80 protein-coding genes and 1 tRNA gene are annotated in these 89,746 nt (G+C 58.8%); 36 read left to right on the top strand and 45 right to left on the bottom strand.

The window, feature by feature from the left end; translation table 11 throughout:
• Window positions 1-83: 83 nt before the first annotated feature.
• Window positions 84-2,327: a glycosyltransferase family 2 protein gene (locus ACSHXH_RS06675; protein ID WP_435670996.1), complete on the bottom strand. Its 2,244-nt coding sequence runs from the start codon at window positions 2,325-2,327 to the stop codon at window positions 84-86.
• 54 nt (window positions 2,328-2,381) lie between these two features.
• Window positions 2,382-3,350, bottom strand: a complete 969-nt coding sequence (locus ACSHXH_RS06670; RefSeq protein WP_435670995.1) for a glycosyltransferase family 2 protein — start codon at window positions 3,348-3,350, stop codon at window positions 2,382-2,384.
• 225 nt (window positions 3,351-3,575) lie between these two features.
• Here ACSHXH_RS06670 and ACSHXH_RS06665 point away from each other — a divergent pair, with 225 nt between their 5' ends.
• On the top strand, window positions 3,576-5,783 hold the full coding sequence (locus ACSHXH_RS06665; RefSeq protein ID WP_435670994.1) for a hypothetical protein: 2,208 nt from the start codon (window positions 3,576-3,578) through the stop codon (window positions 5,781-5,783).
• Window positions 5,784-5,858: 75 nt separating this feature from the next.
• On the opposite strand, the gene ACSHXH_RS06660 is transcribed toward ACSHXH_RS06665, so the two are convergent.
• The 4 genes from ACSHXH_RS06660 to ACSHXH_RS06645 all read right to left on the bottom strand — a co-directional run bounded on the left by ACSHXH_RS06660 (window position 5,859) and on the right by ACSHXH_RS06645 (window position 9,763).
• A tRNA-Thr gene (locus ACSHXH_RS06660) sits at window positions 5,859-5,934 on the bottom strand.
• Window positions 5,935-6,012: 78 nt separating this feature from the next.
• Window positions 6,013-7,536 carry a heme biosynthesis protein HemY gene (locus ACSHXH_RS06655; protein ID WP_435670993.1) on the bottom strand — a complete coding sequence of 508 codons (1,524 nt, stop codon included), beginning with the start codon at window positions 7,534-7,536 and terminating at the stop codon, window positions 6,013-6,015.
• 11 nt (window positions 7,537-7,547) lie between these two features.
• On the bottom strand, window positions 7,548-8,939 hold the full coding sequence (locus ACSHXH_RS06650; protein ID WP_435670992.1) for a COG4223 family protein: 1,392 nt from the start codon (window positions 8,937-8,939) through the stop codon (window positions 7,548-7,550).
• A 62-nt stretch (window positions 8,940-9,001) separates the two neighbouring features.
• The gene (locus tag ACSHXH_RS06645) at window positions 9,002-9,763 is read right to left on the bottom strand and encodes a uroporphyrinogen-III synthase (RefSeq protein WP_435670991.1); all 762 of its coding nucleotides are present in this window, start codon (window positions 9,761-9,763) and stop codon (window positions 9,002-9,004) included.
• 46 nt (window positions 9,764-9,809) lie between these two features.
• On the opposite strand from ACSHXH_RS06645, the gene tsaD reads away from it, so the two are divergent.
• From tsaD to ACSHXH_RS06615, 6 genes are all read left to right on the top strand, one after another.
• Window positions 9,810-10,880 carry a tRNA (adenosine(37)-N6)-threonylcarbamoyltransferase complex transferase subunit TsaD gene (gene tsaD, locus ACSHXH_RS06640; RefSeq protein WP_435670990.1) on the top strand — a complete coding sequence of 357 codons (1,071 nt, stop codon included), beginning with the start codon at window positions 9,810-9,812 and terminating at the stop codon, window positions 10,878-10,880.
• The gene (locus ACSHXH_RS06635; RefSeq protein ID WP_435670989.1) at window positions 10,877-11,833 is read left to right on the top strand and encodes an NAD(P)H-dependent glycerol-3-phosphate dehydrogenase; all 957 of its coding nucleotides are present in this window, start codon (window positions 10,877-10,879) and stop codon (window positions 11,831-11,833) included. The genes tsaD and ACSHXH_RS06635 overlap by 4 nt, the downstream gene beginning before the upstream one ends.
• On the top strand, window positions 11,834-12,109 hold the full coding sequence (locus ACSHXH_RS06630; protein WP_435670988.1) for a YciI family protein: 276 nt from the start codon (window positions 11,834-11,836) through the stop codon (window positions 12,107-12,109).
• Complete coding sequence (locus ACSHXH_RS06625; RefSeq protein WP_435670987.1) at window positions 12,106-12,525, top strand: EVE domain-containing protein; 420 nt, start codon at window positions 12,106-12,108, stop codon at window positions 12,523-12,525. Before ACSHXH_RS06630 ends, ACSHXH_RS06625 begins: the two co-directional genes overlap by 4 nt.
• Before the next feature lie 4 nt (window positions 12,526-12,529).
• The gene (locus tag ACSHXH_RS06620; RefSeq protein ID WP_435670986.1) at window positions 12,530-12,928 is read left to right on the top strand and encodes a DUF1761 domain-containing protein; all 399 of its coding nucleotides are present in this window, start codon (window positions 12,530-12,532) and stop codon (window positions 12,926-12,928) included.
• A 330-nt stretch (window positions 12,929-13,258) separates the two neighbouring features.
• Window positions 13,259-13,960, top strand: coding sequence for a Crp/Fnr family transcriptional regulator (locus ACSHXH_RS06615; RefSeq protein WP_435670985.1), 702 nt, complete (start codon window positions 13,259-13,261; stop codon window positions 13,958-13,960).
• A gap of 75 nt (window positions 13,961-14,035) precedes the next feature.
• Here ACSHXH_RS06615 and ACSHXH_RS06610 read toward each other — a convergent pair whose 3' ends face one another.
• The gene (locus ACSHXH_RS06610) at window positions 14,036-14,377 is read right to left on the bottom strand and encodes a DUF2853 family protein (RefSeq protein ID WP_435670984.1); all 342 of its coding nucleotides are present in this window, start codon (window positions 14,375-14,377) and stop codon (window positions 14,036-14,038) included.
• Between the two features lie 182 nt (window positions 14,378-14,559).
• Here ACSHXH_RS06610 and lysM point away from each other — a divergent pair, with 182 nt between their 5' ends.
• Window positions 14,560-14,979, top strand: coding sequence for a peptidoglycan-binding protein LysM (lysM, locus tag ACSHXH_RS06605; protein WP_435670983.1), 420 nt, complete (start codon window positions 14,560-14,562; stop codon window positions 14,977-14,979).
• A gap of 79 nt (window positions 14,980-15,058) precedes the next feature.
• On the opposite strand, the gene ahcY is transcribed toward lysM, so the two are convergent.
• Window positions 15,059-16,447 (bottom strand): adenosylhomocysteinase, encoded by a 1,389-nt coding sequence (gene ahcY / locus ACSHXH_RS06600; protein WP_435670982.1) that lies wholly within the window; start codon window positions 16,445-16,447, stop codon window positions 15,059-15,061.
• 123 nt (window positions 16,448-16,570) lie between these two features.
• Between ahcY and ACSHXH_RS06595 the strand changes: the two genes are divergently transcribed.
• Window positions 16,571-17,167 carry a hypothetical protein gene (locus ACSHXH_RS06595; protein ID WP_435670981.1) on the top strand — a complete coding sequence of 199 codons (597 nt, stop codon included), beginning with the start codon at window positions 16,571-16,573 and terminating at the stop codon, window positions 17,165-17,167.
• Window positions 17,164-17,649 (top strand): N-acetyltransferase family protein, encoded by a 486-nt coding sequence (locus tag ACSHXH_RS06590; protein ID WP_435670980.1) that lies wholly within the window; start codon window positions 17,164-17,166, stop codon window positions 17,647-17,649. Before ACSHXH_RS06595 ends, ACSHXH_RS06590 begins: the two co-directional genes overlap by 4 nt.
• A 78-nt stretch (window positions 17,650-17,727) precedes the next feature.
• Here the strand turns inward: ACSHXH_RS06590 and ACSHXH_RS06585 are convergent, their stop codons facing one another.
• The gene (locus tag ACSHXH_RS06585; protein WP_435670979.1) at window positions 17,728-18,282 is read right to left on the bottom strand and encodes an ActR/PrrA/RegA family redox response regulator transcription factor; all 555 of its coding nucleotides are present in this window, start codon (window positions 18,280-18,282) and stop codon (window positions 17,728-17,730) included.
• A 78-nt stretch (window positions 18,283-18,360) separates the two neighbouring features.
• On the bottom strand, window positions 18,361-18,987 hold the full coding sequence (locus ACSHXH_RS06580) for an SCO family protein (RefSeq protein WP_435670978.1): 627 nt from the start codon (window positions 18,985-18,987) through the stop codon (window positions 18,361-18,363).
• A gap of 117 nt (window positions 18,988-19,104) precedes the next feature.
• Here ACSHXH_RS06580 and regB point away from each other — a divergent pair, with 117 nt between their 5' ends.
• From regB to ACSHXH_RS06525, 11 genes are all read left to right on the top strand, one after another.
• Window positions 19,105-20,493, top strand: coding sequence for a sensor histidine kinase RegB (regB, locus tag ACSHXH_RS06575; protein ID WP_435670977.1), 1,389 nt, complete (start codon window positions 19,105-19,107; stop codon window positions 20,491-20,493).
• 75 nt (window positions 20,494-20,568) lie between these two features.
• Window positions 20,569-22,086, top strand: a complete 1,518-nt coding sequence (locus ACSHXH_RS06570; protein WP_435670976.1) for a PAS-domain containing protein — start codon at window positions 20,569-20,571, stop codon at window positions 22,084-22,086.
• A 51-nt stretch (window positions 22,087-22,137) separates the two neighbouring features.
• On the top strand, window positions 22,138-22,611 hold the full coding sequence (gene tsaE, locus ACSHXH_RS06565; protein WP_435670975.1) for a tRNA (adenosine(37)-N6)-threonylcarbamoyltransferase complex ATPase subunit type 1 TsaE: 474 nt from the start codon (window positions 22,138-22,140) through the stop codon (window positions 22,609-22,611).
• A complete protein-coding gene (locus tag ACSHXH_RS06560; protein ID WP_435670974.1) occupies window positions 22,608-23,579 on the top strand; it encodes an aminoglycoside phosphotransferase family protein in 972 nt (323 codons plus the stop codon). The genes tsaE and ACSHXH_RS06560 overlap by 4 nt, the downstream gene beginning before the upstream one ends.
• On the top strand, window positions 23,572-24,252 hold the full coding sequence (locus tag ACSHXH_RS06555) for a nucleotidyltransferase family protein (RefSeq protein ID WP_435670973.1): 681 nt from the start codon (window positions 23,572-23,574) through the stop codon (window positions 24,250-24,252). Before ACSHXH_RS06560 ends, ACSHXH_RS06555 begins: the two co-directional genes overlap by 8 nt.
• On the top strand, window positions 24,245-27,190 hold the full coding sequence (gene addB / locus ACSHXH_RS06550; RefSeq protein ID WP_435670972.1) for a double-strand break repair protein AddB: 2,946 nt from the start codon (window positions 24,245-24,247) through the stop codon (window positions 27,188-27,190). Before ACSHXH_RS06555 ends, addB begins: the two co-directional genes overlap by 8 nt.
• Complete coding sequence (addA, locus tag ACSHXH_RS06545) at window positions 27,187-30,585, top strand: double-strand break repair helicase AddA (RefSeq protein WP_435670971.1); 3,399 nt, start codon at window positions 27,187-27,189, stop codon at window positions 30,583-30,585. Before addB ends, addA begins: the two co-directional genes overlap by 4 nt.
• Window positions 30,586-30,633: 48 nt before the next feature.
• Window positions 30,634-30,954 (top strand): thioredoxin, encoded by a 321-nt coding sequence (gene trxA, locus ACSHXH_RS06540; RefSeq protein ID WP_435670970.1) that lies wholly within the window; start codon window positions 30,634-30,636, stop codon window positions 30,952-30,954.
• A gap of 116 nt (window positions 30,955-31,070) precedes the next feature.
• Window positions 31,071-31,628, top strand: coding sequence for an ATP-dependent protease subunit HslV (hslV, locus tag ACSHXH_RS06535; RefSeq protein ID WP_435670969.1), 558 nt, complete (start codon window positions 31,071-31,073; stop codon window positions 31,626-31,628).
• A gap of 39 nt (window positions 31,629-31,667) precedes the next feature.
• Window positions 31,668-32,978 (top strand): ATP-dependent protease ATPase subunit HslU, encoded by a 1,311-nt coding sequence (hslU, locus tag ACSHXH_RS06530; RefSeq protein WP_435670968.1) that lies wholly within the window; start codon window positions 31,668-31,670, stop codon window positions 32,976-32,978.
• 88 nt (window positions 32,979-33,066) lie between these two features.
• On the top strand, window positions 33,067-33,744 hold the full coding sequence (locus ACSHXH_RS06525; protein WP_435670967.1) for a D-lyxose/D-mannose family sugar isomerase: 678 nt from the start codon (window positions 33,067-33,069) through the stop codon (window positions 33,742-33,744).
• A gap of 74 nt (window positions 33,745-33,818) precedes the next feature.
• On the opposite strand, the gene ACSHXH_RS06520 is transcribed toward ACSHXH_RS06525, so the two are convergent.
• The 5 genes from ACSHXH_RS06520 to pip all read right to left on the bottom strand — a co-directional run bounded on the left by ACSHXH_RS06520 (window position 33,819) and on the right by pip (window position 40,326).
• Window positions 33,819-35,372, bottom strand: a complete 1,554-nt coding sequence (locus ACSHXH_RS06520) for an ABC transporter substrate-binding protein (RefSeq protein WP_435670966.1) — start codon at window positions 35,370-35,372, stop codon at window positions 33,819-33,821.
• A gap of 62 nt (window positions 35,373-35,434) precedes the next feature.
• Window positions 35,435-37,081, bottom strand: a complete 1,647-nt coding sequence (locus ACSHXH_RS06515) for an ABC transporter ATP-binding protein (RefSeq protein ID WP_435670965.1) — start codon at window positions 37,079-37,081, stop codon at window positions 35,435-35,437.
• On the bottom strand, window positions 37,078-38,280 hold the full coding sequence (locus ACSHXH_RS06510) for an ABC transporter permease (protein ID WP_435670964.1): 1,203 nt from the start codon (window positions 38,278-38,280) through the stop codon (window positions 37,078-37,080). Before ACSHXH_RS06510 ends, ACSHXH_RS06515 begins: the two co-directional genes overlap by 4 nt.
• The gene (locus ACSHXH_RS06505) at window positions 38,277-39,272 is read right to left on the bottom strand and encodes an ABC transporter permease (protein WP_435670963.1); all 996 of its coding nucleotides are present in this window, start codon (window positions 39,270-39,272) and stop codon (window positions 38,277-38,279) included. Before ACSHXH_RS06505 ends, ACSHXH_RS06510 begins: the two co-directional genes overlap by 4 nt.
• 82 nt (window positions 39,273-39,354) lie before the next feature.
• Window positions 39,355-40,326, bottom strand: coding sequence for a prolyl aminopeptidase (gene pip / locus ACSHXH_RS06500; protein WP_435670962.1), 972 nt, complete (start codon window positions 40,324-40,326; stop codon window positions 39,355-39,357).
• A 50-nt stretch (window positions 40,327-40,376) separates the two neighbouring features.
• Here pip and ubiG point away from each other — a divergent pair, with 50 nt between their 5' ends.
• On the top strand, window positions 40,377-41,120 hold the full coding sequence (gene ubiG / locus ACSHXH_RS06495; RefSeq protein ID WP_435670961.1) for a bifunctional 2-polyprenyl-6-hydroxyphenol methylase/3-demethylubiquinol 3-O-methyltransferase UbiG: 744 nt from the start codon (window positions 40,377-40,379) through the stop codon (window positions 41,118-41,120).
• Between the two features lie 9 nt (window positions 41,121-41,129).
• On the opposite strand, the gene ACSHXH_RS06490 is transcribed toward ubiG, so the two are convergent.
• The 4 genes from ACSHXH_RS06490 to ACSHXH_RS06475 are packed head-to-tail and all read right to left on the bottom strand — an operon-like array spanning window position 41,130 to window position 43,431.
• On the bottom strand, window positions 41,130-41,579 hold the full coding sequence (locus tag ACSHXH_RS06490) for a MarR family winged helix-turn-helix transcriptional regulator (RefSeq protein ID WP_435670960.1): 450 nt from the start codon (window positions 41,577-41,579) through the stop codon (window positions 41,130-41,132).
• Window positions 41,576-42,409 (bottom strand): carbon-nitrogen hydrolase family protein, encoded by an 834-nt coding sequence (locus tag ACSHXH_RS06485; protein WP_435670959.1) that lies wholly within the window; start codon window positions 42,407-42,409, stop codon window positions 41,576-41,578. The genes ACSHXH_RS06490 and ACSHXH_RS06485 overlap by 4 nt, the downstream gene beginning before the upstream one ends.
• Window positions 42,410-42,414: 5 nt before the next feature.
• Window positions 42,415-42,672: a glutaredoxin 3 gene (gene grxC, locus ACSHXH_RS06480; RefSeq protein WP_435670958.1), complete on the bottom strand. Its 258-nt coding sequence runs from the start codon at window positions 42,670-42,672 to the stop codon at window positions 42,415-42,417.
• Window positions 42,673-42,702: 30 nt separating this feature from the next.
• Window positions 42,703-43,431 (bottom strand): ComF family protein, encoded by a 729-nt coding sequence (locus tag ACSHXH_RS06475; RefSeq protein WP_435670957.1) that lies wholly within the window; start codon window positions 43,429-43,431, stop codon window positions 42,703-42,705.
• Window positions 43,432-43,445: 14 nt separating this feature from the next.
• Here ACSHXH_RS06475 and ACSHXH_RS06470 point away from each other — a divergent pair, with 14 nt between their 5' ends.
• Window positions 43,446-44,267: a methyltransferase domain-containing protein gene (locus ACSHXH_RS06470; RefSeq protein WP_435670956.1), complete on the top strand. Its 822-nt coding sequence runs from the start codon at window positions 43,446-43,448 to the stop codon at window positions 44,265-44,267.
• Window positions 44,268-44,323: 56 nt separating this feature from the next.
• On the top strand, window positions 44,324-45,388 hold the full coding sequence (gene hemH, locus ACSHXH_RS06465) for a ferrochelatase (protein ID WP_435670955.1): 1,065 nt from the start codon (window positions 44,324-44,326) through the stop codon (window positions 45,386-45,388).
• A gap of 83 nt (window positions 45,389-45,471) precedes the next feature.
• Here the strand turns inward: hemH and ACSHXH_RS06460 are convergent, their stop codons facing one another.
• Complete coding sequence (locus ACSHXH_RS06460) at window positions 45,472-45,663, bottom strand: ferrochelatase (protein ID WP_435670954.1); 192 nt, start codon at window positions 45,661-45,663, stop codon at window positions 45,472-45,474.
• Window positions 45,664-45,810: 147 nt separating this feature from the next.
• Window positions 45,811-46,410 carry a L,D-transpeptidase gene (locus ACSHXH_RS06455; RefSeq protein WP_435670953.1) on the bottom strand — a complete coding sequence of 200 codons (600 nt, stop codon included), beginning with the start codon at window positions 46,408-46,410 and terminating at the stop codon, window positions 45,811-45,813.
• A 174-nt stretch (window positions 46,411-46,584) separates the two neighbouring features.
• Here ACSHXH_RS06455 and ACSHXH_RS06450 point away from each other — a divergent pair, with 174 nt between their 5' ends.
• Window positions 46,585-47,139, top strand: a complete 555-nt coding sequence (locus tag ACSHXH_RS06450) for a CAP domain-containing protein (RefSeq protein ID WP_435670952.1) — start codon at window positions 46,585-46,587, stop codon at window positions 47,137-47,139.
• A gap of 63 nt (window positions 47,140-47,202) precedes the next feature.
• Here ACSHXH_RS06450 and ACSHXH_RS06445 read toward each other — a convergent pair whose 3' ends face one another.
• From ACSHXH_RS06445 to ACSHXH_RS06425, 5 genes are all read right to left on the bottom strand, one after another.
• On the bottom strand, window positions 47,203-47,688 hold the full coding sequence (locus tag ACSHXH_RS06445) for a L,D-transpeptidase family protein (protein ID WP_435670951.1): 486 nt from the start codon (window positions 47,686-47,688) through the stop codon (window positions 47,203-47,205).
• Between the two features lie 89 nt (window positions 47,689-47,777).
• Window positions 47,778-48,542 (bottom strand): ion transporter, encoded by a 765-nt coding sequence (locus tag ACSHXH_RS06440; RefSeq protein WP_435670950.1) that lies wholly within the window; start codon window positions 48,540-48,542, stop codon window positions 47,778-47,780.
• A 12-nt stretch (window positions 48,543-48,554) separates the two neighbouring features.
• The gene (locus tag ACSHXH_RS06435) at window positions 48,555-49,775 is read right to left on the bottom strand and encodes a class I SAM-dependent RNA methyltransferase (protein WP_435670949.1); all 1,221 of its coding nucleotides are present in this window, start codon (window positions 49,773-49,775) and stop codon (window positions 48,555-48,557) included.
• Between the two features lie 39 nt (window positions 49,776-49,814).
• Window positions 49,815-51,644, bottom strand: coding sequence for an ABC transporter ATP-binding protein (locus ACSHXH_RS06430; protein WP_435670948.1), 1,830 nt, complete (start codon window positions 51,642-51,644; stop codon window positions 49,815-49,817).
• 103 nt (window positions 51,645-51,747) lie between these two features.
• A complete protein-coding gene (locus ACSHXH_RS06425; protein WP_435670947.1) occupies window positions 51,748-52,149 on the bottom strand; it encodes a hypothetical protein in 402 nt (133 codons plus the stop codon).
• Between the two features lie 246 nt (window positions 52,150-52,395).
• Between ACSHXH_RS06425 and ispD the strand changes: the two genes are divergently transcribed.
• From ispD to ACSHXH_RS06390, 7 genes are all read left to right on the top strand, one after another.
• The gene (ispD, locus tag ACSHXH_RS06420) at window positions 52,396-53,067 is read left to right on the top strand and encodes a 2-C-methyl-D-erythritol 4-phosphate cytidylyltransferase (protein WP_435670946.1); all 672 of its coding nucleotides are present in this window, start codon (window positions 52,396-52,398) and stop codon (window positions 53,065-53,067) included.
• Between the two features lie 192 nt (window positions 53,068-53,259).
• A complete protein-coding gene (tssK, locus tag ACSHXH_RS06415; RefSeq protein WP_435670945.1) occupies window positions 53,260-54,594 on the top strand; it encodes a type VI secretion system baseplate subunit TssK in 1,335 nt (444 codons plus the stop codon).
• Window position 54,595: 1 nt separating this feature from the next.
• Entirely contained in the window at window positions 54,596-56,407 is a 1,812-nt protein-coding gene (icmH, locus tag ACSHXH_RS06410; protein ID WP_435670944.1) for a type IVB secretion system protein IcmH/DotU, read from the top strand.
• Window positions 56,404-60,003 (top strand): type VI secretion system membrane subunit TssM, encoded by a 3,600-nt coding sequence (tssM, locus tag ACSHXH_RS06405; RefSeq protein ID WP_435670943.1) that lies wholly within the window; start codon window positions 56,404-56,406, stop codon window positions 60,001-60,003. Before icmH ends, tssM begins: the two co-directional genes overlap by 4 nt.
• The gene (gene tagF, locus ACSHXH_RS06400; protein ID WP_435670942.1) at window positions 59,982-60,794 is read left to right on the top strand and encodes a type VI secretion system-associated protein TagF; all 813 of its coding nucleotides are present in this window, start codon (window positions 59,982-59,984) and stop codon (window positions 60,792-60,794) included. The genes tssM and tagF overlap by 22 nt, the downstream gene beginning before the upstream one ends.
• A complete protein-coding gene (locus ACSHXH_RS06395; RefSeq protein WP_435670941.1) occupies window positions 60,766-61,581 on the top strand; it encodes a PP2C family protein-serine/threonine phosphatase in 816 nt (271 codons plus the stop codon). Before tagF ends, ACSHXH_RS06395 begins: the two co-directional genes overlap by 29 nt.
• Window positions 61,578-63,989, top strand: coding sequence for a protein kinase domain-containing protein (locus tag ACSHXH_RS06390; RefSeq protein WP_435670940.1), 2,412 nt, complete (start codon window positions 61,578-61,580; stop codon window positions 63,987-63,989). The genes ACSHXH_RS06395 and ACSHXH_RS06390 overlap by 4 nt, the downstream gene beginning before the upstream one ends.
• 15 nt (window positions 63,990-64,004) lie before the next feature.
• On the opposite strand, the gene ACSHXH_RS06385 is transcribed toward ACSHXH_RS06390, so the two are convergent.
• From ACSHXH_RS06385 to ACSHXH_RS06360, 6 genes are all read right to left on the bottom strand, one after another.
• Window positions 64,005-65,531 carry a hypothetical protein gene (locus tag ACSHXH_RS06385; protein ID WP_435670939.1) on the bottom strand — a complete coding sequence of 509 codons (1,527 nt, stop codon included), beginning with the start codon at window positions 65,529-65,531 and terminating at the stop codon, window positions 64,005-64,007.
• Window positions 65,528-65,932 (bottom strand): ExbD/TolR family protein, encoded by a 405-nt coding sequence (locus tag ACSHXH_RS06380; RefSeq protein ID WP_435670938.1) that lies wholly within the window; start codon window positions 65,930-65,932, stop codon window positions 65,528-65,530. Before ACSHXH_RS06380 ends, ACSHXH_RS06385 begins: the two co-directional genes overlap by 4 nt.
• Window positions 65,929-66,387, bottom strand: coding sequence for an ExbD/TolR family protein (locus ACSHXH_RS06375; RefSeq protein WP_435670937.1), 459 nt, complete (start codon window positions 66,385-66,387; stop codon window positions 65,929-65,931). Before ACSHXH_RS06375 ends, ACSHXH_RS06380 begins: the two co-directional genes overlap by 4 nt.
• 12 nt (window positions 66,388-66,399) lie before the next feature.
• The gene (locus tag ACSHXH_RS06370) at window positions 66,400-67,029 is read right to left on the bottom strand and encodes a MotA/TolQ/ExbB proton channel family protein (RefSeq protein ID WP_435670936.1); all 630 of its coding nucleotides are present in this window, start codon (window positions 67,027-67,029) and stop codon (window positions 66,400-66,402) included.
• 24 nt (window positions 67,030-67,053) lie between these two features.
• Window positions 67,054-67,482: a hypothetical protein gene (locus ACSHXH_RS06365; protein WP_435670935.1), complete on the bottom strand. Its 429-nt coding sequence runs from the start codon at window positions 67,480-67,482 to the stop codon at window positions 67,054-67,056.
• A gap of 113 nt (window positions 67,483-67,595) precedes the next feature.
• Window positions 67,596-68,129, bottom strand: coding sequence for a hypothetical protein (locus ACSHXH_RS06360; RefSeq protein ID WP_435670934.1), 534 nt, complete (start codon window positions 68,127-68,129; stop codon window positions 67,596-67,598).
• A gap of 3 nt (window positions 68,130-68,132) precedes the next feature.
• Here ACSHXH_RS06360 and ACSHXH_RS06355 point away from each other — a divergent pair, with 3 nt between their 5' ends.
• The 3 genes from ACSHXH_RS06355 to ACSHXH_RS06345 all read left to right on the top strand — a co-directional run bounded on the left by ACSHXH_RS06355 (window position 68,133) and on the right by ACSHXH_RS06345 (window position 71,954).
• Window positions 68,133-68,693, top strand: a complete 561-nt coding sequence (locus tag ACSHXH_RS06355; protein WP_435670933.1) for a DUF1036 domain-containing protein — start codon at window positions 68,133-68,135, stop codon at window positions 68,691-68,693.
• 78 nt (window positions 68,694-68,771) lie between these two features.
• Complete coding sequence (locus ACSHXH_RS06350; protein ID WP_435670932.1) at window positions 68,772-69,584, top strand: hypothetical protein; 813 nt, start codon at window positions 68,772-68,774, stop codon at window positions 69,582-69,584.
• An 18-nt stretch (window positions 69,585-69,602) separates the two neighbouring features.
• Window positions 69,603-71,954: a peptidoglycan DD-metalloendopeptidase family protein gene (locus ACSHXH_RS06345; RefSeq protein WP_435670931.1), complete on the top strand. Its 2,352-nt coding sequence runs from the start codon at window positions 69,603-69,605 to the stop codon at window positions 71,952-71,954.
• A gap of 12 nt (window positions 71,955-71,966) precedes the next feature.
• Here the strand turns inward: ACSHXH_RS06345 and ACSHXH_RS06340 are convergent, their stop codons facing one another.
• The 11 genes from ACSHXH_RS06340 to ACSHXH_RS06290 form a co-directional block, all read right to left on the bottom strand.
• Window positions 71,967-73,232, bottom strand: a complete 1,266-nt coding sequence (locus ACSHXH_RS06340; RefSeq protein WP_435670930.1) for a peptidoglycan-binding domain-containing protein — start codon at window positions 73,230-73,232, stop codon at window positions 71,967-71,969.
• A 24-nt stretch (window positions 73,233-73,256) separates the two neighbouring features.
• The gene (gene tssH, locus ACSHXH_RS06335) at window positions 73,257-75,968 is read right to left on the bottom strand and encodes a type VI secretion system ATPase TssH (RefSeq protein ID WP_435670929.1); all 2,712 of its coding nucleotides are present in this window, start codon (window positions 75,966-75,968) and stop codon (window positions 73,257-73,259) included.
• Between the two features lie 26 nt (window positions 75,969-75,994).
• Window positions 75,995-76,999 carry a type VI secretion system baseplate subunit TssG gene (gene tssG, locus ACSHXH_RS06330; protein ID WP_435670928.1) on the bottom strand — a complete coding sequence of 335 codons (1,005 nt, stop codon included), beginning with the start codon at window positions 76,997-76,999 and terminating at the stop codon, window positions 75,995-75,997.
• Window positions 76,996-78,918, bottom strand: a complete 1,923-nt coding sequence (tssF, locus tag ACSHXH_RS06325) for a type VI secretion system baseplate subunit TssF (RefSeq protein ID WP_435670927.1) — start codon at window positions 78,916-78,918, stop codon at window positions 76,996-76,998. The genes tssG and tssF overlap by 4 nt, the downstream gene beginning before the upstream one ends.
• Before the next feature lie 3 nt (window positions 78,919-78,921).
• Complete coding sequence (gene tssE, locus ACSHXH_RS06320) at window positions 78,922-79,527, bottom strand: type VI secretion system baseplate subunit TssE (RefSeq protein ID WP_435670926.1); 606 nt, start codon at window positions 79,525-79,527, stop codon at window positions 78,922-78,924.
• Between the two features lie 68 nt (window positions 79,528-79,595).
• A complete protein-coding gene (locus tag ACSHXH_RS06315; RefSeq protein ID WP_435670925.1) occupies window positions 79,596-80,081 on the bottom strand; it encodes an Hcp family type VI secretion system effector in 486 nt (161 codons plus the stop codon).
• 29 nt (window positions 80,082-80,110) lie between these two features.
• Window positions 80,111-81,604 carry a type VI secretion system contractile sheath large subunit gene (gene tssC / locus ACSHXH_RS06310; RefSeq protein WP_435670924.1) on the bottom strand — a complete coding sequence of 498 codons (1,494 nt, stop codon included), beginning with the start codon at window positions 81,602-81,604 and terminating at the stop codon, window positions 80,111-80,113.
• A gap of 43 nt (window positions 81,605-81,647) precedes the next feature.
• Window positions 81,648-82,211 (bottom strand): type VI secretion system contractile sheath small subunit, encoded by a 564-nt coding sequence (tssB, locus tag ACSHXH_RS06305; protein ID WP_435670923.1) that lies wholly within the window; start codon window positions 82,209-82,211, stop codon window positions 81,648-81,650.
• An 87-nt stretch (window positions 82,212-82,298) separates the two neighbouring features.
• Complete coding sequence (locus ACSHXH_RS06300; protein ID WP_435670922.1) at window positions 82,299-83,852, bottom strand: type VI secretion system ImpA family N-terminal domain-containing protein; 1,554 nt, start codon at window positions 83,850-83,852, stop codon at window positions 82,299-82,301.
• A 24-nt stretch (window positions 83,853-83,876) separates the two neighbouring features.
• A complete protein-coding gene (tagH, locus tag ACSHXH_RS06295) occupies window positions 83,877-85,271 on the bottom strand; it encodes a type VI secretion system-associated FHA domain protein TagH (RefSeq protein ID WP_435670921.1) in 1,395 nt (464 codons plus the stop codon).
• A gap of 47 nt (window positions 85,272-85,318) precedes the next feature.
• On the bottom strand, window positions 85,319-85,912 hold the full coding sequence (locus tag ACSHXH_RS06290) for a DUF6931 family protein (RefSeq protein WP_435670920.1): 594 nt from the start codon (window positions 85,910-85,912) through the stop codon (window positions 85,319-85,321).
• A gap of 782 nt (window positions 85,913-86,694) precedes the next feature.
• Here ACSHXH_RS06290 and ACSHXH_RS06285 point away from each other — a divergent pair.
• Window positions 86,695-87,243, top strand: coding sequence for an NYN domain-containing protein (locus ACSHXH_RS06285; protein ID WP_435670919.1), 549 nt, complete (start codon window positions 86,695-86,697; stop codon window positions 87,241-87,243).
• Window positions 87,244-87,478: 235 nt separating this feature from the next.
• Here ACSHXH_RS06285 and ACSHXH_RS06280 read toward each other — a convergent pair whose 3' ends face one another.
• Together ACSHXH_RS06280 and ACSHXH_RS06275 are read right to left on the bottom strand one after the other, a co-directional pair.
• Entirely contained in the window at window positions 87,479-88,306 is an 828-nt protein-coding gene (locus tag ACSHXH_RS06280) for a hypothetical protein (RefSeq protein ID WP_435670918.1), read from the bottom strand.
• Window positions 88,307-88,321: 15 nt separating this feature from the next.
• Window positions 88,322-89,494, bottom strand: coding sequence for a two-component system sensor histidine kinase NtrB (locus ACSHXH_RS06275; protein ID WP_435670917.1), 1,173 nt, complete (start codon window positions 89,492-89,494; stop codon window positions 88,322-88,324).
• Window positions 89,495-89,746 lie beyond the last annotated feature (252 nt).

Here is an 89,746-nt window from a genome sequence, read left to right as displayed (position 1 = left end):
CCCCCGCGACGCCCCACCACCTAAGGCGCGTCGCGGTTCATGAACAGGCCGCCCAATTCGGGCGGCCTTCGTTCGTTAAGGGGTCAGTGCGCCGTTTCCCCTGCCAGTTCCACGGTAAAGAACCAGTCATCCTCGGGATCCTTGGACAAGACCTCGTCCGGGACCACTTCTGGGCCTGACAAAAAGACGTTCGATCCAAAATGACCATGCAGGCGCGACAGCTTTTCCAAGCGCACTCCAGTCAGATCGGCATAAAAATTCGCATAAGTCTCGGTCGCCCGCAGCGCATCGATCTTGTCACGGTGCGCACGCACCGCGCTGTCATGCGCCGCTTTGATCTCGGGATCGGCCATGAGCCGCGCCAGCTCGGCTTGCATCATCGGAAGGCGTGACTGGATAGACAGCTCTTCCTGATAATTGTTGTTCATCCGAAACCAGTAGGCCAGTCCCTGATCCCGATCCACATGGTTCACCCGACCGCGATCCCGCTTGACCAGAAAGCTTTCGGCAGAGCGCACCGCGTAATGGTTCAACTGCACCAGATCATAGCCATAGGTCTCTGTCGTCGACCGCCACCCATTGCGGAACATCTCGCGCGGAAGCGGCTGACCCGACCCGTTCACCCAGTTGATCTCTTCCCAAAGCTGTGGATTCAGCCCCTTGGGCCGGTGCACACCCAGTTTCTTGAACAGACCGATGTTCTTGAACAGCGTCTTGAACCCCCACGCCTGATGCGGCTTGCGGGCAAATTCAGGTGCGCAGAGCAGGAATTGTTCGGTGATGGGCCGGTCGAAAAATTCATGAACATCGCCATTGCCAAACAACCGCCACGTCATTGCGATCATGTTGGCGTCAGGCACCGCCGCGAACAATGCATCCAGCGTGCCATCACCCACCTTGATGTTTACAAATTCATCAACGTCAATACAGGTGACCCATTTGGCGTTCTTTATGATCGGTTCATCCTCGGACGCCTGAAGAGCCGCGTGTTGGGGCTTTAACCCACTTTCCCGAAACGGGTTTTCGCGGTGCTGCACAATGCCTTTGCGTTCCAGCATCTGAAGCATTGTGTCCGTGCCGTCGGTGCAATCATTGGTATAGACAATAATGTCGTCAAACCCGATGGCCCGGTGATACGCGAGCCACTCAAGGATAAACGGCCCCTCGTTCTTCATCGTTGTGACAATCGCCCTGCGCCCCTTGCCCTTGGACGCAGTTTCAGGCTCCATCTCGGGCATACGCACCGGTTTATGATCCCAATATCTCTCGGAGATTTCGATCAACGGGGGATGTTCGATCAGCGATGTCTTGGGCACGATCTTGGAAATCGACCGCGTCGGATGACGCAGCGCCATATGGCGATAGAAAAGCTGGGTATCCGCCCGAACCGGTGCCGCGTTGCCGATTCGGATCATCCGCCACACCACATTTTCCGGCGCTTTGGACGGCGCAATGCACCAGCGCTGGCGACCGCTTTTGGCGTCGAACTGAACGCAGATATGATCCGCGAACAGGGTAGGCTGATCCTTGCGCACGCGCCAAGGATAACAATGCCGCCCGAAAAGCGCGATCACCCCGCCATCCGCCTCGACCGCGCGGTCAAAGACGTTGGGCGCATCAGGCGGGATCAGGTCATGCACCTCTAGGTTTGCCACCGCGCGTGCCTGCGACAGGAACCGCAACCGCAGGATTTCATAAAGTGACATTGCCCCCAGGGGAGACGTCCAGGGCGCAGGGGCCGGAATCTTCATCCGGTCCTTGCCGGGCGCTTCAGGCACACAGAACGGATGCGCCTCGGCCGGGGCGTCATATCGGCCAAGCGGCTGGTCACTTTGCAGAACCAGCAACGTGCACTCCAACCCGCCGATCAACGCTTGCAGGTCACGGACAAACCCATCATCCGCACCCGGACGCGCGCGATCCACGATCACGGCACCTTGCACGTTCTGGGTTCTCACGTGGTGATCCAGCCACTGCGCCACGATCTGCGCGCTTTCACCGTTGCGCACCGCGGCCAGACAGTTCTTTCCCTCGAACAAACCCGGTTCAGCCTGAACGAGGGACAGGTCAAGAGCCTGTGCCCCGACCTGCATCGTGAATACGGCATCAGACGGAACCGCATAGCTGAGACAGGCGGCACCACCGACACTTTGCTGATGAACCGGTTCTGCCCCATCCAGAACACGCAGGCTGCTCAGGTCGCTTCCCGCTGCGAAAAACACCGTCACATGCCGCTGACCGTTGAGGACATGATCCACTGCGTCCAGCACTGTAACTGCGCCGCACACAGCGCCGTTCATCTGCCGTTCGATCACGTCTTTCGTCACCACGTCACCTTTGAACTCTTGCGTAGGAGCGCGCCAACGTCGCCCCGCCTTTACTCACAGCGCAGCCTTCAACCCATTGACCAGCTCATCCATATCCGGGTCCATCCGAAGCGACGCCGCCTTGCGCTTGTGCCAGTCAACGGCGCGTGCATGCAGGTCCTTGAGAACGGGATCGGATTTCAGCTCTTTCGCCAGCGCACCCGCTTTGGCCTTGTAGCGATCAATCGAGGTATCACCCTCGTCGTTCAGGTTGAAGCGATCCCAGTATTCCTGGCCAAGCACATGATGCGAATGGTTGGCCCGACCGCGTGCGCGCTTGACCAGAAAACTGTCCATCGACCGCAGGGCATAATGGTTGACCTGCGCATGGGTGAACAGCGGCGGATTGGCCGTGCGCTGACCATTGACGATATAGTCCGCCCCACCGGGAAGAACGCGGCGGGTATCGGGCACATGCTCATCCAAGGACACCGGCGCGTGCAGGCCCATGCGCTGAAACTTGTGCTGGTTGGTGTAAAGCGATTTTACGAACTTGCCGGTATCGGGACGCTCGGTCGCATCCCACTCCTGCTCGGCTTTGCGGAATTGCTGGGTGACCGGCTTGTCCTTGAATGACGCCACACCATCGGGGCCAAAAACGCGCCACGGAACCGAGATCACGTCACTCCCGTCGCCCGATCCGTCAACCAAAGCCTGCACCGACCCGTCACCGATATGAATGTTGAGGTATTCATCAACGTCACAGACAAACACCCATGTCGCGTTCAGAACGACGTCGTAGCGACGACTTGCCTGACGCAACGCCGAGCGGTGAATCCCCGCTTTGCGCACGATGGTATCATGCTGGGTGACCAGCCCCATCTCTTGCAAGCGCAGCAAAATATCGACCGTCGTGTCCGTACAATCATTGGTACAGACAAGGATATGGTCAAAGCCCAACGCTTTGTAATGGGCCACCCAATCAAGGATATAGGGGCCTTCATTCTTCATGGTTGAGACGACTGTATAGGTTCCGCTGCTCATCTCTGCCTCATGTGGCGGTTCATTTGACGACCGCGCTTGGTTTGGTTTTCCCAAAAAGTAGCGTGTTGGCCCCAGTCCGTGCAAGCGGCATGGCAGCAAAGGCACGAACCGCGCAAAAACTGAGTCAGAATTCACGCAGACTACACAAGACGCCTCTTTGATCTTAAGATTGTGATAAAGACGACGCCCGATACTCAAAAGAGGCGCGCAAATGAGGTAAAGCAGATGCCACGCACACGCGAGGTTGGTACGCTCTGGATCGGGGGACCGCTCAGTTGGTTGGAACAGCTGTGCCTGAAGTCCTTTGTCGACAAGGGGCAGAAAATCACCCTGTTCAGCTATGAAGACATCCCCAACGTGCCCGACGGCGTCATCCACCGCGATGGCCGCGAGATCATAGATACGGACGATTTCATCAAGTACGAGCAAAAGAACAGCTATGCGCTGTTTGCCGACTGGTTCCGCCTGCACATGATCCACCAGAACCCCGGCATGATCTGGGTCGACACCGATGTCTACTGCCACCGCCCGATGGACTATGACAGCGATTATGTCTTCGGCTATGAACTTCCCGGCGAACACCGCGTCAACAACGCCGTTCTGGGCCTGCCTGCCGACAGCGACGCATTGCAACAGATGATTGCCTTCACCGACGACCGGTTCTCGATTGCGCCGTTCCTGCCAAAGAAACGGCAAGACGAGATGCGCAAGAAGGCGGAAAAGGGCAAACCGGTTCACATCACCGAACAACCGTGGGGCGTCTGGGGCCCGATGATGGTGACCCATTATGTGCATGCCCTTGGCCTTGAAGATCACGTTCAACCGCTCAACGCTTTCTATCCGATCACCTTCCGCGAACGGTTCAAGTTCATGCGCCGCGCCGAACTGGCCGAGGGGCTGATCACCAAACAGACCACCGCGCTGCATCTCTGGGCGTCGAACAAACGCCAATTGGGCAACCTCCATGACGGCCTGCCGCCCAAGGGATCGTATCTCGAAAAACTGGTGCAGGAGCATGGCATAATCCCCGCACTTGCCCCCATCAAAGGGCGTGGCAACACGACGTTTGATGGGGCGCTGGTCGACGAGCTCGACCTGTCCGAGGTCAGCAGCGTGGCTGATCTCAGCGGTCAGGCGCGCAGCTTTGTGCTGGCCCTGCATCACAAGTTCGATTGCGACATCCATCTGGTGAACACCAACCGCCGTGCCAAGTTCAAAGAGGACGACATGCCGTGGCTGGCCGACTACATCACCTTCCTCACCGACAACGAGGTTGATCCAGACCGGATCAAGGTGATCCGGTCCGAGAAAGACCTCCGCCCGGTAGACGTGATCTGCAACCTTCAGGGCTTTGGCGATCAATGGAAGACCCAGTTCCTCGAACCCTTCCTGCTGCGCTGCGTGCACTCGGACACGCGCGTGTTCATGGATGTCCGGCGCGGTTCTGGCGCGTTTCCTTTCCTCAAGGCGCATGGCACGAACACCGTGCTGTCCACCCGCGAAGACGATGGCAAAGAAGTCACCCGCATTCGCATGATACCCAATCCACCCACCCCGGTGCAGGACGACACATGGGATGACATCGCGGTGCACTTGGCCGGCAAAAACGGCTGGTATCGCCCCGGCACAAACGGGCACAGCTTTCTTTATGTGCCGCGCGATCCCGACACGCTGGTCGTGACCTTCGACAATCTCGATATCGCCATGACCAAGCGCGAAGACCGCCGCCCATGGGGCTACAATTTCATCAAGGACCAAGGCTGGTCCATGCTGGGCGTGCTGGCCGGAGGCTGGACATGGTACCGCGAACCATGGGTCTATGATCAATTCGACGATCTCAAATCCAGCGGCTTTTTCAAACAGTTCAAACGCGTTGTGTTCTATGGCGCATCCATGGGAGGCTACGCCGCCTGCGCCTTTTCCCCTGCCGCACCGGGCTGCGACGTGGTGGCAATTTCCCCGCAATCAACAGTCGATAAAGCGCTGGTTCCATGGGAAACCCGGTACAAAGTGGTCTGGGACAGGGACTTTACCGGCAAATACGGCGATGCGTCCACGGTCAGCAAAGCCGCCAACCGCGTGTCGATCCTTTATGATCCCTATGAGCCCCTAGATGCGCAACACGCCGCCCGTTTCACCGGCACAAACGTGCAACACCTGCGCGCGCCGTTGCTGGGCCACAGGCTTGGCAGTTCGCTGAACCAGATGGGCATCCTTAGCCCAATCATCCTTGGCGCTCTGAACGGCACGCTCAGCAGCGAAGAATACTACCAAATGCTCCGCACCCGCCGCAGCTTTCCACGCTATCAGCGCGAACTCTTCAACCGGGCTGTCGAAAAGGGCCATACCACCCTCGCCCGCGCGCTGGGGGAACATATCCTCAAACAAAACCCCAACCGCGCTGTGCGCATGGGGATGAAAGCTTTGGGATGAAGTTGGTGCAGGTGAGAGGACAAACCTCGAACCACACCGGCCTCAAGTAGCCGAAGGCGGTAGGCCAAATAAAAATGGTGCCTCTGAAGGGACTCGAACCCCCGACCCCATCATTACGAATGACGTGCTCTACCATCTGAGCTACAGCGGCCAATCTCCGACACTGAACAACTCAGCCCGAGATTGGCGCGCGCACTAGCATTGGTTTTTGTCCAAGAAAAGTGCTATTTCACTTTTTTTCCGGCTCCAGCGTTTCGCCCGCTTGTTCAGAGGGCTCGGTCACCTCATCGACGGGTGTGTCCGCGACAACCTCATCTGGGACAATCGGGGCTGGCTCTATGATATCGGCATCGTCCACAGGGTTGGTCTTGTCCTCAATCGCGCCAACAATCAACGGCAGCATCTCGGCACCGGCGGGCAGCACCGTTTCGCTTTGCGGCGGTGTGGTCCAGCTCAGCGTATCAAAGCTTTGGCAGTTGTTACAAACCGGGGTCCAATCCGCGTGGATGGTCTTGCAATTATCGCAAACCCATTGCGGGCCACGCGGTGCGGTCAGCGCCCGCGCCAGCCAGCCGCGCACAACGGCGTCAGACGCACCTTGCCCCCGTTCCGTGGCCGCAACGATGGCCAGAACACGCGTGTCCGGTTCTGTCTCGGCCAGATCGCCAATGGCGCGACGCGCTTCAGGGAAATCCTCGGCCGCAAGGTTAAGCTCGGCCAAAAGCAGCTTGGTTTCCCGATGCTCCGGGCGCAACGCTGTCAACTGTTTGAACCGTTTGAGCCGCGCCGCGGCAGTTTCGTTCGGTTCAATCTCTGCAAATGCCGCTGCCAGATCCGGGTGAGGTTGCGCTTGCCATGCCTTTTTCAGGATACGTATCGCGTATTTGCCGCGTCCCTGCGCGATATGGCTGCGCGCTGCCATCGCCGCTGCCGGGATCAGATCGGGCGACGATTTGTTCGCCGCGATCGCCGCCTCTTGCGCCTCGATTGTCTTGCCGTCGTCCAACACACCCTTAGCCTCAGAAAGTGCCAGAACAGCATCGCGGCGCTTGTGCACATCGCGCGGCAGCGCCCCATGCTTGAGCTTGGCATTCAGCGTCCTGCGCGCCCCGGTCCAATCCGCGTTCTGCGCCTGAAGCCGCAGCAAAGTGTCCTGCACCTCTTCATGCTTGGGCTTGATCGCAAACGCCCGTTCAGCCAACTTCAACGCCGTGTCGGTATCGCCCGCATTCAGCTTTTGCTTCATCAATCCGCGCACCCCGACGAACCGCGTTGCGTCGTTCTGAACCAACCGCTTATAGACCTCTTCGGCTTTCTTGTTGTCACCTGTCATCTCGGCCGCTTGGGCCGTGATCAGGTCGGTCAGCTCCGGCTTGTGCAGGTACTTTTCCGCCTTCGTCGCCTTTGCCATCGCAAGACGACCTTCACCAGACGCGAGCGCCATCAACCCTTCGCTCAACGCCTGAAAACCCTTGCGTTCGCGGTTGCGGTCGAAATAGCGCGAAATCGCGGTTTCATCGCCGTTGATGAATTTCAGCGTCGCAATCAAAAGCGCAAACAGTTTGAGGAAAATCCAAACCACAAGGATCGCCACCAATGCTGCAATTACCGATTGCAACGGCCCAAGGGTAAACTCCGTCCCCCCTGCGGTGATCTGGATGCCGCCATTGCTTTCCATGAGAAAGCCAGCCCCCAAAGTCAGGCCGGTGACGATGACAACAAACAAAACAATCTTGAACAACGACCAAAGCATGAGACGCCCCCTTATTCCTGAAGAAGCTGCTGAACGAGACCGTCCGCAGCCGTTTGCGCCTCAAGGCGTGTTTTTGCGCGCGCTTGCCAATCCGACACCGCGCCCAGCGCAACCTCCGGCAACGCGGTCAATTCATCAAGCGCCGCACCCAGATCGCCCCCCCGCACCGCTGCTTCGGCGCGCGACAGAACCGCGTCCGGGCTGTCGCCCTCGCGCGGCGCTACAGATCGCGCACCAAGCTGGTTGGCAAAGAACGTGGCAATCCGGCCAGTGCCCTCGGCTGTTTCCGTCTCAACACTGCGGGCCGCAGACAACGCCGCACGCGCAGTATCCGGGAAACTGGTCATCAGGCCCGCCATCGTCGGCAATCCCGCCTCGGCGGCAGCGGCCAAAACCTCGGGCACCTCGACACCGTTGGCGGCCAGAACCCCAACCGCGTCGGCATAGCCCGTGCCGCTTTCAAGCGCGGCGGTGATCGTCGCCAAGGCCGCACGCGATGCTGCCAATTTCGCCTGCTCTTCGGCGTTTTCTTCGGCAGCAACCGCTTCTTGGGCCATCTGGACCACTTCGGCGCGCTGTGCCTCGACATCCGCCTGCAAATCCGCAAGCGCACGTTCGTAAGCGGCAATCGCCTCGGGCGACACGGCCTGTTCAAGCGGCTGACGCTCAAGCACATCTACCCGCGCGGTCATCTCTTCGATGCGCGCCGTGGTGGCATCCAGCCGCGTGGCAAGGTCAGACGCCGTGGACTGCACCGCTGCAATCTGGTCCTCAATCGGAGTCAAATCAACGCTCGGGGCTTCGGTCGCCTCCAGCGTCGCCAGACGCGCACCAAGATCGGACACCACGCCACCCTGTTCGGTCAACGCCGCACGGGTGTCATCCTCAAAGCTGTTGCCCGTTGCGGCAAACGGCCAGACATCCTGAGACACATATGCCGCCGCCCCATAACCCAGCGCAGCAGCAACAACCCCCCCCGCAAGCATCGGAACAAACCCGCCCTTGCGCTCAATGGTTGTTTCTCGAATCACCTCTGGGGCAAGCGGGACAGGCGCCGGCGCCTCTATCGGCTCGGGATCAGCAGCGTGCCCCTCAACCGTTTCCGCATCTATCAACAGCGCTTCCGCCTCATCTTCGGACAGATGATCGTCGCCTTTCTCGGTTGCCGCGACGCTATCGTGATCAAGCGCGTCATCGGACAGGGTCACATCATCCGATTTCGGCTCTTCAAGGGACAGAACGTCGTCAGCAACTTTATCGCCCGCATCAGGGGCCTCAGGTGCCGCTTCAAGGTCAGACAAAACGTCGCCCGCCACCTCCTTTGGATCGGTCACACCATTGGCATCTACCTGATCTTCGGTCTCTGTCTTTGACGTTTTATCCGTGATTTTGCGTTTCGCCACCGGCTATTCCCTCGAATCTGTCAATTCAACACGACAGTGCTGTCAATTCTACCTTACGATCGTCACGTGCGCCGCTCAAGATTCGTAGCGTCCGTGACCATTTCAACGATCAATTCAATCATGCCGCCCCGGTCGGGCGTCTTTGCAATGCGTGTCTCATTCTGTGCCGCCAGAGGCAACGCGCCCGCCACCGCCCGGCTGATCGCCGCAAACCTGATATCGCCAAGCCCTGCCGATTCGCGGCCAAGCTGCTGCGCTGTCCGGGCCGAGAATACCGGCGCAAGCACGGGTCTGTCTTGCGACAAAGCCTCCCGCGTGTCTCGTGCAAACGGCTCAAGCACCTGATCGTAGACCACCACGTCTGATGTTGCGACCCCGGCCTCCGTCAAGCGTTCTGCGATATCCCCGATCGCGTTTTCCCCCCTCACATGCAGCAGCGGCCCACAATAGCCACGGTCAAGAACATGCCTGACCAACTGATCCGCCGTTCCGCCAGACACGTCCGTGTCAAACCCAAAGGCGCGCGCTGCCTCTCCTGTTGATGCGCCCACCGCAATGACAGGCACAGACAATAAAGGCCCTCCTAAAACCTTATACGCATCTAAACCGTTCGCAGAGGTGAATATCAACCCGGCGGTCCCCTCAAGCGACGGCAATGGCCCGGTCACTTTGATCGACAGCAGCGGATTGATTAAAAAATCGACGGCGGCACGCACGTCCTCCGGCAGGGCGTCCCAAAACGCGTCCGAAGACGGCTTTGGTCGTGTCAGCAGCAGCAGAGGGCGTCGCAAGACCATCGCATCCCGTGTTGTTGTGAGCAGCACCCAAGGGTGGTAACTGCTTGCCCTTATGGGTGCAACGGAAAGTCTGATGGACCACGACATCACTGTTCTTGGGCTGGAAAGCAGCTGTGACGATACCGCCGCCGCTATAGTGCGCGGGCGCAGCATCTTGTCCTCGGTCGTTGCAGACCAAACCGCACTGCATGCCGCATATGGCGGTGTGGTCCCGGAGATCGCCGCCCGCGCCCATGCCGAGAAGCTTGATCTTTGCATCGAAACTGCTTTGTCCGAGGCCGGGATTCCCCTTGCCGATGTCGATGCCATTGCGGTCACCGCAGGGCCAGGCCTCATCGGCGGCGTGCTGTCTGGTGTGATGATGGCCAAAGGGCTCAGCGCCGCCACCGGCAAACCCTTGATCGGGGTGAACCACCTTGCCGGGCACGCGCTCACCCCGCGCCTCACGGACGGGCTTGGCTATCCGTATCTCATCCTTCTGGTGTCCGGTGGACATTGCCAGTTCCTCCGCGTCGATGGCCCCACTACGTTCACCCGTCTGGGCAGCACCATCGACGACGCCCCCGGCGAGGCCTTTGACAAAACCGCCCGCTTGCTTGGGCTGCCGCAACCCGGCGGACCGTCGGTAGAACGTCACGCGCTGTGCGGCGATGCGAAACGCTTTCGCTTTCCGCGTCCCTTGCTGGACCGCCCCGGATGTGACCTGTCCTTCTCGGGCCTCAAAACCGCGCTGCTGCGTCAGCGCGATCAGCTTGTCTTGGATCAATCCGGGCTGCACGCGTCAGACGTGAACGACCTGTGCGCCGGGTTCCAAGCCGCCGTGCGCGATGTGCTGGTCGAAAAATCCCGCCGTGCGCTGGCGTTGTCACCGGGCATCAGCGGCTTTGCAGTCGCGGGTGGTGTGGCTGCAAATGTGGCTCTACGCAGCGCATTAGAGACGCTTTGCGCCGATCACGCCCTGCCGTTCATTGCGCCACCATTGGCCCTGTGCACCGACAACGCCGCCATGATCGCCTATGCCGGGGCCGAGAAATTCGCCGTCGACGGTGCAGATGATCTGGCCCTGTCCGCGCGCCCACGCTGGCCTCTCGACACCCACGCGCCAAGCCTTATTGGCAGCGGCAAAAAGGGCGCAAAAGCATGATTGGCGTGATGGGGGCCGGGGCTTTCGGCACCGCTTTGGCCATCGCACTGTCCCGCACCGGAACCCCCGTCACCCTTTGCGCGCGATCACCAGACCACGCCGCCGAAATGGCCAAGTTGCGCCTTAACAGAGCCTATTTACCCAACGCGCCGTTCCCAGATGCGCTGCACATCACGTCCGACCAGGCCGCGCTCGACCATGCAGACGCGCTGTTGCTCGCCATTCCCTTGCAACACCTGCGCGCCGCACTGAAACACGTCGAAACACCCGATACGCCGCTGGTTGCCTGCTGCAAAGGCATCGAACTTCGCACCGGCTTCGGCCCCACCGGGGTGATCCGCGAACGGTTCCCGGACGCAACTGCGGCGATCCTGACCGGCCCAAGTTTCGCCGCCGACATCGCCATTGGCCGCCCCACCGCGCTGACGCTGGCCTGCGCAGATGACGCTGCGGGCAAAGCGTTGCAGGCACGGCTGACAACACCCACACTGCGTCTGTACCGCACAACAGACACGATCGGGGCCGAACTTGGTGGCGCGCTTAAGAACGTCATGGCCATCGCCTGCGGTGCGGTGATCGGTGCGGGCCTTGGCGACAGCGCGCGCGCCGCAACCCTCACCCGCGGCTTTGCCGAGATACAGCGGATCGGCGCACATTTCGGGGCGCAGCCCGACACGCTGTCGGGTCTGTCCGGTCTGGGGGATCTGGCCCTGACCTGCACATCCGACCTGTCCCGCAATTACCAACTTGGGCTGTGTTTGGGTCGAAATGACCCATTCGATCCAGCCATCACAGTCGAAGGCGCCGCAACCGCGCGCGCCATGCTTGAAATCGCTCAGCGCAAAACCATCGACGTTCCCATCACTAAAGCCGTGACAGAGCTGCTTGACGGGACGATTACGATTGCCGATGCCATAACAGACCTGATGACCCGTCCCCTAAAGGAAGAATAAATGCTGATTGCCCTGATTGCCCGCGACAAAGACGGCGCTCTTGAAACCCGCAAAGCCAACCGCGACGCGCACCTCGCCTATCTCAACGCGACCGGCGTTGTTGAACAGGCCGGGCCCCTGCTGGACGATGCCGAACAGATGATCGGATCGCTGATCGTGCTGGACGTGGCCGATATGCCCGCCGCGCAGGCTTGGGCAGATGCAGACCCTTATGCCAAGGCGGGTCTGTTCCAAAGCGTTGACCTGATCCCGTGGAAGCGAGTCATCCAGCGATGAAATACTGGCTGTTCAAATCCGAACCCTCGACATGGTCCTGGGACCAGCAGGTCGCCAAAGGCGATACGGGCGAAGAATGGGACGGCGTGCGCAACTATCAGGCGCGGAATTTCATGCGTGCGATGTCGGTGGGGGATCTTGGGTTCTTCTACCATTCGCAAAAGGAAAAGTCAGTGGTGGGCACTGTCGAGGTGATCACCACCGCCCACCCCGAAAGCAAAACCGACGATCCGCGCTGGGACTGTGTGGACATCAAAGCGGTGCAAGCGGCCAAAACGCCCATATCGCTGGACCAGATCAAAGCGGATGACCGGCTGTCGCAGATGGTGCTTGTGACCAATTCACGCCTCTCGGTGCAGCCGGTCACACCCGAGGAATGGCGGATCGTCTGTGATCTGGCCGGGCTGAAAGGCTAGACCCATGATGACCCTTCTTACCGTTCTGGTCGCCGGTCTGGCCGGATGGGCCTTTGGCGCAGTATGGTACAGCGTGTTTGCCAAATCCTGGTCGGTCGCGTCAGGCGTGCCTGTCGGCGCCAATGGCAGACCCACGAACCGCGCAAGCCCCAAGCCGTATGTGATCAGCATCATCGCTGTGATGATCGTCTCGGCCACGATGGTCTACGCCTTCGACATGTTGGGAACCGAAACCTTTGGCAAAGGCTTTACCTCTGGCCTTGGCATCGGGGCGTGTTTCGCAGCCCCTTGGCTGGCCCTGAGCTATGGCTTTGCCGGCAGGCCGTTCAAACTTACCCTGATTGATGGGGGATATGCGGCTTTGGGATCTGGCGTGATCGGTGCTGTTATCACGTTGGTCTGAAATGTTACGGAGGGTTCCAGCAAGCGCCGAAACCCTCCGTCCCCGCGCTCCCAAGTCACCACGCGCGTCAACTGAATATGGTTTCGGTCGTCCTGACCGTCACAGAGTATCTACCGCACCCGCGCGGCGTCGCCAAACACCAAACAGGTTGCATTTAACTCAATCCCAACAGACCTGCCGCCTGCCAGCAGGCAAACCGACTTGGTGATTGACAGGTTTGTCACAGTCCCGAATATGAAACGAACGCTCTGAACACGCCCCAACCGGGCACCGCAGGGCGGTCCAATCACAGCAGGTGCACCCCCGATATCTGGCGCAATGGAGACTGCAATGGAGCTTACACTGGAATCCGCCTTTTCAATCGGCGGGTTGGTCGGCCATCTGTCCTATCTCCTTCTCGTCCTCTCGATGGTGATGCGCGTGATGTGGGTTTTGCGGGTGCTGGTGATCCTGTCGGCCTTTGTCGCCATTGCCTATGATTTTATCTGGCTCAAAGACCCGGTTGGCGTATTTTGGGAAACCCTGCTGGTTTTGGTCAACATCGTGCAATTGTCTGTCACCTACGCACAAAACCGATTCGAGAAATTCGACGGCCGCGAAGCCGCGTTTGTGCATGATGCCTTCCCCGGCCTCAGCAACAAGCTCAAGCGCAAGATCATCCGCAAAGGCGCATGGCACGACGCTGATGTAGGTACCAAATTCACCCAAGCAGGCAGCCCTGTCGATAACCTAATCTACATCGCGGATGGAACGGTTGAGATCACCGGCAAGGAAACCACCCTTGGCCAGTGCCTGCCGGGCGATTTCGTCGGTGAAATGACCGTCCTGACCAAAGCGGCCGCAACGGGAACTGCTATTGCCCTAACTCCGATCACATACTGGGCGATCAAAGGCGATGACCTCAGATCTCTGGTCGCAACGAATGAAGAGGTCAATCAAGCCGTCTATGCCAGCTTCCACCGCAACATGCTCACCAAACTCGTCGCGGCAAACAGCCTGTTGGACAAACACGACGAACCCTCCATCGCATAGTGTCGATGTTGGCCAGAAGGCACAAAAAAAGCGCCCGCAGATTGGGGCGCTTTTCATGTCTGATCTTGGACAGAGTCAGCCGTAGACAGCTTCTTTGCCGAAATGCTTGGTCAGCATGTAATAGACCACCGCGCGATATTTATTGCGCTCGGATTTGCCGTAGGTTTCCAGTACCGAATTGATCGCATCCATCAGCTCGGGACCATCCTTGAGGCCCAGCTTCTTGATCAGGAAATTGTCTTTCACGGTCTCAAGCTCGGATGCCTGTGTCGCCGCCACTGTGGACGCGTCCGCATTGTAAATTGCAGGACCGCAGCCAATCGTGACCTTGGTCAATAAAGTCATGTCCGGTGTCATACCGCACTTGTTTTTCAAATCATCCGCATACTGCGCGATCAAATCGTCTCTCTTACCCATCACTGTCTCCCTGTGACTCTTGGCTACCCGGAGGACCGGCCCCCAACGTGCACAAAGGTGGCAAAAACCCCTGCATGGGGCAATGGGAAATACGGTTTTGCGGTCCCATGGCGCGGTTTCCCACTGGTTCTCGGCGCAAACTCACGGAATGGTGGGACATTATCTACCATCAGGAGGGATTTATGGGACTTTGGAATTTCATGAAAAGCGCGGGTCGCAAGCTGACAGGCAAAGATGACCTGCCAACAGCAGCGATCCTGCAAAAGGAAGTCGCCGATCTGGGGCTGGACACCAAGGGTGCCGAGATCACAGTCGACGGTGACAAGGTTGTCGTCACCGGTGGCGACATGACACAAGAAGAGCGTGAAAAGGTGATCCTTGCCGTGGGTAACGTCGAAGGCGTGGCCGCAGTTGAAGCCGACACAACAGGCGATCCGGTGTTTCACACGGTTGAAAAGGGCGACACGCTTTGGGCGATTGCTGCCAAGACCCTTGGCAACGGATCGAAATACAACGCGATCTTCGAGGCAAACCGCCCGATGCTGAGTCATCCGGACAAGATTTACCCGGGCCAGACACTGCGCATTCCGCAGGAAGCTTGATCTCAGATAGGCCCCGGCCCAGCGTCGATGCAATAATGGACCTTGCGGGCGCAAAGTGATGCGCCCGCAAGGTATCTCTTCAGTAGCGATAATGCTCGGGCTTGAACGGGCCTTCGGGTTTTACGCCGATGTAAGACGCCTGATCCGAAGACAGCTGGGTCAGCTTTACGCCGATCCGGTCCAGATGCAGGCGGGCGACTTTTTCATCCAGATGCTTGGGCAGAATGTAAACCTGATTGTCGTAATTTGCGCCGTTCTTCCACAGTTCAATCTGGGCCAGCACCTGATTGGTGAAACTTGCGGACATCACGAAAGACGGGTGACCGGTGGCATTGCCGAGGTTCAAAAGACGGCCTTCGGACAGAAGCAGAATGCGGTTGCCCGAGGGCATCTCGATCATGTCCACCTGTTCCTTGATGTTGGTCCATTTGTGGTTCTTGAGGCTGGCCACCTGAATTTCATTGTCGAAGTGGCCAATATTACCAACGATCGCCATATCCTTCATCTCGCGCATGTGCTCGATGCGGATGACGTCTTTGTTGCCGGTGGTCGTGATGAAGATGTCAGCGGTGCCAACCACGTCTTCGAGCAGCACAACCTCAAAGCCGTCCATAGCCGCTTGCAGCGCGCAGATCGGGTCAGCCTCGGTCACCTTCACGCGGGCACCGGCACCGGACAGGGACGCGGCAGAGCCTTTGCCCACATCGCCGTAACCGCAGACAACGGCAACCTTGCCCGCCATCATCACGTCAGTGGCGCGACGAATGCCGTCAACCAGCGATTCCTTACAGCCGTATTTGTTGTCGAATTTCGACTTGGTGACTGAATCGTTCACGTTGATCGCCGGGAATGGAAGCTGACCATTCTTGTGCAACTCGTACAGACGGTGCACGCCGGTGGTGGTTTCCTCGGACACGCCCTTGATCGCATCGCGGACCTTTGTGAACCAACCGGGGCTTGCGGCCATACGCTTGGCGATCTGTTTCTTGATCACCTCTTCCTCTTCGGATTGCGGCACCGGAATGATCTCTTCGCCCGCTTCGGCGCGCGCGCCAAGCAACACATACAGTGTCGCGTCGCCGCCATCGTCAAGGATCATGTTTGCGCCTTCGGGGAACATGAAGGACTTGTCGAGGTAATCCCAATGCTCTTCCAGCGTCTGACCCTTGATCGCAAAGACCGGAACGCCCGCTTCGGCAATCGCCGCCGCAGCATGATCCTGGGTCGAGAAGATGTTGCACGACGCCCAGCGCACATCGGCACCAAGCGCTGTCAGGGTTTCGATCAGGACGGCTGTCTGGATCGTCATGTGCAACGATCCGACGATGCGCGCGCCTGCCAGCGGCTTTTCCGCGCCGTATTCTTCACGAAGCGCCATCAAGCCCGGCATTTCGGTTTCGGCGATGTCCAGTTCTTTGCGGCCGAACCCGGCCAGCGCAATGTCTTTAACGATATAATCTTTGGCCATGTCCGGCGCTCCACTTCACAATCCGTTTGGAGGGCGAGTTAGCACGCAGGCACCGTCCCGGCAATGCGCGCCGGTTTACAACGGTCACTCCCCGCCTTACCCAATATAAAAACGAGGCATATTATGGCGAAACCCCCACGCGCATGGCAACGGATGCTGTCCGGTCGGCGGCTTGATCTGCTGGACCCGACCCCGGTCGATATCGAGATCGAGGACATCGCCCATGGTCTTGCCTTTGTGGCGCGCTGGAACGGTCAGACCTTCGGGGATTTTCCGTACTCGGTCGCCGAGCATTCGCTTTTGGTTGAAACGCTGTTTTCCCGCTTGTGCCCAACGGCCACAGCGGCGGAACGGCTGTCCGCGCTTTTGCACGATGCGCCGGAATACGTAATCGGGGATATGATTTCACCCGTGAAAGCGGCTGTCGGTCCGGGATATGGCGCGCTGGATGACAGGCTGACAGCGGCCATTCATATCCGGTTTGGACTGCCTGCCGTGACGCCTGCCAAGTTGAAAAAGCAGATCAAGAAAGCCGACCGCATCAGCGCCTGGATGGAGGCCACCCAGATTGCCGGGTTCACACGCGTTGAGGCGGACAAGTTCTTTGGCGCGCCGGATCTCCATCTGATCGCGGATCTGACGATTGTTCTGCGCCCCCCGGTCGAGGTGCGCCGCGACTTTACCAATCGCCATGGCACCTTGATGGGGCAGATGGTGTGATCACAGTCCGGCGCGCGGGCGATCTTGATGCCCGCGCCATGGCAGAGCTTTTGACAGCGATCATTCGCAAAGGTGGGACAACAGCGTACACGCAAGACGTGTCTCGCGGCGATATACTGGAGTGGTTCCGGCAGGCCCCGGACAGGTCCGCGTGGCATGTCGCGGAAGACGACAAAGGCGCATTGCTCGGGTTTCAGTTCATTGAACCGCATCCCGATTTACCCCCCGAGGCCTGTGACATCGCCACGTTTGTAATGCTGGGTCAGACCAAGCTTGGCATTGGATCAAAGCTGTTCGAGGCAAGCCGCAAAAACGCACTACACCTTGGCTATCGCTGGATGAATGCGACGATCAGGACGGACAATGCAGGGGCTCTGGCCTATTATCAAAGCCGAGGGTTTGAACCCTATGCACGGCATCCCGATCAAAGGCTGGCCAATGGGCAGATGGTCAACAAGATCAGCACACGCTTTGATCTTTAAGCGCGGTACGGTGTTTGGCAAAAGGCTGTAGAGCCAACAACCTATGCGAGAACTTGCCCATGGGCAAGTTTTTAGCCCCTACCGGGGGCTGCGCTTTGCCAGGATACGCTGCAAGGTCCGGCGGTGCATATTGAGGCGGCGCGCGGTCTCGGACACGTTGCGATCACAAAGCTCGTACACACGCTGAATATGTTCCCAGCGCACGCGATCCGCGCTCATCGGGTTTTCCGGCGGCGGCGGAAGATCGTCGCCCTTGGCCAAAAGCGCATTGGTGATGTCGGTCGCGTCAGCGGGTTTGGACAGGTAATCCGTCGCGCCGATTTTGACGGCGGCAACAGCGGTCGCAATCGCGCCGTACCCGGTGAGCACCACAACCCGACTGTCGGGGCGTTTGTCGCGGATGACTTCGACCACGTCGAGCCCATTGCCATCCTCAAGGCGCAGGTCAACCACCGCATAGGCCGGAGGGCGTGCCGTTGCGATGGCAGACCCTGCGGTGACGGACCCTGCGGTCTCGACGTCGAAGCCACGCTTCTCCATCGCTTTGGCAAGACGGCGCAGAAACGGCTCGTCATCGTCCACAAGCAAAAGGGATTTATCCTCGCCGAGATCGTCTTGAGTCCGCTCGCTCACGCTGATTTCCTCCCGCTGATTTACGTTATCGTCCAGTATTACCGGCGAATTTTCCAACATCAACGGTCAAATGACCTGCTAGCCAGCAACGTCAAGAAAGCAGGCGGCACGTTCGGCAACCTGGCCGGGGGTCAGGTCACGGCGAAAGAACTCGACAAAGCCGTCTTCGGGCATGACCAGATAGCTGAAGGTCGAGTGATCCACGAGATAATAGTCGTCATCCCCCGGCTGGGCCTTGAAGTAGGTGCGATAGGTTTGGCTTGCCGCGCGCACCTGTTCTTCTGACCCGGTCAGACCGATCATGTTCTCGTGCAGGTTGGCGGCGAAATCTCCAACAACCTCGGGCGTGTCACGTTTCGGATCAACCGAGATGAACACAGGCGTTACGTCAAAGCCTTGCTCGGCCAGAAGATCGACCGCTTCGGCATTGCGCACAGTGTCCAGAGGACAAACATCGGGACAGAATGTATAGCCGAAATAGATCAGCGACGGCTTTGTGATCACGTCTTGATCGGTGACGGTTTCGCCTTGCGCGTTGACCAATGTGAACGGCCCACCAATGGTGTCAGAGCCACCCGCGATCTTGGTCGTCCGGCAGGATGCGTATTTGTCCCCGCCGCTATCCGCAGGCTGGCTTGCATACCAAATGCCGCCCACCAATGCGACAAGCGCCACACTCGCTGAAATCGCTGCCAATCGTACCATACGAGCCTCTCAATCCGTTTCCCAACAAAGCCTTTCTCATCCAGGGGGCCTTGCCTATGCTTTGATACTGTCGAGGTAAGGATTTTGACATCCGGGACAAGAGGCGAAAGGGCGCAGATGACTCAATCCGAATTCGGACTGTTCCAAGAACGGCAGCGCGGTAGCTTTATTCGCCTGCGCACAATGATCTGGCTGCGCTGGTTTGCCATCGTCGGGCAATTGGCCGCGATCACGCTGGCGCAACGGATGTATAACCTGCAACTTGAACTTGGCCTGTGTTATCTGGCGGTTGGCGTGTCAATTGTCGGCAACCTGATCGCAATTTTCGTGTTCCCGGAAAACAAACGCCTGAACGAAGCAGAGAACTTTCTGATGGTTCTGTTTGACCTCTTGCAGCTTTGTTTCCTGATTTACCTGACCGGGGGTCTTCACAATCCTTTTACCATCCTGATCCTTGGTCCGGTGATTGTGTCAGCCACAATCATGACCTTGCGGTCCACCATCATCATCGGGGCGACGGCACTGGCGCTTGTGACGCTGATGGTGTTTTTCCACCTGCCCCTGCGCACCGAACAGGGGTTCATCATGCGCATCGCGGATGTGTTCGTGTTCGGCCAATGGACCGCCATCACCATCGCGGTGGTGTTCCTGTCGCTTTATGCGCGCCAGATCACTGAAGAAATGAATTCGATGAGCGACGCGGTGGTCGCCACGCAAATGGCGCTAAGCCGAACGCAGATGTTGAACAATATCGGCGGTGTCGTTGCCGCTGCCGCGCATGAGCTTGGTACGCCGCTCGCCACGATCAAGCTGGCCAGCGCAGAGCTGATGGACGATTTGCAGGACCAGCCCGAGCTTCAGGACGACGCGCGCCTGATCCGCGAACAGGCCGACCGTTGCCGCGATATCCTGCGTTCCATGGGCCGGGCCGGCAAGGAAGACCTGCACATCCGCTCTGCTCCGTTGGTCGAGGTGATCCGTGAAGCCGCTGAGCCGCATTTGCACCGGGGCAAGGACGTTCTGATCGACGCCTTCCGCGATACCGAAGACGCGATTGACCCGCCACTGGCACTGCGACGCCCCGAGATCATTCACGGACTGCGGAACCTGATCCAGAATGCGGTTGATTTCGCCCGCGCCACCGTCTGGATCGAGGCACGCTGGACCGCGACGACAATTGCCATACGGATCATGGATGACGGGCCGGGCTATCCGACCAACATGCTGGGGCGCATCGGGGATCCGTTTGTGCGCAACCGCCGCACCGACCGCGACCGCAGCGCGCGCCCGGAATACGAAGGTATGGGGCTTGGCCTGTTCATTGCAAAGACGCTGCTGCAACGTTCGGGGGCCGAGCTTAGTTTTGCCAATGGTGCGGACCGGGCGTCTGGGTCATCGAAGCGTCGTGGCGCGGTTGTTGAAGTGGTCTGGCCGCGCGACGCCATTGTTCCACCCAGCTTGCCCAAGGGCGAAGGCATCGGGGAAAATCCGTCGTTCAAAGCATGATGACAGGCTGCTGGTCTTAACCTAGCGTTAATCCTCTTGCGGTTCACTGGACGGACGAAGGAGACCGGGTGAAAGATGGATTCGCTTTTTTGGATATCAATCCTGATTGGGTTGGGCTGTGCGGGTCTGACGGTTGCAGGGCTAGCCCTATTTGCCCGCCGTCCTGTGCCCGAAACAGTCACACCTACAGATGGTGCCCTGTACCTGTTGTTCGAAGGTGATCGCCTGATCGACGCTGACAACGCTGTCTGGCCGTTATTGCCGGATACCGCCGACATCCCGCTTTGGCAGGATGTGCGGCAAGCCTTGATCGCCTATGCGCCCGGCCTTCCAGAAACGCTGCACAAGGCCGAAGGCATGTCCCCTGAAACCGGCATCTTGTTTGCGATCACAGCGCTTGGGCACCGGTTTCAGGTGATGCTGATGCCTGACCCGGACCATCCGTCAAACTGGTTTGAGGGCAAACAGAACGAGGTTGCGTTGTCCCGTATGGAACCGGCTTTGACCCATGCGCCCGATCCGATCTGGACGGTGGACCTGAATGGCGACTTTATCTGGGGCAACGAAGCCTTTGCGCGCTGCGCGGCGGCCCACGGGGGCGATGCGGCGTTGGCGGATCGTCTCTCGGATCTGCTGTCCCAGCCCGAGGTTCTGCGCTCAAAACGGCTTCGGCTGGATGCGACGGGCAAAGGCCAGAACCGCTGGCTTGAGGTGACGACCAAGGAAACTGAAACAGGCCGGTTTTACTATGCGACCGGCGTCGATGCAGTGGTGCGGGCCGAAGAGGCGCAGCGCAATTTCGTGCAGACCCTGTCAAAGACCTTTGCCAATCTCACCACCGGGCTGGCGATTTTTGATCGGGACAGACGATTGGCGCTGTTCAACCCGGCGCTGATCGACCTCAGTTCTGTATCGGTCGATTTCCTGAGCAGTCGCCCCGCCCTGTTCGAATTCTTCGACAAGCTACGGGAAAAGCAGGTGATGCCCGAACCCAAAAGCTATGACGATTGGCGCGAACGCATGGCAAAACTGGTGGCTGCCGCCAGTGACGACCGGTTCCGGGAAACCTGGAACCTTGCCAGCGGTCAGACGCTGGATGTGACGGGGCGCCCCTACCCGGATGGGGCGATTGCGTTTCTGTTCAACGACATCACCGCCGAAGTGTCTCTGACACGGGGGTTTCGCACCGAATTAGAGACAATGCAGTCCATGCTGGATGTGATGGATGATGCGGTCGCAGTGTTCACGCAGCAGGGGATTCTGACGATCTGCAATGCGGCCTATAAACGGATGTGGAATGTTGATCCCGATACCTGCATCGAAGACGCGACCATTCTTGACGCCACGCAGGAATGGAAATCGGCGTTTCACCCCGCCCCCGTATGGCCCGAATTGCGCGATTTTGTCACCACCACCACGGAACGCGCCAGTTGGGACAGCGAATTGCGTGCCAAGGACGGGCGCGAAGTGATCTGTCGGATTGATCCGATTTGCTATGGCGCGACGTTGATCCGGTTCTGTCCCCCACCCAAACGCGGCGATGGCAGCGATGGACCCCGCGAAAAAGACGGGTTGCGCATGGTTTCCGCCTAAGTCCCTGTTTCCAATCTTGCGACGCGGGACGGGGCGGGTAAACATGGCAACATGACCCAACACCGCGCGGCCTTTACATCGACCTCTCCTCATCAAACCGCGCTTTTGGCCAGCCAATTGGGGGCTGGTCTAAGGCCCGGCGATTGCGTGCTGCTCGACGGCCAAATCGGCGCAGGCAAAAGCCATTTCGCGCGCGCGCTGATCCTGTCGCGGCTGACTGTGCCCGAGGATGTGCCCTCACCCACCTTCACGCTTGTGCAGACCTATGATCTGCCCGAGTGCGAACTGTGGCATGCTGATCTTTACCGGCTGCCAGACCCGGACCAGATCATTGAACTGGGGCTGCTGGATGCGCTTCAAACCGCGATCTGTCTGATCGAATGGCCGGACCGGATGGGCGATCTTGTCCCCGAAAACGCGCTGCTTCTGCGGTTTGACGATCCTGACCAAAACGACACACGGCAGATCACCCTAAGTTGGACAGACCCCAGATGGACCGCGCGGATCGAAGGCAGTCTTCTATGACCATCGACACGTTTCTGGACACGGCCGGGTGGGGCAACGCAAAGCAGCACCCGCTTGCAGGCGACGCATCATCGCGGCGGTATATCAGGCTCTGTTCCGGCCCAAAACGTGCCATTCTGATGATCGACCCACAGGGCGACACCGGGCAGTTTGAACATATCGCGCGCCACCTGTCCGCAATAGGGCTGTCCGCGCCAAACATTCTGGCCCACGCGAACGGATTGATGCTGCTTGAGGATTTCGGCGATGCGCAGTTTGCCCAAGTGATCGCCGCCTCGCCTGACCATGAGACCCCGCTTTACGCGGCTGCAACAGACGTGTTGTGCCAGCTTGAAACCGCGGCTTTGCCAAGCGGGTTGAACGTTGCGACGCCAGAGAGTCTTGGCCAGATGATCGAACCGGCGTTCACCCACTACCTGCCCAGCCTTGGGATCACCGCAGACGATCAGGCGACCAAGATCACGGACTGCCTGACCGACCTGCTGGCGCGATATGTGCCGTCTGACACCGTGCTGGTTCTGCGCGATTTTCATGCCGAAAACATGATCTGGTTGCCGGATCGCACCGCGGTGCGCCGCGTTGGTCTTTTGGATTTTCAAGACGCGCTGGCCGGGCCGCCAGTTTATGACCTTGTGTCGATGCTACAGGACGCGCGCCGCGATGTGTCGGCCACCTGTCACGCGGCGACGATCCGACGTTACCTTGATCAAACAGGGCGGTCCGAGGCAGAGGTGTTGCTGCTGTTTCATGTGCTGGGAGTGCAGCGCAATTTGCGTATTCTGGGCATCTTTGCGCGGCTTGCGCGTGAAAGAGGCAAACCCGGCTACATGGCCCTGATCCCGCGTGTTTGGGGACATATCTGCGCCAGCCTTGCGATACCGGAGTTCCGGGATTTGGAGCCCATGGTGCACGGCCTGTTCCCAGACCCGAACCCAAATCTTTTGCAAAAGGGACACCCTGATGCCTGATGCTGTCATGCTCTTTGCCGCCGGGTTCGGGACGCGGATGGGCGCGCTGACCGAGGACCGCCCCAAACCACTGGTCGAGGTGGCGGGCAAGCCGTTGATCACCCATGCGATGGATTTGGTGAAGGATCTTGGCTCCGCGCGGGTGGTGGTGAATGCACATTACCGCGCCGTGCAGATCGTTGATCATTTTGCAGGGACAAACGTGCAGGTGGTGATTGAATCGCCGGACATTCTGGACACGGGCGGCGGGTTGAAGGCTGCGTTGCCGATGCTGGCGGCGGATGTTGTTTTCACGATGAACACAGATGCCGTGTGGGACGGGCCAAACCCGCTTTTGGTTCTCGAAAAGGCATGGACGCCGGATATGCGCGCGCTGTTGCTCTGTGTGCCCAAAGCGCGGGCGGTTGGTCATGCCGGGGCGGGCGACATTGATCTGGACGATCGAGGGTACGCCCGTTGGGGCACCCAGACGATTTATACGGGTGTGCAGATCATTCGGGCCGATTGTGTCTCTGACATTGCGGAGAATGTGTTTTCGCTGAAAGCGGTGTGGGAAAGACTTGAGGCGGATGGCGCGCTGCGGGCGGTTGAATACCCCGGAACATGGTGCGATGTCGGGCACCCCGGCGGCATCACGCTGGCCGAAACGATGCTGGGATATCCCGATGTTTGACGCAACCGACAGATCCCGCCTGTTCGCCTTGCCCCCCGGTGCGGATTTCGCGCGCGAGCTGGTTCTGGGCCTGCGCGCGCGGTTGGCCGACCAGCCGCCCGAAGCGATGGCGCGGGTTGAATTGATCCTGAACACGCGGCGCATGCAACGGCGGGTCGAGGCGGTGTTCGACAGTTTGGGTGCAGGATTCCTGCCACGCATTCGGCTGGTCACCGATCTGGCTGATCCCGTGGATGCCGCGCTGTTGCCCAAGCCAGTGCCTGCCTTGCGACGGCAACTTGAACTGGCCGAGTTGGTGCGACGCCTGATCGAAAGCGACGCGGGCCTTGCCCCGCGATCTGCGGTCTACGACCTTGCCCAAAGCCTTGGCGCGTTGATGGACGAAATGCAGGCGGAAGGGGTCACCCCAGACGATATTGCGGCGCTGGATGTCAGCGACCAATCCGGCCATTGGGACAAGGCGCTGCGGTTTCTGACAATCGTCATGCCATATTTTGCGCCCGATTTGGACGCGCCGGATGCGGCGGCAGTCAACCGGATGGTTCTGGACCGACGACTGGCCCAATGGCGCGATGCCCCGCCCGACCATCCGATTGTCATTGCCGGGTCCACTGGGTCGCGTGGATCGGCGTTCAAGCTGATGACGGCGGCGGTTTCCCTGCCGCAAGGCGCAGTGATCCTGCCAGGGTTTGACTTTGACATGCCAGGTGCAGTTTGGGACGCGCTGCGCGATGATGTGCGCAATTCCGAGGCGATGCAGGGCGAAGATCACCCGCAATTCCGCTTTGCCCAGCTTATGGATGCGGTGGGTGTGGGCCGTGATGCCGTTGCACCATGGACCGACACACCCGCCCCGAACCCGGCGCGCAATGCGCTTGTGTCCTTGGCACTGCGCCCTGCGCCGGTGACCGATCAATGGTTGTCAGATGGCCCGAACCTTCCGCCATTGGAGGCCGCAACACAGTCTCTAACGCTGGTAAAAGCGGCCTCTCCGAGGGACGAGGCCCGCGCGATTGCGTTGCGGTTGCGACAGGCGGCCGAGGACGGAACAACGGCGGCGTTGATCACGCCGGATCGGATGCTGACGCGGCGGGTGTCTGCACTTTTGGATCGGTGGGACATTCTCCCAGATGACAGTGCGGGCACGCCTGCCCAATTGTCCGCACCGGGGCGATTGCTTCGGCACGTTGCGCATTTGGCAACCAGGGGACCGACCGCAGACGCGCTGTTGACAATCCTCAAGCATCCGCTGTGCCATATCGGAGCAGAGCGTGGTCAGCACCGGCTTTGGACATCCGAGCTTGAGCTGTTCATCCGGGACAGGGGCGTGCCCTATCCCGACCTGGCGCAGCTGGAAAGCTGGTCAAAGGCGGATGAGGCCAAGGACTGGCTCGCGTGGGTCGATACCCATGTGCTGCGCCCCGCAATGACCTCACATCAGACGTTGGCCGATCTGGTGCAGCAGCACATTGCCACAACACAGGCTATCTGCGCCGGGTCGTGCAGCGATGACGCGTCAGAGCTTTGGGACAAGAAGGCAGGCACCACCTGTCGCAAGGCGTTTGACGCGCTGATCGAAAACGCGGGTCATGGCGGCAGCATGTCGGCGCAGGATTATGCCGATCTGGTTGATGCGCTGCTGCGGGCGGAAGAGGTGCGCGACCGGGATGCGCCGCATCCACATATCCTGATGTGGGGCACCATCGAGGCGCGGGTCATGGGTGCGGACCTGGTGATCCTTGGCGGGCTGAACGAACAAAGCTGGCCCGACGCGCCGCCTGCCGATCCGTGGCTCAATCGCAAGATGCGGCAACAGGCCGGGTTGTTGTTGCCCGAACGGCGCATCGGGTTGGCCGCGCATGATTTCCAACAGGCGATCGGGGCTAAAGAGGTCTGGCTGACACGGGCGGAACGATCCGAAGACGCAGAGACGGTGCCGTCACGCTGGCTCAACCGATTGAACAACCTGATGCAGGGCTTGCCACAGATCAACGGGCCCAAAGCACTGGCTGAGATGGAGGCGAAGGGGCACAGATGGCTGGAGTTGGGCCGCGCGCTTGAGCCGCCGATCCATGCGCCACCTGCACCCCGTCCGTCGCCGGTGCCGCCTGTGACAGCGCGGCCAAACCAATTGTCCGTGACCAATATCGAACGGCTGATCCGCGATCCCTACGCGATCTATGCGTCCAAGGTGCTGCGGCTTCGGCAATTGAACCCGATCCAGCATGCACCCAACGCGATGCACCGGGGAACGATCATCCACAAAGTGTTCGAAATATTCGTCTCTAACGCGGCCAAAAACGTCGATCTGGTGACAGAGGACCAGCTGCTGTGTGTGGCGCGTGCGGTGCTTGAGGCCAATGTTCCCTGGCCTACGGACCGCATCCAATGGCGGGTGCGGATCGAAAAGGTGGCGCGGTGGTTTGTCGAACAGGAACGCGCGCGGCGGGCCTATTCTTGGCCGGTTCAATTCGAAAAGACCGGGGCAATCGACATAGCAGAACCGCCCTTCCGGGTGACCGCCAAGGCAGACCGGATCGACCTGAACGACCGGGGCGAGGCGTTGGTCTATGACTACAAGACGGGCACGGCCCCAACGTGGGACCGGCAGTTGGCCTTTGACGTGCAATTGCTGGTCACCGCGGCAATCCTGTGTGAAGGCGGCTTCCCGGATTTGTCGCCGCGCGGCGTGGCGGATGCGCGCTATATCTCGTTTGGGGGGGACGCCAAAGAGGTGCAAGCGCCGCTGGATGTATCGCCGCCCGAACGAACGCTGGCGATGCTGAACACTCTGATCGACGCCTATCGTGACCCCGAGATGGGCTATACCGCGCGCAATCAGATGCACAAAGACACGTTTGGATCGGATTATGATCAGCTGTCACGTTACGGCGAATGGAACGCGTCATTCACTGCCCAAAAGGTGCCCCTGACATGATCCGCGATGACGCCACCCTTGCACAGGTCCGCGCGGCTGATCCGGCGGCGTCAACATGGCTTGGGGCGAATGCCGGATCGGGCAAGACCCGTGTTCTGACCGACCGTGTGGCGCGACTTTTGCTGGGCAATGCGCGGCCCGAACATATTCTGTGCCTGACATTCACCAATGCCGCTGCCAGCGAGATGCAGAACCGGCTGTTCAAACGGCTCGGCGAATGGGCTATGCTGGACGACGGCGCGCTTTCACAGCAGTTGGAGGAATTGGGCGAAGACCCGCACATGCTGGACAGCGCGTTTCTGGCGCGGGCCCGGACCTTGTTTGCCCGCGCGATCGAGACGCCGGGTGGATTGCGGATTCAGACAATTCACGCCTTTTGCGCGTCGATCCTGCGGCGGTTCCCGCTTGAGGCCGGGGTCAGCCCCCAGTTTCAGGAAATCGACGACCGCGCGGCGCAATTGCTGCGCGAACAGATCCTTGATGAGATGGCCAGCGGCCCCGAAGCCGACCTGATCGCGCAGATCGCGCGCATCGCGTCGAACAATCCGCTTCAGGATCTGGGCGAAACGATTGTGGGTCACCGGGACGCATTCACGCCCGCATTGACGCGGGAAGTTCTGGCCAAACGCTATGGGCTGGCCGCGCATGACACGATCCCGATGGTGTTGGCCACGGTGTTTCCCGCAGGCGAAACGGCGTTTTTGGCCGAATTGGTGTCTGATCTGCGCGGCGTTGGCAAAAGCGACAACGATCTGGCGGATGCGATTGTTGCAGGTCAGGCCGGGGATATGGCGGCCCTTTTGGGGTTTGAGGATATCGTGTTCACCCAAAAGGGAGAGCGACGGAAAAATCTGCCTCCAACGATGAAGCTGCGCAAAGGCGCGTTGGCGGTCAGCGTCACGCGTCTTGAGGACTTTTACCAACGGATCGAAGCCGCGCGCGAGACACGGCTGGCGATTGAGGCGGTGGACCGGGATGCCACGCTACACCGCTTTGCCGAGAGCTTTTTGCAGCGCTATGAGCAGACCAAGCAGGCGCGCGGATGGTTGGATTTTGACGATCTCATCAGCCGGACGCGTGGGTTGCTTCGGAACCGGCAACAGGCGGAATGGGTGCTGTACCGGTTGGATGGAAGCATCGACCATATCCTTGTGGACGAAGCCCAGGACACAAGCCCGGCGCAATGGGACGTGATCAACCAGCTTGCCCGCGAATTTACTTCGGGCGACGGGGCGCGCAGCGGGGTGCGGCGCACGATTTTTGTGGTCGGAGACAAAAAGCAGTCGATCTATTCCTTTCAGGGTGCTGATCCCAAGGAATTCGATCACATGCGCACCTCCTTTCAGGATCAGATGGAAGCGACCGATGCACCACTTCGGGATGGGCAGCTGAGCTATTCGTTCCGATCCTCGGTGCCGATCCTTCGGCTGGTGGACGCAGTGTTCAAAGGGCGCGAGAAAGCGGGTTTCCTAGAGGATCAGACCCATATCGCGTTTCACGAGTCCCTGCCCGGTCGGGTGGACCTTTGGCCGCTGATCGAACCTGCCGGCGACAACGAGGACGACATGCCGTGGGACAGCCCTGTGGACCGGGTCAGCCCAACGCATCACAATGTTGTCCTTGCCCAGCGCGTGGCGCGGTTCATCCGGGACACGCTTGCGAATGGTACCGCGCTGCCACTTGGTAAGGCAGCGGATGGTACCCCCCAAACACGGACTGTGCATGCGGGCGATTTCCTGATCCTTGTGCGCAGCCGGGGCGCGCTGTTTCATGAAATCCTGAAGGCCTGCAAGGGGCTCGACCTGCCGATTGCCGGGGCGGACAAGCTCAAGGTCATGGCAGAACTGGCTGTTCAGGATCTGCGCGCATTACTGGCGTTTCTGGCCACACCCGAAGACAGTCTATCCTTGGCCTCTGCGTTGCGATCGCCCCTGTTTGGACTTGATGAACAGGCGATTTTCGACCTCGCACATCGGCGTACCTCTCCTCATCTTTGGGCCGAGTTGCGCAGGCGTAGAGACGCATTTTCCGCTGTTCTTTCCGTTTTGGACGACCTGCGGGACAATCTGGATTTTCTGCGCCCCTATGATCTTTTGGAGCGTATCCTGATCCGTCACCAGGGACGGCAAAAGCTGATTGGTCGGCTTGGCGAAGAGGCGGAAGACGGGATTGATGCATTGCTCAATCAGGCCCTGGCTTATGAACAGACCGACATTCCAAGCCTGACCGGATTTCTGCATTGGATGGAAACCGACGACATCGAGATCAAGCGCACCGTGGACAGCGCGGGTGCGCGCATCCGGGTGATGACAATCCACGGCGCCAAGGGGTTGGAGGCGCCTATCGTGATCCTGCCCGACACGCATAAGAAGACGTCACAGGCCAATAAGGACACGTTCGTTGTGGCGGATGGGTCTGCGCATTGGCGCGGGTCTGACACCACGCGCGCGGCCTATCAGACAGCGGCGGTGGAGCGTGCGCGCGAGGCGGATGCCGAAGAACAGGACCGGCTGTTATATGTGGCACTGACACGGGCCGAACGGTGGCTGGTGATTGCGGCGGCAGGCGCGGCGGACAAGAGCGCAGAAAGCTGGCATGACCGGGTTTCTGCCACGCTTGCCACCTGCGGAGGCATAGAGCACACGTTTGCCTTTGACGATGACGGCCTACAAATCGGTCAGCGGCTGGAACATCTGGACTGGCCCGTGCCCTTTGGCTTTGCCCCGGTGCAGACCGACGAGGTGGCAGAAGTGGTTTTGCCTGATCTCTTTTCGGCCAAGGCGCCCGTGCCGGCAGCAGCTAGACCTGTGTTAAGCCCCTCTGATCTGGGGGGCGCCAAGGCGCTGCCCGGTGCGGATGGCGACCTGAGCGATAGTGCCATGGAACGCGGCACGCTGATCCACCTGCTGCTTGAGGTGTTGCCTGATGTGCCGCGTGCAGATCGCCCCGGTATCGCCGCGAAGATCATCGGGGATCATGCCTTGGCGGCTGACCTTGTCGATGAAGCGCTACGCGTTCTGGACGCCCCGGACATGACCCGGTTCTTTGCACCCGAGACCCTGTGTGAAGTGCCCGTGACAGCGGCCATTCCGGCATTACCGGATAAGATCCTGCACGGGATCATCGACCGGCTGGTGATTACAGATACCAAGATCATCGCTGTGGATTTCAAAACCAATCGCACCGTGCCGGTTGCGGCAGAGCAGACCCCGGAAGGGCTGCTGCGCCAAATGGGCGCGTATCGGGCGATGCTGGCCGCGATTTACCCGGATCGTGAGATCGAAACCGGCATCCTCTGGACGCGCAGCGCCACCTACATGCCGTTGCCCGCCCCCCTGACGACGCACGCCATTGGACGGGTGCACGACCTTGACGCCCCGGCCATGGATACATAGTCTCATACATCGACCCCAATACGCGCAAAAGCCGCAAGGAGAGACCTGATGTCCACCGTCGCCGTCACCGATGAAACCTTCGAAGCCGAAGTCAAGAATTCAAGCGTTCCCGTTGTCGTTGACTTCTGGGCCGAATGGTGTGGCCCGTGCAAACAGATCGGCCCCGCCTTGGAAGAGCTGGCCGCCGAATACGGCGACGCCGTAAAGATCGCCAAGGTCGATGTCGACAGCAACCCGAACTCTGCCGCTGCAATGGGCGTGCGGGGCATTCCATCGCTGTTCATCTTCAAAGACGGTCAGGTCGTGTCGAACAAAACAGGCGCTGCACCCAAAGCGGCGCTTAAGGGGTGGATCGACGAAAGCATCTGATCCCGTTGTGATTTTTAGCAAACGCCCGGCCCCTTGTGCCGGGCGTTTTGCGTTGCAGGGCTTGTGCGATCCGGCCTGTCGGCCCATATCGAAACCAATGAAGCGAAGGACACGACATGGCTGACAACGACTTTCCCGGCTGGCATGGCACCACGATCATCGGCGTTCGCAAAGGCGGCAAGGTGGTGATTGCAGGTGATGGGCAGGTGAGCCTTGGTCAAACCGTAATTAAAGGCACCGCCCGCAAGGTCCGCCGCATTTCGCCCGGTGGGTATGACGTGGTTGCCGGATTTGCCGGGTCAACGGCGGATGCGTTCACCCTGTTGGAGCGGTTGGAGACCAAGCTGGAGGCGACACCCGGTCAGTTGCAGCGCGCGAGTGTTGAGCTTGCCAAGGACTGGCGCACAGACAAGTACCTGCAAAAGCTTGAGGCGATGTTGATCGTGTCGGACGGCAAAGACCTTTACGTCATCACCGGCGCGGGCGATGTTCTTGAGCCTGAGCATGACGTGACCGCAATTGGATCGGGTGGCAACTATGCCTTGGCTGCCGGGCGTGCGCTGATGAATGGCGATCTGGACGCGGAAGCCATTGCCCGCCGCGCGATGGCGATTGCCGCCGACATTTGTGTCTATACCAATGGCAATCTCACGGTTGAGACGATCAGCGCCTGACGCGCTGACCTGACTCCCGCATTTTATAAGGATACTCACATGACCGACCTCACCCCCCGCGAAATCGTGTCTGAACTGGACCGGTTCATCATTGGCCAGCAAGATGCGAAACGGGCCGTGGCTGTGGCCTTGCGGAACCGATGGCGGCGCAAGCAGTTGAGCGATGATCTGCGCGAAGAGGTGTATCCCAAGAATATCCTGATGATTGGCCCCACTGGCGTAGGCAAGACCGAGATCAGCCGCCGTCTGGCCAAGCTGGCCAAGGCGCCGTTCATCAAGGTTGAAGCCACCAAGTTTACCGAAGTGGGCTATGTTGGACGTGACGTGGAACAGATCATCCGTGATCTGGTAGATGCCGCGATTGCCATGACCCGCGACCTGATGCGCGAAGACGTCAAGGCGCGCGCACATGAGGCCGCCCAAGAGCGTGTGATTGACGCCATCACAGGCGACGGCGCGCGCGAAGGCACACGTGAGATGTTCCGCAAAAAGCTCAAGGATGGGTTGCTGGACGACACCATGATCGAGCTTGAGCTGATGGACACCTCAAGCCCATTTCCAACGATGGATATTCCCGGCCAGCCCAATATGGGCGGCGGCGGGATGATGAACCTTGGCGACCTGTTCGGCAAAGCGTTCTCGGGGCGGACCGTGCGCAAGCGAATGACGGTTGCCGAGAGCTATGAAACGCTGATCGCGGAAGAAGCGGACAAGCTGCTGGATGACGATCAGATCAAGGAACTCGCCCTGGAGGCGGTTGAACAGAACGGGATCGTGTTCCTCGACGAGATCGACAAGGTTGCGGCGCGGCAGGAAACTCGGGGCGGTGATGTGAGCCGCGAGGGCGTGCAGCGCGATTTGTTGCCGCTGATCGAAGGCACGACGGTCAGCACGAAACACGGGCCGGTCAAGACTGACCATATCCTGTTCATCGCATCCGGCGCGTTCCACATTGCGAAACCGTCGGATCTGTTGCCCGAATTGCAGGGCCGTTTGCCGATCCGGGTGACCTTGCGGGCGCTGACCGAAGAGGATTTTGTGCGTATTCTGACCGAAACGGACAATGCGTTGACGCTGCAATACACTGCCTTGATGGCGACAGAAGAGGTGACCGTGACCTTCACCGAAGACGGGATTGCGGCATTGGCCAAGATCGCGGCGGACGTGAACCAGAGTATTGAAAACATCGGTGCGCGGCGGCTTTACACGGTGATGGAGCGGGTGTTCGAAGATCTGAGCTTTGACGCCCCGGACAGAGGCGGCGATGCAGTGATTGTCAACGCAGCGTTTGTCGAAACCCACCTGGGCGAGTTGACCCGTTCCACCGACCTGAGCCGCTACGTGTTGTAATTCCGGGCAGAATCGGCCGGGGGTAAGATGGCTTTCATGCGCGCGGCAACGTGCGTATGTTAGCGCCATCACCCTGAACGAGGCGCTTATGAAACGGTCCCGCATCAACGACATTCTACGCGAAGGCGACGCATTCATCCGGTCTTTCGGCTATGTCTTGCCAGCCTTTGCCTACCTGTCGCCAGAAGCGCTGCGATCCAGTGATCACACCGAGATCAAGGCGCGACGCATGGGATGGGATATCACCGATTACGGCACCGAAACCTTCGATGATCTGGGCCTGTTCCTGTTCACCACGCGCAACGGGCTGAACGCGGATTTGGGCAAGACAAGCGCGATGCTTTATGCCGAAAAGATCATGATATCGCGCGAGCGTCAGCTAAGCCCGATGCACCGGCATGACCTGAAGGTCGAAGACATCATCAATAGAGGTGGGGGCACGTTGGTGATTGAACTGTTCATGGCGGATGCCGAAGGTGGGATCGACCGAACCACAGATGTGTCGGTTATGGTGGATGGCGTAATCCGCACCCTTCCAGCCGGAGGGCATCTCAAGCTTGATCCCGGCGCCTCTGTCACGCTTTTCCCAAACAACTGGCATGCATTTTGGGGCGAAGGCGGGGATGTTCTTATCGGTGAAGTTTCGACCGTGAATGATGATCTGACCGACAACATCTTTGAACAGCCGATTGGGCGGTTTTCAAACATAGAGGAAGACGAACCGCCCTTGCACCTGTTGGTGTCGGATTACGAGACGCATTTGTAAGCCAATGTCCCGACCGACAAATGAAAACGCCCCACCAATCTGATGGGGCGTTTCGGTGTTACAGTTGGTGGGGCTTAACCCATCCACCACCGTTCGGCCATACGACCGTTGTCCATCTGCCAGAGGTTGCCCACAGTTTCGGATGTGGCGATCTTGGTCGAGAGGGCCTGCACGTAGTTGGCAAACATCGGCAGAACCACGCCGCCGTCATCACGCAGGATTTCCTGCATCTCGAAATACATCTCGCGGCGCTTGTTGGAATCAAGCTCAGCACGGGCTTCGATCAGCAGGTCCTGGAAGCGGGGGCTGTCGTCACGATCCCACTGGCTGTCATTCCACGGCACACCGGCCTCATACGCGGTTGAGAACATCCAGTCCTCGGTCGCGCGACCAGACCAATAGCAGGCACACCATGCCTTTTTCAGCCAGACGTTTGACCAATACCCGTCCGCAGGTTCCTGCACCACGTTGATGTTGACCCCACCAGCCTTGGCCGATGCCTGATACAGCTGCGCCGCATCAACAGCGCCTTCGAACGCCGCGTTTGATGCGGACAGATCCACATCCAACGAATCCAAACCCGCCTCTTTCAGGTGGAACTTGGCACGATCAGGATCATACGTGATCTGTTCCATCTCGGAGTGGAAATATTGGTTGGCCGGACCAATCGGGGTGTCGTTGCCAACACGGCCGTGACCGAGCAGAATCTTGTCCACCATTTCCTGACGATTGACGCCGTATTTCAATGCTTTACGGACGTTCACATCGTTGAAAGGCGCGATGTTGGTCAACATCGGGAAGGTGTATTGCTGGTTGCCGGTGACTTCCTGAATGCGAACCATTGGGTTCGCTTTGAGAAGCGCTTCGGTCTTGAAGTCGATCCGGTTGATCGCATCAACCTGACCCGTCATGAGCGCATTCATCCGGGCCGTATTGTCGTTGATCGCGATATATTCGATCTCGTCAAACCAGCCGGCATTGCCGTCTTTGTAGTGGCCGTCCACGCGGCTGGCGACCATGCGGACACCCGGCTCAAAGGCTTCAACCTTGTAAAGGCCTGTGCCGATCCCCTTGGCAATGGCTTCTTCGATCTGGCCCGCGGGATAGATCAGCAGGTGATAGTCGGACATCAGATAAGGGAAATCCGCATTTCCTGCTTCTAGTGTGAACTGCACCTGATGATCGGTGATCTTTTTCATCTCGGTGATGGCGGCAACGATCGGCTGGGCAGCGGATTTTGCGCCTTCGGCAATATGAAGTTGAAGGGATTCGATCACGTCATCCGCGCCAAACGGCTTGCCGTTGTGGAAGGTCACGCCCTGACGCAGGTTGAACGTCCAAACTTTCGCGTCGGGGCTTGCATCCCAATCGGTGGCAAGTTCACCCGTCAGCGATCCATCGGCGTTCACCTCAGTCAGACTGTCAAACACCGCGCCTTGGGCACTGGCGATCATGTAGAGGTCGGAATGCGTTCGGCCATCCCAGCTGTCGGACGTGTTGGCACCGGACAAGCCCGCGCGTAGCCTGCCACCACGGCTGGCCTGTGCGCGAAGAGGCAGGCCACTGGCTGCCAGAACACCGGCGGCAGCACCGGATTGAAGAAGTCCACGTCTTGAAATGCGAGTCATTGTTGTCTCCCTGTGTTAACGAGCGGTCTAGAGCCGCCTGACAGTCCTTTATGGACCGATTCTCATGTCATCTTATCAACGGCTGCATCGCCTATGTTATCAACTCCACGTTCGTTGAGCAGATTCGTAAGCCAGTCTGGATCCATTTCGGGCACAGAGCTGAGCAAAAGGTCAGTATACGGATGGTGTGGCGGCACAAACATTTCAGTTTTGGGGCCCTGTTCCACAACCCTGCCTTCTTTCATCACCACAACTTCGTCAGCGATGGCTTTGACCGTCGCAAGATCATGAGTGATGAACATGTAGCTGAGTTTCAAATCATCTTGTAACCGCGCCAGCAGTTTGAGGATGCCTTCGGCCACCAATTGGTCAAGCGCACTGGTAACCTCATCGCAGATGATGAATTTAGGCTCTGCCGCCAAGGCGCGGGCAATTCCGATGCGCTGTTTCTGACCGCCCGAGAGTTCACTGGGCAGGCGATTGATATACTGATCCGCTGGCAATTCGATCTCGTCCAACAGCTCTTCCACGCGCTTACGTTTCGCCTTGCCCGTGAGGCCCATGTAGAACTGCACGGGACGGCCAATGATGTCTCCGATGGTCGTGCGCGGGTTCAGCGCGGTGTCAGCCATCTGGTAGATCATCTGGGCCTGACGTAGCTGATCCTTGTTGCGCTGTTTGTAGCTCGCAGGAAGCGATTGACCATCGAACTGGATCACACCCTGATTGGGCGGCAAAAGACCAGTGATGCACCGCGCCGTTGTTGATTTGCCAGACCCGGATTCCCCCACAACGGCGACCGTGCGGCCTTCGTGGATGTCAAAACTGACATCATGCAGGACGGGGATCTTGCCATAGGCAGCAGAGACATTCTGCACCGACACAACCGGGGTCGACTTTGTGTGCACAGCAGGCTTTTGCGGGCGTTCAAAGGCACGTACCGCCCAGAGACTTTTGGTATAGTCCTCGGTCGGATGCGACAGCATCGTGCGGGTGTCAGCCTCTTCGACCTCGTCCCCCTTCAGAAGGACTTTGATCCGGTCTGCCATCTGCGCGACGACAGCCAGATCATGGGTGATATAGATCGCGGCGGTGTCAAACTGTTCCACAATATCGCGGATCGAGGCGAGCACTTCGATCTGGGTGGTGACGTCCAGCGCGGTGGTTGGTTCGTCAAAGATGATGAGGTCAGGACGGCAAGACATCGCCATCGCCGTCATCGCACGCTGCAATTGCCCACCAGACACCTGGTGCGGATACCGGAACCCGATCTCTTCGGGGTTGGGCAGACGCAATCGGCGATACAGCTCTATTCCGTCTTCCACGCTTTCGGCGCGGCTCATGACGCCGTGCTGCACCGGGCCTTCGGTGTGCTGATCCATCAGTTTGTGCGCCGGGTTGAAACTCGCGGCGGCAGATTGCGCCACATAGGCGATGCGTTTGCCCAACAGCTCACGCTTTTGCGCAGCAGACGCGGCGATCAGGTCAATCCCGTCAAACATGACAGAGCCCTTGGAGATCCGAACGCCGTCGCGGGTAAAGCCCATCGTGGCAAGACCCAGCGTGGATTTGCCTGCGCCGGATTCCCCGATCAGGCCCAGCACTTCGCCCTTTTTCAGATCAAGGCTGACACCGTTGATGATTGGTGACCACGTCTCATCGCTGCGCCCTTCCATCCAGATATCGCGGATTTCAACAAGGTTGGTCATTCCTTCAACCCCGAGCTTTTGTGCAGCATCCAGTCGACCACGAAATTTACCCCAACGGTCAGCAACGCAATTGCGCCCGCCGCCAGCAGTGGCAACGCGGCTGTAAGGGGTGAGAACGCGGCAAAGTTGATGAACTGCGCCGAATCGCGCACCATCGTGCCCCAATCGGCCAGCGGTGGCTGAATACCGACACCCAGAAACGACAGCGACGCGATTGTAAGGAAAACAAAGCAAAACCGCAGACCGAATTCAGCCAGAAGCGGTGCCATCGCGTTGGGCAGGATTTCTTTGAAGATCAGATAGGACAGCCCTTCACCACGCAGTTTGGCCGCTTCGATATAATCCATAACCACGATGTTCAGACCCACGGCGCGGGCAAGGCGGAACACCCGCGTGCTGTCGATCACAGCGATGATCAGGATCATGTAAATGGTCAGCAGCCACCGTTCCGATCCGGCCCATGCGCTTGCGATTGTCATCAGCAACAGCGCAAAGATCAGCGATGGAATGGCCATCAACACATCCACCGTGCGGCTGAGTAGTTGGTCCAGCCAGCCCTGCAAGGTGGCTGCAAGAAAGCCAAGTGTTCCACCCAGAAAGAAGGCCAGACAGGTCGTGACAAAAGCAATGCCCACCGTGTTCTGTGCGCCATAGATCAACCGACTTAGCAGATCCCGGCCGATCTGGTCGGTGCCCAAAGGATGCAGCGGGTCGCCTCCAGTCGCGGGATTTCCACCGGGCAGGACGTTGACCTTGGCAAAAATCTCTTCCTGACCATGCGGCGCCAGCCAAACGGCAAAGATCGCAGTGACAGCATAGATGATCACGATCAACACACCAAAACTCGCCGTCAGGGGCATCTGGCGAAACAATTTCTTGCTGCCCACGGTGCCAACGGTCCGGCCCAGCGCACGAAACAGGTAGGCAGCGATGGCGCAAACGATGAAGAACTGCACCGCCCAGCGAAAGAACACGACCCCGGCATTGGGCGTACCCGCCTCGGTCACGGTGGGCTGGACGAAATACCAGACCGAGAACAGCAACAGGCTGGTTCCCAGAATATACCCAAAAGCGACGGCAAACGGCATATCACGGAACGTCGGTGCGTTGGCCGTTGCCTTTTGGCCGGCGAACCGAAACACCCATCCAAGGGCAGCAATGCCCAAAAGCAAAACGGCCAATGTCAGAAGCGTGTTCATTTCGGATGCCTCAGACGCGGGTTCGACAGGATCGACATGATATCCGCCGTCAGGTTCAGCAGAATATAGGCGGCGGCAAAGATCAGGCAGCAGGCCTGAACCACCGGGATGTCACGGATTTTCACGCTATCGACGAAAAGCTGCCCAATGCCGGGATAGACAAACACCACCTCGACCACGACCACCCCGGTGATGAGATACGCAAGGTTGAGCGCGATCACATTGATGATGGGCGCAAGCGCATTGGGCAGCGCGTGCTTTACGATCACGCGCATCGGTGACATCCCCTTGAGCCGCGCCATTTCGATATAGGGCGAGGCCAGCAGGTTGATGATCGCGGCGCGCGTCATCCGCATCATATGCGCCGTCACCACAAGGGTCAGCGTCAGCGCGGGCAACAGCGTTTTCTCAAGCCGTTCACCAAACGACATGCCTTCAAAGATGTTGGACAGCGATGGCAAGACAGGGTTCAGCACAGCCAGAAACAGGATCAGAACATAGGCCAGAAAAAACTCGGGCGACGAGATCGAGGTCAGCGTGGTGATATTGGTCGCCCGGTCAAACACCGAATTGCGAAACAATGCAGCCAGAATGCCCAGCGTGATCGAGACAGGCACCGCAATCGCCGCGGTCACAGCAGCAAGAAACATGGTGTTTTCGAACCGGGGCGCGATTTGCTGCGCCACCGTGGTGCGCACGCCACTGTCGGCACCGACAAAGCTGGCGAAGTTGGCCTGCGCAAAGGAATTGCCCAAATCGCCCTGAAGCGCGCCACCAAGCCATTGAAAATACCGCGTGATCGGCGGCTGATCGAGCCCAAGATCCCGGCGGATCGACGCAACTGCTTCGGGTGTTGCGCCTTGGCCCAGAATAGCCTGCGCAAAATCCCCGGGCAGCATGTTCACGGCTGTAAAGATAACGATTGAGACAACGAAGAGCGTCAAAAGCCCAAGCGCGAGACGCTGAAGAATGATGCGAATGACTGATTGCAACTTGTGGCTTAACCTTGGGTTTCGTGGCTTGCATACGTTACCAAGCGCGGGCGGTGTGTAAACACCTATTCCGGGCTAAAACTTAAGTCGTTGAAATTCCGTCCATAATTCTGACCAACTCCGCGCTGATGCCGGGTTCGGACAACGCATGACCAGCGTTCCGCACCATCCGCAGATCACAGTCGGGCCACGCTCGCGCCAATTCCCAGGCACGGACAGGCGGACAGATCATGTCATAACGCCCCTGAACGATCGCCCCCGGGATACCGGCAAGCCGATCAATGTTCTTGAGAATCCACCCGTCTTCCTCAAGAAAGCCGTTGTTGATGAAGTAGTGGTTTTCCAGCCGCGCAAAGGCGCGGGCGTAGTCGCCGGGCGATTCCCCACCAGACCCGCTGGAATAGACCGACGCCAGCGCGTTTTCCCATGCCGACCACGCCCGCGCGAACCGTGTTTCGGTGCGCAGATCGCCAGAAAACAGCCGCCGGTGATAGGCCCCGATCAAGTCGTCGCGTTCATCTTCGGGGATCAGATCGACAAAGCGCGCCCATGTTTCCGGCCAGAACTGCCCAGCGCCGCCGCCATAGAACCAGTCCAGCTCGGCTTTTGTCATGGTGAACACGCCCCGCAGAACAAGATGGCGCACGCGTTCCGGATGGCTGATGCCATAGATCAGGGCCAATGTGGCGCCCCAGCTTCCGCCGAAGACAATGAACGTCTCAATGTCCAGCGTTTCGCGGATCAGCTCGATGTCAGCGACCAGATCCCAGGTGGTGTTGTTGGTGACGCTGGCATGGGGCCGCGACCGGCCACAGCCGCGCTGATCGAACAGCACAACGCGAAACACCTTGGGATCAAAGTAGCGCCGCATCGACGGGCTACAGCCGCCTCCGGGGCCGCCATGCAGCACGATCACCGGAATTCCGTCTTCGGCACCGCATTGTTCGACATAGACATTGTGCCCATCCCCAACTGACAGCATGCGCTGGTCATACGGGTCGATAGGGGGATAAAGGTACTGCACTGCGCGCTTTTGGCTCGGGAATTTATCCATACCCAATCTATATTGGCAGCAAATACCAAAAGACCATGGGGAAATGTTCGATGACGGGCACGACAACTGTCGATCCATCTGAAATCGCCAAGTTCGAGGCCATGGCCGCCGAATGGTGGGACCCCAATGGCAAATTCAAGCCGTTGCACATGATGAACCCCATACGGCTGGACTACATCACCGCACAGATCGCTGCCGAATTTGACCGCGACCTGTCCCAATCACGCCCATTCGAGGGGCTGCGGCTCTTGGATGTTGGGTGCGGCGGTGGTTTGTTGTGTGAACCGATGGCACGGCTTGGGGCGTCCGTGCTGGGCATTGATGCCGGGGGCAGCAACATCCCCGTGGCGCAGGCTCATGCGCTGCAATCGGGGCTGATCATCGACTACCGCCACACCACAGCCGAGGCATTGGCCGACGCGGGTGAACAGTTCGATATCGTGCTGAGCATGGAAGTCATCGAACATGTGGCCGATCCTTTGGCGTTTCTCACGGCGTGTCGGGCCCTGCTCAAACCCGGTGGCCTGCATCTGTGTTCGACGATCAACCGCAACGCCAAAAGCTTTGCCGCCGCGATTGTAGGGGCAGAGTTCGTGATGCGCTGGTTGCCCAAGGGCACGCACGACTGGGCCAAGTTCATCACCCCGGACGAGCTTTATGCGCATCTGCGCAATGCGGGCCTTGATCCGGTGGACCGCAAAGGGTTTCTGTTCAATCCTGTGTCATGGAAATGGCGCCTGTCGGACCGTGACCTGAGCGTGAATTATGCCACCGTCGCGGTGAAACGAACCTAGCGCTGGCGGCTATCCCCGATTGTCCGGCTCTTCCAGCTTGACCCGCAATTCCCGAAGCACCGGGATTGCCGCGCGCACCTTGGCGTCGCCCAATTCCTGAACCATCTCGTTGATCAACGGCGCGATCGCCGCCACCGCCGCATCCCGCGCGGCCAGACCTGCCGGGCTGATCGATACTTGCTTGCGGCGCGCATCATCCCAATCGGGGCGGATATGCACATATCCCGCCGCCTCAAGCTTGCCCAACGTATTGGTCATCGCCCCACGGGTGACGTGAAACGCCTTGGCCAATTGTGCCGGCGTTTTTTCAGACCCACCCCGCGCCAATTGGTTCAACACCGAGAAATGCGAGATTTCCATCTTGTTGGGCAACACCCGAGTCAACCGGTTCCGCAACAACTGATCCGCCGTCAGAAGTTCGCTGAACAAGGAAATGGCAAGGGTGCTGCTGTCGCTCATGAGGGGCCAGAAAATTGTCTATCATGCTGTAAAGAGGGAATTTTATGTCGCGCTTTTGCCACGTCAGACAGGCTCAGGTCAACACAACACGCCCCGGGCCGCTGTCCGGCATCCAAAAGCACCTCGCCCCAGGGCGACACGACAAGTGAATGACCATGGGTTGTGCGGGGTTTGCCCGTGCTGACCCTGTGTTGGCCGACCTGTGCCGGGGCCAGAACGAAACACCCGGTTTCAATCGTCCGCGCCCGCAACAGCGGTTCCCAATGCATTGGCCCTGTCGCGGGCGAAAACGCCGCTGGCACCGTCAGGATATCCGCACCGGCCTGCGCCAACGCGCGGTGCAGGTACGGAAACCGCAGATCATAGCAGATCGTCATGCCGATCTTGCCAAAAGGCGTGGGAGCCAGAACAGCACGATCCCCCGGGGCAAACCCGGCAGATTCGCGGAAGGTTTCCGTCTCGGTCACCTGCACATCGAACATGTGCAGCTTGTCGTACCACGCCGCGATGTCGCCATTTGGGGCGATCAGGAACGACCGGTTGAGAAACCGCTCTTCCGGCGGGTCCGCCCTGAGCGCGAGCGACCCAATCAACAACCAAACGCCCAGACGCGCCGCATCGTTACGCAGACCCGCCAGTGTGGGATCGTCTTTCTGGTGGTGCAGGACGCTGCGCTGATGGCTACGGCTGTTGCTGATACAGTTCGTGACCTCGGGCGTCAGAACGAACCCGGCCCCATCCGACACCGCCCCTTGCATTAGGCCGGAGACCGTCCGCAGGTTATCCTGTGGATCATCGGACGAGGTGATCTGTAACAGCGCCACCCGCATCCGCGTCAGACCGCAAGCAGCGGATCAAGCTTGCCCGACCGGTCCATCGCAAACAGGTCATCGCACCCGCCAACATGTATGTCGCCGATAAAAATCTGCGGCACAGTCCGGCCACCATTGGCGCGCTGTATCATCTCGGGTTTGCGGTCCGGGTGTGCGAGCACGTCAATCTCGGTGAACGATGCGCCTTTTTGCGTCAACAAACGCTTGGCGGCATGACAAAATCCGCAGAGCGGAGACGTATAGATTTCGATGTTTTTCATGGCATTTTCCCTAACACGTTTGTCAGGGATTTAAGCCGCCTTTGCAACGCGCGCCAGAACCGTGACATAAATCTCTCGGCTCTGTGCACTTTGGCACGCCACGGCACAGGCCGCCAGCGTCGCACCAGAGGTCATCACGTCATCGACGAGCAGCACGGGACGGTCACGCAACAGCATCGCTTTGCGGGGGTTTGACCCAATCGCATCCGACAGTTCCGCAAAGCGGGCATCGCGCGATTTGCCGTCCAAAGATTGGGTGCGCCGCGTCCGGCACAGCGCATCGGGACAAAAGCCAAACCCGGTGCGCCGCGCAATCGCCTGTGCCAGCAGCGCAGATTGGTTGTAGCGACGGCGCAGCAACCGCCCAAGGTGAAGCGGCACGGGAACAACAATTGTATCGTCAGGCATGTTATGGGCCAGCGCGCCAACCATCCAATCCGCAGCGGTGTCGACAATGTCGTGCCGATCCCCATGTTTGAGGCCAAGAACCAGCCTGCGCGCCACCCCTTCATAGCGCAGCGGCGCCCGTCCTTTGACCCACGGACGCCCGATAGACAGGCAATCATCACAATACACCAAATCGTCGGACAGACCGGGCAACGGCACGCCACACAGGTCACACACAAGCCCGGTGATAAAGGGCGTTTCCTTGAAACAGGCCGCACACAGCCCGTTGTCCTGCTCCACCAGCCCGCCGCAAGCAAGGCAGCGCGGCGGATAAATCATGCGCAGCACGGTTTGCAATCCTGTCTGGAGCATCCTATTTCCCGCTCATGTCCGAAGCTCCGATCCTGTTTGACCGCACCGCGCTGACGCGGAATCGCGCCCGCGCATCCCGCAAGCCTGCGCTGTTTTTGCACGAAGAGGCGTTGGCCGATATTCAGGATCGCCTGTCTTTGGTTAACAAACCCTTTCAATCCCCGGCAATTGTGACGCCCTTTCCGCAGGTCTGGCAGACCGCCTTTGAAACCGCGCATATTGTCAGCGATGATGATGTGCTGGACCTGACCGAAGGCGCGCATGATTTGGTGGTGCACGCAATGGCGCTGCATTGGGCGAATGATCCGGTGGGTCAGCTTATCCAATGCCGCCGCGCGCTAAAACCGGATGGGTTGCTGCTGGTACAGGCGCTAGGCGGGCAGACATTGCAGGAATTGCGCGCCGCCCTTGGCCAAGCCGAAATCGAAGTGACCGGCGGTCTATCGCCGCGTGTGGCGCCCATGGGCGAAATTCGTGATCTTGGCGCCTTGCTTCAACGGGCGGGTCTGGCCCTTCCGGTGGCGGATAGTGCAGTTTTGACGACAAGCTACGCAACGCCCCTGCACCTGATGCACGATCTGCGTGCAATGGGTGAAACCAATGCTTTGTCGGGTCGGATCAAACACAGCACCCGCAGGGATGTACTGTCACGGGCAATGGCGCTTTATTCCGATGCGTATTCGGACGGCAATGGCAGGATAACCGCCACATTCGAATTGATCACCCTGACGGGATGGGCCCCGGATGCCTCACAACCGCAGCCTTTACGACCCGGTTCCGCGGCACAAAGTCTTGCAGATGCCTTGAACACGGTGGAAACACCGCTGAAAGATTGACCTGACCGCGATAGAGGTTAGTTAGCCCGCTAAACGACGTTAAGGATGCAGGCCCGATGCTGGACGCCACGAAAACCGCACAACGCCCGATCCACGCTCCGACCGATCACCCCAAGGTATCGGCAGGGCGTGTAGGGATTATTCTGGCCAATCTTGGCACACCGGACAACTACACCTATTGGCCGATGCGCCGATACCTGAACGAGTTCCTGTCGGACCGCAGGGTGATCGACTACAGCCCGTGGCTCTGGCAGCCGTTGTTGCAGCTTATCATCCTGACGAAACGCCCGTTCAGCTCGGGTGAGGCGTACAAGTCGATCTGGAACGAAGATCAGGGCGAAAGCCCGCTTATGACGATCACCAAAGATCAGACCGCCAAAGTCACCAAAGCAATGCAGGACCGGTACGGCGATCAGGTCATGGTCGATTTCTGCATGCGCTACGGCAACCCGTCGACCAAATCAAAGGTCCGCGCGATGGTCGAGGCCGGATGCCGCAAGATCCTGTTTTTCCCGCTTTATCCGCATTACGCGGGCGCGACATCCGCCACGGCGAATGACGAATTTTTCCGCGCCCTGATGAAGGAAAAGTGGCAACCCTCGGTGCGCACCGTCGATCCGTATTACCAGCACCCGATGTATATCGAGGCCTTGGCCCAATCCATCGAACGCGCTTATGACAAGATCGAAAAACGCCCGGATATCCTTGTGTGTTCCTACCACGGCGTGCCAAAGCGCTATCTTTTGGAGGGCGATCCTTACCATTGCCAGTGCCAAAAAACGACTCGCCTGCTCAAGGAACGGCTGGGCTGGGAAGATTCGGAAATCATGACGACCTTCCAGTCCAAGTTTGGCCCGGAAGAATGGCTCAAGCCCTATACCGTTGAAGAAGTGGCGCGGCTTGCCGAAGAAGACGGCAAGAAAAATATTGCGGTTTGCGCACCCGCATTTTCCGCCGATTGCATCGAAACGCTCGAAGAGATCAACGAAGAGATCAAGGAAAGCTTTGAAGAGGCCGGCGGTGAGCACTTCACCTATATTCCGTGCCTCAATGATGACGACGCTCATATCGCGGCGTTGTCTGCGGTGATCGAAGAAAACCTGAACGGTTGGATTGATTGAATCTGGCCGTTACTGCGACCTGGAAACAAAAAAGGCGGTGCAAACGCACCGCCTTTTTCGATAGAGTAGTCCGCCGTGGACTATTAGTCAGCAGCAGCAGCAGCCAGCAGGGCGATAACGACCAGCGGGATGATGAGGCCTGCGGATGAGGAGCTTGCAGCGGCTTCTTCAACCACAACAACCGGCTCCATCATCACGTCATCTTTAGCGTAAGAACCGGCCATTGCTGTCGAAGCAGCACCAGCAAACGCAGCGGCGAGAACGAATTTATTCATGTTAACCTCCAGAAATTTGCATGTCGGCGCGCAAAAGCATCACACGACAGGCACCCAAGACTTACCTCGTAAGACTCTCTAACCAGTATATAGTGGTAAATGCAAATCTATCTTATCGCACAACTTTCTTGGCCCACCATCATGTCGTCAAATTAGCAACACCTGAGTGCCCACTTGTGCCAATTCATAAAGCTCTTCGATATGCTCATTATACAGACCAATGCACCCATTCGATGATCGACGTCCGATTTTGCGCGTATCGTGGGTTCCGTGAATGCGATAGTAGGTCCAGCTTAGGTGCAACGACCGTGTGCCAAGCGGGTTGTCCGGGCCGGGTGGAACGTAGTCGGGCCATTCAGGATTGCGAATCTTCATCGACGGTGTCGGGCGCCAATCCGGCTCTGGATCTTTGAGGGTCACCAAGGTCCGGCCACGTCGTGTCAGGTCGTCGGTCAGCGGCACGGAGGATGGGTAAAGACGGTAATTTCCGTTCTCTTCCCAATAGTGAAGCGCCCGCGAATCGATGTCGACAAGGATCGCACCCTTGTTCAGATCGCTGAAGTAAGGCTGCCAGTCCAGTGTCCGGAAGCTTGATACATTGCGCCGGACAGACTGCGACAGATCGCGCTCAATCTCGACGGTAGAGCCATCATTGACGTCTTGCGCCACTGCGGGCGTGGCGAGCATTGCAGCCGACCCAGCCAGAAAGCTGCGGCGATTGAAGGGAAAACGCAGGGTTTTTGCCATCTTATGGCCTCTTCATGTGCAAATAGTTATACGTGGAACGCATATACATATATGGCGTCAATGCCTCAGTCGCAATTCAAAGGAATGTCATTTCGGCAAATCTCGGCTTTGTGTGTTTGATCCCACCCATGTCTGGGGCTAAGCCCGGCTTAGACTTATCTTGGATGGCCTGACATGAAGCGTTCGACATTTCTTTTGGGTGCAGCCGCAATGGCACTGACTGCCTGCGCTGGCGCACCGACACCCCCGACGCTTGGAGCCGATGGCAAACCTCTTCCCAAGCTGTACCGCATTCGCCCCAGCGACACCGGACGTATCCAGTTCCGTATGCTGGACGCCATCAATGCGTTGCGGCAGGCGTCTGGTGCAGCGACACTGGAATTTGACGCGCGGCTGAACGCTGCGGCGGCAACCCATGCGCGCGACATGAGCATTCAAAACCGCCCCTGGCATTTCGGATCGGACGGATCGTCGCCCATCACCCGCATCCAGCGCGCCGGGTATTCCGGCAAGTTGGTAGGCGAGGCGATTTCGGAAACCTATGAGACCGAGCTGGAAACGCTGGCCGCCTGGATGGAAGCCACCAACACGCGTACGGTGATCCTTGATCCCACCGCACGCGAGCTTGGGTTTTCGTGGTTTCAGGAAGAGAACGGCAAAATCTGGTGGAACCTCATTCTGGCAACACCCGAAGCAACCGGATTCACCCCCGTCAACGCACCTTCGTGATTAGGTCCGGTCCGGCCCCATTGTTTCGCGCGCGAAACATTTGGTCAGCCGGGCTTACCTTTCTCAGGGGTTAATGGTGATCGGCGTGCCGTTCTTCACCATCGCATAAATCTCGCGCATTTCGCGGTTGGTCACGGCAATACAGCCCCATGTCCAATCGCGCCCGCCCTTGCGGTTCTTCCACGGGCGACCGTGGATAAAGATGTCTCCGCCCGGAGATTTGCCCATGCGGCGCGCGTTTTCGATGTCACGCGGACGCGGGTAATCAATTCCAATAGACAAGTAAAAGGCGCTGTTCGGATTGCGACGGTCGATCAGGTATTCGCCCTCGGGCGTTCTGCCATCGCCTTCGATTTCCTTGTGACCTTCGGGCGCAAAGCCTAGCCCGATATCGTAGGTTTTGAGGATCGCGTTATGATGCAGCAGATACATCTTGCGATCGCCTTTCTCGACGATCACGCGCGTGACCTCGGGGCCATTATACGTCGGAAACTTTCCACAGGCCGTCAGACCAAGGACAAGCGCCAGAAGACACAGGATTCGAAACATTGGAAACAGACTGCCCGATTTGCTTTTTCTGGACTGTACCAGAGTTTGTGGCCAACTGGAAAACGAAAGCGTGAGTCAATCCCTCAGACTTACTGCCGATCCAGACGCTTTTCGATCGCTTCAAGGCGGGACAACACCTGATCCCGGTAGGCATCGGTCTTTTCGTTCGATTCCTCGGCATGGGCGTCCTGCATCGAATTCACGATCAGGCCCACCAAAAGGTTCACCACGGCAAAGGTGGTGACCATGATGAACGGCACAAAGAATGCCCACGCATAGGGATAAACCTCCATCACGGGCCGCACGATCCCCATGGACCAGGATTCAAGCGTCATGATCTGGAACAGCGAATAGCCCGAGCTGCCAAGATCGCCGAACCATTGCGGAAACGTATCGCCAAACAACTTGGTCGCCATGACAGCGCCGATGTAGAAAATAATGGCCATCAGCAGAAACACGCTGCCCATGCCCGGAAGCGCGGTGATGAACCCTTCGACCACCCGACGCAGGCGCGGTGTCGCGGAAATGACGCGCAACACCCGCAGGATGCGCAGCGCCCGAAGCACCGAGAACCCTTGCGTTGCTGGCACAAGAGCAATCCCGACGATCACGAAATCAAACAGGTTCCAGCCACTCTTGAAGAAGCGCCACCCTTGGGCAAAGAGCTTGAGCAGAATTTCCACGACAAAGATCGCAAGACAGACGCCATCCAGAAACAGAATGATCGGTCCGGCAACAGCCATGACGTGATCCGAGGTTTCCAATCCCAACAAAACGGCGTTGAAAAGGATCACGCCAATGATGAAATTTGTAACCCAGGTCTGCTCAAGAAACGCGGACACTTTGTTGCGCATAGCGCTGCCTCTTTATTTCGGTCGACGCAACAGCGCCACAAGTTCCACATGGGTCGACCAACGAAATTGATCAACCACCTTTACCCATTCAAGATCATATCCGGCCCGTATCAAAGTAGCGGTATCCCGCGCAAAGGTGGCCGGATTGCACGAAACATGGGCAATGCGCGGAATTTTGCCCTTTGCGAGTTCGGCAATCTGCGCGGCCGCTCCTGCGCGCGGTGGATCAATCACAACGCCATCGCATTTCGCCAGATCTTCTGGTTGGAGCGGATTGCGGAACAGGTCGCGCACCTCGTGGGTGATCCGCTTGAGCCCTTCGGCATTGCGCCACGCATGATCCAGTGCATTGATCATATCACGGTCGCCTTCGACCGCATGGACCAGCGCATTCTGTGCCAGCGGCAAGGCAAAGGTGCCACACCCCGCAAACAGGTCAGCCACGCGTTTTGCCCCTGACAGAGCCTCGGTCACCGCGTCGATCAGGGCGGTTTCCCCTTGTTTTGTCGCTTGCAGGAACGCGCCCGGCGGCGGCGTTACATCGGCAGGACCAATCCGCAAGACCGGCGCGCGGCGTTGCAGCGCGATCTCTCCGTCCCATGCAATACGGGCAAGATCATAGGTCCGCGCCAGTTCGGCCAGATCCTGATGCAGCGCCACGTCCAATTCTTTGCCGCCGTTCACCGACACATCCAGCCCCGTGTCCGTATGGGTCAGCATCACCGACAATTCGCCCTTGCGCGACGCGCCAAGAACGCCCAGCGCTTCGACCATCGGCAGGGCCGCTGTCAGCTCAGGATGCACAAGCTGACAATTCGGAACAGCGACAATCGTGTCCGACGCCTTCATGTGAAATCCGGCAAGCGCGCCCTTCTTGGTGCGCTTTACCGAAAACGCCGCGCGTCTGCGTGACTGGGCCGGTGAGGTAATCGGATCGTTCAGATCAATCGCAATGCCTTGCGCGGCCAATGCCTGTCGCACCACATCGCGTTTCCAGTCAGACACGAACGCATCGGCTGCGTGTTGCAACTGGCATCCGCCACAGGATTTGGCATGAGCACAGGGCGCTTTGACCCGGTTTTCGGACGGCGTGTCGATCTTTGGGTCGCGCAGATGTTCACCGTCAAGCGTACCACTGACCACTTCGCCGGGCAGCGCTGCGGGCACATAAATGGGACCGTCGGCAATACCGTCGCCCAAATGGCCAAGTCGTTTGATCTTTACTGTTGTCATGACGCGGCTTGTGCCCCAGCCACGCGCGCGGGTCGAGGGCTATTCCGCGGCCTCGGACCCGATGAAGCCGCCCGATTGCCTGTTCCAATAGCGCGCGTAAAGCCCATGTTTGGCCAAAAGCGCGTCATGCGTGCCCATTTCGACGATACGGCCCTGATCCATCACGACGATCCGGTCCATGCTGGCGATGGTCGACAGACGGTGCGCGATGGCCAGAACGGTCTTGCCCTGCATGACATGATCAAGCGCGGTCTGGATTTCGGCCTCGACCTCGGAATCAAGAGCGCTGGTCGCTTCGTCCAGAACAAGGATCGGCGCGTCTTTGAGGATCGCCCGGGCAAGCGCCACCCGCTGACGTTGCCCACCAGACAGCTTGACCCCCCGTTCCCCAAGATACGCTGCATAGCCGGTGCGCCCTTTGTGATCGACAAGTCCCAGGATGAAATCATGCGCAGAGGCCCGCTTTGCCGCCTCGAACACCTCGTCATCGGTGGCGCTGGGGCGACCGTAGCGGATATTCTCCATCGCGGATCGGTTGAACATCGACGTTTCCTGCCGCACGACGGAAACATCGGTGCGCAAAGCAATCTGCGTGATGTCGCGGATGTCGGTCCCGCCCAACGTGATCCGGCCCTTTTGCACGTCATAGAGCCGCAACAAGAGCGACACGACCGTCGATTTGCCCGCGCCTGACGCACCAACAAGCGCCACTTTTTCACCCTCGGCAAGGGTCAGATCAAATCCCGTCAACGCCTGCCCTGCCCCGCCATAAGCAAAGGTCACGGTGTCAAAATGCACCGGACCACGCGGTGCGGATGGCGTGGCACCCGGTCGGTCGGTGATCCCGTGTTGCGGTGTCAGCGTGCCAATGCCGTCTTCAACCTCTCCGATATTGGTGAAGATCGACATGGCGACCCGGCCCAGACGGTTGGTCAGCATGGACAGGCGCGTGGTGATCATCGCCGTCATGGCGATGTCGCCGGCAGATGCGCTCCCGATGCTCCAAAGCCAAAGCGCGCCAAGGATCGCAAACAGGGGCAGCATCCCGCCCAGAGTCATCAGCACCATGCGGAACACGGCCGACAACGTGCCAAAGGCCAGCGACCGATCCCGGTAATGGTCAAGCGCGGCGCGGGTGGCCGTGTCTTCGTCAGCGTCGCGCGCAAAGAGCTTTACAGCGGCAATGTTGGAATAAATGTCGACCACCTGACCGGTGACCTGCGTGCGCGCACCCGCCCGCGCCTTGGATCGCGTTTGCACGCGCGGGATGAAATACCGGAGCGCCGCAACATAGAAGACGGACCAGATGACAAAAACCAGCAAGAGCCGCGCATCAATCGACGCCATCAAAAAGAACGCACCGATGAACATGGCGAAAGAATACACCACCACATCCGACACCTCGATCACCATGTCAGTCAGCGCACGAGCGGTTTGCAGAGCTTTTTGACTTAGGCGACCGGCAAAATCATTCTCGAAGAACTGCATCGAATGGCCCAGCGTGTGCTGGTTCAGCCGTGCAAGGATCATCGGGTACAGGTTTGGCCCCAAAAGAACCCCTGTAACCCCGGCATCCATGACGAAAATCAAAGGTCGGATGACAAGGAAAAAGACCACGCCAACCACTACCACTGGCCAGAACGTCGCCCAGAATGCGCCCTGTTCGGCAATTGCGGTCTGGTCGATCACCCACCCGGTGAATCGCGCCGCGACCAGCTCTGATATGCCGGTGACAAAGGTGATCGCAAAGGCAATCAGGATCGCGCGTTCAGACCCGTGCAGCGCCCAGCGCATGAAAGGCAGCATGTCCTGCGGAGGTGGTCCTTTGGCCGGTTCAAACGGTCGGATCATGTCAGAGACGAATTTCATTCCGCCGCCTCAGCCCCGATAAAGCCGCCTGATTGCCTGTCCCAATAGGGGACTTTTGCGTTAGCTTGCCTGGGCTTCTCGAGTGTCGGTGCGGCGCATTGGGTCATGTGGTTTGGAAGAGCCCGCTGATGAAGCGGATTTCACCGCGGACGCCTGGACTACTGTTTTGAATATGGCCGCGTTTGATGGCTCCGATCGGTTCAAGCCCGCTCAGGATTGATTTGGCCGCTTTGGCATCCCGCCGGGCAGGCAAGCGGAAATAGGTGTCGTCACCGTGCCAATCGACGCCCGCACAACGCAGATGCTTTTCCGCTCTTTTGGTGATCTCCGGGCCAAACTTGATCACCCGGCGATACACGGTCGACCGATCAACACTGATCCCGCGCTCTGCAAGCGAATCCACTACGCCCTGATAGGAGAGCGAAAAGCGAAGATACCAACGGACAGCGCACAGAATGATCTCATACGGAAATCGATGGTGCTTGAAAGGTGATCTATGCTGCATGTTCATCCCCAGAAGACTGAAGCTTGTCGCGCGCGGTCGATTAATGCAACAGTCCCTTCCGGGTTAAGTTGTCGATGGGCCAGGATTTTACCCAATACGAACCCGCCAAATTCGAATCTGAGGTGGCCGATTTTTTGGGGGGCTCAACGGCAAAAAATGCACTGCCCCTGTGGGGTTACCCCTGTAAGTCATGGAGACCCGCGAGTTTCCTATGGTAAGATCCGCAGTAATTATTGGAGACCGCATGTGACCAACGCAGCCCTCATTGTCGCCGCCGGACGCGGACAGCGGATGGAACGCGACCTGCCCAAGCAATACCTGACGCTTGGTGATGGAGTTGTGCTGTCGCAGACCATTCGCGCGATGCTGGCCTCGCCGTTGGTGGGGCTTGTACGCGTGGTTATCCACCCGGACGACCGGTCGCTCTACAATGTGGCAGTTGCGGGCCTCTCAGACATGCGCTTGCTGGAACCGGTCACGGGTGGGGCGTCGCGCTCGGATTCAGTGCGGCTCGGATTGCACAGCCTGTCGGAATACAGCCCCGATACGGTGTTGATCCACGATGCTGCGCGTCCGTTCTGTTCCGTTGATCTGATTGCCCGCGTGCTGTCTGAACTCGCCAATGCCGACGGTGCATTTGCGGCCTTGCCCATCGTGGATGCTGTCTGGAAAACAACCAATGGCTGTGCATCCGGCACGGTGGACCGAACCGATCTTTGGCGCGCCCAAACCCCTCAGGCGTTCCGGTTCGCCGCCATTCTGGGGGCGCATGATGCGGCCACCACCGACGCCGCTGACGATGTCGAAATCGCCCATCTGGCGGGACTGACCATCAAGACCGTTCAAGGGGATGAGCGTAATTTCAAGATCACGCTGCCGCAGGATCTTGACCGGGCCGCACGTCTGATCGCAGAATAATTCCCAGTCACCATCTGTCCAAAAGGGGATCAACCGGGCAACCGTACTCTGGTCGGGCAGGAAAGAGGTCCTTAGGGAGCAGGGCAGCAGATATGCTGTCTTGCTTGACGCCTTGGCGCGCAGACCGCAAAGTGACTTTCAGGTTCGCAGTATTTTGGCGGCGCGCGTTTTTGAGTGGAGCTTATTTGTCATATGTCCCGTTTCAGTAAAGTTGCGTGGAAGGAAGGCTTGTTTCTCAAGCCCCAGCATTTGCAGCAGTCTGACCGCTATATGGAAAAGACAGTCACGGCGCGCACCGGGCATCTTACTCCGTTTCCGTGGGGCGTTGTCGAAATGTCGTTTGACCAGTCGCAACTGCGCCAAGGGCGGCTTGAGCTGGAACTGATCTCTGGCATCTTTGCCGATGGCACACCCTTTGATGCGCCGCACACGGCCCCATTGCCGCGCGAGATTGATGTCCCCGAGGAATCCATCGGCAAGACCATCTGGCTGACCCTGCCCAATATGGCGCAGAACGACCGTGACACCGGCATGCCCGAAGACGCCGGAACCCGATATGTCATTCAGGAAGAACGCGGGCTGGCCGACACCAGCGCCGTTGCCCGTTCCGAAGAAGCGATTGAGGTTGCGGTGCCGCGTCTTGAACTCACCTTGCGGGACAAGGCCAAGGAAGGCTTCCAGTGTATCGCGCTTGGCCGCATTGCCGATGTCAGCGACGGCAAGGTGGTGACGTTGGATCAGAACACACCGCCCACCGGATTGGTATTGTCGGCACATCGCGCATTTGAAGGATATCTGAAATCGGTCATCGGATCTGTTGAGGCCCGGCTGGAGGTGCTGGAACGCTACGCGGCGGACCCGACCTCGGGTGGGGGGATGCAGGACAAGGACTATCTGATGCTGATGGTTCTGAACCGGAACCTGCCGATCCTGTGGCATCTACGGCAATTGCCTGCGGTCCATCCCGAACGCCTTTATGAAGCCTTGGTTGCTTTGGCAGGGGAGTTGACCACCTTTGAAGAACGCGACCGCCGCGCGCGCGATTACGGACGCTACCGGCATGACGATCCGAAGGAAACATTCAAGCCGCTGGTCGACGACATCCGCCGACTGCTGTCGCGCGATGTGGGCCGGGCGCTGCGCCTGCCGCTGGAACAGCGCCGCGAAAACAGCTTTGCCGCCATGGTGGACGATCCGAACCTTTTTGCCAGCGCGACTTTCATGATCGAAGTGTCCGCCGCCTTGCCGCTGACGCAAATCCAGCAGCAGTTCCCGCAATTGTGCAAGGTCGGCCCGTCGACACGGATGAAAGAGATCATCGTCAACAACATGCCGGGCATAACGCTGGTGCACACACCCAACCCGCCGCCGCAGATCCGGGTGGTGGCAAACCATGTGTATTTCCTGGTCGACAAAATGAGCCCGCTGTGGCGCGACTTCTCGGTTGCGCCCGCGATCGGTCTGCATTTCGCCGGTGCATGGCCAGGCCTTGAACTGGAGCTGTGGGCGATCCCAGAGGAGCGTTGAGATGGCATCGGACGACGACGAACGCACGGTCTTTGGTCAGAAGATACCTCCGCGCCAGCCCGCGCCACCGGCAGGGCAAGGGGCCGTACCCGCGCCACCTCCCGCCACCGAAGGGGAACGTACAATCTTTGGGGTGAAAGTCCCGACGCCGCATCCGCAACAGCCTCCACCGCCGCCCCAGCAGGCGGCACCACCATATTATCCCCCACCGCCCCAACCCTACCCGCCCTATCCCGCGCCGCCGCCGGCCTATCCAGCACCGCCTGCGCAAAACGCAGGTCCGCCGCGTGGATCAGAGGACACATGGCTGGGCGGTGCGCTCAGCCCGCGTGGCAATGTCCCGCCGTCACAGCCCCAGCCACCGCAACAGCCGTATCCACCCTATCAGCAATATCCCGCTGCGGGCGCACCGCCGCCGGGCTATCCCCCGCAGCCCTATCCGCAACAGCCGCAACACCCCTATCCGCCGCAGTACCCGCCCCAAGGCTACGGCCAGCCTCAATCTGGGCTGGGCACGCCGCCGGACATGCAGTTCCCGCATGCCGCTCAGCCAGCACAGGCACCTGTGCGCAATGTGCCCAAGATCGCGTTTACGGATGCGCTGCGTGGGGCCGGGCTTGATGTTGGGGCATCGTCCAACCCAATGATCGCCGCCGCTGCGGATCTGCTTGTGTTGCTGGGGCGGTTGCGCACCGGCATGGTGGAAATGCACGCGATCCCGCTGCGCGACCATGTGGTCCGCGAGATCACCAAGTTTGTGCAGAAGTGCCACGAAGCAGGTCTTCCGAAAGAGGATATCGACATCGCGCGCTATGCGCTTGCGGCAACGTCGGACGACATCGTGCAAACCGTTCCGGGCAATGACCCGCAATATTGGCAGCAGTTCTCGATGGCAGCGGAATTGCTTGGGGACCGGTCCGCCGGGATCGGGTTTTTTCACCATCTCGAACAGGTCGTCGCCTTTCCATCGCAGCGCAAGCACGTGCTGGAATTGATGCTGACCTGCCTTGCACTTGGGTTTCAGGGCAAATACCGCACGGAACCCAACGGGGCGGTTGCGTTGCAAAGGGTACGTACGGAAGTGTACCAGCGGTTCCGGTCCACCACCGAACGCCCGACAACTGACTTGTCGCATAAATGGGTGCCTGTGATCCTTGGCGGACGGCGGCGTCAGGGCGGGGTGCCGCTTTGGGTCGTGGGCAGCGTCGCGGCCGGTATGGTTGTGGCACTGTTTGCGAGCCTGTCGTGGATCTTGTCCACCGATGCGCAGGCCGCACAGAACCAGATCATCGCGCTGCATGACCTGCCCAACGAGGTGGCCATCGAAGGCGGACAGGACGTGCCGGTCTACGAGGCCGCCGCCACCGGGCAGCTTGAGCGTATTCAGGGGCGGCTTGCCCAGGATATCGAAGCGGGGCGCACATCGGTGCAGGAAGAGGGCGATTACATCTCGGTTCGTCTGGGTGCGTTTCTTCGGTTCGGGTCCGGGTCTGCCGATCTTCAGGAAGATGTCAGTGAACTGATCCAGCGGATCGGCACCGTGCTAGAGGCCGAACCGGGCGGGATCATCGTGGAAGGCCATAGCGACAACATCCCGTTGCGCGGCACCGGGCGCTACAAGACCAATGAGGCGCTGTCAGAGGCCCGCGCGCAAACCGTGCGCGACGCGATTGCGCCGCATCTGACTGACCCGGACCGTATGACGGTTGTGGGCCATGGTCCGGCAAAGCCGCTGGACACTGCCGATACAGCCGAAGCACGGGCCAAGAACCGGCGGGTTGAAATCCTGCTGCGCAAGGAGCAGCGGCTATGAGATGGGTGTGGCGTCAGTCGAGGCAGCTTTGGATTCACAAGTGGTTCCGCATCCCGATGATGATTATCGGGGTGATTTCGCTTTGTGCAGCGATCTGGTTCGGCTTGCCGATGACCGGGGCGGAGTGGCTGTTGTCACCATGGCTGCGCGGTGGTCTGATCTTTGCTATTCTGGGCACCATCGCGTTGGTGGCATTTCTCAAATACCGCAAGCGTAAGAAGGCCGCAGACGAGCTTGAGGAAAACCTTGTCGAGGTGCCTGTGGGCGACGGCACTGTTCTGGCTGAACGCATGCAAGAGGCGCTGGCCAAGCTCAAGAAAACCGGGGGTCCGACCTATCTCTACGATCTGCCCTGGTACGTGATCATCGGCCCGCCCGGTGCGGGCAAGACCACGGCGCTGGTGCATTCGGGGCTGGAGTTTCCGGGCACTGATGCCTCTGCGGTGGCGGGGTTTGGCGGGACCAAGAATTGTGACTTTTGGTTTTCAGAAGAGGCGGTGCTGATCGACACGGCGGGCCGCTATACGACACAAGACAGCGATGCGCGTGCCGACAAAATGAGCTGGGCGGCGTTTCTGGCACAGCTCAAACGGACACGACCCAACCAGCCGATCAATGGTGTGATCCTTGCGTTTTCGTGCGAAGACATGATGACGGCGGATGATGACACGCTCGACAGTCATGCGCTTGCAGTGCGGGCGCGTCTGGCGGAACTGCATGAAACGCTCAAGATCGACGTGCCAGTCTATACGATCTTCACCAAGGCGGACATGATCGCGGGCTTCCGCGAATACTTTGGACCGTATGGTGAAGACCGGCGCAGGGCTGTCTGGGGGATCACCTTTCAGACCAAGAACCGCAAGGAAGAGACCTATCGTACAGTGTCGGCTGAATTTGATCAGTTGATCACGCGGTTGTCTGACGAGGTCACGGATCGCCTCAACGAAGAGCCCGATTCCGTTGGGCGTATAGCGATTTTCAGCTTTCCTGGTCAGATGGCGCTGTTGCAGCGCAACGTGAACGATTTCCTGCGCCGGGTGTTTCAGAAGCCACAGGAAACTCATGCCATTCTGCGCGGGTTTTATTTCACTTCGGGCACCCAAGAGGGTACGCCGATTGATCAGGTCTTGGGCAAGATCGCGTCTGACGACGGGTCGGTGCAGCCGTCCTTCATGTCGGGCAAGGGGCGCAGCTATTTCCTGCATGATCTTTTGAAAAAGGTGATCTTTGAGGAGCGCGACTGGGTCGGGTACGATCTGCGCGCCATGCGGCGTCGGGCGATCTTGCGCACTGGCGCGCTGTCGCTGATCGCGGCGGGCTGTGTCGCCGCGATGGGGCTGTTTGGTTATAGCTTCTGGATGAATGCGTCATTGATCCGCGAAGCCAATGCCGCGCAGCAGATCTATGCGGTCGAGGCGCAGGAATTGCTGGCTGAAACCATCATCACCGACTCTGCGACCCGCCCGTTGTTGCCTGCATTGGCAACAGTGCGCGACATCCCGGCGGGATATGGCAATCCACGCCCGCAGGCCTTTGGCGAACGGGTGGGTCTGTCGCGCCGATCCAGCATTCGCAGCGCGGCGCTGGAATCCTATTCCGACAGTCTTGAACGGCTGCTGCGCCCGCGCATGATGCTGTTTCTCGAAAACCGGTTGCCCATGCTTCTGGTGAGCGGGAACACTGAAGAAGCCTACCGGGCGCTCAAGGTCTATATCCTGCTGGCCAAGGAACAGGACGGCCGCGAAGACGATCTGGCGATTCAGGCTTATTTTGCAGAAAGCTGGGCACCGGAATATTCCGAGCCGGGGCTTGATGGCGAATACCGAGAGATCAACGAACATCTGGCGGCAATGCTTGAACTGGATGAACGGGTGACGCCCGCGCTTAAGCCGAACCGCGATCTGGTGGAACGGGTACAAAAGGAAATCGCCACCCTGTCGTTGGCGCAGCAGGCCTATTCGTCGATCCTTAGCCAAGCGGCGGCGATGACGCCGTTCCAGCTTTCTGATGAACTGGCGGATGTGCAGACGGATGTGGTGTTCCGAACCACTGATGGGCGTCCGCTCGATTCCCTGACTGTGCCGGGACTGTTTACCTTCACCGGCTATTGGAGCGTGTTTCAGGACGCGGTGGCCAATGCCGCCGAACGGCTTGAGGATGAACGCTGGGTTCTGGGCGAACCGGGTGAAGGTGTGGATTACGACGGCCAGTTGACCGGGCTGAACCGCGATCTGCATGCGCTTTATACCCAAGACTTTGCCAAGGCATGGAACGGGATGTTGGGCCGGATTGAACTGGTCCCGATGTCGAACGGCGCGCCGCAATATCCCGCGCTTGCGGTGGCGTCCGCGCCCTTTGCGTCGCCCATCCTCAAGCTGGCCGAAGCGGTGGACAACGAAACCCGTCTGTCGCGGTTTCTTGACGTGATCGAGAACATGGAGATCACCCCCGAGGCGCTGGCCACTGGCGATGTGGGCGGGCAGCTTGCCAATGTCGGGTTTGATGAGGCAGAGCGGCGGTCTGGTGCGATTCAGCGGATTGCGCTGAACATGTTGCGCGACCGGAGCAAGTTTCAGGAACGTGCGGTGCCCTCTGCTGCCGCACCCTCGCAGCGTCGCCAGTTGGAGCAGATCGAGCAGCGGTTTGAAAAATGGCATCGTCTGGTGCGCGAAGAGGGACCATCCAAGCCCATCGACATTGTTCTGACCGGGTTGTCGGCCCTGCTGGAGAACCGGCAGCTTGCCGGGCGGACCTCAACGCCGTTGATGGATGAACGCGGCTTGCAGGACGCACTGAACACCCTGAGTCAGGGTATTCCGTTTTATCCTGAAACCATCATCGGGTTCGTGAACCAGATCGAGCGGGAATTCCTGACCGTGTCGGCCAATGCAACGATGGACGAATTGAAACGTGCGCTGACCGAAGAAATTTCGTTGTTCTGCACGCAGAACGTTGCGTCGAATTTCCCGTTTGCGGGAAGCGGGTCGCGGCATATCTCGACCGCCGCGTTTGGTGAATTCTTTGGGTATGGCGGGCGGATGGATCGGTTTTACAACGAGCGCCTGCGCGACCACACCGAACGGTCAAGCGACGGGTCGATCGTTCCGCGCGATGGCAGCGCACTTGGCGAACGGTTGTCGAGCGCGACGCTGGCGCAATTTGCCCGCGCCGAACGCATCCGGCAGGCGTTCTTTGAACCCGACAGTGCCAAGCCGACGGTGTCGTTCTCGATCACGCAAGTGGCGGCATCGCAAAGCGTTGAAGGCAGCCAGATCGGGTTTGGGGGCCGCACCGTACAGCTTTTTGCGAATTCGAGCGGATCAACGGTGACATGGCCAGATGACACCGCGGATATCGCAGTGACGATCATTCCGGGGGTAGAGGGTGCCGAGAACACCCAGCGCTTTGGCGGGGGTCGGTGGGCGATCATGGATTTCATCACCCAAGGCCGCAACAGGATCGAAGGCACACGCGTGGACGTGACCCATCAGATCGGCGGGCGGGCGGTGACGTTCCGACTCGAGTTTGACAGCATCACGATCCCGTTCCTGATGCGCGAAATTTCGGAGTTCTCGTGTCCGACAACGCTGGAATAATACCCGTCACCCCGGTGATCTATGGCAAGCACCCTGCCTATGGGGACTTCCTTGCACATGGGTTGGAGCATGGTCAGTTCCTTGGTCTGGATCAGTGGCTCGAAGCCGTGTTGCCACCGTTGAAAGCGGGACTTGGCGACAGTTGGGAAGCCGCGTGGCGCTATGCGCCGGTCTTGCGGTTCTGGATTGGGCCAGACGTGTTCGGGGTGCCGTTGTTTGGCATTTTCATCGCATCGCGCGACAAGGTGAGCCGACGCTATCCGTTGATGTTTTGCCTGACCGGTCTTGTGCCCCCGCCGCCGATCCACCCCAGCCATGATGAGACGCCCTATGACGTGTTGTCTACGCATATCGGTGGATTCGAAGTGCCGCGTGACGGTACGCGCGGCGCCAAGACGCTGTTGACCGGCTTTGAGGTGCCAGCGGTTCTGGGCACCCCGTTTGAGGACGGCTTTGACGGAGTGTTGTGGGGCAGTCGCCATGACGGTGATCTGGCGCGGTTGTTTCAGGATGCCCGGAGCGCGGATTACGACAAATCGCAGCTTGCCCGGAGCCATTGGTGGCATCCCGCCGACGACCTGCGCGAGGCGGGTTGGCTGGCGGTGAACGGGTTGCCCGACACGCAAGCGCTCAACTGGCTGTTGACCGGACGGCTGCGTCCACCAGAGCCGAAACAAACCGCGGCGCCGGACACCCGGCCAAAGGCGGAAGACGTCCAGGAGGGGACCGCGCAAGAAGTCGCCCCGGCAGGAGAGGAAGACAATGGACCAGACAAGAATAACATCGGGTGACGGCCTGTTTGATTTCGAGACCCATCATCGCACGGATGTCGGTTGTGTCCGGGCGGTGAACGAAGACAGTATGCTCGCCATGCCCGGATCCGGCCTGTGGTTGGTCGCTGATGGCATGGGCGGGCATGCGGCGGGGGATTTCGCGTCGCAAACTATCGTGTCCGAGCTGGGGACGATGGGCGTTCCCGCCGGGGCGCTTGACCTCAAGGCGCGGTTTCTGGAACGGCTGGGGCAAGCCAATGCCAAGATCTTTCGTCATGCCTCTGACTTGGGGGGCGGGGCTATCGGATCGACCATTGCAGCGCTGCTGATTGCGCAAGACCATTTCGCCTGCATCTGGTCCGGAGACAGTCGGGTTTACAGGATGCGCGGCGGTGGATTGTCTCAGGTAACACGCGACCACACCGAAGTTCAGGCGCTTTTGGATGCGGGCACCATTTCGCAGGCCGAAGCAGATGCGTGGCCGCGCAAGAACGTCATCACCCGCGCCATCGGTGTGACCGAAGCCCCTGAATGCGACATGGTGGAAGGTGCGCTGGCGCATAACGATCTGTTTCTCATCTGCTCGGACGGATTGACCGAGTATTTCAACGACAGTGAATTGGAAGGTGTTTTGAACATTGGCCAGTCCGGGCCATTGCCGGACCTGTGTGACCGGCTGGTGAACACCGCGCTGGAGCGGGGCGGTAAGGACAACGTGTCGGTGGTGATCGTGCGCTGCACCCAGAACCGGTTGCCCAATATGGATGTAGCCGGGATGTACCCAGAATATAGCGGGCAGCTATGAGCGATCCGTCGACCCAGCCGCCCAAGCCTGACACGCCCGACGTGGACGAGGATCGGACCATCCTGTTTCGCCCAGACGGCACATTCGGCGACGCAGATGCGCCTGATCCTGACAGGACGGTGATTGCGCAGCGCCCAGTGCCGAAAGACGCCACGCCAGACCCGGATCGCACGATTCTTGCCACCACGCCGCCGGGTGCGGGTGACGAGGCCGAGGCCGAGGCCGAGGCGACTGTCCCGCCCAAGGCAGAGCCGGCTGACCCCGATCGCACCGTGATCGCGCAGACGCCTGTGCCGGGTGAGGTTCCATCGGAGCCAGAGACCACACCCGAGGTTGACCCTGACAGGACGATTGTGTCCCCGATGCCGGGAACGTCTGCTGCGGCCGCCACGCCACCGGACGAAGACCGCACGGTCCTTGCCGGGGCCGCGACCGTACCGCCGCAACGCGACGTGCCCGAGCCGACCGCCACGACGGATGCACCGGATGGATCAACCTACAGGCCGATGTCCGAGGTTACCGCGACCGATGCTCCGGCCCCTACTGACGCACCTGCGCAGGAAGGCGTGTTCGGAACGCAATCGGTCCTTGGGACGGCAACGCTAAGCGCGATTGTGCCGCCGCCGCCGGGCACTGCGCCGACACCGCTGAGTTCGCTTGAGCCGGGAACGGTCATCAACAATATGTACCGGGTCGAGGAACGGCTGGATCAGGGCGGTATGGGGCGCGTGTTCCGGGGGGTCGAGATTGGCACCGGTGAATCCGTGGCGATTAAGGTGATCCTGCCCGAGATGGCCGAGGATGTGAAAGTCGCGCAGATGTTCCGGCGCGAGGCGCGCACCCTGCGACAGCTGCATCATGACGCCATCGTCCGCTATTTCGCCTATGTGCCGCCTGATCAGAACCTCAACCTGCACGCGCTGGTGATGGGGTTCATCGAAGGCACCAAACTGTCGGACAAGCTTAAGGCAGAAGGCGCGTTGCGGCGGGATCAGGTGCTTGAACTGACGCTGCGCTTGGCAGGCGGGCTGGACCGGGCACACTCTAACGGGATCGTGCACCGCGACCTGTCACCGGACAATGTGATGCTACCGGATGGCGATATCTCGAAGGCGGTTCTGATCGATTTCGGGATCTCGCGGTCGTCCAAGATCAAGGACGTGACCATCGGCAATGAATTTGCGGGCAAGCTGAAATACGTGTCGCCTGAACAATTGGGCGATTATGGCGGGGAGGCTGAAGCGCCAAGCGATGTTTATTCGCTGGGTCTGTTGATGATGGCGATGCTGACGGGCAAATCCGCCGCGATGGGCGACACGATTGTTGAGGCGGTGCAAAAACGCCAGAGCGTGCCGGACCTGACCGGCATTCCAATGGAATTTCACGATGTGCTGACCAAGATGTTGGAGCCGAACCCCGAGCTTCGGTTGCGCACCATGACTGCCGTCATCGAAGAGCTGCGCGACATGGATGACAGTGGCACCGGGTTTGGCACACGGTCGCGCATTGGTGCGCGCACTGCGGCCAAGGACAGGGCGGTGCCCGGTTTGCAGGCGGTGCCGATAGCCCGCTCGATCAGTGGCGGTGCAGGGGCAACGGAACCCCCGGCCTTCCATACGGGATCGGCCAAGGGTAGCGATCGGAGTGGCAAGGGCCTTATGCTGGCAGGGATTGTCGTATTGGCGGTTGTCGCGGGCGGTGCGTTTTTCGCGTTTCAGGGCGGTGGCCTGCCGTCGGATGGTGGTGGCGACGCGGTGACGCCAGACGAAGCGATTGCCGCCGGGTTGGAGCGTTTGCCCGAAAGCCGTGAGGCGTTCTTGGCCACAACCCTGCCGGACGGCTGTGTCTTTGCCACGCGCCGCCAGCAAGGCAGCGCTGCGGGACTGATCGAAGGTTATACTGACAGTGCATCGCGCTTGCGCGGTGTGGGCGAAGCCTTTGCGGCGGAATACGGTGCAGCTCCCGAAGTGATTACGCGCGATATCCCGCCTGCGCATTGTGCCGTGCTCGACTTTGTGCGCAGCTTTCAGGGTACGCGTGGCGCGCGGATCGAGATCGCGTTGGACACCCATGTGGCCGCGCGGGGTGACGGTGTGATCGGGCAGGTGACTGGCAGCGCCGGTCGTCAAAACTGGCTGTCGCTGGTGGATGCGAATGGACGGGTCTTTTCGCTGATGCGGCAGTTTGATGATCCCATCGGCAATGAGCGCCGCTTTGCGTTTCGCCTGCCCTCGGCACCTCCGGGGAAGTACCTGTTGGTCGTGACCGCGTCGGATCAGACGCTTGTGCGCGCGGGCGCGATGCAGGATGGCACTTTGGCGTCGGACATCCTGCCGCTGATGCTGCGCGAACTGGCGCAGGACGGTCAAGGCGCGGTTGACATCGCCTACCTGGAGCTGACGCAGTAGCGGTGTTTGTGCAGGTCACTGCACATCAAAGGTGACAGCCCCGAACACCATGTTGCGCAGGGTCTCGGTTGGGATTGGGGCGAAGACATCCTGGGCCTCGCGCCCGATCCGGTCAGACAGATCCAGCGGCGCATCCGTGGTGCCAAGCGCGATCAGCATTTGCCGCGTCGCGCGGGGTGGGCCGGAGCGGGCAACGGGTGCGTCAAAGACCGGAATATTGCCGTCCAGCGTGATGAACGGAGCAAGATCCTGCACCACGCCATTGTCGTCGATCACCAGCAACGTCACGAACAACCCGCCCGCGCCGATCACTCTGCCGCGCAGCGTGTCTCCGCTTTGCAGGGTCGCATTGTCGAGAGACAGGCCGATTCGGTTGGCCGGATAGCTTTCGGACTGGCGCAGCGCATCGAGAACGGCGCATTGGCGCGGATCGACGAATTCGCGGGTTTGCACCGGGGCCGGATCAAGCCCCGCAGTGATCCTGTTGGACAGATCGCCCAAGACGCTGTCATCAGCACCGACAAAGGACACCCCGGCCCCCGGCGCGCCGCCTGCGCGGCGAGGCAGGGCGAGCGTGCATTGCGGGTTTGGAACGGCACGGATGCGGCGCAAGAGCTGGCCGATGGCGATGTCAGTGTCGGTCAGGTCTTGCAGCGGGGCTGCTGCGGCAAGAGCGGACTCTTCGGTGGCACCCGTGTCTTGTTCCGGTGGCGTGTCGTCATTGAGCTCTGGTTCTACGGTGGGGGCGATAGGTTCGGGGTCAGGCAAAACCACGGCATCCACCGCGTCGTCGGTTTCGAACGGGCCAATGGTGGATGGGGCCAGAACCTCGGGTTCGGGCGCAAGCAAGGCGAGGCTGTCGGGTTCTGCCACGATTTCCGGTTGAAGCGGCGCGCCGGACCCGCCTTCGGCCAAGGGCGAGATGAAATCGTCTTCGATCAAGCTCAGGTCATCAATGCTGAGCGGTTGGTCGGCAAGCGGGGTTGGTTCTGGCTGGATCTCGGCGATTTCGGGGGTCAGCACCTCGGGTGCAACGGGCTCTGGTTCTGCCAGTTCCGGCTCTGTCAGGTCTTGGGCGACATCCGGTGTCAGAACCTCGGGGTCGGATGTGTCGGGGGCAATCGCCTCGACCGGCGTGATGTCGTCCGGCGCGACTTCTGTCTCGGGGGCGATGGCCTCGTCCATGGGTTCAGTCAGGTCGTCTGCCGGGGCGTCCGGCTCCAGCGCACTGTCATCCGGGGTGAGCGCTGCAAAGTCTTGTTCAAGTTCGGTTGTGTCAATCTCTTGCGGCAAGGTTGCGATGGCGTCGGGGGGAATGCGGTCGTCGTCAATCGGGTCGGCCTCTTCCACGATTTCGGCATCGAGGATTTCCAGGCTGACCGCAAAGGCGGCATCGAGGCTGTCGGCGGGTTGGCCTTGGGGCAGGAACACCACGGCCCCCGACATCATGAGCGCGGCCAAAGCGCCATGCGCAGCGGTGGATATACCCATGGCACCGAACCACGCTTCGGCGCGGGGGGCTGCGTGGGGCAAAAAGCTCATGGCGCGTCCCCGGTTTCCCGGTGCAGTGTGACCAGCCGGACTTCGACCGCGACAAGGTTTTCCGCCGCCAGTGTTTCCAGCAGGAACGTGGCACTAAGCCCCTGATCGGTCAGAACATTCACGCGCGGGCTGTCGATGAGCGCGGCGGCCAGAGTACCGGAGTCTATCGGGTCGCCATCCAACGTCATGCCACCATCCGCAGACACCGTAAGCAGCGGTTGGGGCAAAAGATCCAGCGGCAGGCGAGTGGTTTCCGGCAACGCGACTTCGATGCTGCGCGAGTTCAGCAGTGACCCGGTTGTGAGGAAGAAGAAGATCAGCAGCAAAACGATATTGACGATCGCCAAAGAGCTGTCGATCGGGTGGCGGACGCGCGGAGCCGGCAGGCGGGACGTCTTCATTGCGTCGCCTCGCGCGTGATCTGAACTGCATCGATATTCGCATTTTCCAATGCCTCAAGCGCAAAGGCAACGTCTTGCACGCGAGCTTCGAGCCCGACTTGCAGCACCACCTGACCGGGTTGATCCTGAGTGCCGATGGCAAGGGCAAGATCGGCCAGTTGATCCATGCCGTAGGTTTGGCCAGCGATGCGGGCGATGTCATTGCCGATTTCCCAGATCGTCGCAGCGGTGCCTGTGCTGTTGGCCTGCGACGGGCCATCACCGGCACCGGGGCCCCCGGTGTCTTCTTGTACCGCGTCGTCCGACACACTTTTGAGGGTGATAAGCGAATAGGGCGTCAGGCTTGTTGTCAGCATGAAGAAGATCAACAGCTGAAACATGGCATCGGCCAAAGGCGTCAGCGCAATCCGGTAGCGGCGGGGCCGTTCGGGAAGGGGTTGGCGTCGGGCGCTCATTGCGGACCCGGCTTACGTGTTGGAGGCGTTGGGATCGACCCGCCCATGGATCGCGGCCGACATGAGCGCTTCCATCATGTTGCGTTCCCGGTCGATGCGCGATTCAAGCCATGTGGCGATGAAGAAGGCGATCAACGCAATGATCAGGCCAAGCGCCGTTGTTGTGAGGGCGACATAAATGCCGCCGGCAAGCGCGGTTGGATCAATTGCGCCTTCGGTGACGGCCAGAACCGAGAATGCTTCGATCATGCCGATCACGGTGCCCAGAAGGCCCAGCATTGGCGCCGCCTGCACCACCATGTCGAGCGATCGCATCCGTTCGGACATGGTGGCCAGCTCGATGATGGCCGTCTGGCGGCTAAGTTCTTCGGCATAGCTGACATCGCTGGGGCGTGCCTGAATGCCGGAAAATACCGCTTGCATGATGCGGGCCAACACCGATTTGCGTTTGCCTGCGGCGCTGATCGCCTCTTCGACACGGCCATTCAGCCAATCATCAAGGATCTTTTCGGCCTCGTTGCGCTTGCCGACGCCAAGACGGGAAAACTGTGCGATTTTGTAAAGGCCGATGCCCACTGCAAAGAGCGAGAGCACCGCGAGAAATCCGTAAACACCAAAAGACGCAATTTGAAAAATGGACATGGATGCCCCGTATTGAATGACTTGTTAAAGACCGAACGCAATATCGGTCCGGGACGACACGGTCAGTTGCGACAGGCAGGCCGCGCTGTCCTCGTCAGATCCGGCCATTTTGCAGTCACTGACATCGTTCACAATGATTTCCGACATTGCCTCGCAGGCGGATGGCAGATTGTACTGCACGATACGGCGTTTGCCTGCGCTTAGCGCACCCAAAGGCAGAGCGAGCAGGTTGAGAAAAACACCGTCCGCGTCAAACACGGCCAAGCGCCACGTGACTTCCTGAAAATCCTGATCAAGACCGTTCTGGCCGAAAAACGTAACCTGGCATCCCCCTTCTGACGTTGGGGCGATGCGGTTGAGTTCCAGCGCGATCACCGGATCGGAGTCTTGTGCGGACAAGGATGTTGCCCCGAGCACAATTGCTGAAAGGGCTGACAAACAGGTTCGACGCATGGGAACCTCCTAATACAATTCATAAATTATGACTGCATTAGCGGCGGTGGGACGATTGGTGTCAACTGTAGATTAAGGAAAATCGCAGCCCGTAGGGTACGGGCGCAGGGAATTTAGCGGTAAACGCCAACCACATAGTCAGCGGAAATGATCCGGGCCTGTGTCACGCGTGGCACCTGAGAGACGATCATCGGCGCAGAGGAGGATTGCGTGGACAAAACCTGCGCGCGCGGCTTGGGCATAAAAGCCATCTGAGCAGATGTTTTCGCCGGTGCGACGACCGGGGTAACCACCAATTCATGCGGGATCGTCACAACGATGTCTGTTGTGCGCGCGGTTGGGCGCAAAGACGCGGCCGGGCTAAGATCGCTGGTGTTGACGGTACGTTCCACAATCGGGTCTTCCGATGACAAAACAGGTGTCATCACAGTCGTTGCCACCACATCCAACGCAGCCGGGACCGTTTGGGACGGCGTCACGGGCACAAATTCGGGAATCACGAAACCCGACGCTGTTTCTGCCGGACGCGGTTCTGTCAGAACGGGCGCATGCGTCACAACCGATTGATTATGAACGGTTGACAGGGCAAATCCCGAGACACCCGACATCGCAACAAGGGCGAAAGATATGATGAATGAACGTGTCATGGGATGACATATAACATAAGGTTTCCCAAATTTCATGGGGAACATGTAAGAAAAACGTTCATGACGCAGAGTTTTTGCAACAGTGCCCTTCCTTTTCGCCGATTTCGGTCGACAATCAGCCACGCTTGCGCGGCGTTTGTGCAGTTTGATGGACAAAGGGTCCGGGCAATAGGGGTTTTTATTGCCGGATTTCTGGCAGTTCCGCAGCAGGCAGAGGCCAATTTTCAGGTCTGCAACCAGACTTTGGACGTGATCAACGTTGCCATCGGGGCCTGGGATTTGGATGCTTGGGAAACCGAAGGCTGGTGGACAGTTGGTCCAAACCAATGCGCAAACGTCATTGAAGACACGCTAACGTCACGGTTTATCTATGTTTATGCGCGCGACGTATTCAACAAGTCGATGCTCGAAGGGACAACTGCGCTGTGCATTGATCCCGAGGAATTCGTGATTCGCGGGCGCGAGGATTGTCTAGTGCGCGGTCATATTGCAGCACGGTTTCACGAGGTGGACACCCGCGCATCGGAACGGTGGACGTTTTTCCTGCGGGCACCAGAGGGCTAATGCGCCGTGGGACTTGCCCCAAGGCGGCAGGACTCGTTAGACTTGTGTTGTCTTTTCAAACGCAAATTTTCTGGTGCCATGACTCAACACCGCTTCGGCCTTTTTTCCGTGATTGCCACATGTGTCGCTTGCGCGCTGCCTTTTGGGGCGTTTGCGCAGGGACTAGAGATAGAGCCGATTGTCTTTGATCCAGCTCCGGGATCGGACAGCGATGTGATCCTTGCCGCTTTGCCAACAACGGATGCGGCGCCGGTTCTGCGGGACGGGTCGGGTACCACGCGGGTGGCGGCGCTTGCCGGATCGGGGTTGCCGCAGCCGTCGTTGATACTGGGGATGATTGCGGCAGGCGAGGAAGAGGCGTTCGGGATTGAACGCCTGTTGCCCGCGACGGTGCAAGAGATCGCGTTCCCGCTGGATGATCTGACCGCGCGCAAAGCGCTGCGAGATCGGAATCCGGATTTGTTTCGGCAATTGGTCGAGGAAGGTCATGTTGACCCTGCCCCTGATCAGTTGAACCGCGTGCTTCAGGTCGAATTGCAGCGCATGAATTGCTATCGGTCTGGTATTGACGGGGCATGGGGGCCGGGATCGCGCGGGTCGGTGGCGTCCTATTTCGAAGAGCTGGAAACCGTGAGCTGGCCCGATCAGGAACCGTCGAACCCGCTGTTCCGCGCCATCCTGATCAATGGTGACGTCGAATGCCCAACCCCTGTTGTGGCCGCGCCCGCGCCTCGGGCCACACCGGCCCCCGCCCAGACAACCCGGTCGACATCGACCACACCTCGGGCAACCACCGCTGCACCGACACGCCGCGCGCAACCGGCACCCCAACCCGCCCCTCAGCCGCAGCAGCCCCGGCTGAGCATCGGTGGAAGCGGGGTCTTCCGGTAAGTGAGCGTGGACACTCCCATGCAGATCGAGGTTGATCCGCGGTTCCAAGGCACAGGTAAGGCTGTGCGCAAGCGCCGCCGCAATCGCCTGATCCGGCGGCTCGGGGGTGGCGTGGCTGTTGCGGGGCTTTTGGGTCTCATCGGTTTTTTCGCGCTGCGCAACGGGGATGGTGCGGAGCGCGCGGCGATAGATGACGGCGAAACCCTTGTTCAAAGCGAAGAGACCGCGGAAAGCGGGATCGTTCTGGCGGATGCGGCAGCCGAAGTGTTTCTGGATCTGCGCGGCGCGCCAATGATCATCAATTTGCCGGATACTGCGCAATTGGCACAGCGGCGGTTGATCCTTGATCAACCCATCCATCCCGAACGCGCCCCCGGTGGAGCCGAGATACAGGTGTTTGACGACACGTTGCTTGACGGCGTGGAGCGTGTGCAGCTTACTCTGCCATCGTCGAGCGCCGATCTGGCCGCGTTTCAGGCGCGCCGCGCCACCGCGCTTGATGTGCCGATGGGCGGGCCGGTCGTGGATGAAGACGATCTGATCGGGGTGGTGGACGAAGGTGAGGAAATCACCGTTGCCGAAAGCGACGGAAGCTGGGGCACGTTTGTTGGCGACGCAGGCGCGGCGACGCAGGTCAGCTATGTCGAGACAGTGATAGAGAACACGACCACCGAGGTGCTGAGCGTGAAATCCACCGTCCGCAAGCCACTGTTTCAAGACACGATCCTGCGCGGAGCGGCGGATACCGATCTGACCACACTTTTGTCCGAGGCGGGTGTGCAACAGGCCGAAATTGACCGCATCATAAGTTTTCTGACCCGCGAAGCGCCAAACATCGGACTAGACCCAGAAGCGCTGCTGTCCGTGGCCGAAGGTGGTTTGGTTGCCTTGCGCAAACAATATGGCGAGCCGGAAGCGGTGCTGATGCAAATGTCGATCTACAGCGCGGACAGGTATCTGTTGACCATCGCGCAACCGCGACCGGGACGGTTTGAGACGGCGGCAGACCCGTGGTTCAGCGACAATCTGCTGAACAAGGCCAACACTCTGCGCGCCGAGACCGCGTCGCAATCTGATGTGCGCTTGAAAGATGCGATCTATTCGGCGGCGCTGCGTCAGGGGGTTCCGTCCGAGCTGGTGGGGGAACTTCTGGTGATGTTGAGCCGAGTTCAGGATCTGGACCGGATCACCGGGCAAGAAGACCGTCTGCGTGTTTTGTTCACAGCCGATGACACAGGCACCGCGCCTGCGGGGCGTATTCTTTATGCGGCACTGCGGGGCCCCGAGCTTGATTTCAAATGCTACGTGCTGCGCCCCGAGGAAGACGGCGCGCCCTACGGATGTTTTAATCCCAACCGGCGTGGGCAGGGCGCCGAGGGTGGCAGTGGTCTTGGCGCGGGATATCTTGTTCCAGTGTCCGGGACCAAGACATCAGGCTTTGGGCCACGACACCATCCAATTTTGAAACGCACTGTCAATCACAATGGTGTCGATTGGGCGGCCCCGACGGGCACACCAATCAAGGCCACCGCCGCGGGACGTATTGCCGTTGCCGGTGTGGGCGGCGGCTATGGGAATGTTGTCTATATCGACCATCCCGGCGGGGTGCAGAGCCGGTATGCCCACCTGCACGAATTCGCCGCCGGTTTGCGCGTTGGTCAAGAGGTCGCGTCGGGCGAGGTGATTGGCTATGTCGGTACCACGGGGCGGTCCACCGGTCCGCACCTGCATTTCGAATTGCATGTGAACGGGCAGCCCGTTGATCCGCTGTCGATGGGTGCGGCGCGGGCCTCGGGTGCGGTGGAGGCGTTGGTCAACCAGATCATCCGCGTGGAAAGTGCAGGGAACGCGACGGCGAAGAACCCGCTGTCGACCGCGACGGGATTGGGCCAGTTCATCGAAAGCACCTGGCTGCGAATGATGCGCACCTACCGGCCTGATCTGGTGGCACGTCTGAGTCGTCAGGAATTGCTGAACCTGCGGGTTGATCCGGCGCTCAGCCGGGCGATGGTGACGAACCTTGCCCGCGAGAACGAAGCGTTCCTGCGCGCGCGGGGTCATCACATCACGGCGGGGCGTTTGTATCTTGCGCATTTCCTTGGACCTGGAGGGGCCAATACCGCGTTGCGGTCTGATCCCAATGCGACGGTGCTGTCGGTGATGGGAGCAGGGGTGGTGAACGCGAACCCGTTCCTGCGAGGACGAACTGTTGGGTGGATGACCGATTGGTCCGACCGCAAGATGCGCCCTGTGGGTCGCGGCGCAGGAACCCGCGTTGCCGAAGCCGCCCCGCCCCCGCAAGCGATGCCGGTCCCCGCGGAGGTAAAGCGTTTCAAAGAAGCGGTCGATGCTGTGGTGGCGGCACTCTGACCGCCCCCTGTCCTACAGGTCGAAATATTTGATCAACGGCAAGAGGTGGCGACCATATTCACGCCCGATATAGTCGCCGATGTCCTCTCCAAGCTTGCCCGCATCCACGAGTCGGTCGTAATACCAATCGCCCAGAAATTCGCCGAGTTCGACAAAGTTGCGTCCCGAAGAATTGCGCATCCGTTCGACCAAGGCTTCGAGCATTTGCATATCCATCTTGCCCGAGCGCACGGCCTTAATGCAGACTTCGACAATCGTAACCGCGCTGTCGACCGCATTGCCGCCATGGTCCAAAAGGTTGCCGTGGCGCAGGATTTCGAAGAAAACATTGCCATCAGACCGGCTTGCCACACCGGGGTCCAATCCCTGCCATGCGGTCACCACGGCATCCACGATGGCAACAGGAAGAACGGCGAGAGCCATGGTGCCTTTGTAAAGCTCTTTGACGCATGGGCCGTAAAGCCCTTTGTCAAAGTAGTTCTTTGCCTCCATCACGCAAAACAGGATGCCGATCCCTGCCGCGAGTGTCCCCGCGCCGCGCAGTACGCCGGCAAACCTGGGGTTCATGCCAGCCGCGGCGATGCAGCGAATGGTCTTGAGAGCGCCCTGAGATTTGGCCAGATCCCCAAGCGCCTTGCAGAAGGCCTGCGGGTTTCCGTAATTCAGATCGCTCAGGATTTTGAGACCCTTGGCGAAGTTCTGTAGCTTGCCTTCCACCAAGGCTGTCTTGAGCAGGTCAAGAATGGCATGGGCGGTCTTTTGGTCGGGCAATTCGTTCTGCACATAACAATCCAGAACGGTCTTGCAGACCTTTTCCGAAGGTTGGTCCCCGGCAAGCATCTTTTTCGTATGGACGGCATGCCATACCATATCAAAGCTGGCTTGGGCGTTAGAGGGCATGTCGAACGAAAGGGCGAGTTTTGGTGCGCCCCCGGTTCCAGCCCCGCCGGGAGACTGCGAGGGTGCGGACGTGTAATCCGCTGGCGCCATCGACATACCAGCCCATTTGCCTTCTGAGGCTGGGTTGTTGAGCGCGCTTTGGGTTTTGCCACGCGGATCGATCCGACCATCGGGATATGTAAAGCCCAACACGCAGCGTTGAAAATCACGGATCGTACCTTCGGTCTTTTTGCCCGACACCCCATCAACCGTGAGGGCAAGGCGGGGCGGATTCATATGAGCGTTCAACTGGCGTTGTACGGCCCGAACGTCGTCTGGTTTGTTGTCCCCCTTAGCCCCCACACTGCCAAGAAGGTTGATTGTCATGTTGATCGGCATGCACCGTCTCCTGAAAAAGCGAGTTTATCCAAATGCGTATTCAAAAGTTCCGTCGTTCAATGTGATGGTCACAGACGAAAAGTCTTCGCCCGAGACCATCCGCTCAAGAACCCTGCGGGACATGTCCGGCAAGATCGAATTGGTGATGATGTTGTCGATCATGCGGCCGCCGCTGTCGGGATCTTTGCACTGTTCGGTGATGTGGTCGAGCACATCCTCCCCGTAAACCAGGTCAGCATTGTGCGAGCTGCGCAGACGTTTGGCGACCGATCTCAGCTTGAGCTTTGTGATATCGGCCAGTGCCTGTTTGCCCAGTGGGTAATAAGGGATCGAGACAAGACGCCCGATCAGGGCAGGCGGGAACACGTCAAGCTGATACGGGCGCAGGGCTGCGGCGAGTTCATCGACATCCGGCGTGCTTTCGCCCGCTTCGGCCATGTGCATGATCACCTCTGTGCCAACGTTCGATGTGAGCAGGATGAGCGTGTTCTTGAAATTGATCGGCCTGCCGTTGCCGTCTTCCATGATACCCTTGTCGAAGACCTGAAAGAACAGTTCGTGAATATCGGGGTGCGCTTTTTCGATCTCGTCCAGCAGGACAACGGAATAGGGTTTGCGCCGCACTGCTTCGGTCAGGCGTCCGCCTTCGCCATATCCGACATATCCCGGAGGCGCGCCTTTGAGCAGGGACACGCTATGGGCTTCTTGGAATTCGGACATATTGATCGTGATGATATTCTGTTCACCACCGTACAGGGCTTCGGCGAGTGCCAGCGCGGTTTCGGTTTTGCCCACACCGGACGGACCGCACAGCATGAACACACCGATGGGTTTGTCGGGGTTGGCAAGGCCCGCGCGGCTGGTTTCGATCCGTTTGGCGATGGTTTTGAGCCCGTGATCCTGACCGATCACGCGTTCCTGCAAGCGATCGGCAAGGGTCAGAACCGCGCTGAGTTCGTCCTGCACCATGCGACCTGCCGGGATGCCGGTCCAATCGGAAATGACTGACGCAACGGATTGCGCGTCAACATGGGCATAGACCATGCGGTCATCCGGGTTGCCGCCTTCGAGCTCGGCCATCTTGGCGGCCATGGCGCTGCGCAGCGCGTCTGGATCAAGGTCCGTTTCCGCCTCGGCATCCTGCGTGGACTGGTGCGCCTCGTCTTCGGGGCGGGCATCGGCCACGTCTTGCACCGCACCGCCAATTTCCTTGGCCAGCTGTTTGCGCAGGGCCAGCACCTCGTCCACCAGCGCCTTTTCATGCGCGTATTTCTCTTCGAGTTCCGCCAGTTCCGCTTCGAGTTTGGTTTTCTCCTCCTCGGCTTCGATCAGACGGTCTTCGTCGGTTTCACCCAGATCCCGTTCTGCGATCTTGCTTTCGATTTCCTTGGCCAGCGCGTTGATCGACTGGTTGAGATCGCCAATTCGCGCAGGTGTGCTGGATTGCGACACCGCGACCCGCGCACAGGCGGTATCAAGCAAGGACACCGCTTTGTCCGGCAATTGCCGCGCCGGGATATAGCGGGCGGACAGGTTCACAGCGGCCACAATCGCCTCGTCCGAGATGCGCACATTATGGTGCGCCTCCATCGGACCAAGGATGCCGCGCAGCATGAAGCAGCAGCGGTCGTTGTCCGGCTCGTCCACATTGACGGGTTGAAAGCGGCGGGTCAGGGCGGGGTCTTTTTCAAAGTAGTTGCGGTATTCCGACCAGGTGGTTGCCGCGATGGTCCTTAGAGTGCCGCGCGCGAGGGCCGGTTTCAGGAGGTTCGCCGCATCACCCGTGCCTTGGGCCCCGCCTGCCCCGATCAGAGTGTGGGCTTCGTCGATAAACAGGATGATGGGCGTGGGCGAGGATTGCACCTCGTCGATCACCGATTTCAGGCGTTGTTCAAATTCACCCTTCATCGACGCACCGGCCTGCATGGATTGGATGTCCAGCTCAAACAGCTTGGTCCCCTTGAGGATGGGCGGCACGTCCCCGGCGGCAAGGCGTTGGGCAAAGCCTTCGACCACGGCGGTTTTACCAACACCGGCCTCGCCCGTAAGGATCGGGTTGTTCTGACGGCGGCGCAGCAGCACATCAACGATCTGCCGGATTTCATCGTCTCGCCCGACGATCTGGTCCATCGTTGCAGCGGCGGCGGTCATGTCCTTGGCGAAACGTCCAAGCGCAGTGCTGGCGCCCGGTCCATCGCCCGCTTCGCCTGACGCGGGCGATCCGAGACCCGACCCGTCCATCGGGCGCATGTCTTCTTCTTCGCTGTCGGAAAACAGCGAGGCAGCTTCCTTGGCCAATTGATCACCGGACAGATCGCCGAGGATCGGGGACAGGCGCGACAGCACGCGGCGCTGTTCCGAACTGGACAACAACGCGACAAGCGCATGGCTCGACCGCACCTGAACTTCTCCAAAGAGCAGCGTCGCATAAACCCAACCGTTCTTGAGAACATTTGCCATGCTGTCGGAAATCGCGGGCACTTCGGTCACGTTCTTATCGAGCCGCCCAAGCGCGTTGGTCAGATCGGTGAGAACCTGCCCCCGGTCCAGAGACAGGGCGCGCAGCATGACAGAGATGTCACTGTGTTGGTTTGACACGATGTGGTAAAGCCAGTGCAGAACATCGACATGGCGGTGGCCTTCGGATCGCGCGAGGCTCATCGCTTTGATAAACGCATCATAGCCTGTCCGGTTCAGTTTTCCGGCGTATTTTTCGACCTGAATCTCAGCAACCATGTCGTGTCCCCTTCGTAAAAATGCTTTTATGCGTCAGAATAAATATGAAATTGTGCCGCCTGAATGAGCTTTGAATTTGCCTCTGTGGCTGGGATGGGCAGGGCGCTTGTCCAGCCCAGCTGTGACCCTGACCCAAGCTGCGTTGGTTTGACCTGATCCTTGGGAATCCACAGGGCCACGTCGATGGCAAAGAATCCCCCCAGATACCCCAGCACCAGATCCGCCAGTTGCGCCTGCTTTTCACGGCCCGGCAGAAACGCCTCGTAATCGGCAAGAGTTGGGCATTCGACATGGATGATAATTTTTTCACCAATCGACGGCGTGCGCGAACCCATCCGCAGATCGCGGCCAAGAGACATACCCTGAAGCCCCATTTGCGACCGATCTTCGTGCGGGAAGTTCAGCCAGCTGAACACAAATTCCTCGATCCGGATCGGAATCCCGAAATGCGCGCGCAGCACTTGGCGCAGTTTGACAGGGCTACGCACCCGACCGGCCAACCCGGCGGAATAGCGAAGGCGGGTGACATCATCGATTGGGCTTACATCGTCATAAGACCGATGCGCATCGCCGGTCAGGGCGCGCAGGTAGCGCGGGAAATTCCCACCCGAGGGGTGGTCGAATTGCGTGATGGGGCGCGCATCAGACCAGCTTCGGTAGAACAATTGTTGAAACCGGGCGACCAGCATATCGGCAAAGCGCACAAAGCTGGTGTCGCCATTGCGCGCCCAGTGATCAACCTCGCGGCTGAGCGCGAGTGGCAGGGGGCCAAATGGGCCAAAGAACCCCAGAAACTTGGGGCGCACACGCGGTGGGGTAACGGTCAGATCTGCCACAGACAGATCTTCGCGTGCGAACCCAAGATAGGGGTCTTGCCCCATATCCGCGATTTCGTCCTTGATCCGAAGGTTCTGGCCGACCCGTGGCTTTGACGTGGCGCGCCGTTCAAGGTGCCGCATCACCGACAAAAACCCCCAGCCCCCTGTATTAGGCGCATCGGGCGGTTTTGGTTTGACGCGGCGCGCCGTCATAGGAGCGGCCCTGATCCACCGCGCGGTGGCCATTGCTTGACCCGCTGGCCCTTGCTGTTGGCAAGCACGCATTGGGTAAAGGTGTTCACGGCTGCATAATCGGCAAGGAACCGGTCAAGAACCGCACCAAGGCTGACCATGGTGGCGGTGTCCATTTTGGCCTCGTCAAAGGTCAGTGTGATCTCCAGCCCGCGGGTGGGATGGTAGCCATCCGGGCGTTTGATCGTTCGCGTGATCGGTTGCGAAGCGATGTCGGTCAGCGCCATGATCTGTGCTTCGGTGAGTTGATCGGACACATCCGAGAACAGCCGTAACACTTCGCGGATCGCATCCACATTGCCTTTGCCATCGGTGCCGAGAAACCCACGATAGCTGAGCGACAGGAAGGCAATCAGACGCCAGTAATTGTCACCCGATTGCATCCGGTGCGGCGCGTCGGATTCAATCTCGGCCACCGCATCGCGTGGGGTTGACGGCGTGCACACGCATTTGAACTTGACCATCCGATCGTCAATGAGGTGATATGTGCCCTCCGCCAAGGGCAATATCTCGGTCAAGTGACGGTTGGAACACAGCGTGGTGACAAAGAGCAACCCAGCGGGCGTTTCCGTTGGAGGCTCAAAAAAGGTGATCCACGTCTCGGTGCCCTCGTAGCGATGCCGCGTCCCGCCCATGCGCCGTTCTTGGGGTGACAGCGCGCGGCGCTGGCGTTCACTTGTAAAATAGAGCGTCTGGCGCGCGGGTTTGTTTCCGCTTGGCAGAGCATAAAGCGGGTCCGCCGGAACCTTGTCGCGCATCCCGTCATATTGCGCGCGCACGCGGGTGACGCGGTGCACTTCGAAATGCGTGGCGGGAGACCGGTTGGGCGACACAAGATAGCGGTGATGCTTTTGGTCCAGCGTAACCGGCTTTGCCTCTTCTTCAAACAGGTTCACCACCGGTGCGCAAAACAGGCGCAGATTGTCGGGGTTGAAATGGGTGCTCAGGTGGCTGTGGGCCTTTTCGAATTCGAAGATCACCTGCACCCTGCGGGTCGGGATGCCGCGCAGAAGTTTGTCCAGCCCCATCAGCCGCAGCCCCATGAATTTGCGCGTATAGGCAAAATATTCCAGCAGGGTCGAGGAGCCGGGAAATTGCCGGTCGTCCCGCCCAAACAACGGTGCATCAGGATCAAACCCGACCTGTTCCACCGCCTCTGGCGGAAGGCGTCGAAAGATCGGAGTGCCCATTTTGTCTTCCCAGCGCAGCGTCACACGCCAGCAATTTGCGAAAATCTGCTCATAAAGCGCGCTCGCTTCGCGGATTGGGCCGGTGAAGTGGATGGGCAAATTGACGAGCTTCAGCGCGTCGATCCCGCCTTTGGCCGTGGCTTCCAGCGTGATCGACAGTCCCGCCGCCGTGGCACGGGTGCCAGATCGATCTGCGGCAACACCGTCAAGGCCCAGGCCGCTGATCAGCGTGGGTGTTGAATAATACTCGGACGTCGAAATCTTGATTGGCCAGAATTCCAATGGTTCCGCCAGTCGGAACCGGCAGGCCACGCGGCGGGATGCCTCGCTGAACATACCTTCGATGCTGTCCCCGATCTCGAACCGGCGTCCGTCCTTGAGGTCATCGGCTTTGCCCGGCGGCATACCCTGGACCATCATTGCGCAGGGCAGCGGGGCGGTCATGTCTGGGCAGATCTGTTCGAGCAATTCATTCGAAAACGTGCGGAACTGCTGGTCGATATTGAGCTGCACCCGCGCCGCCAGAAATGCCGAGCCTTCAAGCAGGCCGGCGATTGACGGGTCAAGATTCTCTTCAAGCAACCCACCCAGCCGGTCGGCCATCCCGGGATAGTCCAGCGCAAAGGCGGCGGCCCGTTCCTTGAGCAGGACAAGCTCGCGTTCGTAGGCTGTTTTGAGGGCTTCTTTCATCTGTCAGATCCGTTTCGACGCAAGGATCACCTTGCCCGCGCCCACATCGACATCCGCCATGAATTCCACCGGAATGTCCGCTGGATCGGCAATCAGGTCTGCGGTGACCTGCACCGCGACGCGCTGGTTTTCTTCGTCTTTGACCAGCAACACCTGCACTACGATGCTTTCGGGGACCAACCGGGGTTCGTGATCCTTGAGGGATTGTTTGATCGACTTGGAAATTTCGGCACTGGTGATCTGTTGCCGGGACAGGTTCGACAAATCCTGAAACCCGTAATTCAGCACCGAGCGCGCCACTTCTGGAGTGTCTTCAAGCGGGATGATGGCATCAAGGCGGATACTGTTCATCAGTGTAGAAAGGTGCGCACGGACGTGATCGCGCAGGGTTTCTTCATCAACGCCCTGCCTCCGTGCCTTGGACCGGGCCGAGACAACAGCAACCGTGCTTTGTCCCCCGCGTTCTGACACGGAGGCAGATCCCTTTCGTGCATCCTTTTCCTGAAAGGATTGCCGGAAGACATCAATAAGTGAGATCCGCGACCGATCAGCCACCCGGCGGCTGCTCCGTCGCCGAGCCTCAGGCGTGGGCGAAGGTCTGGTGGCCATGGTTTTGGTCAATCAAAGAGAAAAGCTCCGGCACAGGATATGCGCCGGAGCGATGTTCAGGCCTGAGATCAGACCTTGACGTTTTTCGCGATATCAAACCCAGCTTGACCCTGCGGGCCTTTGCTGCCGTCGTTTTTCTGCGACGTGTAGATGACTTCATATTTCGCGAAGTTCAGTCCCACCGTTTCCATAACACGATCAAGACCATCGCCGGACCCGCCTGTCTGGTAGGACGAAACGATGATGTCGGTCATTTTGATGACAAGATAGTCGAGCGGCGTTGCACCGGCCTTGCGAACGGTCAGTTCGCCAGACGCGATATGCTCACCCGAGGCACAGAACTTGAGCAGTTCATGTGTTGCCATATCGACGTATTTTGTGACGCTCATGTCGTGAACGTTCACCTTGCCCGAGCCGCCACCCGGCCCAAGATGTGTCGTTCCGGACTGGGTCATGCCCCAGTTCCACTGGAGCACGTCAATCGTGCCAGCCAGCTTATCGTCGACGGATTCGCCTTTAATCTTGTCAAGTTTTAGAAAAAAATCGACAGCCATTTTCTGTCTCCTTCGTTAATGATTTTTGGTTACTTGGGTGGCGGAATTTTGGAAATCAGGCTCATCCCGATATCCATACCTTCCATCTGGAAGTGCGGTTTGAGGTAGAACTTACCGGAATAATACCCCGGATTCAGCTCGTCCTCCATAACTTCAACCCGCGCATCGGCAAGCGGCTTTCTTGCCTTCTCACGCTCGTCGGCATTGTCAGGGTTGAGGGTCACGTATTGATCAATCCACTCCTGAAGGTTCTTGCGGATTTGTTCCTTTGAAGCGCTCGATCCGATCTGGTCGCGGATCATGGCCTTCAGGTAGTGACTGAACCGGGAAACAGCGAACATATAGGGCAAACGCGAAGACATGTTGTCCGAAGCCGTAGCCAGCGGATCAACGTATTTCTTCGGCTTGTACAACGATTGGCCGCCAAGAAAGACAGCCTTGTCGGTATTCTGGCGATGCACCAGCCCAAGCAAACCGACTTTTGACAACTCGCCTTCACGGCGGTCGTCGATGGACACTTCGGTCGGACATTTCAGGTCTTTCTCGCCCGAGCCCGTATCGAAGTGATGGGTGGGAAGTTTAATGACTTCGCCCCCTGACTGAACGCCACGAATACGCACGGTCCAGCCATATTCCTTGAACGCCCGGTTGATGTTGACGGCCATCGCATGTGCCGCGTTCATCCAAGAATATTTCTCGCCACCGTGACCATCGGTGTTTTCGGTGAAATCGAATTCATCAACGGTCATCGCGCTGTCGGGGCCGTAGGGTTCACGGGCCAAAACGCGTGGCATGGTCAGGCCAAGGAAGCGCGCGTTTTCACTATCCCGCAGACTGTTCCAGCCAGCATAATCCGACGCGGTGAACAGGTCTTCGATGTCGGGCGGATTAGCCAGATCGTTCCAGCTGTCCAGCCCAAGAAGACGCGGACCGGCAGCCGAGATAAACGGCGCAAGTGACGCTTCGCAGATCTTGGACATTGATGACAGCAGCGTCACGTCTGCCGACGAATGGTCAAAGTAGTAGTCACCGACGATGGCCCCCATCGGGTCCCCGCCAAGCGTGCCGATCTTGCGTTCATAGATCTGACGATAGAGCGGCGACCGGTCCCATTTGGCACCCGGATACCGCTTCATCATGCCTGCCAGTTCCTTTTTCGAGGCGTTCAGCACCTCGACCCGGAGGGACGCGCCGGTTTCGGAATTGTTGACGGTATAGGCCAGACCGCGCCACGCACTTTCCAGCGTTTGGAATTCTTCGTTGTGCAGGACTTCGTTGATCTGCGCGCTCAGCTGCTGGTCGAGACCGGCAATCATGGCTTGCAACGTGTCGATCACATCATCGTCGATCAGGCTTTGATCTGCGACCGCCGCTTGCACCACGGTGGCCAGTGCGTTGTCGATTGCCTTTTCAGCAATCTCGGTCGTTGGATTGATCGTCTGCTTGAGGATCGAGGAAAAATCTTCGAGTTCGCTCAGTGCACCACCGGACTCTGGTGATGTGACTTGTGCTTTTTCTGCCATTGGCTATCCCCCTGTCAGAGTATTCATTGCGCCCAATGGCGATTTATTCGGACTTTTCCGTTGACCCTGCTGCCGCTTCCGCCGCGGCGCGTGCCGCGTCGGTTTCAGCTTTGGCCTGTGCAGCCAAAACCTTGAGACGTTCAGGATCACTCAGCAGTTCTTTGATCTGCGCCGCCGCTTTGGGTTTGGACGTCATGTAAAGCATCAGGTCGGCCAATTGCTTGCGCGCTTCGAGAAGTTCATTCAGCGCCGGAACCTGACGCGCAATCGCAGCCGGTTCAAAATCTTCCATGGAATTGAACCGCAGATTCATGCCCATTTTCTGGCCGTCACCGTTCTTGAGCTTGTTGTCGACGGTGAAGGACAGACCGGGTTGAACCTTTTCGCGCATGAAGCTGTCAAGCGTGGTGTTCGTCACCTTTTCGAACTCGCGGTCTTCAACTGGTGCTTTTTCTTTGCCGGGTGTGTTGCCCGACAAATCGCTCATCACGCCCATGACGAAAGGCAGCTCTACTTCTTTCTGAGAGTCGATGGGGTCTGTGTATGAAATGTGTACCCGAGGCGGGCGATTGCGACGAATATGTCCTGATCCAGTATCTGAAGCCATGATAATATCCTCTTTAAATTACCGTAAGGGAACGCGGTGACGTTCGCCTTGTCAATGATTCAGTGCTTTAAATGTCGTCTTACACACTTAATCTTGCACCGGAATAATCTCCTTTAGCAAGGCCTCAAAATCCTGCCCCATGTACAATCTTGCGCGGTTCAGAAGGACGGGGATGGGTGAAGATCTTTCCACAGCGCGGAAAAATGTCTCGACCGCTTGTATTTGGGCGGCGGCCTCGGTCGGGGTTTGAACCCGGTAAAATGCAGGTCGGTCGGGTACGGATTGCGGGGCAGTCGGAGGAGGCGGCGCAGGGCTTAGTTCAGGTGGAGCCTCTTGCACAGGCACTTCTTGCGCAACGTCTTCGTCGTCCGGCGTGCCCTGATCTTCGGTCACATCATCCGACATGGCGGGATCATCAACGATCTCTTCAGGCACCGTCTCGTCTTGCGGGGTTTCGGCCACTTCGGGTTCCGGGTCAGGTTCGGCTTGCGGCCAGTCGGGCTCTGATGCCGCTTCGGCTTCGGGATATTCGTCAATCTGGACCTGGTCGGCCAGTTCGCGCAGTTTGCCGAACGACATCTGGAACCCAAAATCGGAAAGAAACGACACCTTTGCGTCGGGTGCGGTGTTTGGCATCAGCGATTCAAAGGCATCAACAAGATTTCGACCGATCAAGATACGCGCCTGCGTCACCATCAAAACCGCCGCAGAAGAGGGTTCGTTTTTGCCAAAATAGGTCTCGACCCCGATCAGCCGCAACCGCGCGTCATCATGATCCAGCACCTCGGTCACGGGTTTGGTGTAAACGGTTGTCCCACCGCCCGAATTTGAGACCACCGCATCCGCCCCGACGGGTGCAGCATCCTCGGCGTCGGACAGGCTTTTCAACTTAGGTTGCGCTTCGGACAGTATTTTCAGAACCGCATCGATCTCGGTCGTCAGCGGATCAATCTGGACGGTGTGCGGAGTGTCATGCGCAAGACAGGCATTGGCGATCCGTGAGAGTGCGTCCTTGAACGCGTGTAGTTGCTCGTGGACCAGTGCCGTTGCTTCACCCTCTGCCGACAGCGCTCCGAGAAGCGCATCCACCGTCAGGTCGTCTTCGCCGTCATGCGGGCGAAAGTCGCCCCGTGCCACGCGCAGTTTGCGCAAGGATGTGCCGCTTGAGGCCAGGTCCAGATAGCGCAGCGGCAGGATCATCGCACCCATCTGGGCGAGATCGTTCAAGGCATCGGCCCTGTCCCGCGCGCTGCCATCGACAACCGGGTGGGCTTCGTTCGGCATTGTTTCAAGCAAAGACGCCAGACCGCCCACACTGTCGACAACGGCCCCAAGATTGCCCGCCAACATGCTCCATTGCGCGCGAAGGGTCAGCAGCCGCACATCCCGCGTGCGACTTAGAAGGCCGTCAATCGTCTTGAGTTCCGCACTGAGCTTGACATCGCTCGGATCGAAAATCTGGTCTGGCGTCTTATTGCCATTGGACGTTTCAATTCCCAGCTTGACGTAATCATCCGCTTCGGGAAGCCGCGCGACGGCGTCAAAATAGTAGTCCGAAAACGTCGGATCGTCGTCTTCCCAAAGATCGGGGCCAGCCGGAGCATCGTCGCTGATCTGTGCTGTAATCCAGTCCAAGGTCATTCGTTCGTCCCAGTCTTTCGCGGTTTACTTCAACTTGCGTAACGCGTCGCTGTAATGGCGCGAAAAGGCCTTTATGAAGGCATCAAGCATCCCGTTCTCGCCTTGTGCGGCGCGTTCTTCCCAGCGTTTGGAAAACGTGTCCCAACGCTTGCGTCCGCCCTGACCAAGCATGCCCTTGCCGGCCTCTTCCTCGATTTCATCGGGGGACAGGCCATCAAGCATTTCCGCCAGCGCAGGTTGAACGGCTGCGATCACTGCGGCCTGATGCCTGCGGATATCGTTCAGCGCGTTTTCGAACCCGTCAGACCCGGTCAGATATCCGTCGCGCGGCTTCAGGAACAGCGCCTCGAATGCCTGATCGCTGTCGGCCATGAATTTCATCGGGTTGTTGCCGGTCGCCACCCGCATGGTGCGATCTTCGTTCGACACGAACAGTTTGACCGCTGCGCGGTCCTGCAACATCCGCATCAGTTCATTCGTGCTCATCCGCGCCATCCGGCCAAGCATACGGCCCAGATCCTCTGGGGGTATGGTCATTCGATTGGGGTCATCTATTCCCGCGCCCTGCATGAACCCTTTGATGAACGCATCCGCCTGTGCGCTTTGCGGATAGGCTGGCGTCGGGGCGGGTGCGTGGTGGCCATCGTCGAAAAAGCTTTCGCCAAGTCCCCGCATGCCTGACACTTCGGGCGCAACCGGTGGCAAGGGCATAGGCGCATGTGCGGCAACCGGGGGCGGCGGCGGCGCGTATGCAGGCGGCACAACCGGGGGAGGCGGCGTAGGGTCTGCCCGCATCGCTGGCGGAATCGACACCCCGGTGCCCGAAGGCCGCTGCGGCGTTGGTTGAGAGTCGGCGGGGTGTGCAGTCACAGGTGGTCTGGAGATCCCACCAGGGCTTTGTTGGTTCTGGAAACGTGAAAAATCTGGTGCCTGTGTAAGACTACGGCCCGGAGCAGATGCGCCGGGATGCAGGATGTTGGCCGCAGGTGGTTTTTGAACCGATTCCTTGCCCCCTTTGGGTGTTGCGATATCGCCCCAGACATCTTCGAACTCGTCCTCGACAACGGGCGGTTCCGGCGCGGGAGGCGGAGCTTCGACCTCTGCGTCGATCTTGGCCAGGATGATATAGTGCCCAACTGTAAAACGGTGCCCGTCCTTGATCTCGTGCGGGCCTTCAAGTCGGTAGCGTTCGCCCTGAAGAAAGGTGCCGTTGCTGGACACATCTGTCAGCAGATACCGGCCGCGTTCAAAGCTGACATCGAAATGATGCCCAGAGATATGACGAGTGGGATCTGGCAACACCCAATCATTGCCAGGCTTGCGCCCGACCTGAGCGTTCTTGCCCCTCAGCGTGATCGAAACCGGTCCCCCGGTTTCAAGTGTCGCATGATTCTCGATCCGTAACGTCAGTATGTCCATGTCTGCCTTGGAGCCCTTTTTCCGACAATGCGTGTGTTTTGGTTCGATTAGTAGACCCGGAATAGGCCAGTTGCGAGATCGAGAATCCGTGCGAGCCGGACCGACCGTTCGGCAAGTCCAACCTGACCCACTGCGCGCAAGACGGCTGCGTTGACTGCGCGGGGAGACCGCCATTCTGGCACTGAGACAGGATCGTTCGGGGCCAAAGGTCCGCCCGACCAACCGACGGCCAGTCCGAGATAGACAGCCGGTGAGCGGCGAGGCGCAAACAGCGCAACCTGCAAGGTGCGCCAGCGGTTGTCTGTGGTCGGGTGTTCGATCCATTGAGTGACCCAGCTCATCAACTGCACCTCGTCGGGTGGAATATCCGGCAAGGTCATGCGCACCGCGTTCAACCCCCACTGGATAGCCACACGCGGTTCCGTCGCAAAGGCGGTATACGTTATGGCATCTTCCGGCGTGGTGGAGGACCGCAACCGATCAAGATAGCCCAACGGGTCTTCGTCTTCGGTTGGCCTGTGCCGTGTGAAACCAGATATCTCGGGGATGCCACGGTAAAGATCGTAGGGGCGATCATAGCGCAAAGAGCTTTGCGGCGGGATCGTCTGATCAAAATCGGAATCGTCTTGGGAAGCCGTCATCTGAAATCTTTCATCACTATGACTTAACTCTGCGTTGCGTTGACGCGCAGGTCAATGATTTCAAGGGATTCAACGGAGACAGGATCATCGTCCGACAATCTCGCTAATCGCAAGCTCCAAAGGCGCTTTTTCGTCGTGGGTACGCCGGTGTACCGGGCATTTCAGGGAATTTGTGCGCATGCTTCAAAAATGTGAGTCAAAAAAACAAGTTATCTGACGAGCTGAATGCCATGCAGTGTGCAACGGCCATATGACCACGGCGTCCGGTATCCATCTCACAGCGGTGGAACGCTAACATCACAGACATTGTATCGCAATGGGCATACCACGGCGAGCCACAGTTGAACTTGCGGACTATGATTTCAGCAAGGTCAGAGGGTATGCAGACGGCCTTTTTACCCCTGCGTTTTGCGATCAAATAATTGCAGGTTGAGGTGCGTCAAAGTCCATCGGGTTGCGCTATTGTGCCGAGCTGCTGATCAAACGATAAGGAAATCCATCATTTGAGGGTGCGACAGTATAGTTGGCAGAAGATACAAAGTCTCATTGCTACCGCTCTATAGCTGCATTTACGAATGTAGCTACCTCAACTAGGCCCTGCCATTTTTGGCGGGGCTTTTTTTCTTAGTGGTGGTTTGTTGAATAGAAGACATGCTTCACAAAAGGTCATTTCTAAATCGAAAGTCCGTCTGCCCTTTTGGTGGTGCCTGAAACCCTAAAGCGCAATTGTAACTGAAGTTCATATTGCGACAAGCTATCGTTGTTTGGATTTCGGAGGACATATGTCACTTAGAAAAGAAAATATTGCGGTTCTAATAGATGGTCATGCATTGAGCATCGTGTCGCAAGGTCTTGGACTAAAGCCTGACTTCCGGAAACTGCGAACAAGTTTTTCTAGTATGGGTCGTTTGCGGCTTATCAAATATTATAATGTAGTTGTCGAAAACGACGGCTTCGAAAATTCGATAATCAAAGTTCTTGATTGGCTTGAGTACAATGGATACCGCGTGTTTCGTAAAATGCTCCGCCCCTTCGAGAATGATCCAGGCAATCGTCGGATAAAAGGCTCGATCACTGCTGAGATCGCTGTGGACTTGGTTCTTCAGGCACAATCCGTCGACCAAATTTACTTGATTGGGAACAGTGTTGATTATGTCTACGCAGTGACAGAAGCCCAGAGGCTGGGTGTCAGTGTCACTTTGGTAAGCACCTTGAACGCCGACGGATGCCGTCCTGCTGTCGAGCTTCGACGTGCAGTAGATGATTTCATCGACATTGACGATTTTCGTGCGGAGATGGGATCATCGGTTGCACAGATGGCGGCTGAATAAATACTCGATTCATTTGCACGCAACCCGAGCAACGTGGACTTCATGACATAAAGAACCAGTTGCAAAAGTTTCCTTTAGTCGCCGATTTTTTTGTGGCATTGTTTTTTTGGCCGAAGTTCTACAGAATTGAGGTCGTTATGGGCCCTCGCATTGTAGTGACTTCCACCAACATCAAATCATATGATGCCGATGTTGGTGGTAGAACATCTGTCAAACTTGGCGTATAGATGGATGTCTACCTTCCAATAGAATGAATGCGCTGTTTTGGAGTTTCTTCGAAGCGTAGCATAGAGTTTTCTTGAGCTGATGCGATGCCTTCAATCAGTCTTTTCCGGAAAACTGGTTTTCGCAGTATTCCATCTGAAATTGGATTTCGCTCACGTGACAAATCATCCTGACCAACACCGCTGGATATCAGCAAGACAGGAATCCCGGGGCAGGTTGCGCGAAAGGCAAACAGATCATCCACGGCTGTTTCCGCCTCTTCGAACAGATCAAGGTCGACAATAACAAAATTCCAGGCGTCTGACCGGTTTATAACACTGTCAAAAATGGCCTCCGTTTGTGTGTTGTGATGAAGTTCGTGCCCAAGATCGGCCAGCTCCGTGCAAATGCGGCGGGTATGTGCCGTGTTGGGGGCCGCGCACGCAATTTGCAACGATGTGTCTGTGTTTGGTTGGTCCACGTAGCTAAACCAAACGTTGCGGATTTCAGTCTTAAGTTCTGGTGTCGTTCGATCCTTGCGAGGCGTCAGTTGCCTCGTGGCTATTGATCGAAACAAGCGAGTGCTGAAGAAAACCCAGACCAGCACGCAAATCTGAAGGAGTAGCGCGTATCCCAACGCAGCGAAGAAGTGCCATTTGGCGCCCAGAAACAAGGCTGCGGTCACAATCATTACACTGCCACTGAGAAAAATGCCGGTCAGCATCACGTTGTTACGCTCTGCCCCCGCCTCCTTGCTGCGACGGCGCGGCGTTCGGAACATACGGTTCTGGGAGAACCCGTTGGCATCATGCTGGGGAATCGACGCATCATGAGCGTTAGATTTAAAAGAAAGCAGCATAGCGACTCCGGTTTTCTATTGACGTGTGTGATCAGTCACGCTGGCATTTAGCGGCCATAGAACGTGAAATACGGTGCCCATTCCATGCTGAGTATTGACGGAAATTGCACCGCCGATCCCGCGAATGATTTCCGCGACAATCGGAAGGCCTAGGCCTGAACCTCCCTGATCAGTCTTTGTTGAAAAACTGGTATCCCACATACGGTCCCGCACGATTTGAGAAATGCCATTGCCGGTATCCGAAACGCTGATGATTGCGTAGGGCACGACAGGGATTTGGCCCACGTCAAACCGTGCTGATCCTGACACGAACGGTCCTTTGCGCAGTGTGAGTTTGATCTCTTTCGTACCGTCACCCAACGCATCGCGTGCATTTAATCCAATGTTCAGGAGAACTTTAAAAAGCTGTCCTGCAACAAGATACCCGACCAGCGGATCATCCGGAAGATCGGATACCACGTTCAACTCGGGGCCAGACCCAAGTCCAAGAAGATGCGTGACTTTCTCAACAATAGCGCCCAAATCCTTGGTCTTCGGTGGAAGGCTTTGGCGCCCGAGTGACTTGATAGGTGTTAGTAAATCCACCATTTGGTCTGACGCCCAATTGATAACGATCATGGCCTCTTGCAGCTCGTCGTGGGTAAGTCCCGGAGGTATGTCTGCGACTTTTGAGGTTAGGGAAATCAGCCCGATCAGATTACTGATGTCATGTGTGAGGCCAGCCGTTAACAGGTTGATCGTCTCTAGCTGGCGGGCTGCGTCCAACCGTTGCTTGAGGAGGTTTTCTTGCCTTCTGAGATCTTCACTGAGCGAGACGTCGTTTGACACGCACACAACACTGCCGTTGGGCAACAAGGTCACGCTCAGGCGTTTTTTAAAATAACTGCCGTCCAAACGACGTGCGCGCGCAAAACCTTGCCATTTCCCGGCTTTTCGGAGTGAGGATTTGGCGACGTTCGAGAGTTCCTTCACGTCCTTTTTGTCGTAAAAGTCGGTCCATGGTCGGCCCAGGACTGTTTGCAGTTTTTCTGCTCCCAGCATTTTAAGTTGCGCAGGGTTTGCGTAGGTCACTGCACCACTTTTCTCAAGTATCGCTACACCGTCTGCCATGGTATCAAAAACGGCTGTCCGTTCCAAAGCCTCCACTTCAAGAGTTTCGAGGGTTTGGAGCAATCCAGTATACGGCATTTCGCTCCGTGATTTCGCTTTGATCCGGTTTAGGGGCCGAGTGGCTGGCATAGATCGCTTTTCGTGTTCGTTAAGTCGATGCGCAGTTGGACGCTTTGCACGTAAATAGCGCAGAATTTCCGCTCGGAGATTTTCAGCTGAAAAGCTCTCTGTTTTTCCTGGAACGACTCTATTCATAGCTTGATTGCAACCAGGAAATTCGAATTACTGGAGAATACTTGGGTTTTTGGGTGGCCTGAACCAGTTCTATAT

Origin of the sequence: Marivita sp., from assembly GCF_051251565.1 — a bacterium.
Classification (GTDB): domain Bacteria; phylum Pseudomonadota; class Alphaproteobacteria; order Rhodobacterales; family Rhodobacteraceae; genus Marivita.
Note: the sequence above shows the minus strand (reverse complement) of the source record. Positions and strands in the feature narration are given on the sequence as shown.

What these genes read in the sequence shown, in the direction of transcription:
- ACSHXH_RS06670 (WP_435670995.1), bottom strand. Translation starts at nt 3,350, where the DNA reads ATGAGCAGCGGAACCTATACAGTCGTCTCAACCATGAAGAATGAAGGC.
- ACSHXH_RS06665 (WP_435670994.1), top strand. Translation starts at nt 3,576, where the DNA reads ATGCCACGCACACGCGAGGTTGGTACGCTCTGGATCGGGGGACCGCTC.
- ACSHXH_RS06655 (WP_435670993.1), bottom strand. Translation starts at nt 7,536, where the DNA reads ATGCTTTGGTCGTTGTTCAAGATTGTTTTGTTTGTTGTCATCGTCACC.
- tsaD (WP_435670990.1), top strand. Translation starts at nt 9,810, where the DNA reads ATGGACCACGACATCACTGTTCTTGGGCTGGAAAGCAGCTGTGACGAT.
- ACSHXH_RS06635 (WP_435670989.1), top strand. Translation starts at nt 10,877, where the DNA reads ATGATTGGCGTGATGGGGGCCGGGGCTTTCGGCACCGCTTTGGCCATC.
- ACSHXH_RS06630 (WP_435670988.1), top strand. Translation starts at nt 11,834, where the DNA reads ATGCTGATTGCCCTGATTGCCCGCGACAAAGACGGCGCTCTTGAAACC.
- ACSHXH_RS06625 (WP_435670987.1), top strand. Translation starts at nt 12,106, where the DNA reads ATGAAATACTGGCTGTTCAAATCCGAACCCTCGACATGGTCCTGGGAC.
- ACSHXH_RS06620 (WP_435670986.1), top strand. Translation starts at nt 12,530, where the DNA reads ATGATGACCCTTCTTACCGTTCTGGTCGCCGGTCTGGCCGGATGGGCC.
- ACSHXH_RS06615 (WP_435670985.1), top strand. Translation starts at nt 13,259, where the DNA reads ATGGAGCTTACACTGGAATCCGCCTTTTCAATCGGCGGGTTGGTCGGC.
- ACSHXH_RS06610 (WP_435670984.1), bottom strand. Translation starts at nt 14,377, where the DNA reads ATGGGTAAGAGAGACGATTTGATCGCGCAGTATGCGGATGATTTGAAA.
- lysM (WP_435670983.1), top strand. Translation starts at nt 14,560, where the DNA reads ATGGGACTTTGGAATTTCATGAAAAGCGCGGGTCGCAAGCTGACAGGC.
- ahcY (WP_435670982.1), bottom strand. Translation starts at nt 16,447, where the DNA reads ATGGCCAAAGATTATATCGTTAAAGACATTGCGCTGGCCGGGTTCGGC.
- ACSHXH_RS06595 (WP_435670981.1), top strand. Translation starts at nt 16,571, where the DNA reads ATGGCGAAACCCCCACGCGCATGGCAACGGATGCTGTCCGGTCGGCGG.
- ACSHXH_RS06580 (WP_435670978.1), bottom strand. Translation starts at nt 18,987, where the DNA reads ATGGTACGATTGGCAGCGATTTCAGCGAGTGTGGCGCTTGTCGCATTG.
- regB (WP_435670977.1), top strand. Translation starts at nt 19,105, where the DNA reads ATGACTCAATCCGAATTCGGACTGTTCCAAGAACGGCAGCGCGGTAGC.
- ACSHXH_RS06570 (WP_435670976.1), top strand. Translation starts at nt 20,569, where the DNA reads ATGGATTCGCTTTTTTGGATATCAATCCTGATTGGGTTGGGCTGTGCG.
- tsaE (WP_435670975.1), top strand. Translation starts at nt 22,138, where the DNA reads ATGACCCAACACCGCGCGGCCTTTACATCGACCTCTCCTCATCAAACC.
- ACSHXH_RS06560 (WP_435670974.1), top strand. Translation starts at nt 22,608, where the DNA reads ATGACCATCGACACGTTTCTGGACACGGCCGGGTGGGGCAACGCAAAG.
- ACSHXH_RS06555 (WP_435670973.1), top strand. Translation starts at nt 23,572, where the DNA reads ATGCCTGATGCTGTCATGCTCTTTGCCGCCGGGTTCGGGACGCGGATG.
- addB (WP_435670972.1), top strand. Translation starts at nt 24,245, where the DNA reads ATGTTTGACGCAACCGACAGATCCCGCCTGTTCGCCTTGCCCCCCGGT.
- addA (WP_435670971.1), top strand. Translation starts at nt 27,187, where the DNA reads ATGATCCGCGATGACGCCACCCTTGCACAGGTCCGCGCGGCTGATCCG.
- trxA (WP_435670970.1), top strand. Translation starts at nt 30,634, where the DNA reads ATGTCCACCGTCGCCGTCACCGATGAAACCTTCGAAGCCGAAGTCAAG.
- hslV (WP_435670969.1), top strand. Translation starts at nt 31,071, where the DNA reads ATGGCTGACAACGACTTTCCCGGCTGGCATGGCACCACGATCATCGGC.
- hslU (WP_435670968.1), top strand. Translation starts at nt 31,668, where the DNA reads ATGACCGACCTCACCCCCCGCGAAATCGTGTCTGAACTGGACCGGTTC.
- ACSHXH_RS06525 (WP_435670967.1), top strand. Translation starts at nt 33,067, where the DNA reads ATGAAACGGTCCCGCATCAACGACATTCTACGCGAAGGCGACGCATTC.
- ACSHXH_RS06520 (WP_435670966.1), bottom strand. Translation starts at nt 35,372, where the DNA reads ATGACTCGCATTTCAAGACGTGGACTTCTTCAATCCGGTGCTGCCGCC.
- ACSHXH_RS06515 (WP_435670965.1), bottom strand. Translation starts at nt 37,081, where the DNA reads ATGACCAACCTTGTTGAAATCCGCGATATCTGGATGGAAGGGCGCAGC.
- ACSHXH_RS06510 (WP_435670964.1), bottom strand. Translation starts at nt 38,280, where the DNA reads ATGAACACGCTTCTGACATTGGCCGTTTTGCTTTTGGGCATTGCTGCC.
- pip (WP_435670962.1), bottom strand. Translation starts at nt 40,326, where the DNA reads ATGGATAAATTCCCGAGCCAAAAGCGCGCAGTGCAGTACCTTTATCCC.
- ubiG (WP_435670961.1), top strand. Translation starts at nt 40,377, where the DNA reads ATGACGGGCACGACAACTGTCGATCCATCTGAAATCGCCAAGTTCGAG.
- ACSHXH_RS06490 (WP_435670960.1), bottom strand. Translation starts at nt 41,579, where the DNA reads ATGAGCGACAGCAGCACCCTTGCCATTTCCTTGTTCAGCGAACTTCTG.
- ACSHXH_RS06485 (WP_435670959.1), bottom strand. Translation starts at nt 42,409, where the DNA reads ATGCGGGTGGCGCTGTTACAGATCACCTCGTCCGATGATCCACAGGAT.
- grxC (WP_435670958.1), bottom strand. Translation starts at nt 42,672, where the DNA reads ATGAAAAACATCGAAATCTATACGTCTCCGCTCTGCGGATTTTGTCAT.
- ACSHXH_RS06475 (WP_435670957.1), bottom strand. Translation starts at nt 43,431, where the DNA reads ATGCTCCAGACAGGATTGCAAACCGTGCTGCGCATGATTTATCCGCCG.
- ACSHXH_RS06470 (WP_435670956.1), top strand. Translation starts at nt 43,446, where the DNA reads ATGTCCGAAGCTCCGATCCTGTTTGACCGCACCGCGCTGACGCGGAAT.
- hemH (WP_435670955.1), top strand. Translation starts at nt 44,324, where the DNA reads ATGCTGGACGCCACGAAAACCGCACAACGCCCGATCCACGCTCCGACC.
- ACSHXH_RS06460 (WP_435670954.1), bottom strand. Translation starts at nt 45,663, where the DNA reads ATGAATAAATTCGTTCTCGCCGCTGCGTTTGCTGGTGCTGCTTCGACA.
- ACSHXH_RS06455 (WP_435670953.1), bottom strand. Translation starts at nt 46,410, where the DNA reads ATGGCAAAAACCCTGCGTTTTCCCTTCAATCGCCGCAGCTTTCTGGCT.
- ACSHXH_RS06450 (WP_435670952.1), top strand. Translation starts at nt 46,585, where the DNA reads ATGAAGCGTTCGACATTTCTTTTGGGTGCAGCCGCAATGGCACTGACT.
- ACSHXH_RS06445 (WP_435670951.1), bottom strand. Translation starts at nt 47,688, where the DNA reads ATGTTTCGAATCCTGTGTCTTCTGGCGCTTGTCCTTGGTCTGACGGCC.
- ACSHXH_RS06440 (WP_435670950.1), bottom strand. Translation starts at nt 48,542, where the DNA reads ATGCGCAACAAAGTGTCCGCGTTTCTTGAGCAGACCTGGGTTACAAAT.
- ACSHXH_RS06435 (WP_435670949.1), bottom strand. Translation starts at nt 49,775, where the DNA reads ATGACAACAGTAAAGATCAAACGACTTGGCCATTTGGGCGACGGTATT.
- ACSHXH_RS06430 (WP_435670948.1), bottom strand. Translation starts at nt 51,644, where the DNA reads ATGAAATTCGTCTCTGACATGATCCGACCGTTTGAACCGGCCAAAGGA.
- ACSHXH_RS06425 (WP_435670947.1), bottom strand. Translation starts at nt 52,149, where the DNA reads ATGCAGCATAGATCACCTTTCAAGCACCATCGATTTCCGTATGAGATC.
- tssK (WP_435670945.1), top strand. Translation starts at nt 53,260, where the DNA reads ATGTCCCGTTTCAGTAAAGTTGCGTGGAAGGAAGGCTTGTTTCTCAAG.
- icmH (WP_435670944.1), top strand. Translation starts at nt 54,596, where the DNA reads ATGGCATCGGACGACGACGAACGCACGGTCTTTGGTCAGAAGATACCT.
- tssM (WP_435670943.1), top strand. Translation starts at nt 56,404, where the DNA reads ATGAGATGGGTGTGGCGTCAGTCGAGGCAGCTTTGGATTCACAAGTGG.
- ACSHXH_RS06395 (WP_435670941.1), top strand. Translation starts at nt 60,766, where the DNA reads ATGGACCAGACAAGAATAACATCGGGTGACGGCCTGTTTGATTTCGAG.
- ACSHXH_RS06390 (WP_435670940.1), top strand. Translation starts at nt 61,578, where the DNA reads ATGAGCGATCCGTCGACCCAGCCGCCCAAGCCTGACACGCCCGACGTG.
- ACSHXH_RS06385 (WP_435670939.1), bottom strand. Translation starts at nt 65,531, where the DNA reads ATGAGCTTTTTGCCCCACGCAGCCCCCCGCGCCGAAGCGTGGTTCGGT.
- ACSHXH_RS06380 (WP_435670938.1), bottom strand. Translation starts at nt 65,932, where the DNA reads ATGAAGACGTCCCGCCTGCCGGCTCCGCGCGTCCGCCACCCGATCGAC.
- ACSHXH_RS06375 (WP_435670937.1), bottom strand. Translation starts at nt 66,387, where the DNA reads ATGAGCGCCCGACGCCAACCCCTTCCCGAACGGCCCCGCCGCTACCGG.
- ACSHXH_RS06370 (WP_435670936.1), bottom strand. Translation starts at nt 67,029, where the DNA reads ATGTCCATTTTTCAAATTGCGTCTTTTGGTGTTTACGGATTTCTCGCG.
- ACSHXH_RS06365 (WP_435670935.1), bottom strand. Translation starts at nt 67,482, where the DNA reads ATGCGTCGAACCTGTTTGTCAGCCCTTTCAGCAATTGTGCTCGGGGCA.
- ACSHXH_RS06360 (WP_435670934.1), bottom strand. Translation starts at nt 68,129, where the DNA reads ATGACACGTTCATTCATCATATCTTTCGCCCTTGTTGCGATGTCGGGT.
- ACSHXH_RS06355 (WP_435670933.1), top strand. Translation starts at nt 68,133, where the DNA reads ATGACATATAACATAAGGTTTCCCAAATTTCATGGGGAACATGTAAGA.
- ACSHXH_RS06350 (WP_435670932.1), top strand. Translation starts at nt 68,772, where the DNA reads ATGACTCAACACCGCTTCGGCCTTTTTTCCGTGATTGCCACATGTGTC.
- ACSHXH_RS06345 (WP_435670931.1), top strand. Translation starts at nt 69,603, where the DNA reads ATGCAGATCGAGGTTGATCCGCGGTTCCAAGGCACAGGTAAGGCTGTG.
- ACSHXH_RS06340 (WP_435670930.1), bottom strand. Translation starts at nt 73,232, where the DNA reads ATGCCGATCAACATGACAATCAACCTTCTTGGCAGTGTGGGGGCTAAG.
- tssH (WP_435670929.1), bottom strand. Translation starts at nt 75,968, where the DNA reads ATGGTTGCTGAGATTCAGGTCGAAAAATACGCCGGAAAACTGAACCGG.
- tssG (WP_435670928.1), bottom strand. Translation starts at nt 76,999, where the DNA reads ATGACGGCGCGCCGCGTCAAACCAAAACCGCCCGATGCGCCTAATACA.
- tssF (WP_435670927.1), bottom strand. Translation starts at nt 78,918, where the DNA reads ATGAAAGAAGCCCTCAAAACAGCCTACGAACGCGAGCTTGTCCTGCTC.
- tssE (WP_435670926.1), bottom strand. Translation starts at nt 79,527, where the DNA reads ATGGCCACCAGACCTTCGCCCACGCCTGAGGCTCGGCGACGGAGCAGC.
- ACSHXH_RS06315 (WP_435670925.1), bottom strand. Translation starts at nt 80,081, where the DNA reads ATGGCTGTCGATTTTTTTCTAAAACTTGACAAGATTAAAGGCGAATCC.
- tssC (WP_435670924.1), bottom strand. Translation starts at nt 81,604, where the DNA reads ATGGCAGAAAAAGCACAAGTCACATCACCAGAGTCCGGTGGTGCACTG.
- tssB (WP_435670923.1), bottom strand. Translation starts at nt 82,211, where the DNA reads ATGGCTTCAGATACTGGATCAGGACATATTCGTCGCAATCGCCCGCCT.
- ACSHXH_RS06300 (WP_435670922.1), bottom strand. Translation starts at nt 83,852, where the DNA reads ATGACCTTGGACTGGATTACAGCACAGATCAGCGACGATGCTCCGGCT.
- tagH (WP_435670921.1), bottom strand. Translation starts at nt 85,271, where the DNA reads ATGGACATACTGACGTTACGGATCGAGAATCATGCGACACTTGAAACC.
- ACSHXH_RS06290 (WP_435670920.1), bottom strand. Translation starts at nt 85,912, where the DNA reads ATGACGGCTTCCCAAGACGATTCCGATTTTGATCAGACGATCCCGCCG.
- ACSHXH_RS06285 (WP_435670919.1), top strand. Translation starts at nt 86,695, where the DNA reads ATGTCACTTAGAAAAGAAAATATTGCGGTTCTAATAGATGGTCATGCA.
- ACSHXH_RS06280 (WP_435670918.1), bottom strand. Translation starts at nt 88,306, where the DNA reads ATGCTGCTTTCTTTTAAATCTAACGCTCATGATGCGTCGATTCCCCAG.
- ACSHXH_RS06275 (WP_435670917.1), bottom strand. Translation starts at nt 89,494, where the DNA reads ATGCCGTATACTGGATTGCTCCAAACCCTCGAAACTCTTGAAGTGGAG.